Source organism: Streptomyces sp. NPDC097981 (genome assembly GCF_040302565.1).
Taxonomy (GTDB): domain Bacteria; phylum Actinomycetota; class Actinomycetes; order Streptomycetales; family Streptomycetaceae; genus Streptomyces.
This window is the reverse complement of record NZ_JBEORW010000034.1, coordinates 1-97,437: the sequence shown is the minus strand read 5'-3', so window position 1 is coordinate 97,437 and position 97,437 is coordinate 1. Positions and strand designations below refer to the sequence as shown.

Annotated in this window: 94 protein-coding genes and 10 pseudogenes; 51 read left to right on the top strand and 53 right to left on the bottom strand. The window is 70.7% G+C overall.

Annotated elements, in window-relative coordinates; translation table 11 throughout:
* The 4 genes and pseudogenes from ABTY04_RS28630 to ABTY04_RS28615 all read right to left on the bottom strand — a co-directional run.
* A pseudogene (locus ABTY04_RS28630) lies at positions 1-1,237 on the bottom strand (hypothetical protein); the annotation flags it as partial.
* 20 nt (positions 1,238-1,257) lie between these two features.
* Positions 1,258-2,949, bottom strand: a complete 1,692-nt coding sequence (locus ABTY04_RS28625; RefSeq protein WP_352216283.1) for an extracellular catalytic domain type 2 short-chain-length polyhydroxyalkanoate depolymerase — start codon at positions 2,947-2,949, stop codon at positions 1,258-1,260.
* A 102-nt stretch (positions 2,950-3,051) separates the two neighbouring features.
* Positions 3,052-3,312: a hypothetical protein gene (locus tag ABTY04_RS28620; protein ID WP_352216282.1), complete on the bottom strand. Its 261-nt coding sequence runs from the start codon at positions 3,310-3,312 to the stop codon at positions 3,052-3,054.
* Between the two features lie 160 nt (positions 3,313-3,472).
* Positions 3,473-3,937 carry a hypothetical protein gene (locus ABTY04_RS28615; RefSeq protein WP_352216281.1) on the bottom strand — a complete coding sequence of 155 codons (465 nt, stop codon included), beginning with the start codon at positions 3,935-3,937 and terminating at the stop codon, positions 3,473-3,475.
* A 135-nt stretch (positions 3,938-4,072) separates the two neighbouring features.
* Here ABTY04_RS28615 and ABTY04_RS28610 point away from each other — a divergent pair, with 135 nt between their 5' ends.
* Together ABTY04_RS28610 and ABTY04_RS28605 are read left to right on the top strand one after the other, a co-directional pair.
* A complete protein-coding gene (locus ABTY04_RS28610; protein WP_352216289.1) occupies positions 4,073-4,459 on the top strand; it encodes a hypothetical protein in 387 nt (128 codons plus the stop codon).
* A gap of 105 nt (positions 4,460-4,564) precedes the next feature.
* The gene (locus ABTY04_RS28605) at positions 4,565-5,158 is read left to right on the top strand and encodes an alpha/beta hydrolase (RefSeq protein ID WP_352216280.1); all 594 of its coding nucleotides are present in this window, start codon (positions 4,565-4,567) and stop codon (positions 5,156-5,158) included.
* On the opposite strand, the gene ABTY04_RS28600 is transcribed toward ABTY04_RS28605, so the two are convergent.
* The 10 genes from ABTY04_RS28600 to ABTY04_RS28555 all read right to left on the bottom strand — a co-directional run bounded on the left by ABTY04_RS28600 (position 5,104) and on the right by ABTY04_RS28555 (position 15,776).
* Entirely contained in the window at positions 5,104-5,709 is a 606-nt protein-coding gene (locus ABTY04_RS28600) for a Gfo/Idh/MocA family oxidoreductase (protein ID WP_352216279.1), read from the bottom strand. The genes ABTY04_RS28605 and ABTY04_RS28600 overlap by 55 nt on opposite strands.
* Positions 5,710-5,716: 7 nt before the next feature.
* Complete coding sequence (locus tag ABTY04_RS28595; protein WP_352216278.1) at positions 5,717-7,078, bottom strand: phenylacetate--CoA ligase family protein; 1,362 nt, start codon at positions 7,076-7,078, stop codon at positions 5,717-5,719.
* 1,272 nt (positions 7,079-8,350) lie between these two features.
* A complete protein-coding gene (locus ABTY04_RS28590; RefSeq protein ID WP_352216277.1) occupies positions 8,351-9,172 on the bottom strand; it encodes a class I SAM-dependent methyltransferase in 822 nt (273 codons plus the stop codon).
* Positions 9,163-9,912, bottom strand: coding sequence for an ABC transporter permease (locus ABTY04_RS28585; RefSeq protein ID WP_352216276.1), 750 nt, complete (start codon positions 9,910-9,912; stop codon positions 9,163-9,165). Before ABTY04_RS28585 ends, ABTY04_RS28590 begins: the two co-directional genes overlap by 10 nt.
* A gap of 1 nt (position 9,913) precedes the next feature.
* The gene (locus ABTY04_RS28580; protein WP_352216275.1) at positions 9,914-10,924 is read right to left on the bottom strand and encodes an ABC transporter ATP-binding protein; all 1,011 of its coding nucleotides are present in this window, start codon (positions 10,922-10,924) and stop codon (positions 9,914-9,916) included.
* Complete coding sequence (locus ABTY04_RS28575) at positions 10,921-11,682, bottom strand: CPBP family glutamic-type intramembrane protease (RefSeq protein WP_352216274.1); 762 nt, start codon at positions 11,680-11,682, stop codon at positions 10,921-10,923. Before ABTY04_RS28575 ends, ABTY04_RS28580 begins: the two co-directional genes overlap by 4 nt.
* Complete coding sequence (locus ABTY04_RS28570; RefSeq protein ID WP_352216273.1) at positions 11,679-12,398, bottom strand: CPBP family glutamic-type intramembrane protease; 720 nt, start codon at positions 12,396-12,398, stop codon at positions 11,679-11,681. Before ABTY04_RS28570 ends, ABTY04_RS28575 begins: the two co-directional genes overlap by 4 nt.
* Positions 12,373-13,737: a YcaO-like family protein gene (locus tag ABTY04_RS28565; RefSeq protein WP_352216272.1), complete on the bottom strand. Its 1,365-nt coding sequence runs from the start codon at positions 13,735-13,737 to the stop codon at positions 12,373-12,375. The genes ABTY04_RS28570 and ABTY04_RS28565 overlap by 26 nt, the downstream gene beginning before the upstream one ends.
* Positions 13,734-14,822 (bottom strand): hypothetical protein, encoded by a 1,089-nt coding sequence (locus tag ABTY04_RS28560; RefSeq protein ID WP_352216271.1) that lies wholly within the window; start codon positions 14,820-14,822, stop codon positions 13,734-13,736. The genes ABTY04_RS28565 and ABTY04_RS28560 overlap by 4 nt, the downstream gene beginning before the upstream one ends.
* 3 nt (positions 14,823-14,825) lie before the next feature.
* On the bottom strand, positions 14,826-15,776 hold the full coding sequence (locus ABTY04_RS28555; RefSeq protein WP_352216270.1) for a SagB/ThcOx family dehydrogenase: 951 nt from the start codon (positions 15,774-15,776) through the stop codon (positions 14,826-14,828).
* Between the two features lie 131 nt (positions 15,777-15,907).
* On the opposite strand from ABTY04_RS28555, the gene ABTY04_RS28550 reads away from it, so the two are divergent.
* Positions 15,908-16,123, top strand: a complete 216-nt coding sequence (locus tag ABTY04_RS28550) for a hypothetical protein (protein WP_352216269.1) — start codon at positions 15,908-15,910, stop codon at positions 16,121-16,123.
* Positions 16,124-16,490: 367 nt separating this feature from the next.
* Here the strand turns inward: ABTY04_RS28550 and ABTY04_RS28545 are convergent, their stop codons facing one another.
* A complete protein-coding gene (locus ABTY04_RS28545; RefSeq protein ID WP_352216268.1) occupies positions 16,491-17,456 on the bottom strand; it encodes an ArsR/SmtB family transcription factor in 966 nt (321 codons plus the stop codon).
* Between the two features lie 184 nt (positions 17,457-17,640).
* Between ABTY04_RS28545 and ABTY04_RS28540 the strand changes: the two genes are divergently transcribed.
* The gene (locus ABTY04_RS28540) at positions 17,641-17,892 is read left to right on the top strand and encodes a hypothetical protein (protein ID WP_352216267.1); all 252 of its coding nucleotides are present in this window, start codon (positions 17,641-17,643) and stop codon (positions 17,890-17,892) included.
* A gap of 298 nt (positions 17,893-18,190) precedes the next feature.
* Here the strand turns inward: ABTY04_RS28540 and ABTY04_RS28535 are convergent, their stop codons facing one another.
* Positions 18,191-19,162 (bottom strand): SDR family NAD(P)-dependent oxidoreductase, encoded by a 972-nt coding sequence (locus tag ABTY04_RS28535; RefSeq protein WP_352216266.1) that lies wholly within the window; start codon positions 19,160-19,162, stop codon positions 18,191-18,193.
* Between the two features lie 55 nt (positions 19,163-19,217).
* Here ABTY04_RS28535 and ABTY04_RS28530 point away from each other — a divergent pair, with 55 nt between their 5' ends.
* Entirely contained in the window at positions 19,218-19,652 is a 435-nt protein-coding gene (locus tag ABTY04_RS28530) for a MerR family transcriptional regulator (RefSeq protein ID WP_352216265.1), read from the top strand.
* A gap of 124 nt (positions 19,653-19,776) precedes the next feature.
* On the opposite strand, the gene ABTY04_RS28525 is transcribed toward ABTY04_RS28530, so the two are convergent.
* Positions 19,777-21,195, bottom strand: coding sequence for a cellulase family glycosylhydrolase (locus ABTY04_RS28525; protein ID WP_352216264.1), 1,419 nt, complete (start codon positions 21,193-21,195; stop codon positions 19,777-19,779).
* A gap of 531 nt (positions 21,196-21,726) precedes the next feature.
* Between ABTY04_RS28525 and ABTY04_RS28520 the strand changes: the two genes are divergently transcribed.
* Positions 21,727-22,821, top strand: coding sequence for a phage tail sheath family protein (locus ABTY04_RS28520; protein ID WP_352216263.1), 1,095 nt, complete (start codon positions 21,727-21,729; stop codon positions 22,819-22,821).
* 292 nt (positions 22,822-23,113) lie between these two features.
* Here ABTY04_RS28520 and ABTY04_RS28515 read toward each other — a convergent pair whose 3' ends face one another.
* The 4 genes from ABTY04_RS28515 to ABTY04_RS28500 form a co-directional block, all read right to left on the bottom strand.
* Complete coding sequence (locus ABTY04_RS28515) at positions 23,114-25,297, bottom strand: TerD family protein (RefSeq protein WP_352216262.1); 2,184 nt, start codon at positions 25,295-25,297, stop codon at positions 23,114-23,116.
* Positions 25,298-25,559: 262 nt separating this feature from the next.
* Complete coding sequence (locus tag ABTY04_RS28510) at positions 25,560-27,128, bottom strand: multicopper oxidase family protein (protein ID WP_352216261.1); 1,569 nt, start codon at positions 27,126-27,128, stop codon at positions 25,560-25,562.
* Positions 27,125-27,562: a hypothetical protein gene (locus ABTY04_RS28505; protein ID WP_352216260.1), complete on the bottom strand. Its 438-nt coding sequence runs from the start codon at positions 27,560-27,562 to the stop codon at positions 27,125-27,127. The genes ABTY04_RS28510 and ABTY04_RS28505 overlap by 4 nt, the downstream gene beginning before the upstream one ends.
* Positions 27,559-27,918: a darcynin family protein gene (locus ABTY04_RS28500; RefSeq protein ID WP_352216259.1), complete on the bottom strand. Its 360-nt coding sequence runs from the start codon at positions 27,916-27,918 to the stop codon at positions 27,559-27,561. Before ABTY04_RS28500 ends, ABTY04_RS28505 begins: the two co-directional genes overlap by 4 nt.
* 95 nt (positions 27,919-28,013) lie before the next feature.
* Here ABTY04_RS28500 and ABTY04_RS28495 point away from each other — a divergent pair, with 95 nt between their 5' ends.
* The gene (locus ABTY04_RS28495; RefSeq protein WP_352216258.1) at positions 28,014-28,733 is read left to right on the top strand and encodes a TetR/AcrR family transcriptional regulator; all 720 of its coding nucleotides are present in this window, start codon (positions 28,014-28,016) and stop codon (positions 28,731-28,733) included.
* 30 nt (positions 28,734-28,763) lie between these two features.
* On the opposite strand, the gene ABTY04_RS28490 is transcribed toward ABTY04_RS28495, so the two are convergent.
* Positions 28,764-29,117 (bottom strand): phosphatase PAP2 family protein, encoded by a 354-nt coding sequence (locus ABTY04_RS28490; RefSeq protein ID WP_352216288.1) that lies wholly within the window; start codon positions 29,115-29,117, stop codon positions 28,764-28,766.
* A 64-nt stretch (positions 29,118-29,181) separates the two neighbouring features.
* On the opposite strand from ABTY04_RS28490, the gene ABTY04_RS28485 reads away from it, so the two are divergent.
* Together ABTY04_RS28485 and ABTY04_RS28480 are read left to right on the top strand one after the other, a co-directional pair.
* The gene (locus ABTY04_RS28485; protein WP_352216257.1) at positions 29,182-29,721 is read left to right on the top strand and encodes an ArsR/SmtB family transcription factor; all 540 of its coding nucleotides are present in this window, start codon (positions 29,182-29,184) and stop codon (positions 29,719-29,721) included.
* Complete coding sequence (locus ABTY04_RS28480) at positions 29,718-31,004, top strand: MFS transporter (RefSeq protein WP_352216256.1); 1,287 nt, start codon at positions 29,718-29,720, stop codon at positions 31,002-31,004. Before ABTY04_RS28485 ends, ABTY04_RS28480 begins: the two co-directional genes overlap by 4 nt.
* Positions 31,005-31,260: 256 nt before the next feature.
* On the opposite strand, the pseudogene ABTY04_RS28475 reads toward ABTY04_RS28480, so the two are convergent.
* The 3 genes and pseudogenes from ABTY04_RS28475 to ABTY04_RS28465 form a co-directional block, all read right to left on the bottom strand.
* Positions 31,261-31,422, bottom strand: a pseudogene (locus ABTY04_RS28475) (Tn3 family transposase); the annotation flags it as partial.
* Between the two features lie 55 nt (positions 31,423-31,477).
* A complete protein-coding gene (locus tag ABTY04_RS28470; protein ID WP_352216255.1) occupies positions 31,478-32,035 on the bottom strand; it encodes a hypothetical protein in 558 nt (185 codons plus the stop codon).
* Positions 32,036-32,464: 429 nt separating this feature from the next.
* Positions 32,465-33,709 carry an ROK family transcriptional regulator gene (locus tag ABTY04_RS28465; RefSeq protein ID WP_352216254.1) on the bottom strand — a complete coding sequence of 415 codons (1,245 nt, stop codon included), beginning with the start codon at positions 33,707-33,709 and terminating at the stop codon, positions 32,465-32,467.
* 214 nt (positions 33,710-33,923) lie between these two features.
* On the opposite strand from ABTY04_RS28465, the gene mmsA reads away from it, so the two are divergent.
* The 8 genes from mmsA to ABTY04_RS28425 all read left to right on the top strand — a co-directional run bounded on the left by mmsA (position 33,924) and on the right by ABTY04_RS28425 (position 43,297).
* Positions 33,924-35,471, top strand: coding sequence for a multiple monosaccharide ABC transporter ATP-binding protein (mmsA, locus tag ABTY04_RS28460; RefSeq protein ID WP_352216253.1), 1,548 nt, complete (start codon positions 33,924-33,926; stop codon positions 35,469-35,471).
* On the top strand, positions 35,468-36,757 hold the full coding sequence (gene mmsB / locus ABTY04_RS28455) for a multiple monosaccharide ABC transporter permease (RefSeq protein ID WP_352216252.1): 1,290 nt from the start codon (positions 35,468-35,470) through the stop codon (positions 36,755-36,757). Before mmsA ends, mmsB begins: the two co-directional genes overlap by 4 nt.
* Positions 36,758-36,835: 78 nt before the next feature.
* Complete coding sequence (locus ABTY04_RS28450) at positions 36,836-37,945, top strand: substrate-binding domain-containing protein (RefSeq protein ID WP_352216251.1); 1,110 nt, start codon at positions 36,836-36,838, stop codon at positions 37,943-37,945.
* A gap of 149 nt (positions 37,946-38,094) precedes the next feature.
* Positions 38,095-39,063: an ROK family protein gene (locus ABTY04_RS28445; protein ID WP_352216250.1), complete on the top strand. Its 969-nt coding sequence runs from the start codon at positions 38,095-38,097 to the stop codon at positions 39,061-39,063.
* 20 nt (positions 39,064-39,083) lie between these two features.
* On the top strand, positions 39,084-40,304 hold the full coding sequence (manA, locus tag ABTY04_RS28440) for a mannose-6-phosphate isomerase, class I (RefSeq protein WP_352216249.1): 1,221 nt from the start codon (positions 39,084-39,086) through the stop codon (positions 40,302-40,304).
* Positions 40,305-40,620: 316 nt separating this feature from the next.
* A complete protein-coding gene (locus tag ABTY04_RS28435; RefSeq protein WP_352216248.1) occupies positions 40,621-41,265 on the top strand; it encodes a dihydrofolate reductase family protein in 645 nt (214 codons plus the stop codon).
* 317 nt (positions 41,266-41,582) lie between these two features.
* Entirely contained in the window at positions 41,583-42,221 is a 639-nt protein-coding gene (locus ABTY04_RS28430) for a prealbumin-like fold domain-containing protein (protein WP_352216247.1), read from the top strand.
* Between the two features lie 527 nt (positions 42,222-42,748).
* Complete coding sequence (locus tag ABTY04_RS28425; protein ID WP_352216246.1) at positions 42,749-43,297, top strand: YciI family protein; 549 nt, start codon at positions 42,749-42,751, stop codon at positions 43,295-43,297.
* 233 nt (positions 43,298-43,530) lie between these two features.
* Here the strand turns inward: ABTY04_RS28425 and ABTY04_RS28420 are convergent, their stop codons facing one another.
* Both ABTY04_RS28420 and ABTY04_RS28415 read right to left on the bottom strand, forming a co-directional pair.
* Positions 43,531-43,998 carry a DUF4231 domain-containing protein gene (locus ABTY04_RS28420; protein ID WP_352216245.1) on the bottom strand — a complete coding sequence of 156 codons (468 nt, stop codon included), beginning with the start codon at positions 43,996-43,998 and terminating at the stop codon, positions 43,531-43,533.
* A gap of 32 nt (positions 43,999-44,030) precedes the next feature.
* Positions 44,031-44,426 (bottom strand): glycosyltransferase, encoded by a 396-nt coding sequence (locus tag ABTY04_RS28415; RefSeq protein ID WP_502996738.1) that lies wholly within the window; start codon positions 44,424-44,426, stop codon positions 44,031-44,033.
* Positions 44,427-44,536: 110 nt separating this feature from the next.
* Between ABTY04_RS28415 and ABTY04_RS28410 the strand changes: the two genes are divergently transcribed.
* From ABTY04_RS28410 to ABTY04_RS28350, 13 genes are all read left to right on the top strand, one after another.
* Positions 44,537-44,668 carry a hypothetical protein gene (locus ABTY04_RS28410; protein ID WP_352216244.1) on the top strand — a complete coding sequence of 44 codons (132 nt, stop codon included), beginning with the start codon at positions 44,537-44,539 and terminating at the stop codon, positions 44,666-44,668.
* Positions 44,669-44,677: 9 nt separating this feature from the next.
* Positions 44,678-45,007, top strand: coding sequence for a transposase (locus tag ABTY04_RS28405; protein WP_352216287.1), 330 nt, complete (start codon positions 44,678-44,680; stop codon positions 45,005-45,007).
* Between the two features lie 159 nt (positions 45,008-45,166).
* Positions 45,167-45,352, top strand: coding sequence for a hypothetical protein (locus ABTY04_RS28400; protein WP_352216243.1), 186 nt, complete (start codon positions 45,167-45,169; stop codon positions 45,350-45,352).
* A gap of 287 nt (positions 45,353-45,639) precedes the next feature.
* Entirely contained in the window at positions 45,640-46,077 is a 438-nt protein-coding gene (locus ABTY04_RS28395) for a hypothetical protein (RefSeq protein WP_352216242.1), read from the top strand.
* 491 nt (positions 46,078-46,568) lie between these two features.
* Positions 46,569-47,354 (top strand): ATP-grasp domain-containing protein, encoded by a 786-nt coding sequence (locus ABTY04_RS28390; protein ID WP_352216241.1) that lies wholly within the window; start codon positions 46,569-46,571, stop codon positions 47,352-47,354.
* Between the two features lie 409 nt (positions 47,355-47,763).
* Complete coding sequence (locus ABTY04_RS28385) at positions 47,764-49,917, top strand: MMPL family transporter (RefSeq protein ID WP_352216240.1); 2,154 nt, start codon at positions 47,764-47,766, stop codon at positions 49,915-49,917.
* 16 nt (positions 49,918-49,933) lie between these two features.
* Positions 49,934-51,121, top strand: a complete 1,188-nt coding sequence (locus tag ABTY04_RS28380) for a sensor histidine kinase (protein WP_352216239.1) — start codon at positions 49,934-49,936, stop codon at positions 51,119-51,121.
* 80 nt (positions 51,122-51,201) lie between these two features.
* Entirely contained in the window at positions 51,202-51,816 is a 615-nt protein-coding gene (locus tag ABTY04_RS28375; RefSeq protein WP_502996739.1) for a response regulator, read from the top strand.
* Positions 51,817-51,965: 149 nt separating this feature from the next.
* Positions 51,966-52,247: a hypothetical protein gene (locus ABTY04_RS28370; protein WP_352216237.1), complete on the top strand. Its 282-nt coding sequence runs from the start codon at positions 51,966-51,968 to the stop codon at positions 52,245-52,247.
* Positions 52,201-52,476 (top strand): CBS domain-containing protein, encoded by a 276-nt coding sequence (locus ABTY04_RS28365; RefSeq protein WP_352216236.1) that lies wholly within the window; start codon positions 52,201-52,203, stop codon positions 52,474-52,476. The genes ABTY04_RS28370 and ABTY04_RS28365 overlap by 47 nt, the downstream gene beginning before the upstream one ends.
* A 259-nt stretch (positions 52,477-52,735) precedes the next feature.
* Entirely contained in the window at positions 52,736-53,242 is a 507-nt protein-coding gene (locus tag ABTY04_RS28360) for a CBS domain-containing protein (protein ID WP_352216235.1), read from the top strand.
* 38 nt (positions 53,243-53,280) lie between these two features.
* Positions 53,281-53,715 carry an archease gene (locus ABTY04_RS28355; RefSeq protein WP_352216234.1) on the top strand — a complete coding sequence of 145 codons (435 nt, stop codon included), beginning with the start codon at positions 53,281-53,283 and terminating at the stop codon, positions 53,713-53,715.
* 172 nt (positions 53,716-53,887) lie between these two features.
* Positions 53,888-55,312, top strand: coding sequence for an RtcB family protein (locus tag ABTY04_RS28350; protein ID WP_352216233.1), 1,425 nt, complete (start codon positions 53,888-53,890; stop codon positions 55,310-55,312).
* A 156-nt stretch (positions 55,313-55,468) separates the two neighbouring features.
* Here the strand turns inward: ABTY04_RS28350 and pspAB are convergent, their stop codons facing one another.
* The 6 genes from pspAB to ABTY04_RS28320 all read right to left on the bottom strand — a co-directional run bounded on the left by pspAB (position 55,469) and on the right by ABTY04_RS28320 (position 59,257).
* On the bottom strand, positions 55,469-56,047 hold the full coding sequence (pspAB, locus tag ABTY04_RS28345) for a PspA-associated protein PspAB (protein ID WP_352216232.1): 579 nt from the start codon (positions 56,045-56,047) through the stop codon (positions 55,469-55,471).
* A 16-nt stretch (positions 56,048-56,063) separates the two neighbouring features.
* Positions 56,064-56,981: a zinc metalloprotease HtpX gene (htpX, locus tag ABTY04_RS28340; protein WP_352216231.1), complete on the bottom strand. Its 918-nt coding sequence runs from the start codon at positions 56,979-56,981 to the stop codon at positions 56,064-56,066.
* Between the two features lie 5 nt (positions 56,982-56,986).
* Positions 56,987-57,265 (bottom strand): PspA-associated protein PspAA, encoded by a 279-nt coding sequence (gene pspAA, locus ABTY04_RS28335; RefSeq protein ID WP_352216230.1) that lies wholly within the window; start codon positions 57,263-57,265, stop codon positions 56,987-56,989.
* On the bottom strand, positions 57,262-58,038 hold the full coding sequence (locus tag ABTY04_RS28330; protein ID WP_352216229.1) for a PspA/IM30 family protein: 777 nt from the start codon (positions 58,036-58,038) through the stop codon (positions 57,262-57,264). The genes pspAA and ABTY04_RS28330 overlap by 4 nt, the downstream gene beginning before the upstream one ends.
* A gap of 86 nt (positions 58,039-58,124) precedes the next feature.
* A complete protein-coding gene (locus tag ABTY04_RS28325) occupies positions 58,125-58,520 on the bottom strand; it encodes an NAD(P)H-dependent oxidoreductase subunit E (protein WP_352216286.1) in 396 nt (131 codons plus the stop codon).
* 248 nt (positions 58,521-58,768) lie between these two features.
* Positions 58,769-59,257 carry a CBS domain-containing protein gene (locus tag ABTY04_RS28320; RefSeq protein ID WP_352216228.1) on the bottom strand — a complete coding sequence of 163 codons (489 nt, stop codon included), beginning with the start codon at positions 59,255-59,257 and terminating at the stop codon, positions 58,769-58,771.
* A gap of 178 nt (positions 59,258-59,435) precedes the next feature.
* Between ABTY04_RS28320 and ABTY04_RS28315 the strand changes: the two genes are divergently transcribed.
* On the top strand, positions 59,436-59,729 hold the full coding sequence (locus ABTY04_RS28315) for a hypothetical protein (protein ID WP_352216227.1): 294 nt from the start codon (positions 59,436-59,438) through the stop codon (positions 59,727-59,729).
* 234 nt (positions 59,730-59,963) lie between these two features.
* Positions 59,964-60,557 (top strand): hypothetical protein, encoded by a 594-nt coding sequence (locus ABTY04_RS28310; protein ID WP_352216226.1) that lies wholly within the window; start codon positions 59,964-59,966, stop codon positions 60,555-60,557.
* A 39-nt stretch (positions 60,558-60,596) separates the two neighbouring features.
* Here the strand turns inward: ABTY04_RS28310 and ABTY04_RS28305 are convergent, their stop codons facing one another.
* Positions 60,597-61,646 carry a Rossmann-fold NAD(P)-binding domain-containing protein gene (locus tag ABTY04_RS28305; protein WP_352216225.1) on the bottom strand — a complete coding sequence of 350 codons (1,050 nt, stop codon included), beginning with the start codon at positions 61,644-61,646 and terminating at the stop codon, positions 60,597-60,599.
* Positions 61,647-61,812: 166 nt separating this feature from the next.
* On the opposite strand from ABTY04_RS28305, the gene ABTY04_RS28300 reads away from it, so the two are divergent.
* On the top strand, positions 61,813-65,442 hold the full coding sequence (locus ABTY04_RS28300; RefSeq protein WP_352216224.1) for a hydantoinase B/oxoprolinase family protein: 3,630 nt from the start codon (positions 61,813-61,815) through the stop codon (positions 65,440-65,442).
* Here the strand turns inward: ABTY04_RS28300 and ABTY04_RS28295 are convergent.
* Positions 65,412-65,627, bottom strand: a pseudogene (locus tag ABTY04_RS28295) (CBS domain-containing protein); the annotation flags it as partial. The gene ABTY04_RS28300 and the pseudogene ABTY04_RS28295 sit on opposite strands and share 31 nt — an antisense overlap.
* On the opposite strand from ABTY04_RS28295, the gene ABTY04_RS28290 reads away from it, so the two are divergent.
* The 3 genes from ABTY04_RS28290 to ABTY04_RS28280 all read left to right on the top strand — a co-directional run bounded on the left by ABTY04_RS28290 (position 65,614) and on the right by ABTY04_RS28280 (position 69,096).
* On the top strand, positions 65,614-65,889 hold the full coding sequence (locus ABTY04_RS28290) for a hypothetical protein (protein ID WP_352216223.1): 276 nt from the start codon (positions 65,614-65,616) through the stop codon (positions 65,887-65,889). The pseudogene ABTY04_RS28295 and the gene ABTY04_RS28290 sit on opposite strands and share 14 nt — an antisense overlap.
* Positions 65,890-66,122: 233 nt before the next feature.
* Positions 66,123-67,199: a medium chain dehydrogenase/reductase family protein gene (locus tag ABTY04_RS28285; RefSeq protein ID WP_352216222.1), complete on the top strand. Its 1,077-nt coding sequence runs from the start codon at positions 66,123-66,125 to the stop codon at positions 67,197-67,199.
* A gap of 25 nt (positions 67,200-67,224) precedes the next feature.
* Entirely contained in the window at positions 67,225-69,096 is a 1,872-nt protein-coding gene (locus tag ABTY04_RS28280) for a glycoside hydrolase family 15 protein (protein ID WP_352216221.1), read from the top strand.
* A 257-nt stretch (positions 69,097-69,353) separates the two neighbouring features.
* On the opposite strand, the gene ABTY04_RS28275 is transcribed toward ABTY04_RS28280, so the two are convergent.
* On the bottom strand, positions 69,354-69,794 hold the full coding sequence (locus tag ABTY04_RS28275) for a hypothetical protein (protein ID WP_352216220.1): 441 nt from the start codon (positions 69,792-69,794) through the stop codon (positions 69,354-69,356).
* 343 nt (positions 69,795-70,137) lie between these two features.
* Here ABTY04_RS28275 and ABTY04_RS28270 point away from each other — a divergent pair, with 343 nt between their 5' ends.
* Positions 70,138-71,781, top strand: a complete 1,644-nt coding sequence (locus ABTY04_RS28270; protein ID WP_352216219.1) for a serine/threonine-protein kinase — start codon at positions 70,138-70,140, stop codon at positions 71,779-71,781.
* Here ABTY04_RS28270 and ABTY04_RS28265 read toward each other — a convergent pair.
* Positions 71,750-71,998: a hypothetical protein gene (locus tag ABTY04_RS28265; protein ID WP_352216285.1), complete on the bottom strand. Its 249-nt coding sequence runs from the start codon at positions 71,996-71,998 to the stop codon at positions 71,750-71,752. The two genes, ABTY04_RS28270 and ABTY04_RS28265, sit on opposite strands and share 32 nt — an antisense overlap.
* Before the next feature lie 45 nt (positions 71,999-72,043).
* On the opposite strand from ABTY04_RS28265, the pseudogene ABTY04_RS28260 reads away from it, so the two are divergent.
* Positions 72,044-72,276: pseudogene (locus ABTY04_RS28260) on the top strand (DUF6596 domain-containing protein); the annotation flags it as partial.
* Positions 72,277-72,782: 506 nt separating this feature from the next.
* Here the strand turns inward: ABTY04_RS28260 and ABTY04_RS28255 are convergent.
* Both ABTY04_RS28255 and ABTY04_RS28250 read right to left on the bottom strand, forming a co-directional pair.
* Positions 72,783-73,049 (bottom strand): hypothetical protein, encoded by a 267-nt coding sequence (locus ABTY04_RS28255; RefSeq protein ID WP_352216218.1) that lies wholly within the window; start codon positions 73,047-73,049, stop codon positions 72,783-72,785.
* A 506-nt stretch (positions 73,050-73,555) separates the two neighbouring features.
* Complete coding sequence (locus ABTY04_RS28250) at positions 73,556-73,708, bottom strand: hypothetical protein (RefSeq protein ID WP_352216217.1); 153 nt, start codon at positions 73,706-73,708, stop codon at positions 73,556-73,558.
* A gap of 292 nt (positions 73,709-74,000) precedes the next feature.
* Here ABTY04_RS28250 and ABTY04_RS28245 point away from each other — a divergent pair, with 292 nt between their 5' ends.
* The 4 genes from ABTY04_RS28245 (at position 74,001) to ABTY04_RS28230 (ending at position 77,435) form a co-directional block, all read left to right on the top strand.
* Complete coding sequence (locus ABTY04_RS28245) at positions 74,001-74,561, top strand: DUF6817 domain-containing protein (protein WP_352216216.1); 561 nt, start codon at positions 74,001-74,003, stop codon at positions 74,559-74,561.
* Between the two features lie 169 nt (positions 74,562-74,730).
* Positions 74,731-76,428, top strand: coding sequence for an IS4 family transposase (locus tag ABTY04_RS28240; RefSeq protein ID WP_352216215.1), 1,698 nt, complete (start codon positions 74,731-74,733; stop codon positions 76,426-76,428).
* A gap of 135 nt (positions 76,429-76,563) precedes the next feature.
* Entirely contained in the window at positions 76,564-77,301 is a 738-nt protein-coding gene (locus ABTY04_RS28235; protein ID WP_352216214.1) for a recombinase family protein, read from the top strand.
* Positions 77,298-77,435, top strand: coding sequence for a hypothetical protein (locus ABTY04_RS28230; RefSeq protein ID WP_352216213.1), 138 nt, complete (start codon positions 77,298-77,300; stop codon positions 77,433-77,435). Before ABTY04_RS28235 ends, ABTY04_RS28230 begins: the two co-directional genes overlap by 4 nt.
* A 187-nt stretch (positions 77,436-77,622) precedes the next feature.
* Here ABTY04_RS28230 and ABTY04_RS28225 read toward each other — a convergent pair whose 3' ends face one another.
* Positions 77,623-78,357, bottom strand: coding sequence for an SDR family oxidoreductase (locus ABTY04_RS28225; RefSeq protein WP_352216212.1), 735 nt, complete (start codon positions 78,355-78,357; stop codon positions 77,623-77,625).
* Positions 78,358-78,428: 71 nt separating this feature from the next.
* Here ABTY04_RS28225 and ABTY04_RS28220 point away from each other — a divergent pair.
* Positions 78,429-78,752 (top strand): annotated as a pseudogene (locus ABTY04_RS28220) (LysR family transcriptional regulator); the annotation flags it as partial.
* Between the two features lie 972 nt (positions 78,753-79,724).
* Here ABTY04_RS28220 and ABTY04_RS28215 read toward each other — a convergent pair.
* The 3 genes and pseudogenes from ABTY04_RS28215 to ABTY04_RS28205 form a co-directional block, all read right to left on the bottom strand.
* Positions 79,725-80,630, bottom strand: a pseudogene (locus ABTY04_RS28215) (Tn3 family transposase); the annotation flags it as partial.
* 308 nt (positions 80,631-80,938) lie between these two features.
* Positions 80,939-81,469 carry a hypothetical protein gene (locus ABTY04_RS28210; protein ID WP_352216211.1) on the bottom strand — a complete coding sequence of 177 codons (531 nt, stop codon included), beginning with the start codon at positions 81,467-81,469 and terminating at the stop codon, positions 80,939-80,941.
* Between the two features lie 765 nt (positions 81,470-82,234).
* A complete protein-coding gene (locus ABTY04_RS28205) occupies positions 82,235-82,828 on the bottom strand; it encodes a TetR/AcrR family transcriptional regulator (RefSeq protein WP_352216210.1) in 594 nt (197 codons plus the stop codon).
* A 104-nt stretch (positions 82,829-82,932) separates the two neighbouring features.
* Here ABTY04_RS28205 and ABTY04_RS28200 point away from each other — a divergent pair, with 104 nt between their 5' ends.
* Together ABTY04_RS28200 and ABTY04_RS28195 are read left to right on the top strand one after the other, a co-directional pair.
* Entirely contained in the window at positions 82,933-84,159 is a 1,227-nt protein-coding gene (locus ABTY04_RS28200) for an alpha/beta hydrolase family protein (RefSeq protein ID WP_352216209.1), read from the top strand.
* A gap of 154 nt (positions 84,160-84,313) precedes the next feature.
* Positions 84,314-84,415 (top strand): annotated as a pseudogene (locus ABTY04_RS28195) (nuclear transport factor 2 family protein); the annotation flags it as partial.
* A 123-nt stretch (positions 84,416-84,538) separates the two neighbouring features.
* Here ABTY04_RS28195 and ABTY04_RS28190 read toward each other — a convergent pair.
* Complete coding sequence (locus ABTY04_RS28190; RefSeq protein WP_352216284.1) at positions 84,539-85,324, bottom strand: amidase family protein; 786 nt, start codon at positions 85,322-85,324, stop codon at positions 84,539-84,541.
* 58 nt (positions 85,325-85,382) lie between these two features.
* Here ABTY04_RS28190 and ABTY04_RS28185 point away from each other — a divergent pair, with 58 nt between their 5' ends.
* Both ABTY04_RS28185 and ABTY04_RS28180 read left to right on the top strand, forming a co-directional pair.
* On the top strand, positions 85,383-85,511 hold the full coding sequence (locus tag ABTY04_RS28185) for a hypothetical protein (protein ID WP_352216208.1): 129 nt from the start codon (positions 85,383-85,385) through the stop codon (positions 85,509-85,511).
* 939 nt (positions 85,512-86,450) lie between these two features.
* Positions 86,451-86,648 (top strand): annotated as a pseudogene (locus tag ABTY04_RS28180) (DUF4253 domain-containing protein); the annotation flags it as partial.
* On the opposite strand, the gene ABTY04_RS28175 reads toward ABTY04_RS28180, so the two are convergent.
* The 7 genes and pseudogenes from ABTY04_RS28175 to ABTY04_RS28140 form a co-directional block, all read right to left on the bottom strand.
* A complete protein-coding gene (locus ABTY04_RS28175) occupies positions 86,649-87,104 on the bottom strand; it encodes a hypothetical protein (RefSeq protein WP_352216207.1) in 456 nt (151 codons plus the stop codon). It abuts the pseudogene before it with no gap.
* 117 nt (positions 87,105-87,221) lie between these two features.
* Positions 87,222-87,764 (bottom strand): hypothetical protein, encoded by a 543-nt coding sequence (locus ABTY04_RS28170; RefSeq protein WP_352216206.1) that lies wholly within the window; start codon positions 87,762-87,764, stop codon positions 87,222-87,224.
* Positions 87,698-88,006 (bottom strand): hypothetical protein, encoded by a 309-nt coding sequence (locus ABTY04_RS28165; protein WP_352216205.1) that lies wholly within the window; start codon positions 88,004-88,006, stop codon positions 87,698-87,700. The genes ABTY04_RS28170 and ABTY04_RS28165 overlap by 67 nt, the downstream gene beginning before the upstream one ends.
* Before the next feature lie 145 nt (positions 88,007-88,151).
* Entirely contained in the window at positions 88,152-88,613 is a 462-nt protein-coding gene (locus tag ABTY04_RS28160; protein WP_352216204.1) for a DUF3592 domain-containing protein, read from the bottom strand.
* A 292-nt stretch (positions 88,614-88,905) separates the two neighbouring features.
* Positions 88,906-89,304 carry an Imm50 family immunity protein gene (locus ABTY04_RS28150; RefSeq protein ID WP_352216203.1) on the bottom strand — a complete coding sequence of 133 codons (399 nt, stop codon included), beginning with the start codon at positions 89,302-89,304 and terminating at the stop codon, positions 88,906-88,908.
* Position 89,305: 1 nt separating this feature from the next.
* A complete protein-coding gene (locus ABTY04_RS28145; RefSeq protein WP_352216202.1) occupies positions 89,306-90,040 on the bottom strand; it encodes an HNH/endonuclease VII fold putative polymorphic toxin in 735 nt (244 codons plus the stop codon).
* A 97-nt stretch (positions 90,041-90,137) separates the two neighbouring features.
* Positions 90,138-90,528 (bottom strand): annotated as a pseudogene (locus tag ABTY04_RS28140) (RHS repeat-associated core domain-containing protein); the annotation flags it as partial.
* An 845-nt stretch (positions 90,529-91,373) separates the two neighbouring features.
* On the opposite strand from ABTY04_RS28140, the gene ABTY04_RS28135 reads away from it, so the two are divergent.
* Positions 91,374-93,014: an alpha/beta fold hydrolase gene (locus ABTY04_RS28135; RefSeq protein ID WP_352216201.1), complete on the top strand. Its 1,641-nt coding sequence runs from the start codon at positions 91,374-91,376 to the stop codon at positions 93,012-93,014.
* A gap of 89 nt (positions 93,015-93,103) precedes the next feature.
* Here the strand turns inward: ABTY04_RS28135 and ABTY04_RS28130 are convergent.
* Positions 93,104-93,304: pseudogene (locus tag ABTY04_RS28130) on the bottom strand (ATP-dependent DNA ligase); the annotation flags it as partial.
* A 494-nt stretch (positions 93,305-93,798) separates the two neighbouring features.
* Here ABTY04_RS28130 and ABTY04_RS28125 point away from each other — a divergent pair.
* The 3 genes from ABTY04_RS28125 (at position 93,799) to ABTY04_RS28115 (ending at position 95,799) form a co-directional block, all read left to right on the top strand.
* Entirely contained in the window at positions 93,799-93,966 is a 168-nt protein-coding gene (locus ABTY04_RS28125) for a hypothetical protein (RefSeq protein ID WP_352216200.1), read from the top strand.
* A gap of 142 nt (positions 93,967-94,108) precedes the next feature.
* Positions 94,109-95,245 carry an SMI1/KNR4 family protein gene (locus ABTY04_RS28120; RefSeq protein WP_352216199.1) on the top strand — a complete coding sequence of 379 codons (1,137 nt, stop codon included), beginning with the start codon at positions 94,109-94,111 and terminating at the stop codon, positions 95,243-95,245.
* 365 nt (positions 95,246-95,610) lie between these two features.
* A complete protein-coding gene (locus ABTY04_RS28115; RefSeq protein ID WP_352216198.1) occupies positions 95,611-95,799 on the top strand; it encodes a hypothetical protein in 189 nt (62 codons plus the stop codon).
* 1,102 nt (positions 95,800-96,901) lie between these two features.
* Here the strand turns inward: ABTY04_RS28115 and ABTY04_RS28110 are convergent.
* Positions 96,902-97,126, bottom strand: a complete 225-nt coding sequence (locus ABTY04_RS28110) for a hypothetical protein (RefSeq protein ID WP_352216197.1) — start codon at positions 97,124-97,126, stop codon at positions 96,902-96,904.
* Positions 97,127-97,437 lie beyond the last annotated feature (311 nt).

The window sequence follows — 97,437 nt, the reverse complement described above, 5'->3', positions numbered from 1 at the left end:
GGCGGGGTAGCGCGCTCCCCCGCGGGGGGGCGCGGGGGGGTAACCCCGGGCCCCCGCCCGCGCCCGCGCGCCCCCCCCCGCGCCCGGGGGGTCCGGTGACGGGCCCGTCACCGGACCCGGCGGCGGTGCGGCGCAGTACGAGTTCCAGTGCGCGGGGGTCGCGGGAGCGCACGAGGGCCAGGAGAGCGGGCGCGGCGGTCTCGCCGTCGGTGTCCGCGTACTGGAAGAGGGTGTCGCGGAGTCCGGCGTCCGGCTCGGGGAGGTGGTCGATCCAGTGGCCGATCGTGCGCAGGCGGGCGTTGAGTGCCATGGCGTTCCTCTGGTGGGGCAGGGCCGCCGCCATGAGGGCCACCACCGCGGGTTCACGGTCCCGCCAGGTCTCGGCGATCCCCTCGGCCAGCCAGGATCCCCGTGTGCCCAGGTCTCCGGCCGCGATCCAGCGGGCGGCCACGGCGAGCGCCGCATCCGGGTCCTCGGTGAGCAGGTGCCGCAGATGATCGTCCGGGCTGGTGGTGTCCGTGCCCGGCCAGGGGAACGCGTCGTCCCCCGGGTCGGGTTCGGCGCCGTCCTCGGCGATCACGCCCACCAGGTCGGACGGGTACGGTGGCCCGGACCGGGCGAGGGCGAGACCGGCAGCCGCCAGCCTGACCTCGGCCAGCGGGCTGTCGAGTGCCGCCTCCTCCTCCCGCCCGTACCGGGACAGGGCGACCAGCGCGTCCGCCCGCACCGCCGGGACGGGATCACCGGCGTACACCTCCTCGACCCGCGCCACGGCAGCGGCCCGCCCTTCCGCCGTCAGCAGCCCGGCCGGGGCGGCGACCACCCGCAGCGCTGCGCGCCGCACGGCCCGGTCCGGGTCCCCGAGGCAGGGCAGCAGCTCGGGGAGCACCCGGCAGAGCTCGGCGCAGATCGCGGCGACCGGGGTGTCCGCCCAATGGGGCAGTTCGACGTCCGCCGGGTCGTGGTCGGCGAGCACGGCGAGCAGCATCAGGACCTCGCTGCGCTTGGCCGGTGCGTGCCACACGGCGTGGGCGAGGAAGGGCACGGCGGGCGCCGACGCGGCGTAGACCGTGCCCTGGTGGTGGATGTTGCCGTACAGCTCGTAGAGGGCCTCGCCGGCCGTCTCCTCGTCGTCCTCGTAGAGTGCCGCGATCAGCTCGGGTACGTCCTCGGCGGAGCCGTACGCGTGGGTCAGGGCGTGCCACTGGACGTGGTCCAGCTCGGCCGGCGGTCGCATGGGCTGTTCTCCTCCGCTGATCAGGTGTGCTGACCGTACCGGCCGTCGCTGACAAGGGCCGCGGCGGCCCGGTCGGGTCCGGTGGACCTGCGCTGGCGGTACTCCACCGTGAGGGTGGGGCGGGGTGAGGTGGCGAGGAAGACGTACGCGGTCGACGGTTGCGGGGAGGCGAAGCGGAGGCGGAGTTGGGTGGTGCCGGTGCGGTCGAGGGCGGCCAGGGCGGCGGGGGACAGGTCCGTGGACGTCTGGGTGCCGGAGGAGAAAGCGGGTATCTCGGCGGCGGCGGGGACGGACGCGGGGGCGGACCAGTCGGCCGTTTCGGTGGTGCAGGAGGCGCCGAAGCAGCCGGTACGGAGGTCCAGCAGGAGGCGGTTGCCGGCCGGGGAGGTCCACGGGTCGCCGGAGCCGCTGGCGCGGGCGACCGTCAGGTACGCCCGGACCACCTCCTTCCCGGAGGGGATGCGGGAGGTTTCGAAGGAGAGCAGGGTGCGGTTGTCCTTGCCGTCGCTGCCGCGGCCGAGGGCCAGGCCGGAAACGGTCTCCAGGGTGCCGAGCGCCGCACCGGAGCCGTCGGGGGCGGCCTTCACGTAGCCGTCCTGGGCGTCGAGGGAGGGGAGGGCGAGGGTGGTCGTCGAGGACGGCGGCTCCGTACCGCCGCCCGCGCCGCCGAGGGCGCGGACCATGTTCATGATGGCCTCGATCTGCTTGCCGCCGTGCCGGGCGTACGCGGAGTCGCCGAGGTAGCCCCACCAGTTCCAGCATCCGTTGGGGTTGTCGAGGGTGGTGGTCGGCGCGGCCTGCGGGTAGAGGACGAGGAAGTGGTTGGTGTCCGCGTACTCGTCGAGGTAAGCGGTGTCCATGAACCTCGTGCCGAAGCCCTGGTACGAGTACCCCTGCTTGCAGCCGTGCAGGGCGACGAGCAGGCGGCAGGGGGTGGTGGTGCCGGCGCAGGCGGCGGGCTCGTAGAGGAAGCCGCTGCCGTCCATGGAGACGGCGGATGCGGAGCCGCCGGGGACGTAGCGGTTCTGGTCGAAGCGCACGAGCGTGCCGGTGGGGGCCGGGGCGGGGTCGTTCACGGGTCCGGTGAGGTGGCCGAGCAGGTCGCGCTCGGCGTCGATGCCGCAGTCGTTGACGTACGGGCTCTGGGTGACGGTGCACGGGTTCGGCCCGAGGGGGCTGATCCACGCGTGTCCGGCGCCGGTCGTGTGGTCGTACCGCACGCGCGCGCCGAAGCGGCCGTAGTACGAGGCCAGGGCGTCGGCCACGGGCCGTTCGACGGTCGCGTCCCCCGCTCCGCTGAAGAGGTAGACGGGGTCGCCGGAGAGGTTGGCGACGGGGTCGACCAGACCTTGGGCGGACCAGTCGCGGGTGGTGCGTTCGAGGGCGTCGAGCCGGAGGTCCTGGTACGTCTGCATGCACGCGTACTGGGCCCGGTAGAGGTCGCCCTGTGCGCAGCCGTACGGTCCGGCCGCGAAGACGGCGGATCCGGCGAACGTGCCGGAGTACGCCACGTGGAGCTGCGTCGCCATGTAGCCGCCGGAGGAGACCCCGGCGGTGTAGGCGGCACTGATGGAGTGCGGTTTCAGCTCGCCGGGGGTGGGCGCCGGCGCCGCGGCGGGGGCTGCGGCTGCGGTCGGGACTTGGGTCACCGCAGCGAGCAGCAGTATCACAGCCATCCGGCGCAGCCACCGGACGCGGGGCTTTTGCTTCAAGGGGGCCTCCTCGGTGGGTGGGGATCTCCCGGGAGGCTAGGACCGAGCGTGACCGCCCGCCATGTGCCGGGCAGCCACAACGGGGCGGTTGGCTATGGGGGTTCAGACACGGGCAGTGACGGCTGCCCGGGCGCTGCGGCTCTCCGCGACCCGGCGCGGGGCCCGGCTCGCGCGGCCGCTATCGGCGCAGCAGGCCGTGGACAGGGGATTCCGTGCGGTACGGGGGCCCATGACGGGCGCGCTTTCGTCGTGGGTGAGTTCGCCGCCGACGCCGTGCTGCACGGACGCGTTCCCGGACGCGACTTCGAGCTGCACCTCCGGCGTGCCCGCGGCCGGGTCCGCGTCGAGGTCTCCGGGATCCATCCGCAACGGCCGCCCTGCTGCTGCCGGCGGCCGTCGACGTCGCGGGCGGTCAAGGTCGTACTCGTCGAGGCGGTCGCGCTGCGGTGGAGCGTACGGGACCGGAACCGCAACGGGCCGGGCAGGACGGCCCCGGCCGAGTGGGAGTCACCCGGTTGTAGACCTACCCGCTGCGGGTGGCGAGGTACACGTACACGGCGAACAGCCCCGTGACACACAGGAGGACCGCCCAGGAGGCGGCGCCCGTGTGACGCCCGGTCCGGCGGGCGTCACGGCGGCCGCGTATGCGTAGGCGGCGGGGCCCGGCGGGGTGCCCGCCGTGCTCCCGGTGGACGGTCGGGGCCGCGGTCTCGGCAAGGAGGCGGCGGCACAGGGCCGCGAGGCCGGGCGTGCCGGCGGCCGGGTCCGCCACGGCCTCGCAGCGGGCCGGTGCCGTGGTGCCGCCGGGCAGGATACGGCCGGCCCGGACGAGCAGTTCGCCGTTGACGCCCGTCGGGGCCAGGCTGATCCATCGCTCGACGTGGTCCCCGCGGATCACCACCCCGCCCGACCTCTCCCGGTACACGGTGTGCTCCCGCCACAACAGGACGGCCAGTTCCGCCGCGGTCTCCCTCAGTCGTGCGCTCATGTCTCCCCACCCCCGGCACTGCACCAACAGTCGGACGGAACTGTAACGGTGGGCGCCGACAGTCCCCGTCGTGGGTGCGCGGTCCCGGGCCTCCGGCACCGTGCGCCCGCGCGGGGTGCCCCGGGCGAGCGGGCTGTGGGTGGTGCGGACGACGAGTCCCTGATGGACCCCAAGCAGGGCCCGTTCGCCGCCTGCTCGCCCAAGGGACATACTCGACTGGCCGGGTTCGCCGGTCGTGCCTATGCGGAGCTGGGTCTCGTCGAGGCCGGTGACTGCCATTGGTTCCCGCTCGGGCAGGGCTGGAATCAGCGGTCCTCGACTGCTGATTCGGTACGCGAGTTGCGCTGCGCCAGGGGTGGCCACCTTCGCGGGCTCTGCTCCCCAGCGCCAGCGAGCGACCTCGTGGGCTACGAGTCGTGGCTGGAGCGGGACCGGTTGATCCTGCTGGACCGCGAGCCCGAGGTGATCGGGATGGCCTCGCAACCGGACGGCACCGCCGACCGCATCAGCCCCAGGGTGTAAACCCGTGGGCCGATGCTGTACGGGAGGGGCACGTGACAGCGTTGCCCTGTGCCCAAGGACTGGCCGTCGCGGCACAGTTGACGATTCGTCACCAGGGGAGGGCCCATGACCACCACGCCGTTCATCAGCCGGAAGGGCATGACGCGCCGCAGCATACTGGGAGCCGCGCTGGCCGCCGGGGCCGCCGTGCCGCTTGCCACCGCTGCCGGCCCCGCGTGGGCCGACCCGGCCGCTGACGCCCCCGCCGCGACGCGGCTCATGCTGCCCGTGCCGACCGGGCCGCATCCGGTGGGCACGGTCCAGCTGCACCTCGTCGACCGGTCGCGTCCGGACGACATCGCGGGCCCCGGGCACTTCCGCGAGCTGATGGCCACCGTCTGGTACCCCGCCCGGGACGTCCAGCGGTACCCGGTGGCGCCCTGGATGCCGGCCGGCGCATTTCACGCGTTCCTCGCCGACGTCGGGTTCAGCGATCTGGCCTCCCTGGGGCCGCTCACTGCCGGCCACGTGGGCGCTCCGGTGCAGCGAACGGGCCGACGGCTGCCCGTCGTCGTGTTCTCGCACGGCGCGCACAGCCACCAGGGCGACCACACCGTCATGGTCCAAGAGCTCGCCAGCCACGGATATGCGGCTGTGACGATAGCTCACCAGTACGACACGTACACGCTCGTGATACCCGGCCGGGGCGTGGCCAGATAGGCGCTGTAGTCCTCGGGGTCGAGCAGTTTCTGCAGGATCGCCAGCATGTGGAACCACTCGTAGCCGACTTCTCCGTAGTCGGTGTCCACGAAGCGGCCCGCGGCGACGTCGGACAGCCGGTTTTTGGTGAACTCGATGGTGATCCGGCGTATCGGATCGGTCGCGCTCAGGCGGCGTACGGCCCCGGCCAGGCGGTGGACGGCGGAGCTGTTGGCGTAGACGTTGTTGACCACGACGCGGGCGTCGGGGTATTCGGCGAGCGTCCGAGCAAGGGCGGCGAGTTCCGAGGGGATCACCGCCGGTTTCTCGAGCAGGACCCGTGCTGCGGAAGCACGGGTGAGGATCTGCCGGAGCGTGTGCAGATGCAGCCGGGTCGGCGTCGAGACGACCCAGGCGTCGATCTGTGCCACCAGTGTGTCCGGCACCTCGCGGACGTCCCGAAAGTCTGCTTCTGACCGACGGTCGACGGTGACCGTCCGGTGGCCGGCCGCACGCAGGTTACCGACGTGGAGGCCACCTATCCGGCCGACCCCAATGATCGCGACTCTCATCCCCGCTTCACCTGAGGGAAGTCCCCTGAGCGACCGAGTCGCTCAGCGTGTGCTGTGTGGTGAACAGGCAGAATTGCGGTGCTTTGCCCGTGCCCGCGGCCGTGGCCAGTTCGACTAGTTCGACGGGACGCACGGTCAGCTCATGCAGCCGCACCGCCTGGCTCAACGCGACGCGCACTTCTTCGGCAGTACGGGCCCCGTCCGCCGGGTCGACAGGGACGATGAGCACCTCCAGCCGGCCGGCCTCCTCCTGGCGTACCTGCCAGCGGTGCAGCGGCATGCGGTCCAGGACGGCACGCACCGGTTTGACGTTGACCAGCGTGTCGTCTGCGTCCGCGATCAGTGCACGCTTGCGGCCGACGAGGCCGGTGATGCGGGCATGAGGACGCCCGCAGGGACACGGCTCGCGCATCAGCCGCCCCCCGTCGCCGGGGCGGTAGCGCAGCAGCGACATCGCGCGGTTCGTCAGGGAGCTGATCAGGATCTGGGAGTCGTCGTCAACTGAAACCGCGAGTCGCTCCTCCTCCACGTGGTAGGTGCCGAGGCTCTGCGGACACTCCCACCCCACTCTGCCGAACTCCTGTAGTCCGTACTGGTCGTAGTGGGGGCAGCCGAAGACCTGGGTAATCGTCTCGCGAGTACCGGCGTCGAAGCTGTCTCCATGGGTGAAGACCGCCGACAAGCGCGGAAGACGCAGCGTTCCCTCGCTCTGCCGCAACGCGGCCAGCAGCGCTTCGAGCGGCTGTCCCCACAGAATGTCGGGTTTGAAGTCCGCGCACAGGCGCTCCAGATGGCTGGTGTCCCGCGAGGAGAGGGACGACACGTTGATGCGCAGCACCAGGGCGCCCCCCAGGTAGTGCATCGTCTCGAAGGCCACAGGCGCGTGGGCCGGGTCGGCAGTGGCGCGGATCACGCGAAGCCCGGGACTCAGTCCGTAGGCTGCGAGAAAGCGCAGGTTGGTGGCAGCCGATTCGGTGAGCCGAGAGTCGTCGTGAGTCGTCGTGAGTGATCTGCACAGGGACCCGGTGGTACCCGAGGTGTGTACCCGCAACTCGTCCCAGGCGTCGACCAGTCCGGTCGTGACCGCCTCGGGCCGGTGGCGCAACACGTCCTTCTCCAGGACCGGAAGACAGGACAGGACAGACTCCGCCCGTTCCGGCAGGATCCGTGTGACCGCCAGGTACGGGGAGAAGTAGGAGGTGCGGGCGGCGCGGCGCAGAGCGCCGGCGAGCCGCTCGCGCCGGATTGCCTCCATCATCTCCCGGTCGAACTCGCCGGGCAGATACACCGTCTGAAAAAGCCGCCACCCTTCACCCACTGCCGCCGCAGTGCGCAAGCTGGCGTTGTGCCACCAGTGGTGACCAGTCATGGTCTCTCCGTCGTTCTCGATACCGGGCACGGAGGGGCGGGCTCGCCGGACGGCAGCGCCCTGGAGGGCGGGCCGGGTGCGGACCTTCGAACGAAGGCCCGCACCCGGCCGTGTCAACGCCGACTCAGGCGGCCTCCTTCAGGGTGATGTTCATCGAATTCACCTCCTCCGGCTCATCGAGAGGGCTTCTCCCTCGACGTCACAAAGCTTCGCCTCCGCCGATCCGCAATCGATCTACGCACGTCCCGCGTGTGATACACGCCGCCAAGGCCGACTGCTGTCGGACGGTGGTGAGCGTGGCCAGGGGGAGACTGCTGCTACGAGGTGCCTGGCACGGTCCGAAGCCGTCCAGCTGCAACCGCGACCTCGGAGATCTGCTGGGCCGCGGCGATCGGACGAGCACCAGCTGTGCGGTCCGGTGCTTCAGGGCCAGGAACTGCCGGCGGGCGCTGCTGTACCTGCGCAACCACACCCTGTTCCTGTCGCAGTTCAACGACGGCTGGAAAAGCGGCTGCCAAGGGCTGCACGCCTCTGGGTGAGCAGCCAGACCGGTGCTCGCTGAAGGGCGGCTGACGTGCGTCGAGCCCGGCGCAGCGTCGCACGGCGCAACGCGCTCGGCATCACCGCCGGCCTGTTCGGCGACCAGGCTCATCGTGAGAGCGCAGGCCCTGGAGAACAGCTACAAGGGAGCCGAAGCCGGCGGAGGCGACCATGTCGGTGGGGTCCTCGCCGGGCTCCAGGAGGTGCGGCGGCCTCACCCGTCAGTAGGGGTACGAGTCGGCCATTCGCCTCCCATCCGCGGAAGTCGAGGGCTGGCTCGGAGTACGGTGGGCGCCCGTTGACAGCCCTGCGGAAGGAGGCCGGTGCCGGCTGAGGCCGGCCCGGACGACATGTCGTACTCGACGAAGCGCACTCCCCGTGGTGGCCTGCGTGTCGCAGCCACCGCCACTGCCACCGCAATTGCCGTCGGCGGACTTCTGCTCACGCCTGCCGCGGCAACTGCCGTACCTTCCGATCCGTGCCGATGCGCCGCCCTGCAGCGGGATCTCGACGCCTACCGCCGCGGTGAGGTCCAGTACTTCATCGACCCCATCCCCGCGTGGACGGAGCAGGCGGCGCGGCACGGGTGCAAAATCCCCGGCCTCGACCGGCCCGGGTCCGTTCACGGTCTCCCCGACGACACGGCGTTGGTTGCCGGCGGCGGCCATGGACATGTAGTCCGTCCAGCGTAGAGCGTGAAGCCACGCCCCGTGGCCAGCTGATGACCGACAGTCAGATATCTGCGACCCGCCTCAGTTGCAGCACACCGTCGGGCAGCTGTCGGCCTGTGCCGGTGGGCCGGGTGGGTGGCCGTGCCGTGGGCAGGAGTTCGAGGCGCTCGCAGCGCCAGCCGGCGGCCTCGAAGGCGCCGAGGTCGGGGAGGCCGTGCATGGTCAGGGCCGTTCCGGCGGCGCGGGCGGCGGCGGTGAGGGTGCGTGCGGAGGCCGGGGAGAGGACGTCGCAGATCCATGCGCTGCCGGCGCCGGCCGCGTCGCCCGCCGCGCCGGCCAGGGCGCGGACCTGGCCCGCGGTGAGGTAGGTGAGCAGTCCCTCGGCCACGAGGAGGGTTCTGCGGCCCGCTGTGCGGGGCCGTAGGAGCCCGGCGAGGGCGGTGGGTTCGCGGAGGTCGCAGCGCAGCCGTTCCACCGGGACGGGTGCTGTTGCGGCGGGCAGCAGGCGGTCCTTGAGGTCGAGGACGGGGGCGCAGTCGATCTCGACCACCCGACAGGAGCCGGGCCAGTTTAGGCGGTGGGTGCGGGCGTCGAACCCGGCGCCGAGGTTGACGCAGACGTCCCAGGGCTCGGCCGGGAGCAGCTCGGACAGCATGCGGTCGACCGCGAGGGCGCGGGCGATGACGACGGACGTTCCCGCGGTGTGCCGGGTGATGCGGACGATGGAGTCCGGGCAGTGGCGGGCGAAGCGGTCGGCATAAGGGTCGCGCAGCGCGCTGTCCGGCTCGGCCGTCGCGCGGGCCCGGGCGAGCACGGTGAGGTAGGCGGTGGCGGGGACCTGCTCGGCGAGCGGCGGGTGGGCGGCCGGCACCGTTACTCCCACCGGAACAGTCGTGAGGCGGTCGCGGTGCCCACGGCGACCACGCCGGCGAGGACGCCCAGGTCGAGGGCGACGTCGGCGGCGCCGTCCAGCCAGGCGTGCTGGAGCAGCTCGACCGCGTAGGTCGCGGGCAGCGCGGCGCTGATGGTCTTCATGGCTTCCGGGAAGATCTGCAGGGGGATGGTCGCCCCCGAGAGGAAGATCATGGGGAAGTAGACCAGGTTGGCGATGGCCACCGCTGCCCGCTCGGACCGTGCGACCGCGGCCACCACGCCTCCGAGCGCGTACATGGCGAGGGCGGAGAGGACCAGGGCCCCGGCCGTCGCGGCGGCCGCCGCGGGGGAGGCCGGCAGGTGGAGGCCGAAGAACAGGTACCCGGCGGCGACCAGGAGCAGGGCGCCGAGCAGACTCAGCGCGAGGTTGACCAGCGCCTGGGCGATGAGGAAGGCGGACGCGTCGACCGGCGTCGCGCGGAAGCGCTTGAGCACCTTGCGGTCGCGGTACTCGGCGAGGCCGAGCGGAAAGCTCATCAGTCCGGTGACGGCGACCACCAGGACCAGGTAGGCGGGCACCGACATGTCCACCGTCCCGCGGCCGTCGAACTGCTCGGACGGCTCGTTGCCGTAGATCCCGCCGAACATGCAGAGCATCAGCACCGGGAAGGCGAGGGCGAAGAAGACCGGGGCGAAGTTCCGCCTCATCCGCCGCCACTCGAACCGTACGATCGGCCACAGCGTCGACATCTCAGGCCTCTTCCTTTGCGGCGGTGGCGCCGACCAGCCGCAGATAGGCGTCCTCGAAGGTCGGGGTACGACGGCTCACCGCCGACGGCGGGAGTCCGGCGTGCGCCAGCAGGCGCACGATGCGGTCGTAGTCGGCGGGGTAGCTGCCGGCGAACTCCAACCGGTCCGTCGCGCCGGGCAGCCGGGTCAGCCCGAGGCCGCCGAGCCTCTCCTCGATCCCGGCGGGCCGGCCGGTGCCCGTGCCCAGGTCCCCGAGGTCGACCACGAAGGTGGACGGGCCTGCGTGCGCCTCGGTCAGCCGCACCGGCGCGTCGAGCGCGACGAGCTCCCCGGACCGCAGCACGCCCACACGGCTGCAGAGCGCCTCGACCTCGTCCATCGCGTGCGAGGTGAGCAGCACCGCGACGCCGCGGGCGGCGAGGTCGAGGACCGAGCGCCACGTCTCCCGGCGCTGGTGCGGGTCGAGGCCGGTGGTGAGTTCGTCGAGGATGACCAGGCGGACGTCGCCGATCTGGGCGAGGGCCAGGGCCAGCCGCTGGCGCATGCCGCCGGAGAGGTCGGCGATCAGGCTGCGGCGGCGGTCGGCGAGGCCGAAGGCTTCCAGCAGCGCAGCCGCGGAGCCGGGCGCCCGGTAGATCGCCTCGTAGAGGTCACACAGCTCACCGACCCGGGCCCGGCTGGGGAACTGGGACTCCTGGAGCTGCATGCCGAGCAGCCGGGTGACCGCGTCGCGGTCGCGGCGGGGGTCGTGGCCGCAGACCGTGACCGCGCCGCTGCGGACGGGCCGCAGGCCGCCGACCGCCTCGACGATCGAGGTCTTCCCCGCCCCGTTCGGCCCGACGAGCCCGAACACCTCCCCGGGGAGGATCCGGAACGAGACGTCGCGGACGGCGACGAACGTGCCGTAGGCGACGGTCAGACGGTCGGCGTGCACGACGGCGCCGTGCCCCGGCCCGGGTGCCGGTTCCGATGCGGCCGTCGCCGGGTCGGCGGATGGCTGGTCGGTGGTCACAGGCTGAGCCTCCCGGGGGCCGTGCGCGCTCCCGGGGTCGGGGAGGCGCTGAGGTTGGTGTAGAAGCCGGCGAACGACATGTGCAGCACCAGGGCGGGCAGCACGCCGCCGGTGGCGGTGGTCAGCAAGCCGCCGACCACGCCGAGGACGAGGCTGGAGGCGCCCAGCACGTACGCCTGGGTGCGGGTGGAGACCAAGGCGACCTGACCGGCCGCGAACAGGCAGGTGCTGAACGCCAGGGCGAAGGCGGGGCCGCTGCCCAGTGCCCCGAGCCCCAGCAGGATCACCCCGCGGAAGAGCACTTCCTCGAACAGCGCCGCGGCCGCCGGGACGATCCACCGGTAGTGCCGGGGCAGGGCGAGGATCGAGGCGATCCACTGGATGCGGGCGATCTCGCCGGGGACGTCCGCCCGCGGGTCGACCCGGTAGAGCAGCGACACGCAGAGGACGGTGGCGCTGGAGGTGCCGAGGACCGCCAGCACCAGGGCGAGCGCCGTCCCGGGTGCGGGGACGCCGAACACCTGGTGGAACGCGAGCGGCGTGGACGCCAGCAGCACCGCCAGGGCCACGGTGCCCAGCACCAGGTACACGACGGTGCCGAACACCGCGAAGGCCGCCTCCGGGCGCAGCCCCGTCCGGCCGGCGAGCCACAGTGCCGTCCGCCGCCGGCGTGCCGGATCGTTGAACGGCAGCCGGTACAGGGCCAGCCAGACGGCGACCACGGCGGTGGTGAGCGCGGTGAAGGCGGGCACGCTCATCCGGCCACCTCCTTTCCACCGGCCGGCCGGGCGCCGTGCTCCTGACGGACGGCCAGTGCGAAGACCACTCCGTTCTGGGCGAGGTGCGCGACCAGCGGCACCGCCAGGCTGCCCGACACCACCATGAGCAGCCCGAAGACCGCCCCGGACAGTGTCTTCTGCGCCACTGCGAGCCCGCCGAAGAACAGGTGTCCCACCGCGTAGGCCACGGCGGCCGCCGCGACCGCGACACCGGCCGGCAGGTGCAGGCGCTCGTGCAGGACACCGATCCACAGGCCCCGGTACAGCAACTCCTCGGCGACCGCGGTGGCCAGAACGGCTGCCGCGTACCCGCCGCCCACCGCGCCGCCGCCGCGGTGCACCGCGAGCCGTGGCCGGCCCGTCCCGTCCAGCAGCCGGGGCACCGCGCCGACCGCGAACTCCGCGCCGACCAGCGCCGCGCCGACCAGCGCCGCGGCCGGCAGCCAGAGCGCGCCGGTCCGCCAGCCGGTCAGCGTGTCCGGGACGAAGCCGCCGTCGGCTGCGACGGCGAGGGCCGCCGCGGTCACCACCAGGTAGGCGGCGGGGGCGCCCAGCAGCCCGCGGCGGGCGGCCCGTCCCCGGTCCGAGCCCGCCTTCGCCGCGGGGCCGAACGCCGTCGCGACGCGGATCAGTTCGGCGGGCGCGACGGTGGCCACCAGTACCAGCAGCTCAAGGGAGCGGGTGTGGGACCACATGGGTCACACCCCCATGCTCTCGCATCCGGGGATGGCCCTTCGGCGGGAACCCGGGCAGGCACATGCTCAGCAGCTCCGGGGCGACTGCCCGGACGACCCGCCACGGGGTGTCGGCCAGCTCCGGCGGAGTGAAGTCCAGGTAGCCTGCGAACTCGCTGACGCCCGCGAGGTCCGCCAGCAGCCGGCAGATCGCCGCCGTGTCGTCGTCGGCGTAGCCCGGCAGTCCGGCGAAGCCGATCCGCCCGTCCACGCGGCTCTCCACCGCGGTGAGCTTGCGCTCCGCCTCCCCGGGGGCGGCGAACCACAGCACGTTGGTGTCCAGGTCGGTGTACGCCGAACTCGTCTGCGCGAAGTGCACGTTGGGCAGGTCGAAAATCGTGCTGAACATGCCGATCCCGAGGATCGCGGTCGCCTCCGACGCGCCGCGCAGCAGCGCCCGTCGCGGGTCCGGGTCGGCCTGCAGCCCGAACGCGATGTAGGGCAGCTTCCCGTCCCGGCGCACCAGGGTCACCCCGATGTTCGGCAACGGCAGCTCCGGCCGGGTCAGCAGGCTCGCCCGCACCTCGTACGGCCCGCCCGGGGCCAGCCCGGCCGCTGCGAGCAGCTCGCGGCCGTCCGCGTCCAGGTCGATCAGCGGCGCCTTGGCCCCGGTGTACCAGTTGAGGATGAAGGCGTCGATCTGCACGGCTTCGACGAGTGCGCCGAGCAGCGCCTTGTCGAGCGACACATGGGCCGCGGTCCCGGTCGAGAAGGACGGGGTGAACAGCTTGTCGGCCGCGCTCGGGTTGCTCCGGAAGCCGAGGAAGACCAGCTGCGCCGGCAGGTACACCTCCTCCCCGGGCCGGGTGAGCGACGGGCAGGCGATCCATGCGATCACGTCGTCGTCGGCCGGCGGCTCCGGCGAGTACCGGTGCATCATCCGGGCGAGCTGCCGCTGCTGCTCGGCGTCGAAGATGCCCAGCAGCTCCGGCGGCAGGCACCGGTGCCGGGAGGACAGCGAACGGTAGGAGGCGTACTCGATCCGGTCCGCGAACAGCGGCATCGCCATGATCGCCGCGTAGCGCTCCACCGCCTCGCCGGTGAGCCGGGTCACCGCCTCTTCGTTGGTCGAGCCGTAGCCGGCCAGGTGGTACTGCATCTGCATGTGCGGGTCGTCCAGCGCCAGCCGGTGGTACTGCGGCATCGCCGCCGTGGCCGAGCGCAGGTACGGCTCGCCCTCCACCGCGGCGACCGAGACCAGCATGCCGGGAAGGATCCCGCCCTGGTTGCCGCCGATCCGCCCGTACCGGGCGAGCGCGTCGCCCATCCCGGGGTGGCCCAGGATCGGGATGCCGCTCATCGGCCCCCTCCGAGCGCCTCGCGCACATGCCGGTCGACGATCACCCGGCTGCTGAAGTTGATCTCCCGTACGACGTCCCGGGCGACGTGGCCGCAGGCCGGACAGGTGCCGATCCGCAGCACGTCCTGCGCCTGGATCTCGTACGTCGGCAGGTAGATGCTCAGCGCCCGGCCCAGGAAGCGCGAGGTGCCGAGCGAGCGCAGAAGCACCGCCTCGTTCACCAGATGGGCGCAGATCAGCGACTCCACGCCGCTCGCCCGCCCCGTGCCGCCGGGTGCTGTGGCCCCGACCATGGTGTGGTAGCCGATGTGGTCCTCCAGCCGGGCCAGCGAGCGCTGTTCGAAGCACTCCAGACAGCCGGTGCGCGGACTGTCCGCCCCCACGACGGTCGCGAACGGGCCGTCGACGAGACCGACCACCACCGGCTTCTCCAGGTGGCAGGCAAGGCGGTTGAGGCTGCGCAGTGCCAGGATCGAGGCCTGTCCGAGGTGGACCACCAGCGAGTCGCAGTGCTCCACCGTGGCGCTCAGCCGCTTCAGCGAGTCCGCCGCGGTCAGTCCCCCCATCCCGGAGGTCAGGTCGGCGCCGTGCAGCCCGTCCAGGAAGTCCGCCGGCAGCAGCTCCAGCGGCAGGCCCAGGGCCTCGGCCTGGCCGGCCACATACGCGGCGGCGCTGGGCGAGTCCGCCGCGAACGCGACCGTCGCCTCGGCCGACTCTCCGGCGCCGTACAGGTCCAGATTGCCGAGCAGCGCCCGGGCCATGTCCCCGCCGCGTTCTGATGCGCGGTCGTACGCGAGGAACCCGGCCTGCCGCAGCTCGGTGACCGCCAGCTGCAGATTGGCCCGCTCGACCGGCGTCAGACCGGCGGCGTCCGCGAACGTCCCGTTGGCCGCCTTGCCCGCCGCCAGCGTCTCGAACAGAGCGGTCATCGCGGCCCGGACCGCGGGCGACTCCGCCCGCAGGTCGACGTTCACCTCGGAGAAGTTCCAGATCCCCCAGCGCAGCCGGATGACCCCCGGCTCCACCGCGAGCAGCCGGACCGACGTCGCCAGGACGACTCTTGAATCGGAGGGCGCAAGGGCCATGGCTCAGGCCTCTCCGTGTCCGAGGAGCGTCAGGTGGACCACGTGGCGCGACGTGCCGTCGCAACCGAGTGTCCGTTCCAGCGTCTGCTTGTCGTACCCGCCCTGGTCGCAGCCGATCAGGCCCATCGAGGTCCGGGCCAGGTGCACGTTCTGCGAGATGCCGCCGACCTCGATCAGCGCGAACACCAACCCGCTGTCCCCGTACTTCTGCGAGTTGGCGTACAGGTCGTAGACGTACACCAGGGCCAGGGCGACCTTGTCGACCTCCACGTCCGCCGTCCGCAGCTGCCGGCCCAACTCGACCGGCTGCGGTGTCGGCCGGTACGGGAAGAGGGTGTGGCTGTGCGGCTGGTACTCGTACGCGCCGGGGGCGAGGCCCTTCACGTGCTGGGCGAGCACCGCCAGCCGGACCGGGTACAACCCGCCGCCCGAGGGCGCGTTGCGCAACGCCACAGCGGCATCGCCGTCCTGGGCCGTCGGCACCGGCAGACTGCCCGACACCCCTTGCGCGTGCCACAGCACCGTGGCCAGCTCCTCCAGCGACACCGGCTTCCCCGAGAAACCCCGGCCGCTGCGCCGGGTGCTGACCGTGTCCGTCAGGCCGCTGCGCAGCCGCCGGTGCGACGGCAGGGCGATCGCCCCGTCCACCCGCTCCTCCAGGTCGCTGTGCGCACTGGAGAGGACGGCGTCGTGACCGTAGAACCTCGACACTCCCAGCTGCATCCCGAGATCCCGCCCACTGCGACGGTGGTTGAGCAGCAACTCCTCACCCAGGAAGCCGTGCACGGCCGGACTCCACCGGCCACGTACCACCGACTCCGGCGCCCGCACCACCGTCGTCGCGCTGTACATCGACACGGAGGTGTGCTGCTGACCGAAGGCCGCCACCGTCGCCATATGGCTGCTGCGGTCCAGGTAGTCGGAAACGGCTTCCTGCGAGTCCTTCAGTGACATCTCGGCCTTTCCTTCGACGGGGGCGTGCGACGGGGCCTTTCGGGACGACGGCTCTGCGCGATGCGGCGCGTGCGCCGACGACTTGCTGGAGCACGTCTGAGGTGCGGAAGCGTGGATGTCGAGCGGGGCCGGTGACCCCGCTCGACATCGGCGGCTACCAGCTGCAGCACGAGCTGCAGCAGCAGTTCCCGCCACCACAGGTGGTGCTGGCTCCCGGAGCCACCTGGACGAACGCACCGCCGGTGGCGGTGCTGCCGACCTGGCCGGAGAAGCTCAACATTGTTTCCCTCACCTCCAATCGAGGGCGCGAAGGACAAGGGCCGGACCGCTGGCCGCCTGGAGCGTAGCAGCCTCCACGGGCGGCGAGAAGCGGCCGCGCGGTGCATCAACTTCCTTTGTTTGACAGCTATTTGACTGACCATCATGTACTTGGGAAAAGCAGCGCTCCGCACCCTTCCAAGGGTGCGGAGGAAGTGCTGCGAGGGCGACGGAAGCGATCGAGCGCCCGGGCTCGGCGTTCGCAGCGGCATGCACCGACGGGACGCACCGATTCAGGCGATCGTGCACTCGATGACCCGGTGATGGCTGCGCGCCCTGCGGCAGACCAGAAGGGCCCAGAGACCCTCAAGGCCATCGCCGAACCTGGCAGATCTTGGTAGATGAAGAACAAGCTCAGAGCCTGTTTCTCGACTCAGGCCTGTCCTGCTGGAGTTCCTAGTGGCCTGTGGTGCCAGGCGTGCTGGTGAGCAGGCTGAGGCCCAGAGGGGTGCAGGTGTGCCAGACCGTCTTGCCGTCGCGTTGGGCAGTGACGAGATGGGCGTCGCGGAGCGTCTTGGTGTGTTCGGACACCGAGGACTTGGCCAGGTCGAGGTCGCGGGCCAGATCAGTCGTGGTGCGCGGACGGGTGAGATGTTGCAGGATGACTGCCCGCGTGCGTCCCAGCAGCGCGGCCAACGCATTGGCGGCGGCAGGGTCGTCCAGCAACGGCAGAGGAGTCATGGCCGGGTAGACCAGGAAAGTCCCCTGGGCATAGCTGCCGACCAGGGGACGACCGGTCCAGAAGGCCGATGGCAGCAGGGTGATGCCCTGGCCGTTGAGTGTGATCTCGACGTCATCCGCACTGTCGAACTCCAGAGTGGAGCCGTGCCAGCGCGCCTCCGGCCAGAGGCCGGCCAGCGTCGCACGTATACCGTGACTGGCCAGAAGCTGGATGCGCCAGGCCCGTTCGGCGTCGAAACGGCCACGAATGCGGTCCCAAGAGCCGGTCAGGACGCCTTCGTGTGCCGCCGGTACGGCGTTTGCGAGGGCATGCCAAGCTTCCCGATCCCGGTCGCCCAGCAGACGGGTCCAGGGGGCGGGGCGGCGGTTTGGGGCATGTACGCGCCGCAGTTCAGTGCGGACGAACGAGGAGGGGGCTGACATAACCCGCTCAAATCCATCGTCGAATCCCTGGCTCGGCGGATCCAGGAACAGCGGCCCTCGGGCCGTGGCGGGGATCAGTTCCAACAGCGGCCCTGCAGAGCGGGGCAGAGTGTGGCTCATCCGCCGCCGCCAGAGCGTGAATATCGGGTCGGGCCGCTGCAGCGCCGCGATCGCGAGCGTCAGCTCCACCATCGGTGCCGGCTGGTCGGCGAAGGTGACACGCAGGAGGTCCTCAGCGGTGAAGCAGATCCGAAGCACGGCTCCCCCTACCCCTGATCAGTCAGTCCAGGTCACCACAGTTCGGTCAGGACCGAATCGAATGCGTGAACCGATCCAGAACCCGATAGTCGGACTGCGGCTTCGAGTGTGGGCCGTGCGGTGGGGCCGTGCGGTGGGGCCGTGGAAGCGGCTAACCGGCCACAGAAGGCGAAGGAGACCAGGTATGCGCGCACGTCTGTTGTTCGGGGCCGTCGCTCTGGGGGCGACTGTGCTGGTGGGCGGTGCCGCCACCGCACAGGCCGCTCCCACGCCCTCCCAGATCAGCACAACGGCAACCCAGGTTCCGGGCTACTGGAAGTACATGGGCACCTACTCCCAGTCGGGGTGCAACGAGCTGAGGGATTCCTACGCCGGAGACGCCTACTGCTCCTTCCGCAGCACGAACAGGTACGCCCTGTACATATACGTCCAGTGACCCTTCTTCTAGCTCTTCAACAAGCCGGGGTCCGGCCCTTCGGGCGGATCGAAGGGCCGCCCCCCGCGCCGCTCCAGCCAGAAGCTGTACGGGGCCTTGCGTGGTGGGCTGCCGGACGGTGGTAAATGTCCGGCAGCCGCTGGTGTGCGGGGTCGAGGACGCGATCGGGGGAACGTCTCCGCCCGGAGCCACCTATGAGTTGCTCTCACTGCACGGTCGAGAACGCGGCGAGCTCACGACGACGCGAACGCCGTCCGCCACCTGCCGCCGGCGACATCGCCCTGTCCTCCGGCGCGGTTCATCGGGGGTTCGGCGTCGCGCCGGTCGCGGCGAGGGAGAGGTCCCAGAGCCGGGCGGCCTCGTCGGGGTCGATGGCGTACGCGCGTACGCCGCCGTCGTCCATGGGCTGGTCGGGGGCGGAGACGCGGGCGATGTCGCAGTCCTCCAGATAGAGCCCGCCGCGCCCGTCGAGGAGCGGGGACGTGGCGGCCCACAGGCCGGTGGCGGCGCCCTGGGAGGGGGTCTTGAAGTCGGCGCCGATCACGTTGCCGTGCTGGTCCACCCAGCCGCGATCCATCTGTTCCTTGAGGGCCATCTCGCGCTGGAGACCGGTGATGATCTTGCCTGGGTGGAGAGCGAACGCGCGGACGCCGTCGCGGTGCCCGAGGGCGTCGAGATGCACGGCGAACAGGGCGTTGGCGGTCTTGGACTGGCCGTAGGCCAGCCACTTGTCATAGCCGGTGCGGAAATGCGGATCGTGCCAGCGGAAGCCGGTCAGGGTGTGCCCGGCGGAACTGTTGACGACGACGCGCGCGCCGCCCGCGGCGGCCAGAAGCGGATAGAGCTCGCAAGTGAGGGTGAAGTGTCCGAAGTGGTTGGCGGTGAGCTGGCCTTCCCAGCCGGGCCCGACGCGCCGCTCCGGGGTGGCCATGACCCCGGCGACGGCCATCAGGAGGTCGAGCCGGTCGACGGAGTCGCTGATGTGCGCGGCGGCACAGCGGACGCTGTCGAGGTCGGCCAGGTCCATGGGGATGACCTCGCAGCCTTTCACTTCCTGGAGAGCGGCACCGGCGACGTGGGGGCGGCGGGCCGGAACGATGACCCGGGCGCCGGCGGCCGTCAGGGCCCGGGTGGTCTCCAGGCCGAGCCCGGAGTAGCCCCCGGTCACCACGGCGGTCATGCGGGAGAGGTCGCGGCCGGCCACGATGTCCTCGGCGGGGGTGACGGCGGAGAAGGACGAGCCGACCGGCTGCTGATCAGTCATGGTCATGCCCCTGACGCTACGATCTGGAGCGAGGTCTAGATCAAGTCCAGGGGTGAACGGCATGACGACCACCGGAGCAGCCGCGCAGTCGCTGAGCATCGGCGAGGTGGCCGACCAGACCGGACTGAGCGTGCACACCCTGCGCTTCTACGAGCGCGAGGGCCTGCTGGTCGGGCCGGTCCGGCGCACGTCGGGCGGGAGGCGGCGCTACACCTCCTTCGATGTCGACTGGCTGCTGATCTGTGTCAAGCTCCGCGAATCCGGTATGCCGCTCGCCGACCTCAGGCACTTCGCCGAACTGGTACGCCTCGGACCGGGCAACGAGGCGGAACGCCTGCGACTGCTCGACGCCCATCGACAGCGCGTCGACGCGCAGATCCAGTCGCTTGAGGAGTGCCGCTCCGTCATCACCTGGAAGGTCGGCGTGTACGCCGAGCACCTCGCCCGCGGCGAGGCCGGCGGACTCTGGGACCCGACGGCCGGAGGCGGGCGCTGACGGAGACGCGGCGAGGGCGCGGAGGTCGAGGCCGGGGGCAGGTGCTTGTCCGCAGTGATGTGGAGAAGGCGTTTCTTCGGTTGATGCGGAGTCGCGAGCCGCAGCCCCCGAACGTATGGGTGGGCTACTTCGGGCTGATCGTGACCCTGTATGTGGCTCCGGCCCTGCCGTGGGTACTCACGGTGACGGTCTGGCCGCGGTCGTCCCAACTGGCCTTGCCGCCTTGGACATCGACGCGGTAGCCGCCTGGGTACGTGTCCCTGGGCACGGTGATCTGGGTGGGCCCCTCCGCGTTGTCGCGGGTGCGGAAGGTGAGCGTGTAGGTGCGTGTGGCCGGGTCGTACGCGAACCCCAGCGGGTCGCCTGCGACGGCCCGCGCGTACGGCTGGACGAGTAGCCGGGCGTTGGGCTTCGCGGCGCCCGTCTGGTCGAGGAAGCAGTAGCCGCCGCCCCGGCACCACTGCCACCACGTCCAGCCACTGGAGAAGCGGTCCAGGGAGGCCGTCATGTCGGTGACGAACTGGTGCGCGTGCGGAACGTAGGGGTTGCCGCCCCACTCTCCCACGATCACCGGCATGCGGTTACGGGTCGGGTAGTCGCTGATCGCGGCCTCGTAGGCGGGGATGAAGGTGCCGTTGGGGTCGTAGTCGGCGCCGGTTTCCATAGAGGTCTCGTAGAAGTGCGGCGCGTAGCCGGCGTGCGGGTCGTCGATGTGGCCCAACTGGGTGGGGACGCCGACACCGACGATGACGGTCGGTTCGACGAATACCCACGACCTCTGGTCGACCAGGCGGATCGCCCGGGCAAGGCGGTTCCACAGCTCGGTGAGTTCGGTGGCCTCGAAGCGTGCCGCGGCGGCGGGGAGGTCTTCGCCTTCGAGGAACTTCGCGAACGGCTCATTCATCAGGTCGTAGCCGAGCAGCGCCGGGTGCCTGCCCAGGGCGGAGGCGACCGTCATCCACATGCGAGCGTGCGCGGCGCGGAGGTCGGCGTCCTTGTAAAGGTGGTCGAAGGCGGTCTGTACGGATGGCTCGAAGTACTCGGAGAACCAGTCGTCGGGTATCGGCGTGAACGGCAACCCCTCGTCGCGGGTGGCCCAGTCGGGGATGCCGCGGGAGCCGAAGTGGGGGCCGTACACGTCCTGGTGGGCGTCGAGGATGACCTTGATGTGGTAGCGGTCGGCCCAGTCGAGGATGCGGCGCATCTTGGCGAGGTAGCCGCGGTCGTAGTGCCCGGGGGTGGGTTCGAGGTCGTCCCAGAAGAACGCGAGGCGCGCAAGGTTGAAGCCCCGGGCGGCCATGTCTTTGAGGTCGCTCTCGTGGATGTCGGCGAACGCGTTGGCGCCTCGGCTGCTCTTGTCGGCGAGGTTGAAGCCGCGCCACTGGAGCGCGCGGCCTTGGCCGTCGGCGATGAAGGTACGGTCACCGACCGTGACCCGGTCAGGGGCGCGGCCGACGTGGGCCTGGGCCTGCGCGGGGAGGACGCCGAGCAGGAGGGCGGCCACGGCGAGGACGGCGGGGGCGACGCGGGAGGTCAGACGCATGCAGGAGACCCCTTCGAGGGAGGCTGCTCGGGCGGCGTGCTACTGGCCGGTCGGATGTTACTGGCGAGTGGGTCAACTTCCCAGAATTTCACGGGAGTTGGCGGGGCTTCCTTCTTGAAGGGCTTACCCGACGTCATCGCCGGTGGTCCCCACGGGGTCTTCGTCTGGGCCCTCCTCGAAGTCTTCACTGGGGGTTCCCTCGGGCTCTGCGCGGCGCCCGGTCCGCGCCAGCCACCTCCGGAGAGGCGGCCCCGTGTCCTCGGCGTCGTCCGGCGGGCGTCGGATGATCGAGGCGGTCGCGGTCGAGGTGGTGCGGGCCATCTCTGGGGCCTGTGGACCGGTACGAGGACGTCGTCGAGACGCTCTGGCCGGACAGCGGAACGCGCGCGGCGCGGTCTTCACGGATCGACAAGGAAGCCCCTGATCGGATGAGGATGCCGCGAAAATGCCGTTTTGATCTCTACGCTCATACCCGGCGGGCCCGCAGCGGTGCCCGCGTTCCTCCTTTCCCATGTCCGTAAGGAGCCCGGAATGTCGAGCGGATGGCCGATCGCTGGCGCAGGCACGTCGACGGCGGGGTTCATCGCCCCTCTGCCAGAGGACTTCATCGCACCGAGGCTCGTGCGCAGCTGGCGGGAGTTCGCCGATACGTACGGCACCGGTGCCGGCGGGGACCAGAAGCCGGCCAAGGCCACGTTGGCGGAGGCCGTGTACGGGTTCTTCGCCAACGGCGGCGGCAAGTGCTTCGTGGCCGGCACGACCGGCGACGGGCTCGCGGCATACACCAGCGCCCTCACCGCGCTGGAAACGGTGCCGGATGTGCACATGGTCGTGGTCCCTGAGCTGTGGAAGAGCGAGGCCGACGCCCCGGCGATTGCCAAGGCCGTCGCCGGGCACTGCGTACGGACAGGCAACCGGATGGCGCTGCTGCACACACAGCAAGGCGTCTCCGTGGAGGATGTGGCCAAAACCCCGGGGCTGTTCGGCCTGGACGAGACCGAAGCGCAGTTCAGCGCCGTCTACTACCCGTGGGTGGAGGTGCCGGGCATCGACGGCACGGCCCGGGTGGTCCCGCCGTCGGGCCACGTGGCCGGCATCTGGGCCCGTACCGACGCCGAGCGGGGAGTGTTCAAGGCGCCGGCGAACTGCGGCGTCCGAGGCGCGACCGGAGTCGCGACGGCAGTGACCGATGCCGAGCAGGGCCCGGCGAACGAGGCAGGAGTGAACTGCCTGCGCGTCTTCCCTGACCGCGGCCTCCTGGTGTGGGGGGCTCGGACGCTCTCCACGGCAAGGGACTGGAAGTATGTCAACGTCCGTCGGCTGGTCAATTTCCTGAACGACTCCATCAGGCAATCCAGCACCTGGGCCGTCTTCGAAACCGACAACGAGCAGCTGCGGGCGAAGCTCAAGCAGGCCACCAGCACATTCCTCACGGATCAGTGGCGGCAGGGCGCTCTCATGGGCAGCACGCTGAACGAGGCGTTCTACGTCATCTGCGACGACACCAACAACACGTCCGAAACGGACAAGGAGGGCCACGTCCTCATCGACATCGGCATCGCACCGATCCGCCCCGCCGAGTTCATCCAATTCCGGGTCACCCAGGTCGCCGGAGCCCAGGAGTAGCTCCCGCACGCTGTGGTGTGCCGCCCGGCCGAACAGGGCGGCGCACCGCGCCCGGGGACGACCCCAGCCCGGTACAGCAGCATCCGGATCCGGGGCACACCCTGAGCCGGCCGGAGTCCGGGCCGTACGCCGCGGCGGCAACGTGCCCCCCGGGAGGCGTGACGTGATGAAGCCGGGTTGCCCTAAGGGCATCCCGGCTTCATCATCGACGGCGAGGAAAGCGGGGGGACTAGTTCAGTGGAGTGGTGAGAAGGAAGTCCGCCCATGGCCTCGCCGTGGTCAACGGTAGCAGTCAGGCCGGGATCAGCGCGCGCAGATTTTCCGGCGTGATGATCAGGGAGTCCGGGTGCAGACCTTCCGGGCGTTCCAGGCCGATGTACGTGACCGGGCCGTCCGGGACCTGAACCTGGCTGCCGTCCCACCATGTGGTGGCCGTGGCGTGATCGGCCATCAGGCCGACGAGGTGCCGTACCGTCAGCTGGTCGCGTTCGACGATGCCGCGCACCAGCGTGGCGACCGACACCCGGTTCCCCTCAACCCGGTTGGCGTTCGGGTTGCCCTTCAGGTACAGGTGCAGCCACTTTGCGCGCCACCCGCCGTCGTCCCCGCGCAGGAACACCAGCGGCAGGGCGACCCTGCCCGTCCCCCGCATCTGCGACTTCATGCGCACCGTACGCGGCTCGAAGGGGCGGCCCTGCTGCTCGGCGTCGCGCACCATGAAGCCGAAGAACGACTCCGCGACCTCCTCGAAGCCCTCCCCGGAGAAGATGTTGACCTGCGGGACGATGAAGTCGCCGCGTACGGCGCCCAGCCGCAGGTTGATGAACTCCGAGGCGCCATCGGGTGCGGGAGCGTTGGTGATGTCGCCCGAGTGTTCGCCCTCGATGTCCTGGAGGGCCGTGTACGACAGCCAGGTCACGGTTTCGTACGACCCGTCCAGTATGAGCGCCGACAAGTCGAAGTCGGTGCTGCGCTGCGCCTGCCGCCAGTGGACGAAGAACCGCAGCAGCTCCCCGTCGACGGGCAAGAGGGACCCGCGGGGCAGTACGCCGAGCCCCGCGGCCGTCGCCTTGCCGCTGAGCGGAAGCGCGATGTCGAGGACCGCGGGGTCGACCAGCAGGTACCCCGGCTGCGGGAGCCGGCGCCGCGTCTCCGCGTCCAGGGCTGCGACCAGCCGCCTGATGTCGGGTTCCGGCACGGGCGGACGGGTGTCGGCGGCGACCCAGGCGCGGCCCCCTCGGTTGACGAAGAAGCGGCGCTGCACTGCCTCCTGCGTCCGGTTGTGAAAGTGCTCGCGTACCGACAGCAGGACCCGGCCCGAGACGTGGGGGGCGGCATCCTCGGCTGCGGCCGCGACCGCATCGCGCTCCTCCTGGCCAGGGCAGGCGCGCAGCAGCCGGTCCAGGGAGCGCAGCAGCTTGCCCGGGGCGGCGGCCGCCAGCAGCCGCGCCGCGCCCGTGACGTCGTCTGAGCCGAGCAGTTCCTCGACGCGGCTGTCGAGGGTCCGGGCCTCCTTCTCGCCGCGGGCGACGGCGAACACGTCGGCGGCGTGTGGCCAGCGCGGGTACTCGTGCGGGTGGAGGCGCTCGCCGAGGCGCTTGAACGCCTCGCGGTGGGAGACAACGTCGGCGAGTTTGGCGGGGGATGCGGCGACCGTGTCGAGGCCGGCGAGCAGGGCACGCCGGACCGGCCGGGACAGCGAACGGAAACGGGTCGGCTCGGCGAGGGTCACGTCGCCGTCCGACAGGGCGCAGGCCAGGCGCAGGACGTCGGTGACGGTGTCCAGCAGCAGGTCCGAGCCGCGGTCGAGGCGGGCACGGTTGACGACGGCGCGGTTCTCCCGGACCGGGATCTCCTCGGGCTGGGGACCGTCGGCGCAGTGCGCGGCGAGCACAGCGAGGTCGCGCAGGCCGTCCTCGCCCAGCGGTGTGGCACTACCCGCCAGGACCAGGTACAAGGCGGTGACCTCGTCGTCCGGGGCGCCGCCCGCGTGCAGGACCGTCACGCGGTCGCCGGCGGCGGCGATCAGCTCGTCGTGCGCGGCGAGCATTTCCTCGTATACGTGCCCGTAGGTGCCGTACGTCGGGAGGGTGAGGAGGTCAACGACACCGGACCGGAGCTGGTCGATGGTGCCAGCCCGCGAGGCGTCGTCGGCGAGCGCCTCGCGGATGCACTGCATCCAGAACTCAAGCGTGTCCGGCACGTTGGCCGGGAAATCGACGAAGTAGACGTTGTGCCGGACGTGGTCGCCGACCATCGCGCGCACGGTATCCAGCGTGCGCGACGCGGTGTCGAGGACGACCTCTTCGGCCAGGCCCGAGAGGTGCTCCAGCAGCTCACCGGAGAGCTTGAAGCCCACGGACAGCAGCGCGGCGTCGAACTGCCGTGCCGCGGCACCGCCTTGCCCAGCGGGCCCGGAAGGGGTGGGGAGGCGGTGGTTGTGCCTGATGACCAGGGATTCAAGAGGATGGGCCATCGGGACATGATCCCAGAACACCCGAACGGCCTGCGCCCAATTTTTCGAACACCGAGTTGGGTCGATCAGCCATGCAGGCCCGGGCGGCGGCGGCCGCCGCCGCGTGGCGGGGGCCTCACGCTCGTCTGCGCTGCTCAGCGCCCGCTCGGCACGGACGAGCTCACCGCGCAAGTGCCCTGCCCCGTCGTGCTGTGTTTGCGGCAGCCCTCCCGGCTCGGTGTGGCGCGTGTGCCGGCTGCGGTTCGGGTCGCGTCGTGGTGTGTCAGACGGTCTGGAAGTTGCCCATCATGGCCATGTCCTCGTGTTCGAGGTTGTGGCAGTGGATCATGTAGCGACCCAGGTAGCCGGTGAAGCGGACCAGGGCTTCCACCACCTCGTACGGGCGTACGTCCACGGTGTCCTTCCAGCCGGCGTCCTTGGCCGCCGGTGGGCGGTTGCCGCGGGCGATCACCTGGAACTGTGCGAGGTGGACGTGGACGGGGTGGTGGAAGTCGCTGCTGATGCGCCACCGCTCGATGCTGCCCAGGCGGGGGCGGGCCAGCACGGTGTCGGGGTGGAACGGCTCGCCGTTGATGGTCCACATCTGCCGGTCCTCGCCGTCGGCGCTGGTGCGGCGGAAGTCGAAGGCCCGGACCGGTATGCCCGTGGTGGGTGTGAGGTCCTCGTAGCGGGTTGAGAGCCGGTCCGGCACGCGGGTGGCGTCCTTGGCGGCGCGTACGACGTCGAAGCGCATGACGTCGCGCATCCGGCCTTCGGCGGCGGTGTTGCGCAGGATGAGGCGGCTGCCGACGGGGTGGTCGGCGAAGTCGACGATGACGTCGAAGCGTTCGCCGGGTGCCATGTCGATGCTGTCGAGGTTCTGGGGTGCGGGGAGCAGTCCGCCGTCGCTGCCGATCTGTGTGAAGCGTCCGCGGCCGCCGCTTTCGACGTCGAGCCGCAGCTGGTAGCGGCGGGCGTTGGAGCCGTTGAGGAGGCGGAAGCGGTAGCGGCAGCCTGAGACCTCGAGGAGGGGCCAGGGTGTGCCGTTGACCAGCTGGACGTCGCCGAGGACGCCGTCGGGGAAGTCGTCGTGGGCGTGATCGGGGTAGCGGAAGGAGCCGTCCTCGTTGAACGAGCGGTCGCACAGCATGAGGGGGACGTCCCGATCGCCGCGGGGCAGCGGGAGCTTGTCCTCTTCGTCGTCGGTGATGAGGAAGAAGCCGGCCAGGCCGCGCCAGACCTGGGGCGCGCTGTGGTCCATGCGGTGGTCGTGGTACCAGAGGGTGGCCGATTGCTGGGCCATCGGGTAGTCGTAGGTGCGGTAGGCGGTGGTGATGTCTCCGCCGTGGGCGCCCTGAGTGTGGTCGCGGGTCTGGCCGGGGGCGCAGCGGGTGGGGAGCAACAGGTCGGTGGGGTAGCCGTCGGACTCGGGCGGTGTGACGCCGCCGTGGAGGTGGGTGACGGTGGGCACGGTCAGGCTGTTGTGCACGCGCACCCTGACGGGGTGTCCGGAGCGGGCTGCGATGGTCGGCCCGGGGAAGATCCCGTCGTAGCCCCACACAGTGGTCGTCAGCCCGGGCAGGATTTCCACCCTGCCCTCGCGCTGTTCGAGCTCGTAGACGTCGGCGCGCCCTTCGCTGCGTGCGGGCCGCGCGGTCGGCGGGACGGGCAGCGACACCGCGAACGGCACGGGCACAGGCGCCGTACTGGTGAGCACCCGCCCGGTGGACGCTGGGGCCAGCCGGGAGTAGCCGGCCGCGCCGAGCGTGATCGCGGCACCGGTGCCGCCGGCCAGTCCCAGGAACGCCCGCCGGCCCGGAGCCGAGCGTGACGAGTTGGCCGAGGGGCTCACTCGGCCACCCCCGCCGGCACATGCAGCGGCCGCGCGGCGGAGCCGGGGCCGGGGCTGAAGGCCCAGGACCAGCACATGAGGGCGGTGGCGAGGCCGAAGATCGCCATCCCGAGCGGCATGTGCGCGGCCAGCACCCGGGCCTCGCCCAGGCCCTGCTGCGCGCCGACCAGCACGGCCAGGGCGGCGCTCGCCGCGGCGGGCCAGGCGGGCCCTCCCGGCCTCCGCCACACCAGCACGGCGGCCGCGGTCAGCAGGAGGGTGAGCGCGGTGAGGACGTCGGCGTTGGCCGAGTGCCAGGTGAGGAGGTCGAGGTCGCCGGTGACGAACAGGCCGGCCAGTGCGGCCTGCGCGAGCGTGTCGAGGAGTACGAGTGTGGTCGCGGTCCGCATCAGCCGCAGCGGCCATCGCCGCCCGTGGGCGTCGAGCCGGTTCACGGGCGGGCTTCCGGGGTCGCGGGGGTGGGGGTGAGGTGGTGTTCGTAGGCGTGGAAGCCGTCCTGGACACCGAGGATGACCTCGCCGAGGACGAGGTAGCCGTCGCTGATGAGCGGGGTGTCGCGCAGGGCCTCGACGAGGAAGTAGTACGTGCGAAGGTCCTCGGTCTGAAGCACGGCGAAGTCGGAGAAGCGGCCGCTGAACGCCTCGGCGTCGAAGAACCGGGCCGTGACCCGGTCCGCGTACCGGGCGAACACCGGCTCGATGTGCGTGGCGCGCATCCGGTTGCGCTCGTCCCGGGTCAGCGCCAGCCAGCGCGGTGTGAGCGTGTAGGTCAGCACGATGCCGTACGTCATGAGCCCTCCAAAGCCAATTGTTTACACTGTTAACTCTGACGGGAAGCTAAAGTGATGCCTGTTAACTTTGTCAAGCGGAGGGCAGGCCCACGGAGATGACGGACACCCAGGGAGCCGCCGCGGGCAGGCGCCGCCACCGCGTACGCGAGGAGGCCCTGGCCGACGCGATGCGCATCGCCCGCCGACTCCTGGTCGAAGAAGGACCCGCCGCGGTGACGGTCCGCGCGGTCGCCCGGGAGATGGGCCTGACCGCGCCGGGCCTCTACCGCTACTACGCCGGGCACCGCGAGCTGGTCCAGGCCCTGGTCTCACACCTGTACGACGAACTCGCCGCCGCCCTGGCCTCGGCCCGCGAGCGGCAGCCGGCCGACCAGCCCGGGCGCCGACTGCGCGAGGTCGCCAGTGAGCTGCGGCGGTGGGCACTGGCCCACCGGCAGGAGTTCGCCCTGCTGTTCGCCAAGCCCGTGGCGGACGCCGACACCGCACCTGGGGCCGCCGCCCACGACCCCAGCTGGCGCTTCGGAGGTGTCCTCCTCGACCTGATGGTCGAGCTGTGGCGCCGCGGCGGCGTCAAGGCGCCCGCGGACCTGGACCCGGCGTGGGCGGCGCAGCTGGAGGAGGTGCGCGAGCACCTGGCGGGCGAGCCGGTGCCGCAGGAAGTGATCTATGTGTTCGTCGCCTGCTGGGCGCGGCTGTACGGGGCGGTCGCCGTGGAGGTCTTCGGGCACCTCGACTTCGCCCTCACCGACCCCGAACCCCTCTTCGAGCACACCGTCGGCGACATCCTCACCGCGCTCGGCGACCCGGCCGCCTGACCGGCGGCCGGGCCGTGCGGCGCGCCGGTGTCAGCGTCGGCGCCGGCGGGACTGCACAGCGACAACGGGGCCGCCGCCGAAGCCGCTGTCCTTGCCGCGCGCTCGCAGGAACATGCCATACCCCAGGTCGGCGGTGACGAACGTGAGGGCGGCCGCGGCGCCGAGCGCGAAGCCGGCGGTGACGTCCGTGGCCCAGTGCACGCCGAGGTACACGCGGCTGGAGGCGACCAGGCCGGACAGGGCGGGCGCCGCAACCCGCCACAGGGCGGCCGTCTTACGGGAGCGGGTGCGGCGGGCGGCGAGACAGGCCGTCGCGAGCAGCAGGGCGGTGGCCACGGTGGTGTGCCGGGAGGGGCAGGAGCGAAGGCCGCGCGTGTTGGACAGCCGATTCCGGAAGCCCGAACAAACCCCCTTGCCAAATGGTCAAGAAACGTTGACCATTTGACGCATGCCTACCGATGATCTTCCCGAGACGTTCCACGTCACCACTGACGAGCAGCTGCGCGCCGTCTCCAATCTCACGCGTCACCGGATCATGGCCGTGCTCCGCTTCGAGCCTGCGACGATCACGCAGATCGCCGAGCGAGTGGGCCTCGCGAAGGGGAGTTCCAGCTACCACGTACGGCTGCTGGAGCGGGCCGGCCTGGTCAAGGTGGTACGAACGCGGAAGGTCCGGGGGGTCACCGAGCGGTACTACGCGATGGCCGCGCGGGCGATCGTGCTGCCGGATCCGGGCGAGGGAGGCCCGGATGTGCTGATGCGGCATGCGGTGGCGGACCTGGAGGCAGCGCCGGCGGAGGGCGAGCGGCACGTACGGATGGCGCATCTGCGGCTCACCGAGGAGCAGTTCGCACAGCTGGGGGCGCGGCTGCAGGCTCTGGCGGACGAGTACCGGGAGCTGTCCGATCCGTCGCTGCCGGACGCCTCACTCGTCTTCGCACTGTTCCACCCGGCGCAGCGCGCGCAGGCCGAAGGGGACGCCAAGTGACCTCAGACGTTGGGAAGTTGCCGACCGGGTTCGGACGGCTGTGGACTGCGCAGACGGTGTCCTCGCTCGGTGACGGGGTGACGCATGCCGCGCTGCCGCTGCTCGCGTTGACGTTGACGCGGGATCCGATGGCGCTCGCCGTCGTCACGGCCGCCGGAACGCTGCCGTGGCTGCTCTTCGGGGTGCTCGGCGGTGCGCTGGTGGACCGCTGGGACCGCCGCCGCACGATGTGGGTCACGGACGCGGCGCGTGCGGTGCTGCTCGCGATACCGGCGACAGCGGCCGCGCTCGACGTGCTGGGCATTCCACTGCTCGCGGCCGTCGCCTTCCTCCTCGGCCTCGGCGGACTCTTCTTCGACACGGCAGCCACGGCCTACCTACCGGATCTGCTCCGCCGCGACCCCGCACTCCTGGAGCGCGCCAACTCCCGCCTGCGCGGCACCCAGACCGCCGCGTCCGGCTTCGCGGGACCGCCTGCGGGCAGTGCCCTGCTCGCGCTCGGGCGCGCGGTTCCGCTGCTCGCCGACGCGGTGTCGTTCGCGCTCTCCGCACTGCTCGTACGGTCGCTGCCTGCCGCACCCCGGCCCGTACCGCAGGCCCGTGAGTCGCTGCTGCGGCAGGCGCGGGCCGGCGCCTCGTACGTATTCCGGGATCGGTTGCTGCTCGGGCTCGCGCTGCGTCCGGCGGTCGGGAACATCGCCTTCCTCGCCGTGGAGACCGTACTCGCCCTCTTCGCGCACGACCGGCTCGGCATCGACACCTTCGGTTTCGGCCTGCTCCTCACGGCGGAGGCCACCGGCGGTCTGCTCGGCGCGGGCATCGCCTCCTTCCTCGGCCGACGACTCGGCACCGGCACAGCACTGACCTGCACGGCCGCGGTCGAGGGAGTCGCCATCCTGGGCCTTGCCGCCGCCCCGAACCCGTACGTCGCCGGCCTCGCGCTCGCCGTCTGCGGCGCGGGCATGGGCGCCACGATGGTGCTCGGCCCCTCCCTCCGACAGGCGATCGTCCCCGCCCACCTGATGGGCCGGGTCGCCTCCACCTCCCGCATGCTCGGCATGTGCGCCGCCCCGTTCGGCGCCTTCCTCGGCGGCTGGCTGGCCACCGCCTACGACGTACGCACCCCGCTCTGCACCGCCGCCGGCCTCCTCCTCACCATGACCGCCGTCACCTCGACCATGACCACCAACCGCCGGGTCGAGGCGGCGCTGCGTGCCGCCGCCCCGGCCGTTGATCCAGATCACCCGGAATCCCGGGATCCCGTCCAGCAGGGTGCCGTTTAGGGTTCTGCGAGGTCGTTGAGCCAGTGCCAAGCCCAGATCGGCGTTCCTCGCCCCGGCCCGGAGCGTCGGGCGCTGCCTGGCCTCCACAGGATGCAACGAGTGGCCCAGCGGGCCGGGTGCGCCGCCGTCAATCCTCGTCGTCCTCGACAGCTTCCGGGTCCCGGAAGGGGCGCAGGCCCTGACCGGAGCCGCCGGCCTTGATGTTGAACAGATAGCGGCCCAGGAAGTTGACGTGCCGGTCCTTGGGCGGGAGAGGCGAGCCGCGTACGACCATCGCGGCGATCCCCGCGACCTGGTCATTTAGTGCATTCAGCCAGGTCATGCCGCGTTTGTAGCCGTAGTACTTGGGTGAGGGGCCGGTGTTGATGCACTTGACGGAAACGACGAAGCGCAGGCCGTCGACGGAGGCGAGCAGGCCCTCCATGCGGGTGCGCCGCTCGGAGATGTGGCCGAAGGCGCGACGCCGGCCGGCTTCAGCCCGAGCCGGTTGCAGCAGCAGTCGTTGGCTGCGCGTCCAGTACGAGCTCGTGGAGCTCGGCAGCGGAGTCGGCAGCGAGCCGGTAGATGCCCTGAAGGCTCACTGACCGGATCAGCCGCCCTTCCTCAACGTACTTGAGCGTGCGCTCACCCCGACGAGACGTGAAAGTCAGGCGCTCCAGAAGGTCGGCAGGGACCACTGTGTTGAACGCCAGGGGAGAGCCGGGCGGCCCGAGAACCACCTCGGTCACGCAGCCTGCCTTCAGCGGCCGCCAGTCCAGAAGCTTCGTGTAGTCGTCGTCGTGGAGCTCCGCCCCGGCATCCGCGTACGGGATGATCCGGGACACCTCCATCGCGCCCAGCACGTGGAGGCGGGTGCGAAAGGCCCGGACGGGATGGATCGTGTCACCGGGCTGAACGCCTGCACGCACGAAGCTCGGAAGCGATTGGTGTGGGCCGCCGAACATCATCGTCAGACGCCGGCCGGCGTAGCCGGATCGCTCAAGCTCTCGGCAGAGACCGTTGGTCCACAGGGTCGTATAGGAGTTCGGCACAGCAGAACCGTAGACGCCCCGACTGACAGTCGGTCTTGCGTCGGACCTGCGACAGCCGGCGCCCGATATGCGCGACCGCCTCGTTCCTCAGCGCCGAGCCCTCGCCGTGGCGGTTGCCGGGCTCGCGGCAGATCGCCCGCCTGGGTGAGGGCCTGCTCAGGCGGCACGATGCGTTCGGGGCCGAAGTCGGACAGACAGACGAAACAGCGCCCCGTCGGCGGACTGGTGTCCCGCGCCGTGCCGGGCGGCATGTGAGGGTCTACTCGCGCAGCTTCAGCTGACTGGTGCGGGCGGGCCGTGAGGCTCGCCCGCACCTGGCGAGGCGTGGTGGTCCGCTGTGCCCACCCGCCGCCAGCCCGCCGAGCGGGCTCGTCCATCCTTCAGGATTCGCACTCACTGACAAACCGTGGGCGGCGTTCCGGGGTGTGTTCAGTCGGCGAGGAGCGCGGACAGCTGGGGCGAGTACGTCGAGTGCAGCACGAGGGAGGCGCCGCCCACCACGGCGGCGTCCGTGCCGAGCGGGGACGCCTTGACTTCGACGACCCGGATGCTGCGGGACAGCGGTCTGGTGGCGAGCGCCGAGGCGACGACGTCGACGTAGCGCGATTCCACGTGCTGGATGCCGTGACCGCCGAGAACGATGAGATCCACGTCGATGAAGTTGGCGATGCTGACCGCGACCGAGGCGACGTGTTCCGCGGCCTCGTCGATGACGGCGGCGGCGACAGGGTCGCCGGCCGCGGCGGCGAGCCGGATCGAGGCGTGGTCGACCGAGGCCGGATCCCGGTCGAAGGCATCCGACAGCTCGCTCTCGCCCCGGGGGCGGGCGGCGAGCCGGCGATGCACCTCGGCCACGATCGCCGAGGGATTGACCAGCCGCTCCAGGCAGCCCCGGTTGCCGCAGTAGCATTCCGGCCCGTCGGGCAGCACGGACGAGTGCCCGAACTCTCCCGCGTTCAGCGAACCGCCCCTGAACACCTGGTGGTTGAGGATCAGACCACCGCCGATGCCGGTACCGAAGAGGAAGTACGCGAAGTTCGCCACGCCCTTGCCGGCGCCGGACCAGCGTTCGCCGACCGCGGCGGCGGTGGCGTCGTTGTCCAGCGTCACCGGCAGTCCGGTGGCATTGCTCAGCATGCTTTTCAGGGGCACCCGGGTCCAGTGGGCGAGCTGAGGCGGAGCGACGACCATGCCGAGCTCCTGGTCGATCGGTCCCGGGGTGGCGAGGCCCAGGCCGAGCACCTTGTCGCGCGGGACATCCGCTTCGTCGAGCACTTCGGCGACCAGCTCGGCCATGGCCGTCACCACATGGGACGGGTCGGTGCTGGGCGGGGTGGGGCGCCTCTTGACGACCAGAGGACGTCCGCCCAGGTCGACCACGGAACAGGTCAGCTCGACCGGGTCGAAGTGCAGTCCGACCGCACTGCCCGACTCCGCGTTGAGCCGCAGCGTGGTGCGGGGCTTCCCGCCGCTGGCCACCCTGCTGGCCCCGTCCTCCCGGACGATGCCCTCGTCCAGCAGGCGGCGCACGATGCCGGACACCGTCTGTGGGGTGAGGCCGGTCCGCTGGGCGATCTCCACCCGGCTGATGCCGTCGGCCAGCTGGATCTGGTCCAGCACCACCGCCTGGTTGTACCGCCCCACCTTGGGGAGGTTCGTTCCTGCCTGCCGCACGCACCGGTCCTCTCTGTGGCTCCGTACGGACATTCTCCGGGGCATTGACTTAATAAAACAAATGGATTTACTGTCCCGGCACGTAGTCGTAGCAACCCGGACTCGAGGCACCACGCAGTGCCATCGGAGGCAAGCTGATGTCCACGAAACCCCGCATCCGCCAAGGCTCGGCCCCGAGCACTCTGCGCGGCCCGAGCAGTGCGGAGGTCTGCCCATGACCAAGGTTCCGGCCGTGCTGGAGATGCGGTCGATCACCAAGACCTTCCCCGGCGTCACAGCGCTCGCCGACGTCAACCTGGTCGTCCGAGAGGGCGAGATCCACGCGATCTGCGGGGAGAACGGCGCCGGCAAGTCCACCCTCATGAAGGTGCTGAGCGGCGTTCACCCGTACGGCAGCTACTCGGGCGAGATCGTCTACCGCGGCGAGCACATGCGGTTCCATGACATCCGGGCCAGTGAGCAGGCCGGGATCGTGATCATCCACCAGGAGCTCGCGCTGGTGCCGGGCATGTCGATCGCCGAGAACATCTTCCTCGGCAACGAGCCGCGCAGGCGGGGCGGGATCGACTGGAAGGCCGCCCGGCGCCGGGCGCTGGAGCTGATGGAACAGGTCGGGCTACGGGAGGATCCCGACACGCTGGTCAAGGACATCGGCGTCGGCAAGCAGCAGCTCGTGGAGATCGCCAAGGCGTTCGCGAAGGACGTGAAGCTGCTCATCCTCGACGAGCCGACCGCGGCTCTCAACGAGGACGACTCCCAGCACCTGCTCGACCTGCTGCGCGGCTTCCGGCAGCGGGGCATCACCTCCATCATCATTTCGCACAAACTGGGCGAGATCGAGGCGGTCGCCGACAGCATCACGATCCTGCGCGACGGCCGCACCATCGAGACGCTCGACGTCAAGGCGGACGGCGTCAACGAGGACCGCATCGTGCGCGGCATGGTCGGCCGCGAGCTCAGCAGCCGGTTCCCCGACCACACGCCCGACATCGGCGAGGTCTTCTTCGAGGTCCGTGACTGGACGGTGCAGCACCCGAGCTCCGGCGAACGGCTCGTGTGCAAGGGGTCGACCTTCCACGTCCGGCGCGGCGAGATCGTCGGTTTCGCCGGCCTCATGGGCGCCGGGCGCACCGAACTCGCGATGAGCCTGTTCGGGCGCTCCTACGGCACCTACCTGTCCGGCCGGGTCTTCAAGGACGGCGAGGAGATCCGGCTGAAGTCGGTGTCGGACGCCATCCGCCACGGCCTCGCCTACGTCAGCGAGGACCGCAAGTCCATCGGCCTCAACCTGCTGGACGACATCAAGACCTCGGTGGCGGCCGCCAAACCGTCGAAGATCGCCAAGCGCGGTGTCATCGATCCGGTGCGCGAGTACCGCGTCGCCGAGGACTACCGCACGAGCCTCAGGATCAAGACGCCCGGCGTCGACGAGGGCGTCGTCAAGCTCTCCGGCGGCAACCAGCAGAAGGTCGTCCTGGCGAAGTGGATGTTCACCGACCCGGACCTGCTGATCCTCGACGAGCCGACCCGCGGCATCGACGTGGGTGCCAAGTACGAGATCTACGGGATCATCCAGCGGCTCGTGAGCCAGGGCAAGGGAGTCATCGGCATCTCCTCGGAGCTGCCCGAACTCATCGGACTGTGCGACCGCATCTACACGGTCTTCGAAGGCACCATCACCGGCGAGGTCCCGCGCCGCGACGCCGACCCCGAAGTGCTGATGAAGCAGATGACCTCCACGAAGAAGAGCGCGACCTCATGAACCGAGTCAAAGACCTGCACAAGAACCTCTTCGGAGGCACGGCCTCCAACGCCCGCCAGTTCGGGATGATCTTCACCCTCGTGGCGATCGTCCTGCTGTTCCAGATCTGGACCGGGGGACTGACCCTGACCTCCGGAAACCTCATCGCGGTCGTCAGCCAGTACTCCTACATCCTGATCCTCGCCATCGGCATGCTCATGGTGATCGTCGCCGGGCACATCGACCTCTCGGTCGGCTCCGTCGCCGCGTTCACCGGCATCGTGGTCGCCAAGGCGATGGAGGCGTACGCGCTCCCGTGGCCCCTCGGCATCGCACTCGGCCTTCTCGTCGGCGCGCTGATCGGCGCTTGGCAGGGCTTCTGGGTCGCCTACGTGGGAGTGCCCGCGTTCATCGTCACCCTGGCCGGGATGATGCTGTTCCGCGGCGGCAACCAGTACATCGGCAACGCCGACACGGTGCCGGTCCCCGAGGACTTCCGGGAGATCGGAGCGGGCTTCCTGCCCGAGGTCGGGCCGGACACCGGATACAACAACCTGACCCTGCTGCTCGGGCTGGCGGCCTGCGCGGGCATGGTGTGGCGCGAGTGGAAGGCGAGGCAGACCCGCCGCGAGATGAACGCCGACGTGGCACCCCTGTGGATCACGGGCATCCGCCTCGCGGTGATGCTGGGGGTCATCGTCTTCGCGACGCTGCGCTTCGCGGGCGGCCGCGTCGGCACCAGCCTGCCGATCTCCGGCATCATCCTGATCGCCCTGGTGCTCGCGTACTCGTACTACACCCGCAACACCATCGGCGGCCGGCACATCTACGCGGTCGGCGGCAACGCCCGCGCGGCCGAGCTGTCCGGTGTCAAGCTCAGGCGGGTCAACTTCCTCGTCATGACGAACATGTCCGTACTGGCCGCCCTGGCCGGCATGATCTTCGTGGCGCGGTCCGCCGCATCCGGCCCGCAAGACGGCCTGAGCTGGGAGCTCGACGCCATCGCGGCCGTCTTCATCGGTGGCGCGGCGGTCTCCGGCGGCCTCGGCACCATCAGCGGCTCGATCGTCGGCGGCCTGGTCATGGCACTGCTCAACAACGGCCTCCAGCTGGAGGGCGTCGGCTCCGACATGGTCCAGATCATCAAGGGGTTCGTCCTCCTCTTCGCCGTCGCGTTCGACGTCTACAACAAGCGCCAGGGCCGCTTCTCGATCATCGGCTCGCTCATGCGCCCCTTCCGCCGGGAGGAAACGGCCGCCGCGGCCGCCCCGGCTTCCGAACCCGACAAAGCGCCGGTCGCAGGCTGACCGCCACTCACTCGCGGGCCGCGGCCCGTGTCACGTCCCCCCGGTAACAGCAACACTGCACGAAGGGCTCAACTCACCATGCGCAGAATCATCGCCAGAGGCATCGCCGCGGTCGGCGCCGTCGCCCTGCTCACCATGGGCACGGCTTGCTCCAACGAACGCGAAGGGTCCACCGGCACCGGGAGCACCGACGCCAAGGGCTTCGCACAGGACTCCCTCGTCGGTGTCGCGCTGCCGTCGAAGACCTCGGAAAACTGGGTGCTCGCCGGCGACCTGTTCACCGACGGCCTGAAGGCGGCGGGCTTCAAGGCCGATGTGCAGTACGCGGGTGCCTCGACCACCGTCGCGGACCAGCAGTCGCAGATCTCCGCCATGGTCACCAAGGGCGCCAAGGTGATCGTCGTCGGCGCCACCGACGCCTCGCAGCTCGCCACGCAGGTGGCGCAGGCCAAGCAGGCCGGCGCGGCTGTCATCGCCTACGACCGCCTCATCACCAACACACGCGACGTCGACTACTACATCGCCTTCGACAACTTCAAGGTCGGCCAGCTGCAGGGGCAGGCTCTCGTCGACGGTATGAAGGCCAAGAAGCCGCAGGGGCCGTGGACGATCGAGCTGTTCTCCGGCTCGCCCGACGACAACAACTCGAAGGTCTTCTTCGACGGCGCGATGTCCGTCCTCAAGCCCTTGATCGACAAGGGTGACATCGTTGTCGGATCCGATCAGAAGGACATCAAGCAGACCGCGATCCAGGGCTGGAAGGCCGAGAACGCCCAGCAGCGCATGGACTCTCTGCTGACCTCGACCTACAACGGCGGCAAGCAGCTCGACGGCGTCCTGTCGCCGAACGACACCCTCGCCCGCGCGATCCTCACCTCCGTGAAGGGCGCCGGCAAGCCGGTTCCGGTCGTCACCGGGCAGGACTCCGAGGCCGAGTCGGTGAAGTCGATCATGGCCGGCGCGCAGTACTCCACCATCAACAAGGACACGCGCAAGCTCGTCGCCGAGACCATCAACATGGTCAAGTCCCTCCAGAAGGGCGACAAGCCGCAGATCAACGACACCAAGTCGTACGGCAACGGCTCCAAGGTCGTCCCGGCCTACCTCCTCCCGCCGGTCATCGTGACCAAGGAGAACGCGGCCGAGGCCTACGCCAACGACCCCAAGCTGTCCCCGCTCACCAAGTAACACACCCACCCGCAACGTCGCGCCCCGGCGGTACGCCCGGGGCGCGACGACACGGCTGCCATGCGGACAGGCGAGAGACAACGCGATCGACCCCGGCGACGGGGTGACGCCTGCCTGCGAGACGCCCCAGAGAAAGAACGGATGCGCTCGTGTACGGAGCACTCGACATCGGTGGTACCAAGATCGCCGGAGGGATCGTCGACGCCGACGGCCACCTGGTGGCCCGGTCGCAGTGCGCCACGCCGGCCCACGGCACGGCCGAGGAGATGATGGCCGCGGTCGCGGCGGTCCTGGACGACATGGCTGCCCACCCTGAGTGGAAAACGCTCACCCACCTGGGGATCGGCAGCGCAGGCCCGGTCGACACCGTGGCCGGGACGGTCAGCCCGGTCAACATCCCGGCCTGGCGTGCCTTTCCCCTGGCCGACCGGATCCGGGCGCTCGCGAGCGTCCCGCCCGGCGTCGAGCCCGTCCTGGTGGGGGACGCGGTCGCGATGACCGCCGCCGAGCACTGGACGGGCGCCGCCAGAGGAGTGGACAACGTCCTGGGCATGGTGGTCTCCACCGGCATCGGCGGCGGCTTGATCCTGGGCGGGGCACTGTACGCCGGCCCGTCGGGCAACGCCGGGCACATCGGCCATCTCACCGTCGACCACACCGGGGGACCCGAGTGCCCGTGCGGAGCACGCGGCTGCGTGGAGCGGCTCGCCAGCGGCACCGCCATCGCCGCCCACGCCGTGGAATCCGGCTGGGTCCCGCCCGCCGGTGTCCAACCGACGGCCGCAGCGGTTGCGGACGCCGCCCGCGCCGGTGATCCGCGAGCCGCTGCGGCATACGACCGTGCCGGACGGGCCCTCGCCGCCGCGATCGCCGCCACGGCGGCGCTCGTCGAACTCGACCTGGTCGTCATCGGCGGCGGTGTCGCCCAGGCCGGCGAAACACTTTTCGCGCCGCTCCGGCGCCACCTCGCCGACTACGCCGTCCTCGACTTCACCCGCGACCTGTCCGTCGTGCCCGCCAAGCTTGCGACGGACGCCGGCCTCATCGGAGCGGCCGCCGTAGCCGGGCTGTCGCACTCGGGCCGCGGAACGCATCGGCTGCCCACCGCCCACCCGTAACCGACCGGAGCCAAGCGACCGTGGACCTGCTCACCACCACCATCCGACCTTACGCCTGGGGCTCCGCCACCGCCCTCGCCGAGTTGATGGGCATACCGCCCACCGGCGAACCCCAGGCCGAACTGTGGCTGGGCGCCCACCCCGCCGCCCCGTCCCACGTCGACCGGGGACAAGGGCCGCTCGCACTGGACAAGCTGCTCGCCGCCAGCCCGACGGCCGAACTGGGACCCGCCCTCGCGCGCCGGTTCGGCCCGCGACTGCCGTTCCTGCTGAAGGTGCTGGCCGTCGACACCCCCCTGTCGGTCCAAGTCCATCCCGACCTCGCCCAGGCCGCCGCCGGCTTCGCGCGGGAGAACGCCCTGGGGATCCCACTCGACGCTCCGCACCGCACGTACCGCGACGACCAGCACAAGCCCGAGATGATCGTCGCCCTGACCCGGTTCCAGGCCCTGTGCGGCTTCCGATCTCCCAGGCGGTGCGCCGACCTCCTGGAACTCCTCGGTGTCCCCGGTCTCAGACCGCATGCCGCGGCGCTTCACGCCCGCCCGGGCGACGCCGCCCTCCGACAGGTCTTCACCGCGTTCCTCACACCGCCGGCCGGTCTGCTCACCGCCGTCACCGAGGCCGTCCGGCGCGCCTCCGCGGACGGCGGACCGTACGAGGCGGACCTCGCCGCGTACGCAGCCATCACCTACGCCCATCCCGACGACCCCGGCCTGCTGCCCGCCCTGATGCTGAATCATGTGGAGCTGGAGCCCGGGGAGGCGCTGTTCCTCGGCGCGGGCATCGCGCACGCCTACCTGTCCGGCCTCGGCGTGGAAATCATGGCGAGTTCCGACAACGTCCTGCGCTGCGGCCTGACGTCGAAACACGTGGATGCGGCTGAGCTGCTGGAGATCGTTCGTTTCACCGCGTTCCCGGTCCGAACCCTCGCCGCGCGGTGGGACGCCGCGACCGGGGAGCACCTCTACCCGGCCCCTGTCGAAGACTTCAGGCTCTCGCGGTTCGACCTCGTACGAACGGACGCGCCGCGCACGCTCACGGCAGACGCACCCCAGATCGTGCTGTGTGTCCGCGGTGAAGCCACCGTCGCCTCGGAAGGACGCTCGGTGGGTCTCAGCCCGGGCCGCGCTGTCTACGCTCCCGCCGGCGACACGCTCCGGCTCAGCGGAGAGGGAAAGGTGTTCCGCGCCACCTCGGCCGTACGGACCCGGCCCGATCAGGGAGGTCCCACCCCGTGAACCCCTGTCTGCGTGCCCCCGCTGCCCTGGCCGCCCTGGCGCTCCGCTACCCCCGGTCACCGGCCAGGACACCGAACTCGCCGTTGTGCAGCGCATCGTGGCGGGCGAGCAGTTCATGAGCGCCCTCTGCCCTCTGCCCGACGGCCGCGGCGCGGACGTCGTCCTCGCCCTTCCGGATCGTCGGTGCTGGACCTGTCCGACGAGCACCGGACTTGTCGTGCTGTGCGGTGAAGCCGGGTTCCGGCGCGGCGATGAGTCTGCGGGCATCCGCAGGTCTATCTCTTGACGCAGACAACCGACTCATCGGGAGCAAGCCATGGGCCTCATCCACATCGAGATGTTCGCGACCCTCGACCTCGTCGGGCAGGCGCCCGGCGGTCCGGACGAGGACCCGGTGGGGTTCCCGTTCGGCGGCTGGCAGGCGCCCCTGCTGGACGAGGTCGCCGGGGCGCAGATCGGAGCTGCGTACGAGGGCACGGACGCCCTCCTGCTCGGCCGCCGGACGTACGACATCTTCGCCGCCTACTGGCCGCACCAGAAGGGCGGCGAGGACGGCGAGATCGCCACGCTCTTCAACAGCGTCCCGAAGTACGTGGCCTCCCGCGGCAGGCCCGACCTCTCGTGGGCCGGGTCCACGCAGCTCGGCCCGGACCTGGCCGACGCGGTGCGCGAGATCCGGGACCGGCACGAGCACGTGAAGGTCGTCGGAAGCCTGAACCTCGTGCAGACCCTCCTGCGCGAGAAGCTCTTCGACCGTCTCGACCTCTGGCTGCACCCGATCGTGCTCGGCGTCGGGAAGAAGGTGTTCGACGATGGCGCGGTGCCCACCAACGTCACGCTCCTCGAACCCCCGGCAGCCAGCCCGAAGGGCACCGTGTACCTGCGCTACGGGCTCGCCGACGGTACGCCCGCCACGGGCGACATGAGCGCACCCGATCGCGGTGTCGGAAGCGACGACTGAAGCCGCGCGGCGTGCCTGGCGGGTCCGGATGCTTCAGCTGCACCGCCTTCGGCGCCCCCGTGGGCAACGACTGGTACGGCGGTGCCATCTCCGGCCGGCGGCAATGGCCGGTACCGGTCTCCCCGGTACCGGCCCTTGCGTTCCGTTGCTCTCCGCTGCGTTCGCCCCGAACCCGTCCGAGTGGTTGTACGGACGGAATGCCGTAGTGCGGGAGTGTCGTCATCTCGCGCTGCGCCCACCCGGCTCGATCATGTCGTGCCATGGCACCTCGTGAACTGCGCTGGACATGGGCCTCGTGGCGTCCTTGGATCCTCGGGATGGCGACGGCTGCGCTGCTGGCCGCGACCCCCTCGTACGCTGCGGCGGCAGAGCCGTACCCGAACAGGGCTCCGGTCGGCGGCGACGACGACGGCGGCGCGGGCGCCGTGTGCCCACCGGGTTACGGCGGCTGGTTCACTCCCCACAGCGTTCTGTCCTTCCGGAGCGGCCCTTGCCGCCCACCGCGCCACTGCCCCGACGGCTCGACCGACTGTGACGGGCCCAGCCTGCCCGCCACCGGTGCGGTCACGGTGGTCAAGGAGGACTTCGACACGGGCAATCCGCTGGCCGGCGCCGTCTTCCAGATGTGGGAGGAGACCAATGGCATCCCGGGCCTCCAGACCACCGGCGCCGACCCGGACACCGACATCGGCGGTCCCTGCACCACCGGGGCCAACGGTGTGTGCTCCCGTACCGTGGACTTCGGCACGTACTACTGGGTGGAGACGCAGGCTCCGCCCGGGTACGAACTGCCGACGAACCCGGTGTTCGGCCCGCTCATCCTGTGGCAGGAGAACGTCGACGAGGGCGTGACGGTCATTGCCGAGAACGCACGGGAATCCGATGGGCTCGAAGCCCGTCACATCGTCCGGACCGGCCCACCGGCCCTGGGCGCAAGCCACACCACGAGCGAGTGACCCGCAAGCGGCCGTAACCTGGTGGCAGAGCACGGCCACGGCGGGGCTGGTCACGTCGTGCGCGGCGAGGCGCGGCACGGTGACCCGCCCATGGGACCGGCCGGCTGACGGCTGCTCCTCCGCTCGGGACGGACCCCGGTTGCTGCCCACGGGGCGGGGAATACGGTCCCGGTTTCCGGTCGGCGCATGGCCGGGTACAGCTCCAGGACACCTCCGTCGGCGAGGACCACGGCGTAGTGGTCCGGCCCGTTGCCGTGCCGTGCCGCTCCGGTACGAGGTCGAGGCCGAGGCCGACGTAGAAGTCGCGGCACGCCTCCAGCCGGGTCGTGTAGATGACGAGCAGGTCGATGGTCATGAAGCGCCACCCGCGCCGGCCACGGGGCCCACGGGGCCGGCGGGCGCGTTCCTTCGCCCGTAGCGCGCAGCGGTGTAGCCCTGGATGCCTACAGACCGACAGCGAGCGGCCCGGGAGTCCAGCACGGGCCGCGCGCTCGACATGATCACCGCCGAGTACGCATCCTCTGGGCATGGAATTCCTCGTTTACCACCGGGACCGGCCCGGTTCCCTGCCCCTGCGTGAAGAGCTGCTGGAGGAGCACTGGTCGTACATGGACCGGTACGCCAAGGAGATGATCGCCCGGGGGCCGACCTTCGCCGACGACGGCGAGACCCTCTCCGGCAGCGTGCACATCGTCGATCTGCCAGGTCCGGCCGCGGCGCGGGCTTTCGCCTTCGACGAGCCGGGTTACCAGGCCGGCGCCTACCGGGACGTGCTGCTGCGCCGGTGGCGCAATGCCCTGGGGCGCACGATGTGGGACTTCCCTCGCGGCGTCAGCGGCGGCAACCGATATCTGGTGCTCGGGCTGGGCGCGGGGGAACCGGTCGACCTGGAGGTGCCGCCGGACCGAAAGGCGTTGATCGCGTACGGGCCGCTGCTCTCCGACGACGGCGCCGCGTGGCTGGGTACCGCGGCGTTGGTCGAGGCGCCGGACCCGGAGAGGGCCCGCTCCGTCCTGACCGCGGACCGGTACGCCGACGTCGAGGTGCACGACTGGGAGTTCGGCGGCCGACGGTAGTGACGATCCTTCACCGAACCGGGCGGCTGCGACGGCAGTCGGCCGGTTCGGTCGTAGGACCGTGGTCAACAGGTACCTGCGTGTGGTGGTAGTCGCGGGCCCGGTCGGAGGCGCCGTGCCCAAGGATGCCGCAGCCCTGTGACCCGTGGCGAGGCCCTGGCCGACCGCCAGGGCTTGACGATCCGCTGGATGGAGGCCCTTCCATGGGCTGGCGCCCACTCCACCTCACCGAGTCATCCCGTTTGCTGGGCAGCCCCCTCGGCGGACGTGCGCTGCCGTTGTTCCGACCATCGGCTGACCTGATGCTCGCCTACCTGCTCGATGGCGGCGAGCAGTTGGGCTCGGGCCTGTGCGTCGCGGTCGCCTTCGGGGAGCAGCTGGTACCGGTTGACCGCGCGGCGCAGGGATTCCCGGGCCTGGGCGGCCAGTACCCAGCGCGGTCCCGGTGCGAAGACCTGGCGGAACCCGGTGAAGAACAGTGCGCCACCGGCAATGAGAGCCGTGACCCAGGCAGGGGCGTGCAGGCCGGCCGCCACCACCGTGGCGGAGGCGCTGGCCAGCGCGCCCAGTTCGATGGTGCGGTGCCAGCGCCGCGAGGAGTCGCAGATGCCCTGGTAGAACGCGAGCTCGCGCTGAGCGAGGGCGAGCAGCGGGTCGGGAGCGGTGTTCCAGGCGTGATGATCTGGGCTCTGTCTGAGCATGGACACCATCCTGGCCGCCGACGGCCATGGTGTCAGCCGTTCGCCGAGGGCACCCCTTCTGCGCTGCTGCAGCAGCGATCAGTGATTTCCGGCGAACCCGTCGGCAGGCCGGCCTGTATTTCGGTGAGCGGGACGGTCCCGCTCCGGGACACCACGACATCGGCCAGTGCCTGCACATCGGGCGGCTCGGCCCCGACGAACCCGGTCAGGTGGTACCGGCCCGCAAGGACCGGATCCAGCCCTGCGGCGGCAGCGCGGAACTCGTCCACGTTCGCCGGTCCGCATTGGTGGATCACGTTTGCATGGCTCAACAGCCAAGGGAGCACGTTCCGGACAACCCCGTTGATCTGCTGCGCGCCCTGCGCGCCGCCGGTGAAGTACACCGTCGGCAGGCGCCGGTCGAACCCGGCGAGGCTCAGAGCCTGCACCGCCTTGTCCGCGTGCCCGGTCCGACCGCGCGCTTCGACGCGCTGTGGGACATGCTGCGCGCCGTCCCCTGAGTCCGTTCCTGCCGAACTACACCGCCGAGAAGTTCTTCGTGGCTCTGGGACTGCTCGTGCAGGTCAGCGGCGACGAGGACGAGGCGGTCGTCTGCTTCGGCTCGCTCCACCGCGGGACCCTGACGCCGCTGCTCGAACACGACTGCCGCTGGTCCCGCTTCGACGGGTGAGGTCCAGGACTGGCGTGTACCAAGGCGTGGTACGGCCCGTACCCCGAACTCCTGCGGCAGCAGTTCGAGGGGGTGATGTGGCTCTTCAGGACGGGCGGGCAGCAGCGGGAGATGCCGAAGGGGACCGGCGCCTTGCCGACCGTCTCCAACCGCTTCCGGCAGTGGCGCGACGTCGGCGTGTTCGAGGCCCTGCTGGAGGGCCTGATCGCGGACGCCGCGAAGCGGGGTGATGGTCAGTATCGACTCCACCAGGCGCGCGCTCACCACGCCGCCGCCGACGCCGATCCCGAACGGGGGGGGTGCGACGATGCGTCCGGCGCCGTCGGAAGCTCCGCCTGAAGGCCGCACTCCTGTTGATCCGCGAGTCCGCTCGACAGGCACGCCGGCCGCCGTTCCTGCTGACCTCACGGTTGATTGTCCTTGAACCCAACGTGACCCTGACGAACCGAACGCGCAGTCGAGGTTAGGGTGTCCCTCGCACCATTCACGGGGGATTTCGTGGACATAGACATCAAGACCCACTATGTGCGGCAAAGTGCAGGGGGAGCGCGCACGGTCGCTGAAGAGGCACTGGAGAACCTTCGCCAGTCCCTCGATTCGAGTGATACGGCAGCCGACGGCCACCACGGCTGGGCCTCCGGCCGCGGCGTTGAACTGCGCCAATTTCGTATCTTCGTCCCTTGAGGCCGGAGGCATGCAGGAGAAGTTCGACTTCTGGCTGGGGCCCCGCGGGGACAACACCTGGGGACGGGAGAGCGGCCTGGGGTGGCTCTGGCTGGACCAGCGGAGCCTCAGGGCGAGATCTATCACGCTGCCGTCGTCACCTCTGTGACCCCTGGCGGCGACATCAAACTGACCCAGCACACGAGCTCGTTCCAGAGCGTGAGCCTGGACAGGCGCGAACACGTCGCCACCAGGAACCACGGCGATCAGCGCATCCGCATCGTCCGACCCCACCCGAATTGGTACTGATGGACACTCCTCCCTCCACCACCGCGTCCGGCGACATCACGCGGCAGCGTCCGGTCACTCCCGGCATCGTGATCTCCGCGCTCATCGTCCCGGCCACAGCCGCTCTCGGCGTGGTCAGTTCGTACTACGTGCAGGTCATCCACGGGGATTGGATCGACCGGCAACAGGCAGCTTGTCGGCACATGCCCTTCCCGAAAACGGAACACGTCGCCGGTTGGGCAGGGCTGGCCCTCGGTCTGTCGGCGGTGGTCGTCTGCGTGCTGCTCGCCAGGCGGCTCCGGCGACGCCATGGTGTCCGGCTCTGGGACACCTGGCCGGGGCTCCTGGCCCTCATCAGCGTGTCGATCAATGTGCCGGCGATCCTGCTGGAGTTGTTCATGGTGTGGGCCATGCAGACCCCCGACGGGTCGGGGTCGGTCCTCGGTGACTGCGGTTGACGAGGCTGCCGGCGTGGTGTCGTCAGTGTGAGTCCGGTCGCAGTGAGGCATCCGTCGATGATGTCGCTGCGGCCGGACCCGCTCGCGGAACGCCTGCCTCTTCGCAGTGAGATCCCCACCCTGCGGATGCCTCACACACTCCGCATACCGTGATGATCACCGATCGTCACCCCCTACGACGACCCCGCCTTCAGCTGTATTCGCGGTTTCGGATGCGTTCACCTGCCCTCGCCGCCGGAGCCCGGGGCTCCTCGACGTAGCCGCGGGCTGCGGAGGCGACACCGTCACGTACACACCCGGCCCGACGCAGGCGCCGCGGTTCTTTCCGTCGCGACCGTCTGCCCCTGTGCCGTGCCGGCGGGGGCGGGATGGTGTGGGCGCAAGATACGGGCTCGTGGCGCCTGGGCTGGTTTCCTCCCGCTGCTCGCCCCTCAGGCCGGAGTCTTCGGGCGCTTGTTCGGTCGGTGGCCGGGTTCGTTAGGCTCGCCGGAATGGAAGCCCGCACCCCGCCCGTCCTTCTCCTGCCCGCACCCCGCACCTCGACCGCCGAACTCATTGCCCGGGCAGCAGCCTGGCGCGGCTACGAGGTGGCCGACCGGGCGGCGCGTGCCGAAGGACGCCGGGTGCACTGGTACGGAGGCCCCCGTGCGGCCGCACGCCTTGCCGGCCCGCTGGGCCTCGGGCTGCTCGAACCGGCCGACGACTGGCTGACGCACGTACCGCGCCCCCTCCTGCGGCGCTGCGTACGGCTCACCACCCTCGCCGAGGCCCGGGCGCTGCGGGAACGGGCCTTCGTGAAGCCGCCCTCGGCCAAGATCGACCTGCTGCCCGCCGCCGTCCACGAGGACGGGACCAGCCTGCCCGGCGGGCTCGATGGCTCCACGCCGGTCCTGGTGAGCGGGGTGGTGGAGTTCACCGCCGAGTACCGGCTGTTCGTCCTCGACGGCGAAGCCGTCACCGGAAGCCGCTACGCCCTCCACGGACGTCTCGACCCGGCGCCGCTGGACGCCGAAAGCCGTGCCTTCGGCCGCACCGTCCTCGACGCCACGGCCGCCGGTCTGCCCAGCGCGGTGTGCCTGGACATCGGCCGGCTCGCCGATGGCGGCTGGGCGGTGGTCGAGGCGAACATGGCCTGGTTCGCCCACTGTTACGCCGCCGAACCGGACCGCGTCCTCGACGTGGTGCTCCGCGCCGCCGGCCCGATCGCCGCGGTCGCCGAGCGGGACCGGCCCTACCTGAGCGGCTCAGCGGCCCGTCGGGAACGGGCTCAAGGCTGACCGGAGTCGCCGTCCGAGGGCACGCCTGGCGCCCGTGGTGACCGCTGTTCACCGCTCTGAAGGGCACGGTTGGGGCACGCTCTCGACCGAGGTCGGGATGAGGGGTTCTCCGCTCGGGCGGGCCGGGGCCTCGTAGTGGTGCTCACGGTATCGGCGACCGGATGCTGCGCATGCAATGGGCGAGCGTGGCAGCCGACGATCCGTGGACGCGCAGGACCCGGTCCGCAGGTCAGGTCCGGCGCAGTAGTGGCGCTACTCCCGGGGGAGTACGGGAGGGTCCGCGACGCCCGGGGGAGTAGGGGCGATCTCCTGCGTTGGCGTGAGGGAACGGACCTTCGGGGGCGGGACTCTGGAGGTGACCGGGCGGGCCATCGGGGCCACCGGGCTGAGTTCATGCGGAGGGCCCGAGATGGGGCAGACGGGGCGGGCGGGCGTGTACCGCAGGGTGATTCCTTGGGGCGTGCTGGTGTTGTGGGTGATCGCGATCGCCGTCGCCGGGCCGTTCGCGGGCAGGCTCGCGGACGTACAGCGTGACCGGACGGCGGACTATCTGCCGTCGGGAGCCGACTCGACGCAGGTGGCCAGGCTCCAGGAGGAGCTGCCCGGCGGCGAGGTGACCGGCGTGCTGCTCGTCTACCACCGCGACGGCGGGCTGACCGCCGCCGACCGGAGCACCGCCGAACGGCAAGTCGCGGCGGTCACGGTCCCGGAGGGTACGACGGCCAGAGGATCCGCCGAGCCCCCCGCGCTGCTCGCCGGGTCGAAGGATCCCCGGGACTTCGGCGCGACCCTCCGCGGACCCGGTGTTCCGTCCGGGGACGGCACCACTCTCATGTACGCGCTGTCCACGGCCGCGCCCGGCACGGACGACGCGGCGAAGAAGGCCTTCGTCGAGGGTGTACGGGCCCATGCGCGCGGTACCGACGGGCTGACCGTGTGGGTCGGCGGCGACGGCGCCGTCGAAGTCGACGCCAAGGAGGTGTTCGGCTCCATCGACGGGACGCTGATGCTGGCAACCGGCCTGGTGGTGGCCCTGCTCCTCATCCTCACCTACCGGAGCCCGGTGCTCTGGCTGGTGCCGCTGGTGGTGGTCGGGGCGGGTGCGGTCTGCGCGCGGGCCGCCGTGTACGGGCTCGCCTCGGGCTTCGGGCTCACCGTGACCAGCCAGAGCGCCGGGATCATGACGGTCCTGGTCTTCGGTGCGGGTACCGACTACGCACTGCTGCTCGTCGCCCGCTACCGCGACGAACTGCGCCGTACCCCCCTTCCGTACGATGCGATGCGCACCGCGCTGCGCGGTTGCGGGCCGGCGCTGCTGGCCTCCTGCGGGACGGTCGTGGCGGGGTTGGCCTGTCTGCTCGCCGCCGACCTCAACAACATCCGCGGCCTCGGCCCGGTCGGTGCGGTGGGCGTACTGTGCGCGCTGATCGCGATGGTCACGCTGTTGCCGGCGGTCCTGGTGCTGCTCGGACGGCGTGTGTTCTGGCCATTGATTCCCGCGTACGGCAGCGAACCCAAGCAGCGCAGACTCGACGTCTTCGCTGCGATGGGGAGTTCGGCAGGCAAGCGGCCGGTCGCCGTGCTCGTGACGGGAGTCGTCCTGCTCGGCGCGCTGGCGCTCGGTGTGTTCCACCTTCCCGGGGCGCTCAAGAGGGAGGACAGCTTCACCAGCAAGCCCGAGTCGATCGCCGGCATGGGAACGCTGGCCAAGGCCTTCCCGGATCGCAGCAGCCGGCCCATCGAGGTCATGGCGCCCACCGGAGCAGCCGACCGGATTCTCGCCGAAGCCAGGTCTGTCGAAGGCGTCGCGAGCGCCGAGAGGGGCCGCAGCGGCGGCGGCTGGACCGAGATCGCCGTCACCGCCAAGGCCGCGCCCGAGTCCGCAGGGGAGAGCGCCGCCATCGAACGGCTGCGGGCCACGCTCGACGGCGCGCACGTGGGCGGCGCGAGCGCCCGGCAACTCGACCTGGCCACCACCAACGCCCACGACCGCCTGATCGTCATCCCCCTCGTCCTCGTCTCGGTGCTGCTCGTCCTCGTCCTGTTGCTGCGCAGCCTGGTCGCCGCGCTGCTGCTGGTCGCCGCCGTCGTGCTGGTGTGGGGCGCGGCGCTGGGTATCGGCGGACTGGTCTTCGGCCCGGTGTTCGGCTTCACCGGCGTCGACCCGGGGCTGCCTCTGCTGACCTTCGTCTTCCTGGTCGCCCTCGGCGTCGACTACGGCATCTTCCTGATGCACCGCACCCGCGAGGAGACCCGGGGCGGCGCGGAGCCGGGGCAAGCCGCGCTGACCGCGTTGCGCACCACCGGTGGAGTGATCGCCTCGGCCGGGATCGTCCTGGCGGCGACCTTCGCGGTGCTCGCCTCGCTCCCCCTGGTGATGTTCGTGGAGATGGGCACGGTCGTCGCGGTCGGGGTGATCTTGGACACCTTCCTCGTCCGCACGTACTTGGTGACGAGCGCCAGCGTGCTGCTGGGCCGCAGGATGTGGTGGCCGGGCCGGCCTTCCGCCGCCCCGGCCCCGGTCGCCGGATCCGCGCCGCAACTGGTCGGCGACCGGCGATGAGAGCGACGATGTCCGGGTGGATGAAGTGACCGACCCTCCGAGCGCGGCCGAGCGCGTACTGCGCGCACTGCACCAGGACCCCCTGGCGGCGGCGCACCCGACGCGGAACGACGCGGTGATCGCGGCCGGTGTCGCCCTGCTGTGCGGGGCCATTGCGTACGCCGACACCGCGATGCGGCCGGACGCGCTCGGGTGGGCCCTGCTCGCCTGCTCGGCCCTGGTCCTGGCGTGGCGGCGGCGCCACCCGGTCGGGGTGGTGGTCGCGACCGTCGCCTGCATCGCCCCGTACCAACTGCTCGACAACGCCCACGCCGCCCCCTTGCCGGCCGGAATGCTCGCCCTGTACACCGTGGCCGCCACCGGCACCGTCCGCCGGACGGTGACGGTCGGCGTGTGCGTCGTGGGCTTCGCGGTGAGCGCCATGTCGTCCAACGGCGTCCACCGCGCCCTGGACGTACTGCGCACCTCCGGCTGGCTGGTGGCGGCCCTCGTGCTCGGCGTCGCCGTCCGCAACTACCGCAAGTACCTGGCCGAGGAGCGCACCCGGGTCGGACAGGCCAACGACCGCAGGATCGCGGAGGAGCGTCTGCGCATCGCCCGCGACCTGCACGACCTGCTGGCCCACAGCATCACGCTGATCGGTGTCCGTACGTCGGTCGCCGCCCATGTCCTCGCCGTGGACCCGGACCGGCTCGACCGGGCGGCGATCGCCGAGGCGCTGGACTCCATCGCCGACACCTGCCGCGAGGCCCGCGCGGAGCTCCGTACCACCCTGACCGTGCTCCGCGCCGACGAGCACGGGCCGCTGCCGGACCTCGCGGGGCTGCCGGATCTGGTCCGTACGGCCGAGGCGGAGCTGGTCATGGACACCGACGGAGTCCATGTCCCGTCGGCGGTGGGGGCCGCCGCCTACCGCATCGTCCAGGAGTCGCTGACCAACGCGGTCCGCCACGCGGGTCCCGGCGCCACCGTCCGGGTGCGTGTGGCGTCGGCGGACGGGGCTCTGCGGCTCACTGTCAGCGATGACGGCCGGGGACCGGGAGCGGGTTCCACCGCCCCGGGTTTCGGCATCGTCGGCATGGGCGAGCGGGCCCGCAGCGTCGGCGGCACCGTGCGGACGGGCCCCCGCTCCGGCGGCGGCTTCGAAGTCGCGGCCAGCCTGCCGCTCCCACTCCCACCCCGTTCCCCGGAGGCATCCGCGTGACCACACCACCGGACGGTCAGGACCGCGTCATCCGGGTGCTGCTCGCCGACGACCAGACGCTCGTACGGGCGGCCTTCGCGATGCTCATCGAATCGGCTCCCGGCATGGCGGTCGTCGGACAGGCCGCCAACGGGCGGGAAGCCGTGGAACTGGCCCACGCCGAGCGGGCTGACGTGGTCGTCATGGACATCAGGATGCCGGGAATCGACGGCATCGAGGCGACCCGGCTGATCGCCTCCACCGAGGACCTGGCCGGGGTGAAGGTCCTGGTCCTCACGACGTACGACACCGACGAGAACGTCGTCGAAGCGCTGCGGTCCGGGGCCTCCGGCTTCCTCGTGAAGGACACCAGGCCGGCCGAACTCCTGGCCGCCATCCGCACGGTGGCCGGTGGCGAGTCGCTCCTTTCACCGGGCCCGACGGCCCGGCTGATCGCCCGGGTCCTGCGCACCCCGAGTTCGGCCCCGGCCCCCGCAGCCCTCGACCCGCTCTCCGACCGGGAGCGGGAAGTCCTCACCCTCGTGGCCCGGGGCCTCAACAACACGGAGATCGCCGACGCGCTGGCCCTGAGCCCCCTCACCGCGAAGACCCATGTGAGCCGGATCATCGGGAAGTTGGGGGTACGCGACCGGGCGCAGCTCGTGATCGTGGCGTACGAGTCAGGGCTCGTGGTGCCCGGAGACGGTGAGCCATGAGCCTGGCTTCCTGACCGAGCGGGCAGGGAAGGGGGTGCACATCTCGTCCACGCCGGTCAGCCGGCGCTGCCGCTTCCGCTGCCCGACCGCCGCCTGTCCGGCGGTGACGTTCGCCGAGCAGCTCGCGGGGCTGACCACCCCGCACAGCCGTGACCACCCCGCACAGCCGCTGCACCCCGCTGCTGCGGCTCGTCAGAGCCCTGCCTGGGCCAGATGCCGGCGAGGCGGAGGTGCTGGGCATCGACGACTTCGCCTTCCGCAAGGGCCGCCATTACGGCATGTTGCCGGTCGACGAGGCCACCCACCGGCCGCTCCATCTCTTCGACGGCGGTGGGGGCGAGGACCTGGCCGCATGGCTCCGCCGGCACCCCGAGGTGAAGGTCGGTGGGGGCGCCAAGCCCTCGCCGGGGTTCCGGTACGACACGCCATGACGCCGGACCCGGTCACGCCGTGGTGCCGCTGTCGCAGGTCACGGTCGTCGGCGTGGACGATCCCCTGGCTGACCTGCTGCCCCGCATCGAGCCGGGCGCAGCGCACCGCGTTCTGGTGCTCGACGCGGACAGACCGGTCGGCATCGTCTCCGCGTCGGACGTCAGCCGCACGGTCACGTGGCTGATGGCGACCACTCCGCGCAGGCGCGGTGAGCACCGGGGCGCGTAGTGCCTGGCCCTGGCGGTGGACGGGGGCTTGTTCTCGCAGGTCTTCTGTGCGCCGTCGTGGGGCCTGCCCCCGCAAAGCGTGCTCCGTCCTGCCGATGGTGCGCGAAGCGCCGATCCTGTAAGTGGGAGGTCCGCCTTTCGGCCTGCACCTCATCGAAGTCCGGGAGGCAACTCGCCGGGGGTTCATCCCCCGACGTCGAGGTGGCTGTCCGGTCGTACCAGTCCGGCAGCTGCCCGACCCGGCGACCGAGGAGGCGGTCATGGAAGGCCAGCAGGAAGTCTTGGCGCGAACGGTCGCCGCCGTGATGCGCCCCGCGGCGGTGACGGTCGATGCCGGCGAAACCGTGCTCGTGGCGTGGGAGCTGCTGCAACGGTCGGGCTCCCGTCATCTTCCGGTGGTGCGTCCGGACGGTCGCTGTGTCGGCTTGCTGGACAGGGCTGATGTGGCGGTCGCCTGTGCGGCACCTGCCGTCTCGTTGTCCGTCCTGCGGGTGGACGAACTCCTTCGGGGCCACGGGCCGGCGCTCGTACGCGTGGAGCAGACCGTACGCCACGCGGTGGACCTGATGACGTACACCGAAGCCGACGCCCTTCCGGTGCTGGCTGAGGACGGGCGTCTTGCCGGGGTGCTGACCGCGGCCGACATCGTCGCGGTCCTCGCCGGCCATCCGGTGCGGGAGGGGCCCGCAGACCGGCGGCCACAGGTCCCCACGGTGCTGCCCGGGCTGCCGCATCGGCGGGACTACCGTGGCACGGCCGTTCCCTGACCGCCGGACGACGCGACGCGCGGGTGAGGCGGGGTGCGATGAGACCGTACGGAGCCGCCGGATGCGGCGGGTATCGCGGTATTCCGCATACGGCGGACCTGCGAGTGGAGGCGTGGGCCCCCACGCGCGAGGAGTGCCTGACGCAGGCGGTGCGGGGTGTCTGCGAGTCGTTCCTGGACCTGGCGGGGGCGGCCGGTGCCCATCGGCGGGAGATCGTGGTGCAGGCGGACCGGGAGGAGGATCTGCTGGTCGGTCTACTGGAGGAGGTCGTGTACTGGCTCGACATCGAGGGCGAGGTCCCGGTCGATGTGGAGCTGATCCCGGTCGACGGCGGCGTGCGCGGCGTTCTGCGGATGGCCGACGCCGGGTCGCTTCCGGTGACGGGCGCCGCGCCGAAGGCCGTCACACTGCACGGGCTGGCTCTGACCCGCGGGCCAGACGGCTGGACGTGCTCGGTGACGCTCGACGTGTGACCCCCGCCCCGGACGGTGGCACAGGGAGACGGCGGCCTTGCAGCAGCTACCGCACGACGCCGGCGCCCTTCTTCAGGCGGCCTCCTGACCGCACCGGTTTCGGGGTGAACCCCGCGCCGCGGGGCGGGCGGCCGCCGCGCAGACGGGAAAGCGTGCAGAGAGGGTGACGAGCATGGACATCAGGCTGGTGCAAGAGACCCCCGTCCGGTTCCGCATCGAGCCGCAGGGCACGATGCGCGTTCCCGGCGTCGTCTTCGCGACGCGGGAGCTCCTGCCGCAGGCGGCCGGGGACAAAGCGCTCGAACAGGTGGCGAACGTGGCGACGCTGCCCGGTATCGTCCGTGCCTCGTACGCCATGCCCGACGTGCACTGGGGATACGGCTTCCCGATCGGAGGCGTGGCTGCCACCGACATCGACGCGGGCGGTGTGATCTCGCCCGGTGGTGTCGGGTTCGACATCTCCTGCGGCGTCCGGCTGCTCGCCGCCGGCATCGACCGCGACCCGCTGGCCCCCCGGATGCGGCGCTTGATGGACATCCTCGGCGACACCGTGCCGCGCGGCCTGGGACCCGGCGGGCTGTGGAAGCTGTCCGGACGCCCCCAGCTGGAGGAGCTCATGGTCGCCGGGGCCGCGTACGCGGTCGAGCACGGCAGGGGAGTGGCCCGTGACCTGGAGCGCTGTGAGGACGGCGGGACGCTGGCGGGGGCGGATCCCACGCAGGTCGGCCAACGGGCTGTGGACCGTGGGCTCCGGCAGGTGGGCAGCCTGGGGTCGGCCAACCACTTCCTGGAGGTGCAGGCCGTGGACCGGGTGTACGACGCCCGGACCGCGACTGCCTTCGGCCTGCACCCCGGCCAGGTGTGCGTCATGATCCACTGCGGCTCGCGCGGCCTGGGCCACCAGGTGTGCAGCGACCACGTCCGGGTCATGGACCAGTCCCTGCGCGCCTACGGCATCCAGCTGCCGGACCGGCAGCTGGCATGCGCGCCCGCCGTCTCCGTACCGGGCCGGGCCTATCTCGGGGCGATGGCGGCCGCCGCCAACTACGGGCGCGCCAACAGGCAGTTGCTCACCGAGGCCGCGCGTCACGCCTTCACCGTCGCCGCCGGGGTGGGTCTGGACCTGGTCTACGACGTCTCCCACAACATGGCGAAGATCGAGACCCACGACGTGGACGGGGTACGGCGTCGACTGTGCGTCCACCGCAAGGGCGCCACCCGGGCCCTGCCGCCCCGCCACCCGGAGCTGCCGGACGACCTCGCGGAGTCCGGGCAGCCGGTCCTGGTGCCCGGCACCATGGGCACGGCCTCGTACGTGATGGCCGGTGCCGCCGGCAACGACGCCTTCTGGTCGTCCGCCCACGGCGCCGGACGCGTCTGGAGCCGCCACCAGGCGCTGCGCCGGGTCCGCGGCGAGCAACTGCACGCGGAGCTGGAATCCGACGGCATCGCGGTCCGCCCGGCCTCCTGGCGCGCGCTCGCCGAGGAGGCACCGGACGCCTACAAGGACGTCGACGCCGTGGCCGCCGCCACGGAGGGAGCGGGGCTCGCCCGGCTGGTCGCCCGCCTGGTACCGCTTGGGGTCGTCAAGGGATGAACAATCTCGCGCATCTTCACCCGCGGAAGCGGGCCGGTGCCAGAGGCGGCGCCGTCGGCGGCGGCCCATTGAGCGGCGGCCATGCTTTCAGGTGGGCCGCCGAGCCGAAGTCTGTTCCTGACCATGATGATCGAGCACCACAAGGGCGCGATCAGGTCACAGGCCGGGCGCGCCCCACAGCGCGAACCAGCGCCCGAGGTCCGGTTCGATCCGCAGGTCGTCCTTGACCACGGCCTTGGCCTGGAGTTCCAGCGGGTTGTCGCGCTTGTGGCCGGGCAGCGGGGCGAAGGGGTAGAAGGTGCCGCGCTTGTAGAGGTAGACCAGCGCGAGCGGGCGCAGCTCGGCGTCGCGGAAGGTGACCAGGGAGCAGAGCAGTTGCGGTCCGAAGCCGCTGTCCTGGAGGGCGGTGTTGACGGCGTGCAGATCGTTCACCAGGGCGGGCAGGCTGTCGGGGTCGCGTCGGGAGAGCAGCCATGAGTACCCGTAGGTGTCGCGGGTGAACTCCACCGGCGTGCCGCCGCGTTCGGAGTCCGCGTCCAGCAGGGCCCGTACCTCCTGCTGGACCTGCGCGAACGCCCCGCCCTCGGTGCTGGCGAAGCAGACCGAGCCCGTGCCGGTGGGGGTGAAGCCGATGGCTGCCTGGAGGGTTATCGCCGCCGAGGGCAGGCCGAAGAGCTGGTCCAGGTCGGGCCTGGCCGGTTTGGTCCGGCCGAGCAGGGAGTCCCAGAAACCCACCGTGCCTCAGCTCCTTTCACAGTGTTTCGCCGCCCGGTCCGCCCAGCTCGGCGGAGATCTCCGCGAGTGCTTCCAGGCGGCGTTCCAGGCTGGGGTGGGTGGAGAAGAGGTTGGCGACGGCCGTGCCGGGCCCGAGGGCGGGGGTGAAGAAGAACGCGTTGAACGCCTGGGCGGTGCGCAGGTCCTGGGTGGGGATGCGGGCGATGTCGCCGGTGACTTTCGTCAGTGCCGAGGCCAGGGCGGACGGCTTCCCGGTCAGCATCGCCCCGGCGCGGTCGGCGGCCAGCTCGCGGTAGCGGGACAGGGCCCGGATGAGCAGGAAGCTGATGGCGTACACGAGGGCGGAGACCGCCATGACGGCCATGAAGACGACGGCGGTGTTCTGGTCGCGCTGGTCGCGTCCGCCGAACAGCTGGGAGTAGAAGGCGAAGCGGACGATCAGTCCGGCGATCACACCCAGGAACGAGGCGATGGTGATCACCGCGACGTCGCGGTGGGCGACGTGGGACAGTTCGTGGGCGAGGACGCCCTCCAGCTCTTCGGTCTCCAGGCGGCGCATCAGTCCGGTCGTCACGCAGACGACGGCCTGGTCGGCGTTGCGGCCGGTGGCGAAGGCGTTGGGCAGGTCCATGTCGGAGATGGCCACGCGGGGTTTGGGCATGTCCGCGGTGGCGCACAGACGGTCGATCACCCCGTGCAGCCGGGGCTGCTCCTCGGCCGTGACGAGGCGGCCGTGCATGGCGTACAGGGCGATGCGGTCCGAATACCAGAACTGCGCGCCCAGCAGCCCAGCCGCGATCACGACCACCAGGACGGTGGACTTGAGCAGCGCGATCAGCGCGGCGATGAACGCCACGTACACCAGCCCGAGCAGGAACATCGTGACCACCATGCGGGCGGTCAGCTGCCGGTCGGGCTCGAAACGGCTGTGCACGGCCATCACCTCGGGATCAGGCCCTCGTCGGAGAGCAGTTCGCGTACCTGCGCCAGGCTGGTGTCCTCGTCCGGCAGCACGAGGTCGGACGGGGTGATGGCGTCGTCCGGCAGCGGGGTGCCGAGTGCGCGGACCGCGTCCAGCAGGGCCGAGAGGGCGGCGGTGAAGGCGGTCTCGTCGTCTGCGTCGACGGCCGACTGCAGGGTGGAGTCGAGCTCGCCCAGCCGGTCCAGTTGCTCGTCGGCGATCTCGTACTGGCCTTCGCCGAGGATCCGCATGATCATGACGTCGCCTCCGGGCCCGGCCGGTCCTTCGATGCTGCGGGGCTCTCCACCGCGGCCGGCGCGGCGGCAGCCGGCAGCCGGGCCTTCATCCTTGCCAGCTCCGCCTCCACGTCACTGCCTGCGGACACCCGGTCGAGTTCGGCCTGGATGTCGTCCTGGCCGGTCGGCAGGGTCGCGTCCTCCAGTGCACCGGAGGCGATCAGCTCGTCCAGTGCACCGGCTCGGGCCTGAAGCTGCTCGGTCTTGTCCTGGGCGCGCTGCATGGCCAGGCCCACATCTCCCAACTCCTCACCGATACCGGTGACGGCCTCGGTGATACGGGTCTGGGCCTCGGCAGCCGTGTAGCCAGCCTTGATCGTCTCCTTGCGGGTGCGGAACGCGTCCACTTTCGCCTCAAGCCGTTGCGCGGCCAGGGTCAGCTTCTCCTCCTGCTCCCGCAGCGAGGTCAGCTGGCCCTCCAGGTCGGTGATCTGCGCGGCGACACCCGTACGGCGCGTCAGCGCCTCCCGGGCCAGCTCCTCCCGCCCGGCCGCGAGAGCCTGCTGCGCCTGCGTCCGGAGCTTCTGCGCGGACTGCTGCAACTGGGTCGCCTGGAGTTCGACGCGCTTGCGGCTGGTCGCGACGTCGGCCACCCCGCGCCGTACCCGCTGCAGCATCTCCCGCTGCTGCTCGTAGGAGTAGTCCAGGACTTCACGGGGATCCTCCGCCCGGTCCAGCGCCTTGTCTGCCTTGATCCGGAAGAGAGTGGCGATGCGGTTGGCGATGCTGGTCATGACGACTGCCCTTCCTCTGGCCTCGCGTGCCAGGGGCAACTGTCCGGATGGCTCCGCCAGGTCGGCGGAATCTGCTCTGCCGCAGGTCATAGGGGGACACCCTGCCTTTCCATTCTCCGGCGGCCGGTCTCAATAGGCAGCTCGATCCGCCCGACCGGGCCGCCACCGGGGCGGGACACCGGGCGCAGGCCGGCGCCTGGGGCCCGGCTACGTCGTACCTCGCCGGAGGCCTCCGTCCGCCCAGCTGGGCGGTCAGGTCCGGGCCGGCACACGGCCGCGTGCAGGTTAAGTGCGGCGAGGGCCGCGCAGCAGTGGCCCGGGCACCGTACGGACTGCAGGGACACGGCCCCGTCCGCGGAGACGGCACCCGCGTGCACGCCCAGCTCCCGCTCCACGGCGTCGAGCGGGTGCCCGCCGGTCGCGGCGAAGCAGGCCGCCGCCGTGCACACCCGGACGTGGCGGCGGCCGTGCGTGGCGGGCAGGCCTCAGCGTCGCGGCGGAGGGCAGGCCCAGCAGGGCGGCGCCCACTCCACACCGGCGGAAGCGGTCCGCCGGCGGGCGTCGGCGGGAGCCTCCGGCATGGGCTCCTGCCGCCGGCCGCGAGGGCCGATCGGGGGCCGGGTGGGACCGTTCGGCCCTGGCGGCCCCGTACCGGGCGTGGTGTCATGAAGGTGACGGAAAGAGTCCAGCCAGGATGCGGAGAAGCGGCCGGCAGCCGTGCACCGCACGATCAGGACCCGCGAGAAGCGGGTGGATTCTTTCCGTCCGCTTGTGTGTGAGCGGTTGTGTCCTGCGGCCCGGGAGGCTCTTCCAGGACGCTCCAGGCCACCGGACCGAGCAGGTCCGAGACCCGCCGGAACACGTCCATCAGCATGTCGTCCACTGAGAGCATGCCCACCACGCGCCGACCGTCCACCACGGGTAGCCGGCGCACTCCCGACCGGCGGAACGCCTGGTACGCCTCATGGATGTCGTCCCCCGCGCCGACCGTGACGACCGGTGCCGACATCACGGAGCGCACCGGCTCGTCCCCGCCGAGCCCCCCGGCCACCGCACGTACGGCGATGTCCCGGTCGGTGACGATGCCGAGCAGGGTCTCGTCCTCCGTCACCACGACGGAGCCCACCCCGTACAGGTCCATGTGGCGAGCGACCTCGGCGACAGGAGTACCGGCCGCGACGGCCACGACCGGCGCGGACATCGACGCGGAGACCTTCATCGTCCGGCTCCTTTCGAGGGCAGCCGCATGGGGATCACCGTAGGCGGTACGTCCCGGGCCACGGGAGGGTCGGGTGGTCCCCCGCGAGGGACCGCACGGCCCTGTTCCATTCCGGCCCCCTTCGCGAGCATGGGCGGCACCAGCCGGTACACGTTCTGAGTTGACGAGGTGAGCTGACATGGAACCCACATCGTGGACCACGCCCGGGGTGTTCACCGGGCCCGGCGGGGTGCTCACGGCCCAGGGCGGGCCCCTGTCCGGCGAACTGACCGTGCACACCGAGTGGGAGCAGGGCCAGGCCCGCGTCGCAGTCCGGTACCAGGACGGTGGGGAGTGGTACGCCCTGGCCGGCAGCCCCGTGGCCTGCCCCGATCCACAGGCGAGCCGTTCGGTCCACCAGTGCGCCGTGGAGGCCGTCCGGGCGGGCGGCGCGGTGAGCTTCACCCCCTGGCCGGTCACCCCGGCGGCCTGACCCCCCGCCCCTGGCCGCGTCGGACGGGGGCCAGGAGGCCCGCCGCGGGTGACGCACCGGCGCGGTGCAGCCGATGGGCATGGCAGACCCATCAGAATGCGTGGTCGGCCACCAGAAGGCAGGGGGACGCCGGGACACGCCCGACCGGGGAGAGCGCGGGCGCCGGTCGGCCGGGATGAGGAGTTCGACGTGGGTGACCTGGTTCACACTCGGACAGATCGGGATATCGGTCGCGTGGCGAGCCTGTTGCGGGAGACACATGCCGCGCTGGGCATCGCCACGGACCTGGTCACGACGGCCGGCGGTGCGGACACCGAGCGCCGGATGGCGGACCTCGTCAGCACGCTTTGCGGACTGCGGGGCGAGGCTGACGACCTCGCCGCCACTGTGCTCGGCACCGTCACACAAGAGAGAGACCGCGAGTCCGTCCTCACGGCGCTCTATGTGGCGGGGGACACGGCGCGCATCGGCGTCCTGATCGAGCAGATGGGAGACATCGCCCGGGCCCGGAATTCCGGCCCCCGGCTCGCCGAACCGGTCCTGGTACCGGTCGGGGACCTCGGCGGGGCCTGCCTACGGCTGCTGGCGCGAGCCCGCGACGTCCTCCAACTGGACGCGCCCCCGGCCGCCATGGACGGGGACCTGGCGGACATCACCGCCCGCCAGCGAGGGCTGAGCCGCCTGCTGCTGACGGGCGGCACGGTCTGCCCCGTGCGCGATGCCGCCGACGCGGCTGTGCTGGGGCGCTGCTACGAGGAGTGCGCCCACCGGGCCGCCGCGATGGCCCGCATCGCGGCACTGCTGCGCGAGGGCGCCCCTGGGCGGTGATCCACGGCCCCGAGCCCCTGCCGGCCGGCCCTGTGTCCCTCACGGCAGTCCCGCCACCGCGGTCTGGTCCAGGATCGAGCGCCAGACGTCCTGCTGCCGCACCAGTCCGCCATGCGTGACCAGCACCGCCGACAGCACGGGGTCCGGCGGGTCGATCCACAGCACCCCCTCCGACACGATGAGCCCCAGCAGCGCGATGACATGGCGCGAAAAGGCCGCGGACGCCGCTCGGGGCAGGCACTCCGCGAGCGGGCCCGCCCCGGCCACCGTCACCCCCGGTCGCGCCGTCGACACGGTCCCGGAGCGCGTCCCTGCCACGTTGCCGCCGTCGGGCCCGGCGGCCGCGTCGACGACCACGGAGCCGGGGCGCATGGCCGCGAGAGCCCGTGCCGTCACCAGGACGGGTGGGCGTCCGCGGAGGCGGGGCCGGACCGCCGTCACGACGATGTCCATGCTCTCGGGTCCCGGCAGCCCACCACCGGGACGGCCGTCGTCGACGCACACCCCCGCCCCGCAGCCGCGCAGGGTCCGCGCCGCCTGCCACGCGGCAGGACCCCACCCGATGACCAGGGCCCGGGCGGCGGCCGCGGGAAACCCGGGACCATCCCCGCCCGGCACCGGCCGGTCCAGGAGGTCGGCTGCGAGCAGAGCCGCCTTGTAGCCGGCCAGCCGCTCCAGGGAGGCGGTGGCATCGACGGCCCGGGCCAGGTCCAGTCCCTCGGGGACGAGGTCGAGTCCGATCACGGTCACTCCCTCGTCGGCCCATCGCCGGACCTGGAACGGAGTGCTCAGCGGGTCGACGAGCGCCACCACCACCTGCCCTCGCCGGAACCCGGCCCCGGCAGGGAGGACAGGGGGTCGCAGGCCCACGACGATGTCCGCCCTCGCGAGGACCTCGTCCCGCGCACAGACCCCGGCACCCACCGCCCGGTAGGCACGGTCCGGCAGCCGGACCCCCTCGCCTGCGCCGGATTCCACCAGCACGTCCAGGCCCATGGCCTGCACTTCGTGCGCGGCTCCGGGGACGAGCGCCACGCGGCGGTCCCCCGGGGTGGTCTCGCGGCAGACGCCCAGCGTCAGGGGGATCACGGCCGGTCACCTCCCCGGCATCGAGGTGTCCGTCCAGTATGGAACGCGGCCGGCCGTGAGGACATCGGAGCGCGGCGCGCTCGCACGCCCCGCCCGCACCGGCCATGCTGGACACAGGCTGACGGCGGCTCGTCGGTGGGGAGAGCATGGGAAGGAGGACGCGGGCATGCCTCCCAGTACGCCGTCCGGCTGGCAGTTCTGGATCGACCGGGGCGGTACCTTCACTGATGTCGTCGCCAGGGACCCCGACGGCCGCCTGCGCACCCTCAAGCTCCTATCCGAGAACCCCGCCCGCTACGCCGACCCCGCCATCGAAGGCATCCGCACCCTGCTCGGGCTGCCCCCGGGCGAGCCCGTCCCCGCCGCGGCCGTGCAGGCCGTACGCATGGGCACCACCGTCGCGACCAACGCCCTGCTGGAGCGCACCGGCGAACGCACCCTCCTCGTCATCACCCGCGGCTTCCGCGACGCCCTGCGCATCGGCTACCAGAACCGCCCGCTCCTCTTCGCCCGCGAGATCATCCTTCCCGAGCCCCTCTACGAGCGCGTCGTCGAGGTCGACGAGCGCGTCACCGCCGAGGGCGAGGTGCTGCGCCCGCCCGACCTCGACCCCCTCGCCGCCGACCTGCGGCGCGCGTACGACGACGGCATTCGCGCCGTCGCCGTGGTCTGCCTGCACAGCGCCCTGCACCCGGCGCACGAGCGGGCGATCGGCGAGCTCGCCGCCCGCCTCGGCTTCCGCCAGATTTCCCTCTCCTCCGCCACCGGGCCGCTCACCCGGCTCGTCCCGCGCGGCGACACCGCCGTCGTCGACGCGTACCTCTCCCCAGTACTCGACCGGTACGTGCGCCACGTCGCGCGGGAGCTTGACGGCGTCCGGCTGATGTTCATGCAGTCCAGCGGAGGCCTGGCCGCCGCAGGCCACTTCCGCGGCAAGGACGCCGTGCTGTCCGGCCCGGCCGGCGGCATCGTCGGCATGACCCGGCTCTCACAGCAGGCCGGCCACGACCGGGTCGTCGGCTTCGACATGGGCGGCACGTCCACCGACGTCTCGCACTTCGCGGGCGAGTACGAGCGGGTGTCCACCGCCCAGGTCGCCGGGGTGCGCCTCCAGGCGCCGATGCTGGACATCCACACCGTCGCCGCCGGCGGCGGCTCCGTGCTGCGCTTCGACGGCGGCCGCTACCAAGTCGGCCCCGACTCCGCGGGGGCACACCCCGGCCCGGCCTGCTACCGCGCGGGCGGCCCACTGACGGTGACCGACGCCAACGTGATGCTCGGGCGCGTCTCACCCGCACACTTCCCGCACGTCTTCGGCCCCGACGGCGACGAGCCCCTCGACGAGGCCGTCGTACGAAGGGAGTTCACCGCCCTCGCCGCCCGAATCCACGAGGCCACCGGCGATCGCCGGACCCCGGAGGAGGTGGCCGAAGGCTTCCTCCAGGTCGCGGTCGCGAACGTGGCCGCGGCCGTCAAGCGGATCTCCGTACAGCGCGGCCACGACATCCGGCGGTACGCGCTGACCTCCTTCGGTGGCGCCGGCGGCCAGCACGCCTGCGCGGTCGCCGACTCGCTCGGCATCCGCACCGTGCTCGTCCCGCCCCTGGCAGGGGTCCTGTCCGCGCTCGGCATCGGCCTCGCGGACACCACGACCGTACGCGAACGATCCGTCGAACTACCCCTGACAGAGGCGAACATGGTGCGGGTCACCGCCACCGCCACCGAACTCGAGGCCGCAGCGCGCGCCGTGCTGCGTGACGAGGAGGTCCCCGACGACCTCGTACGCATCACCCGCACCGCCCGGCTCCGCTACGACGGCACCGACACGCCCGTCACCGTTCCGCTCGCCGGAGCCGCCGCGATGGCACGGGAGTTCACCGAACACCACCGTGGGCTCTATTCGTTCCTGCTGGACCGGCCGGTCGTGGTCGACGCCCTGTCCATCGAGGCCCGGGGGCTGACCCCCCAGCCCGACCTCCAGCACCTGTCGGACACTGCCGCCGACGCCGACGACACCGAACAGACCACCCGCCTGCACGCGGACGGCGGCTGGCGGACCGTACCGCTCCGGCAGCGCGGGAGTCTGCGCCCCGGCACGGTCCTGCCCGGCCCCGCCGTGATCACCGAGGCCAACGCCACGACCGTCGTCGACCCCGGCTGGCAGGCCACCGTCACCGATCTCGGCCACCTGTGCCTGGAGCGGGTGACCGCCCCCGCCGCAGCCGACATGGAAACCCGCGCCGACCCCGTCATGCTGGAGATCTTCAACAGCCAGTTCGTCTCGATCGCCGAGCAGATGGGCGCCCGCCTCGCGGCCACCGCCCAGTCCGTCAACATCAAGGAGCGACTGGACTTCTCCTGCGCCCTGTTCGACCCCGAAGGCAACCTCGTCGCCAACGCGCCCCACATCCCCGTCCACCTGGGCTCCATGGGGACCGCCGTCCGCGAGATCGTCCGCCGCCGCACCGCAACCATGCGCCCGGGCGACGCCTACGCCGTCAACGACCCCTATCACGGCGGCACTCACCTGCCCGACATCACCGTGATCACCCCGGTCTTCGGAGCCCGCGGTACCGACCACGAGGACCGCATCCTGTTCTTCGTCGCCTCCCGCGGCCACCACGCCGAGATCGGTGGGCTGACCCCCGGCTCCATGCCCGCCGACAGTCGGCACATCGACGAGGAAGGGGTCCTCTTCGACAACTGGCTGCTGCTCCAGGACGGCCGGTTCCGCGAGGCCGAGACCCTCGCCCTGCTCACGGCAGCCCGCTTCCCCTCACGTGACCCCGCCACCAACCTCGCCGACCTGCGCGCCCAGATCGCCGCCAATGCCAAGGGCGTCGAGGAAGTGGACCGCATGATCCGCCACTTCGGCCTCGACGTGGTCCAGGCCTACATGCGGCACGTCCAGGACAACGCGGAGGACGCGGTCCGTCAGGCCCTGGACACCCTCGCCGACGGCGCGTACCGCTACGAGACGGACTGCGGCGCTCTGATCGCCGTACGCGTCACCATGGACCGCGAACAGCGGTCCGCCACCATCGACTTCACCGGAACCTCGCCGCAGACCGATTCGAACTTCAACGCCCCGACCTCTGTGGTCATGGCGGCCGTGCTGTACGTCTTCCGCACCCTCATCGCCCAGGACATCCCCCTCAACGACGGGTGCCTGCGACCGCTGCGCGTCATCGCCCCGCCGGGCTCCTTGCTCGCTCCCGCCCCGCCGGCCGCCATCGTCGCCGGGAACGTCGAGACCTCCCAGGCCGTCACCGGAGCCCTGTACGCGGCGCTGGGGGCCCAGGCGGAGGGCAGCGGCACCATGAACAACGTCACCTTCGGCAACGAACATCATCAGTACTACGAGACGGTCGCCTCCGGCGCTGGTGCCGGACCTGGCTTCCACGGCGCCTCGGCGGTACAGACCCACATGACGAACTCCCGCCTCACCGACCCCGAGGTACTGGAGCTGCGCCTCCCCGTACTCGTCGAGGAGTTCTCAGTACGCGATGGCAGCGGCGGTTCGGGCCGCTGGCACGGCGGTGACGGCGTGGTACGCCGGATCCGCTTCCGCGAGCCGATGACGGTCAGCGTGCTCTCCGGGCACCGGCGTGTACCGCCGTACGGCATGGCGGGCGGGGCCCCGGGCGTGCTCGGCACCCACCATGTCGAGCGGGCCGACGGCACCGTGGTCCCCATGGCAGGCTGTGACTCCGTGGCCGTGGGCTCCGGGGACGTGTTCGTGCTGCGCACACCCGGCGGCGGTGGCTATGGCAGTGCCGTGTCGTCGGTCTCGTAGGCCAGGCGCGCGGCCACGTGGACGAGGCCGTCGACGGTGCGGCACAGCCGTTCGACCACCGGGATCAGACGCGTGAAGACGACCAGGAGTCGCCTGACCCGCTGGCTCTCCATGAGCCGGGCGGCCTCCGCCACGGTCCAGTCGGGCCGGGCGCAGACCGGCGGCGCCGACATGAGCGTAGGGGCGGTGGGCGCGGGCGGCGCCCGCCGCGGTCCAGGGACGCGGCACGGCAGCTACTTCGACCACAGCCACCTGATCCTGCGCGGCGGCTCCCCCGGACTCTGGGCCGACACCATCATCTGGTTCCTCGGCCTGCTCCCGGCAGGAACCCCCACGGTCACCATGGTCGAAACCGGCCCCGACAGCATCTCCGTTCCGCCCGGCGCCGGACGGCAGGAGATCCAGGAACTGCTCGACACCCTGCTCAACGCTGACTACTCAGGTTGAAGTCGCCTTGTCGCGGGTGCTGACGGACCTTGATCCCCGCGGTATGACATCGGGGTGCGATACGCGCAGGGGGCAGGTTCACTGCCCAGGAGCCCGCAGACGTCGGCCCCTCCGGTATCCGGGGCCGCAGGCCGTTGCCACCGCATCGGAACGCGGCTCGGTGCGGTCTTGTACTGATCGAGCTGCGGAATCGATTGGATGCGGCGGCGGTGCGGTCCGTTTAGGCTGAAGGCATGAAGCGCGTCGTCGTTGATCATTTCGGCGGTCCCGAGGTCTTGCGGGTCGTGGAGGCCGACGATCCCCGACCGGCGCCGGGTGAGGTGTGCGTCAGGGTGCTGGCCGCGGGCGTGTCGTTCACCGATGCCCAGCTGCGCGCCGGCACGTATCTCGGTGTACCGAAGCCGCCGTTCACGCCCGGCTACGAGCTCGTCGGCGTCGTCGAGGAGCTCGGTCCGGGCTGTTCGAGACTGCGAGTGGGGGACCGCATCGGTGCGCTGACGGTGTGGGGCGCCGACGCGGAGCGCGTCTGCGTGCCGGAGGCGGAGGCGGTCGAAGTGCCCGAGGATCTCGACCCGGCGGAGGTTTTGAACCTCGTCTTCACCTACATGACCGCCTACCAGCTGCTTCACCGCGTGGCGAGGGTGAAGCACGGCGAGACGGTGCTCGTGCACGGTGCGGCCGGCAGGGTGGGAACCGCGATCCTCGAGCTCGGGGCGCTCGCCGGGCTTCACCTCTACGGGACTGCGTCAGCCGGCGACTGCGCCGCGGTCGAACGGCTTGGCGCGGTGGCGATCGACTATCGCAACGAGGACTTCCTGGCGCGCGTGCGCAAGCTCCCGGGCAAAGGCGTGGACGTCGTGCTCGACGGGCTCGGTGGCGCGGTGTCACTGCGCTCCTTCCGCGCGCTGCGGCCCGGCGGACGGCTTGTCGTGTATGGCCACTACGCCACGCTCACGCACGGGCACAAGAACTGGCGAGCGTGGGTGGAGTGGTACGCGGCGACCGGGACCGTGTGGCTTTGGAGCCTGCTCCCGCCCCGCCGGCAGACGCTCGCCTACCGGATCCAGAAACTGCACGGCCATCACCACCAAGTGCTTCCCGTGGCCGGAGGTCACCCAGCGCTTCCCGTGGGTGGAGGTCCGCGCGATCCGGACCGGTTCCGGGAGGACTTCCGCGCACTGCTGGAGCTGCTCCGTGAGCACAAGATCCACCCGGTCGTGGCCGAGCGCCTGCCGCTGTCCGACGCCCGTCGCGCGCACGAGATGCTGGAGCGCTCGGCGGCGAAGGGGAAGCTCGTGCTCGTGCCATAAGCCGAGACGAGGAGGACTCCCGCTGATGGTGCGCGACGGCCCCGCCGGTCGAGTGGAGGGGGACGAGTCCGACGCAGCTCGACGAGTACCACGGGCGCGCTACCTGCCCATCGCCGAGCACGGCCTGATCGGCGACCTGCACACCGTCGCGCTCGTCGGCACCGACGGCACGATCGACTGGTACTGCTGCCCGCGCTTCGACTCGCCGAGCGTCTTCGGGGCGATCCTCGACGCCGACCGCGGGGGCCTGTTCCGTATCGCGCCCGACTGCGATGGCTGGAGTTCCAAGCAGCTCTACCTTCCCGACACCAATATCCTCATCACGCGCTTCCTGATGCCGGACGGTGTGGGGGAAGTGCAGGACTTCATGCCGCCGCCGCGCAGCGGCGAGGCGGCGCACCGCCACCGCATGATCCGCCGGATACTCGCCGTACGCGGGCAGATGCGCTTCGTTGTCGACGTCGCCCCGCGCTTCGACTATGCACGCGCCCGCCACGAGGTCGAACTCACCCCGCACGGCGCGCTCTTCCGCTCTCCGGAGCTGGAGCTCAGCCTCTCGACGCACCGCCCGCTCGAGATCGTAGGCGGCGATGTCCGCGCGCACGTCGCCGTCAGGGCCGGGGAGACGGCCACCTTCGTGCTCGACCGCGTCCAGCACGGCGAGACGCAGGTGCCGTACTCCGATGCCGACATCGCCGCCGAGTTCGACGCCACCGTGGCGTACTGGCGGCGTTGGCTGGGCGGCTCGCGCTACAGCGGGCGCTGGCGGGAGACGGTGCACCGTTCGGCGCTCACGCTCAAGCTGCTCACGTACGCGCCCACCGGCGCGATCGTGGCGGCCCCCACCACCAGCCTGCCGGAGGCGATCGGCGGCGCCCGCAACTGGGACTACCGCTACACGTGGATGCGTGATGCCGCCTTCTCGCTGTACGCGCTGCTCAGGCTCGGGTTCACCGAGGAGGCCGGCGCGTTCATGGGGTGGCTGGAGGGGCGCTTCCGCCACGCGGCCGACTACGGCGAGTCGGGTCCTCTGCAGATCATGTACGGGATCGACGGGCGCGAGGACCTGCCCGAGGAGGAACTCTCCCACCTGGAGGGCTACAGGGGTTCGGCGCCGGTGCGGATCGGCAACCAGGCGGCCACCCAGCTGCAGCTCGACATCTACGGCGAGCTGATGGACTCCGTCTACCTCTGCAACAAGTACGGGCTGCCCCTCTACCACGACGGCTGGATGGAACTCACCCGCAACCTTGAGTGGCTGATGGACCACTGGGACCAGGCCGACGAGGGGATCTGGGAGACGCGCGGCGGCCGGCGGGACTACACGTACTCCCGGCTGATGAGCTGGGTCGCGGTCGAGCGCGCGATCCGGATCGCCCGCCAGCGCGGCCTGCCCGCCGACCTCCCTCGCTGGACGGCGGTCCGGGACAGCATCTACAACCAGATCATGGAGCGCGGCTGGCACCCCACCCGCCGGGCGTTCGTCCAGCACTACGACACCGATGTGCTCGACGCCTCCCTGCTGCTCATGCCGCTGTGCAAGTTCGTCGCGCCCACCGACCCGCGCTGGATCTCCACGCTCGATGCCATCACCGCGGAGCTGGTCTCCGACAGCCTCGTCTACCGCTACAACGTGGAAGCGTCGCCCGACGGACTCGCCGGCAAGGAGGCGACCTTCTCGATGTGCTCCTTCTGGTGGGTGGAGGCGCTCGCCCGGGCCGGCCGGCTCGACGAGGCGCGGCTGGCCTTCGAGAAGATGCTCACCTACGCGAACCACGTCGGGCTGTACTCGGAAGAGATCGGTCCGACGGGCGAGCAACTCGGCAACTTCCCCCAAGCCTTCACGCACCTGGCGCTGATCAGCGCCGCTTACAACCTCGACCGCCAGCTCGGGTGAGTATCGACGAGCTCGCGGTCCTGGACGGCGCGGTCAAAGCCTTCGCGACCTGAGCTTCGCATGGCCGGCGGACCTGCGGTGCCGGGACACTGACCGGAGCGGCTCACCGTCACTGTCCGCCGTATCAAGCCGAGTTGCAGAACAGCCGGCTCTTTGACAGGGCGCCGAAGCCGGCTGCCTCGGGCGTGGGCGGAGTTGGACGAGCTGGAGATCGGGTTGCCGATGATGGCCCGTGGGGCGTGGCATGACCAGCCATCTCACGGCCACGGTCCCAGGTCAGCGTCCGCCTCGCGGAACTCAAGCTTGCGCCAGCGGGAGTCCTGATAGCCAGGTGCAGAGCGCCAGTAGCCGGCGAGGACACAGAGATGGTTCCAATCGTCCCGGAGGCGATCCAGCCGCATCTCCGCTCGCACCCGGCGTTCCTCCTCAGTGGGCATCGGGGGCAGCGGAATCCCGATCGGGATACGGGCACGGCCGGGCGTTCCGCCGGTGATGGTCCACTCCAAGGTGAGAACCAACGCGGCTACTGCCTCAGCGAGTGCCGAGGCCGTGATGCCCTCATCGCTGTCTGATGGGTGAGTACCTGCTGCTCGCTCCAGTCGAGGAAGCAGGAAGGCGCCGATCTCCCACACAACGTCGTTCGTCAGCTCATCGGCGTACCGCGGACCGCTTCCCACCGGGTCGACGTCGCTCGTCAAATTGCCCCCTCTGTTTTGGCCTTGGTGCTCATAACCCGTCGCCCCATCCGAAAGTGACGTTGTACGCACGCTGAAGGGCGTGCCGGCCATGGTCCCCGTCGGCGTAGGCCCATGCGAGGGCTGCGGCGAACCAGAGCAGAAAGACTCCGCTGACGATGCCCAGAGCGACCAGCTTGCCGTACCGGCGGTCTGCGGGGTGCTCTGGCCGGGGCAGCGTCCCGGACATGTCCTGACTTACGGAGTCCCGGCATCCGTACCGGGGTCGCCGACGCCTGTGCGATCCTGTGGCCGCACCGACTGATGTGCCGTTGCTCTACGGGGAGTTGGGGGAGAGTGGAGAAGCGTGCAGCCGCTGACCGATGACGATCCACGCTGGCTCGGAAACCACCGGTTGCTGTATCGGTTGGGAGCGGGCGGGATGGGCGCCGTCTACCTGGGGCGGTCGCCCGGCGGGCGGACCGTGGCGGTCAAGGTGGTGCGGGCGGATCTCGCCGCAGACCCCGGCTTCCGGGCGCGGTTCGCCCGGGAGGTCCGGGCCTCCCGAGCACTGACCGGGCCGGGGACGGTGCCCATGCTGGACTCGGACACCGAGGCCGCCGTCCCGTGGCTCGCCTCCGCCTACGTCCCAGGCCACACCTTGTTCGAGGCCCTCGACGTCCACGGTCCCCTGCCCGAGGCGACGCTGTGGCGGCTGCTGGCCGGCCTCGCCCAGGCCTTGGAGGGCGTGCATGCAGCCGAGGTCATACACCGCGACGTCAAGCCGTCGAACGTGCTCCTGGCTCAGGACGGACCGCTGCTCATCGACTTCGGGATCGCCCGCTCCGCCGACGAGACGGTGCTCACCGGCACCGGGACAGTGGTGGGATCCCCCGGCTACATGTCGCCCGAGCAGGCAGAGGGGCAGCGGGTCGGGCCGGCCTCCGATGTGTTCTCACTGGGCGCATCACTGGCCTTCGCTGCCACCGGACGCAACCCGTTCGGCACCGGCTCCGCCGCCCAGGTGTTCTACCGGGTGGTACACCACGAACCCGACATCGCCGACGTCCCGCCCGACTTCGCCGACGTACTGCGCTCCTGCCTGGCCAAGGAACCCGGCAGGCGCCCCGCAGCCGCCGCACTCCGTGCTGCAGCCGAGGAGCGGCGTCCGGCGTCCGGTGACTGGCTGCCCGCCCCGATCACCGCGTCGATCGCCCGCACCGCCGAGTTCGTGCTCCATCTGGAGACACCCGAAGGCCATGAGCCGCCTGCCCGGCAGCCGCGGACGCCGACGGCCGTCCTCACTGTCCCCGACCGCGATTCGCCCGGCCGGTCCGTATCCGACGACACGGCGCCCGCCCGGCCGGCCGACCACCAATCCGTCCACGAGCGGCGGGCCCGCGCCGCCACGCAGGGTCCCGGGCCCCTCGCGGCCCGTGCGGCCTGGGAACACCAGATTGCCACGCTCACGAAGGGCCTCGGCCATCCGCTACTGATGCTACTCGCTCTCCTCCCCGTGGGCCTGATGTGGCCGGGCGAGGTGAAGGCCAGGAGTCAATCGCTCGCGCATCCCAACGGGTTCGACGACAGAGGACTGGACTACGAGTGGGCGCTCGACGACTGGTGGCGTGTTCTGGCGGTCGTTGTCCTGGGGGGTCTGCTGGTCGGACTGCTCGTTACGCGCGGTGCGTTGAGCCGCTCTGGGTTCGGTGCGGTGCGCGGCTGGCTGATCGGGGTGGGGACGTACTGGTTTCTGGCCTGCGGGAGCTGGGCAGCGCACATCGTCGGATACGCCGTCCTGGACAACGCCACGGACCTCGCTGCGGCGGGTGGCAATGCCATGCCGGCCCTTCTAGTGCTGTTGGTGATGGTCGCCTGCATGCTGCTCGCCGTCCCCGTCCTGACAGGCGCCGTGCGACGCCTCTGGGTCGGCGTCCGCGGCCAACCGAAGGAATCCCGAACGGCCAGGCAGGCGCCGTTCAGGTCAGCAGCTCGGCAACGTGGTTGGTGATCTGGAGGAGCCATGCCGTATCGCGGTGCTCTCGGCCCCAGCGGGCGGCCATCACCGCGTGGGCCTGCGCCCAGCGGCGGACGCGTTCGCGATCCAATTCGGCAGCGTCGGAGAAAATGGCCAGCCGACGCATCGTGGCGGCCTTCAGATCATCGGCGGCGAGCAGATCCCCGAAGCGGCTCCGCACGAGCGTGATCGTAGGCCGGGTCACCGCCATATCCCTTGGGTCCACGGCAAGCCACGGCTCCCGCTCGGCCCCGCAAACCACCTCGAGCCGGCCGGACTGCTCGCGCTGATGCTCCTCGACCACGCCCGCCGCGCTGCCCGGACCGCCCCCGACGGCAGCCTGGTCCCGCTCGCGGACCAGGACCGAAGCCGCTGGGACACGGCGGCCATCGCCGAGGGCATCGGAATCCTGCGGGGCGCGGTGGCCCGCGACCGGCTCGGCGAGTACCAGCCCAGGCCGCCGTCGCCGCCCTGCACGCCGACGCCCCCAACACACGGTGCGCGAACGCCGGAGCGGGTCCGGATTCCGTGTCGTCGGCGGGGCGGGCCGGCCCAGAGCCCGAGGGAAAGCGCCCGCGACATCGCGCTCCTGGACGTGGTCCGCTTCGGGGTGGGTTGGCTGGCGGTGGGGGAGACCCGGCCGGTCGCCGCTCCCTGCTCGCCGCCCTGGCTCCGGTCACGCCGGACACGGACCGGGTCCTGATTGCGGAGGTGGGCCGGATCGCTGGGGCGGGCTTCGGTGGCCAACTGGCGCCGCCGCCACCCGGACTTCCCCGCGCCGACCGACGGGACGGAGGTGCATCCGGAGTTCGACCGGGCCGGCGTCGTCTGGCTCAGCCTCGGAAGCGACGCCGGCTCTTCGTCCTGCCCGAGGGCACCGACCCCTTCGGACAGCAGGCCGACCCCGACGGCTTCGCCACCGCGGTCCGCGAGTTCTGCGCGACGGTCTGTCCCACCGCCGTCGCCCGGCCGACGTACGGACGGTGGCCGCCCAGTCAGCGCTGACGGGTGAGGATCCCGGTTGCCTCTCCGGTCTGGTAGCGAACCCGGTTGTCGTCCAGAAGGGTGAGGGTCTGCTCGCCCACGCTGTTGCACCTGCCGCTGGGGATGCTCTCGGTGACCATCGTGTCGAGTTCGATCGTGCTGGAGTCGGCGGCCACGAGGGTGCCCGCTCCTCTGCACTGGATCGTGCTTCCGGTCGCGTTGCTGGTGGTGCGTGTGGTGACGATCTCGTCACCGACGTTCCCCTGCCGGATGGTCATGCGCCGATGGTGTTCCCCGGTGTTGTCACTGATGGATCCCTCCCATACGCCCAGGAAAACCGCCGGTACGGCGCCCGTGGGAGAAGAGGACACCGGGGGCGCCTGGTTCGGTGCCTGGTCGAGTGACGCGGTTTCCGGCGGGGTGGTGCGCGGGGTCTGGGCCGGTGGAGGGGAGGAGCTCGGCGTCTTGGCGGAGGTGGTCCATACCGTGGCTGCGATGCCCAGGATCGGTATCACGATGCCGATGACCCACCAGGCCCATCTGGGTGGATTGCTTCCCGGGCGGCCTGACTGCGAGGGCGCTTGCTCGACTTGCGCCGTCTCTTCGTCACGAGTGTGGCTCACTTCTTCCAACTCCCCCTCCAGGACCGGACTCTGGTCAAGGCTAGCCAGCGAAGCGCAGGTCCCCGGACCGAAGGGGCGGATCCGGCTCGGCGAGGTCGCGCCTCGCCGAGCCAACCGCCTCCTCCGGAGTGGCCTTCGGGCCCCGGTTCCCGCGCCGGCCCTCAGTTCAGCCAGCCCTTTTCGTGCGCGAGGAGTGCCGCCTCGACCGGTTGGCGGCGCCGAGGCGGCGCATGATGGTGGTCGGCTTGTTCGTCGTCGAACCAGTGGTCGCCGACGGCCAGGCAGTGGAAGGAGTGCGCGCTGTGGGCGGGCATGGAGACGTGGGCGGCGAGGGTGCCGTCGCCGCGGGGTGGAACGCGGCCGCGGGCGTCGGCGATTCCGGAACTGGATCACGATTCGTCCGGGCCGGGCCGGGCCGGGCAGGCCTGCCGGGAGGTTGCCGCCGCGCTGGGACTGGAGGGAGCGGGCGGTGCCGGGCAGGACGAGGCCAAGGCCGACGCGGGTGCCCGGCCAGGGGTGGAAGGGTCTCGATGCGTAGGTGTGGTCCCGGTGTCCGTATGTCGGTCCCGGCGGACGCGGGCGCGGGGACCTCGTCATGATGTGCGCATGATGCGCAGCGATGACAAGAACACTGATTCTCCGGCGATTGCCCTGCTCAAGGAGTTGGGAGCCGAGACCACCAAGCACTCCGGCGGTACGCTGCTTGCCCATCTGCTGCGTGTCGAGGCGCTGCTCGCCGGTTGGGGCGCACGGCCTGCGCTGCAGATCGCGGCCCTGTGCCACGCCTTCTACGGTACGGACGGGTTGCCTTTGAGCCTTCTGGAACTCTCCGAGCGCGCCCGCCTCGCCGAGGCGATCGGTGCGGAGGCGGAAGAGCTCGTGTACTTCTACGCCAGCTGCGACCGCAAGGTCTCCTACCCCAGTCTCGCCTCCCCGGACGAGGCGTCGGTGACCTTCCGGGACCGCTTCACCGGTGAGGAGTTCACGCCGTCCCTGCAGCAGCGCTGCGACTTCGCCGAGCTGACGGTGGCCAACGAACTGGACCTGGCCAAGGTGAACGCGTCCTTCCGCGAGCGCAACGGGGCGCACCTGCTCGAGCTCTTCAAGCGCTGGACTCCGCTTCTGTCGGAGGCGACCCGCCGAGAAGTGACCGCGGTCCTCGGCTGAGCCGTGCGGGCTTGGCCGCTGTTTCATAGGTGGTCGCTCAATGCCGCGAAGTTAAGGATCACGGGCAGCTGTCAAGAGGGGGGCGCGCGAAATCCATGCGCCGCGACGTAGGTTCGGCAGGTCGGGGGTAGGTCTGGGTGTTCTGTCCGGATCGAGAGTCGAGGCCTCGTTGGACCGTTCTGCTGTCACCTACCGCCCTGCTCTCTCGGTTGAGGGTGACGTCTTCGCCCCTGGGCATCTGGGCGAGCTCACCCAGGTGGTTCCGTTCGAGCTCGTGGACGCCGTACTGGAAGAGGCGGGCCGTACCGAGCGTCGCCTGCGGATACTGCCGTCGCGCGTGGGGGTGTACTTCGTCCTGGCGTTGGGCCTGTTCGGGCATGTCGGCGCTGGCCTGGTCTGGCAGAAGCTGACCCATGGTCTGAGCGGGCTTGCGGTCCCTGTCCCGTCGGAGAAGGCGCTGCGGGACTTGCGTCGGCGGATCGGGGTGGCCCCGTTGAAGGAGCTGTTCGAGACGCTGGCGGTTCCGCTAGCGCAGCCGTCGACGCCCGGCGCTCGGTACCGTCGATGGCGGACCGTCGCCTTCGACGGGTGCGGCTCGTTGAAGGTCCCCGACCACGAACGCAACCGGAACTGGCTCGGCAAGCTGAAGTCCCGGCTGGGTCCGGCGGGCTACCCCACGATGATGCTGATGGCGCTCGTGGAGACCGGCACACGTGGTGTTCTGGGGGCCGTCTTCGGCCCACCTCAGACCAGCGAGACCGTCTACGCCGCACGGCTGCTGCACCTACTCGACCGTGACATGCTGCTGATGGCGGACCGCGGCTTCGACAGCAACTACTTCCTGGAAGCGGTGGCCGCCACCGGCAGCCAATTCCTGACCCGCTGTCGCTCCTACCGACGCCCGTCCGTCCTCGCGGCACTGGATGACGGCTCCTACCTCACCCAGATCGCCGGCCTGCGACTTCGGGTGATCGAGGCCGAGGTGAGAGCGGTTGGCGCCGACGGAAGCACCGCCGCCGACCGGTACCGGCTGATCACCACCCTGACCGACCACCGCACCGATCCCGCCACTGCGCTGGTACGCCTCTACCACGAGCGCTGGGAGATCGAGTCGGCCTTCCTGGCGCTGCGTTACACGCTCCTTCGCGGCCGGGTCCTGCGCTCCAAGGACCCCCTCGGGATCGAGCAGGAGGTATGGGCCCTGTTGGTGCTCTACCAGGCGATCCGATACACCATGGTCACCGCGGTAGAGACCCGTCCCGGCGTCGACCCCGACCGGGCTTCCTTTACCGTCGCGCTCGAAGCCGCCCGGAACACCGTCACGACCGCCACCGGCGTCCTCGCCTCGGCCGCGAAGGATGAGGTCGACCTGGTCGGCCGGATCGGAAGAGCTGTCCTGGCCGGTCTCCTTCCGGCGCGGCGGGCACGCTTCAGCGCCCGTGTCGTCAAGGCGGGCACCTCCCGCTACCACACATGGAACCGCCGCCCGGACGACAACAGGCCACTGACCAGTACCAACATCACCACCGTGGAGGTGACCGTCCACGAGCCGCCGCCCGGACCGGAGAGGAAACCGCAGGCCCTCGCACCCGGTCAGCGACCTGCCCGACCGAGATCCCCAGATCAGGCCGGACACACAGCACCCACGGGCACTCGCTGGCAGACCGTGCAGACCATCCTGCAGCAGGCTCCGGAACACGCACGACGCGCCGAGGACCTCGCAGCCGCGCTCGGCATCACCGGCAAGAAGAAGCTGCACAGCTTCTACGTTCAGATGTCTGCCTGGGCCAGCCGGGGCCGGCTCGTCAAAGTCGTCCCCGGCATCTACCGGATCCCACCCCAACCGGCGATGGACACGGCCCCGTGATCCTTAACTTCGCGGCATTGGGTGGTCGCTCATGAAACACCCCACCGCTCGGCGACCCACCTGCAGCGATCACGTTTCATGAGTTGTTGCAAACGGCTGGACGCCTGAAACGCCCCCACGAAACAGTCCAGGGTCGTGAGCGACGACTTCAAGCGCGTGGAATCGCAGGACTGCCCGATGTCCACCTGCGCCGCTCCCGCGGGCTCCCCGTGCCGGACTGGGAAGGGCAAGGTGGCCATCCAATACCACACCGTCCGTTTCCGCCTCGTACCCCAACTCGCCAAGGCGCTCAGCGTGCCGACCCCCGCCGTACGCAAGCCGGGGTCGATGTGGACCGAGCTACCGCGGCCGGTGAGCGCCGGCGCCGAACCGGCCGGGCACGTCCGCCTCGGCTACGCCCGGGCCTCGACCGCCCGGCAGTCCTTCGACGCGCAGCTCGACTCCCTCACCGAGGCCGGAGTGATGCGCATCTTCTCGGAGAAGATCTGCACCCGCGCCACCCGGCGCCCCGAGTTGGAGGCCGCCATCAAGCTCGCCGGGGAGATCCGTTCCTCCGGCGTCGCCGTCACCCTCGTCGTCCACGAGCACAAGCGGCTCGGCCGAGGCATCGAGCTCGCCACGCTCGCCGAAGAGCTGAAGGCGAGCGATGTCGGGCTGGAGTTCCTCACAGGCGAACTCAAGGGCTCGCACGACCCGTCCGGGATCGTGTTCACGGTGCTGGCTGCGATGTCGGGCATGGAGCGCGAGTACATCCGCGACCGCACCCTGGAGGGCCACGAGTCCGCCCGCAAGCGCGGCAAGACGATCGGTGGCGCGGGCGTCACCGACGAGTCGATGCTGTCCATGGCCCTCCACCTGGCGAGCAGGAGATGAGCCTGCGCGACCTCGCCAAACGCCTCGTCATCACCACCGGCACGAAGAAGGGCCAGCACCCCTCACGCGCCACCGTCATGCGCGTGCTGCGTGAACACAACGAGCACACAACCGCGATGGAAACCACCGGCTGACCCGCGGCCCAGCCCTTGATGCCGACTCCGCGAGATGAGTGATCACCTCGTGCCCGTGTTGGCTTGTGCGCCCACCAACTACCAGTAAGGCCCGTGGGGATGGGCGCCGCGCATGAGGCCAGTGATCGTCACTGCGGGGGTTGAAAACACCCTGGCAGGCTTCGGGCGGAGACGGCGCGGCGTGGTCTCACCAGGGAATAGGCCCGTCCTCGGCCAAAAGGGCGCCCGTCGGGCCGTCCTCGCCCACAGTTGCCAGGTCAACCGCCACGGCCGCGCCCTCCTCCGCCGTGCGTATCCCGGTGTGGCGGTTGAGGTCGGTCGCGCAGTAGCCGGGACTCACCGCGTTGACCAGGATCCCTTCGGCGCGCAGTTCATTGGCGTAGAGCACGGTGATCGCGTTCAGCGCGCTCTTCGAGGTGCAGTAAGGGAGGAGGATCGAGTAGTAGGCGGACCACGGGCTGCCCGGGTCGGCCAGGTGGGTGAGAGAGCCGAGTTCGCTGGACATGTTGACGATGCGCGCGGCGGCGGAGCGGCGTAGCAGGGGGAGCATGGCGTGGGTCACCGCGATGACGCCGAACACGTTGGTCTCGTAGACCTGCCGGACGGTAGCGGCGGGGGTTTCACTCGGTTTTTGCGGTCCGGCGGCGATCGCGGCGTTGTTGACGAGGATGTCGAGGCGGCCGAACGTGGCGTCGATGTGCTTGGCGGCGGCCTGGACCGAGATCTCGTCGGTGACGTCCAGCGGTACGAACCGTACGTCGGCGCCGCCCATGCGAAGCTCCTCGGCCGCCGCCTCGCCACGCTCGGCGTCGCGGGCGCCGATCAGCACGGTGATGCCGAGGGCTGCGAGCCTGCGCGCCGTTTCCTTGCCGATGCCCTTGTTCGCGCCGGTGATCAGAGCAGTCTTCTGCGAAGTCGTCATGGCACCCAGCCTCCCCTCACCCACGGGCGTCAGGGAAAGACCAGAAGACTCTGGATCTATAGTCCACAGATATGAGTGAGCTAGAGGTGCGGGAGCTGAGGTACTTCATCGCGGTCGCCGAGGAACTGAACTTCAGCCGGGCCGCGCAACGCCTGGGAATGGCGCAGCCCCCGCTGTCGAAGGCGATCACTCAGATGGAGTCCCGGCTCGGGGTACGCCTGCTGGAGCGCACCACCCGGCAGGTGAGGCTGACCAACGCCGGTCAGGTGCTGCTCGACCAGGCCCGGATCGCGGTCGACGCGGTGCACGCGGCGGCCCGGCGTGCACGCCGGGCCGGTCAGCCGACACCCCGGCTCGTCGTGGCGGTCAAGCCGGGAGGCGATGCCGGGACGATGGCCACACAGGCTTGGCGCCGGCCGACACTCCTGAGGGGCCGCTCGTGGCCAGCGTCGAGCAACTCCTGGAGGTGGTCGCGCTGGGCCAGGCGGTGGCGTTCCTGTCACTCTCCACCACCGAGCGGCACCAGCGTCCGGACATCGCATACCGGCCGGCCTCAGCCCCAGCGCGGTCATGGTCGCCTGGCCGGAGACCTCGCGATCCGCGGCCGTCGCCGCCTTCGTCCAAGCCGCCCACGACGTCGCCGCCCACCACCCCGACTACATGACCGCACTGGCCTACTGACCGGGGACACTCACCCCTCGCCATGACGATCACCGCAGGACCAATTTCAGACAACCACCAGCGCGAAGAAGGGCCAGCACCCCCTCACCCGCCACCGCCATGCGCATGCCGCGTCAGCACGATCAACAGGCAGCGATGGCAGCCGACCGTCAGTAGCAATTACATACAGCTACCTTTCACTTGGTCGCGCCGACCCGAGTGGAAGGCCCTCCAGGAGGTAGTCCACCCAGCCATCCTCGCGCCGGGGCCGGCCGGGGGCGGCGCGGCGTGCCCGGGTCCACCGGGTTTGACGCCGAGTTGTTTCCGGGGCCGCCGACGGTGGGCACACTGCGGCCGTGTCGGGATTCGCGAGGGATACGAAGTACTACGGCGACCGGCTGGTGTACGAGCCGCTGGAGAGCAAGTGGAGCGGGGTACCACGCCCGGCACTGCAGGTGCGGGCAGGACTGGCTCGAAGCCCACGCCGTCCCGGGCGGGTTCACCGTGATCCCCCGGGGCCGGACCGGCTACTACGGACTCGTCGGACCCGGCCTGACGGAGGACGTGGACGAGGAGAAGCCGACCGCAAACGCCCTGTGGGAGGCGGTGACAGGCAAGCCCGGCGCACAGACCTGGTACGAGAGCGTCCACGTCACCTGCCGCACCCCGGAGGCCGAGGCCGCCCGCAAGGCCGAGAACGAGCGCGTCTACGGGCCGCGCCGCGAGCGGGCCGTACAAGCGAAGACCGAGCCGGCCACCGAAGCGCAGCTCAAGTACCTGGCCACCCTCGTGGACAAGGTCGGCAAGAATCGGTTCGACGCCGAGTTCGCCAACGCCGTCAAGGGGACCGGCATCGAGCCGCGCCGCCCGCGGGAGCGGGCCGCGACCGCCGTCAAGCGGCTGACCAAAGCGGCGGCCCGCAAACTGATCACCGGCATTCGGCCGGGGTCCCGGAAGCGGGGCGAGAAGTTGTAGCCGAGCAGCGAGAACAGCCCGAACACCATGTCGGAGTAAGAGGCGTTGTCGGTGGCCACCATCTCCGGCCGCACCTCGGCGTCCAGATTCAGCAGGGTGTCAAGGATGTGCAGCGGGTCGCGCGGGGTGCCCGGCACCACCATCTGCCCTCGCCCCAGTGCGCGACTATCGGCACCCGCGCCTGGGTCGCCACCACCCGGCCTTCGCGGTGGCGATCGTGTCGGTCCTCAAGTAGTACAGATCAACGTGCGCCAGCCGCGCCCGGGTCAGTGCCTCGTCGCCTCCGTCGATGACCGTGGTGTAGCCGATGTTGCACGCCTCGGCGGCCAGCAGCGCCACCAGCGACGTCTTCACCCGCTCCATCCGGGGCCGGCCGCCGTCCAGGTGCACGAAGGCGTCCAGGAGCCCGGTCCAGAGTTCACCTCGAACAACAGGTCCGGCAGGCCGATCTGAGGGAGCATCGCCGCGGTGGTCCGGCGCAGCCACCGCAGCGACTTCGACTCGCAGAGCGCGCCGAGCCGGTCCACGTTCAGCTTCAACCGGCCGTTCGGCTGGACCTCGAAGCTGAGCTTCGCGTCCTGCCCGGCCTCCTCCAGGCGATCGGCCATCAGCCGCCACGCCGCGTCCAGCGCGCCGACCTGCGGGGAGGAGCTATCGGCGAGTCTGCGGTGACAGGCGCCTCTGACCTGCGATCTCCTCGCGAGTCGGCGACTCGGCTCAAGACTTCCGCGCGCTCGCTTCTGCAACACGGAGCGCGCTTACCCGAAGTATGGCCGGATCTTGTTCCTGAGTGTTACCAGCTGGTGCCGACCGCTGGGACCGGTACCCGGTAGCGCGCCTTCGCGAGCCGCCGGCGTCGAAGCAGAAGCATCCGACCGACCCGCAGTTCAGGCTGTCGTGACCCCGCCGACGAAGGCAGGGACGGTGTGGGCTGTGCTGTGGCTGGTCAGTGCATGCGGACGGTGACCTCGGGGAGCGGTATGTCGGACAGGTTGAGCTGGAGCCCGGTCATGGTCAGGTAGGTCTGCGAGTCGCTCAGGGTGTTGGACGGTGCCTGGGTCTTCCCGCGTGTGCTCACCAGCAGGTACCAGCCCCCGCGCTTGTAGCTGCGGGAGGCGTCGGCGCTGTCGCCGTTCGGGTTCAGTACCCAGCTCTGACGCTCCAAGTCCGCACAGATCGCCTTCATTTCGGACTGTGCGGCGGTCTTCTCCCGGACGGCCATCCAGCCCGTCCTGTTCGGGTTGGATCCGGCCGGGACCGTCGACTTGCCCTGCTCTGGGTCGAGGCCCGCCGTGCGGACCGCCGTCCGGATCACTTCGTCCACCTCGTCCCGCGTGAGGGGTGGCGACGTGGGTTCAGGCTCCGGGGCGGGCGCCGACGCGGATCCGGACGGTTTGGACAAGGGCGCGCCCAGGTGCACGCGCCCGTCGTCGTCGATCTGTACCTGGTCCGGCAGGACCACGGCAGCCAGACTCACGATCAAAGTCGCGGCCAGTCCGATCCACACCCTCTTCAAGAACGCGTTCAACGTGAGCCCCCCGAATGATCATCCGAGGGGAGTCTCACACATCCCGTTCGGCGCCCGGCAGTCAATCCTCCGGGAGCGGAGCCCGCTACTTCGCGTTCTCGGCTGTCAGCTTCTTGAACTCGTCCGGCGGTGATCGAGTCGATGTCCTTGCCGGAGTTGGCGGTGAGCTTCGTGTCGTTGATCGACACGTCGGGGTGCCCTTGACGTTCTGGTCGTAGAAGGCCTGGCCGACCTTTCGGCCCACCGCGTCGACGACTCAAACCGGCGCTGTGCCCGCTACCCCGAAGCGGTCGGCCGCTGACCGGCGGCACGTGCTGGGCAAGCCGAAAAGGAGCCTGGGCAAGCCGCCCCGAACAGCGGCTTGCCCACCTTGGCCGGAGCGCGCCGGACACGGCGGCGGTTACGGTCCGCCCGGAGCTTATCGGCGAGGCCGTGGCTGACCGATGACCGATGACCGATGGCCGGTCACCGGCTCGGTCGTGAGTTGCACGGGTCGGTCACGGCGCTGACGTGCTGTTTGACCGATCGCAGGAGACGGATCGGTCACGCTCGGCCCATCACCCACCGGTCGCGGGCCCCGGTGGGCGAGCCTCGCCGTACGCAGGACCTGCCCAGGGATACCCGGACCGCGGGGCGGGACGCCCCCGAGGTTGTGGCGCCACCGTGCGGGAGGTGGCAGCCCAGAGTCGGCCGACGCCACCTCGTTGCCGTTCCTCAGGCCGAGTCTGGTCCGCTTGCGCTGCCGAGGAGTCTGTCCACGAGGAGTTGTGGGTAGCCGGTGGCCGGCAGGTCGATGCCGAAGATCGCCCGGATGTAGAAGGGCGCGATCAGCTGGTCGAGGATCTGCTCCAGTGGTGGCGGGTTCTCGCCCCGGGCCGTGGCCCGCTCGCGGATCTGTTCGATGGAGTGCATGCGGCGTCGGAAGTGCCGGGCGCGCTCGCTCTGTGCCTGGGTGCTGCTCGGCATGGACAGGGTGACGGCGCGTACGAGGGCGTGCCCCTCGGGTGTGCGCATGTTGGTGACGCTGGCTTCGGCCCAGGCGATGAGGTCACCGCGCAGGGTGCCGGTGTCGTTCAGCGGTGAGTTGCGTTCGAGGCGGGTGGTGACCGTGTCGGCCAGCAGGGCGCCGAGGCTGCCCCAGCGCCGGTAGACGCTGGTGTGGTTGACGCCGGCGCGTTGCGCGATCGCGGGGATGGTGAGGTCCTCGCCCTCCGGGGCCGAGAGAAGGTCGACAACGGCTTGGTGGACGGCTGCGCGGACCTGTTCGGGACTCCTGCGGATGCGTGCGGCCGGTTGTTTCTGAGTCACGCCCCCATCTTAAGCACAGATGTTTGCTTCTGGCCGGGGCGAGGCCCTATAGTCGACCCCACAAGCACAAATCTGTGCTTGTGGTGCCGTCGAAGGAGACCGCCATGAAGCAGCTGCTGTTCCCGAACAACACCCAGTTCTGGTACGAGACCCTGCGCTCGATGAGTCACATCGCCTACGGCGGCGCCGACTTCGGCGAGGTCGTCTCCACCGCCGCGCGGATCACCGAGGGCGACTACGACAGCTGGTACGCCGAGTGGTTCGCCACCGCCGGCCGGGTGTCGGCGGAGGCTGAGAAGGCCCTGGCGGCCGGCCACCGGGTCAGCGCCCGCGACGGGTTCCTGCGGGCCTCGAACTACTACCGGTCGGCGGAGTTCTTCCTGCACGGCAAGGACTGCGACCCGCGCCACGACCACGCCTACGACCGCTCCGTGGAGTGCTTCAAGGCCGCCGCCGCCCTCTACACCACCCCGCGCATCGAGCCGGTCGAGATCCCCTACGAGAACACCACGCTGCCCGGCTACCTCTACCGGCCCGACGACTCGGGCACCCCCCGGCCGACGCTGATCATGCACAACGGCTTCGACGGCACCGCCGAGGAGATGCACTTCTTCGGTGCGCTGGCCGCCGTCGAGCGGGGCTACACCGTGCTCGTCTTCGACGGCCCCGGAATGCCTGGGCCGCGCCACCACCAGGGCCTGGTCTTCCGCCCCGACTGGGAGAACGTCATCACCCCGGTGATCGACTTCGCCGAGACGATCTCGGAGGTCGACAACAGCCGCATCGGACTGCTCGGTCTCAGCATGGGCGGAGTGCTCGCCCCCCGGGCGGCCGCGTTCGAGCATCGGCTGGCCGCGCTGATAGCCGTAGACGGCCTCTACGACCTCGGTCAGACGTCCGTCCGCAACATCCCCGGCGACCGCGAGGAGGCCGAACGTCTCCTGCGGGCGCAGGCAGCCCCGGAACTCGACGCCGCCCTCGATCAGATCATGGCCAAGGACCCGATCGCCCGCTGGGCACTCAACCACGGCATGTACGTCATGGGGGTCGACACCCCCCGCGCCTTCAACGCCTCCTACCTCGACTACACCCTCGCCGGCGGGATCGCCGAAAAGATCCAGTGCCCCACCCTCGTCTGCGACGCCGCGGAGGACGAGTTCTTCAAGGGCCAGCCCGAGCAGCTCTACGAACACCTCACCTGCCCCAAGACCCTCATGCTCTTCACCGCCGAGGAAGGCGCCGGCGCCCACTGTCACCCCGGCGCCACGCGTCACGCCAACGCCCGCATCTACGACTGGCTCGACGACACCCTCGCCAACACCCGCCCCTGAACCCCACCCCGCCAGACATCACCGAGAACCCGCTGCCCGAACCCGCCCCGTCCTTCTTGGTGATGTGGCAGGTGTGCCGGTCGGCGTACCCGTCGCCGTCGTGGAGCTCGCACCGACCTCCTCCTCAACGAGGACATCACCCTGACCGAGGCCGTTCGCCGAAATCCCCCCCGACGGCCGCTTCCGGCGCATCGAGGAGACCACCTTGATGCTCAAGGGGACCGACGCCAACCGCAACCTCCGCAGCGCCCGCTGACCACCCCCACCCCGCGAAGACACCGCACACCGCCGGCACCACCTCACCCGGTGAGCGCACCGCCAGGCGCCGGACCCGTGTCCGGCCCCGCGGCGGGCGTGTCGGCGACATTGGCTGCGGGGATCAGGCACACCGGCGTGTGCCCGCCCACACGGTGGGCTTGCGCTCCGCCCAGGGCGCGGCCTCCTCGAGTTGTGCGGCGAGCCGGAACAGCACGTCCTCGCGTCCGTAGCCTGCGGCGAACTGGACACCGATCGGCATGCCGGTGGCGGGGTCGGACGCGAGCGGCACCGACATCGCCGGTGTGCCGGCGACATTGAAAACGGCGGTGAACGGCGAGCGGTGGAACAGGTGCTCCAGCCAGCCCGGCCCGTCGGCGTTCTCGGCGCCCCGGCCGTAGGTGCCCAGGGGCAGTGGCACCTCGGGGAGGGTGGGCGTCAGCAGCAACTGTTCCCGGGTCTCGAAGTGGGCGCCGATCGAGCGGGCGACCCGGTTGCGTACGTCGAGGGCGTGCACGAATTCCGTGCCGCTCCCCTTGAGTCCCCACTCGTAGCTCGCGAGCATGCGGGGCTCGACCGTGGACTCGTCCACCGGGCGTCCGAGTGCATCGGCGAGACCGTCGATCCAGCTCACCAGGTTCGCGGTCCACAGGCGGGCGTTGGCGAGTACGAACTCCTCCCAGGGCACGCCGAGGTCCACGGTGGTCACGTCGACCCGGTGGCCGAGCGATTCCATGAGCCGGGCGGCGGCCAGAGCAGCCTCGATCACGGCCGGTTCCGCGTCGCGCCGGCCCCAGGGCGTGGTGACCAGGCCGACGCGCAGGCGGCCGGGTTCCTTGGTGATCTCTTCGCTGTACGGGCGACGGGGGCGCTCCGCGAAGTAGGGGTCGCCGGCCTCCGGGCCCTGGATCAGGTCGAGCAGGGCTGCGCTGTCCCGCGATCTCGCCCTTCAGGCCCTCGACCGCATCATGACCGAACCGTCCGAACTGATGGACCTATGGGCCGAGTCGGATGGCGAGCCATGGCGCGCGAACATCCGCCGCCTGCAGAACGTGCTCCTGCCACAGCCATTGGGAGAACAGCTCAGCCTGATCTGACCCAACCCGACCCGCACCCGTCCTCCCCGGAAGGCCACTATGAGCTGGGACGTCCTTTTCATGCGCCTACCCGCCGACGTCACCTCTGTGCACGAGATCCCCGCCGACTACACCCCGGACCCGCTCGGCCGGCGCGAGGACGTACGCGCAGCCGTCACTCAGGCTTGCCCCGAAGCTGACCTCTCGGACCCAGCCTGGGGTGAGCTTTCCGGCCCGACTTGGTCCGTCGGACTCAACATCGGGTCGGAAGATCCGGTGGACTCGATCAGGCTCCACATCCGGGGCTCCGGCGGCGACGTGGTGACTGACGTCTTCCGTCTTGCCGAGGCTCTGCGGTGCAAAGTGCTCGACTGTGCGCATGGGGACCTGATAACCCCTGGGCATACGTCAGGCTGGGAGGAATTCCAGGAGTACCGGGATCGAGCGCTCGGACCCTCTCAGTGATACCCCCTGGTCGCAGCACTAGCATCCGGCCCACGCACCCTGAATCCCGATCGAGCCTTTATGGCCTGCTCCCGCCCGGTCGGATGGTCACATCCGATGAAGGCGACGGAGATCGACGCCCTTGTGGCTCAGTGACGGGCCAGCCGCGCCTGAGCTGTGGACGCGGATGTACACCGAACACGCACGTTCCGGCCTGTGGCCGCTGCTCCTCGACGCGCTGGACCCGAACGATGGCGAGTTCCGCCCTTGGGGGTCCGGGGAGCTCTTCCCTGAGCAGATGTCCTCCCCGGCAAGCCATGATCCTGCCGGCCTCCTCGCACAGTGGTGGGCGACCTACACGGCCGTCGATGAAGACGACGACATCCTCGACGTCAAGAGGCGCCTGCGGGTTACGGCCCCCTTCGGACAGGTATGGTCCGGCCTTGCGGCCAGCCGGGAAACGGTAACGAACCCTGAGCAACTGGCCTCAGAGTTCGCGGAGGCGTTCCTCACCGACTGCCCGCGGACACGTCTTGGACTGGTTGCTGCTCCGTCCGGTGCCGAAGCGCTGACAGCCGTGGGCTGGGCTGGCCCCTGCAACTACGAAACGACACCGCGAAATTTTCCGCGGTCGTCCGGGATTGGGAAAACCGATTCGGGGCCCGTGTCGTCGCGGTCGGGTTTTCCACGTTGCACCTCAGCGTTGCCGCGCCATCAGTGAGCGAGCATGAGGCTCTGCTGGTTGCAGCCGAGCACTTTGCGTTCTGCGACGATGGCGAGTTCGAGCTGTTCGGCGAGGTCGCGGTTGTCCCGTCGCAGCCGGGCGTTGTTGGCCTGGACTGTGCTGTAGGCGTCGGCTGCGGTCGTGCCGCTTGGCGTACGCGCGATGGCGGCGAGCTCGTCACAGATGTCTGGGTAGTTGCGGCGGAAGGTGGTGTTGGCGAGGCCGAGGCGGGTGGCGAGGGCCAGCACGCTCGGGCGTCGGCCGGTCTCGGAGGTCAGGCTGTCGATGGCGGCGTGGACGTCGGTGCGGCTCGGCAGCGGGTGGCGGGAACGGCCCCTCGCAGTTGTGGACCATCGACACAGCGCCCCTCTCGGGACGGACGAGCACCCGGCCGGTGTCGGCGTACGCCAGGTCGAAGGTGCCCAGGTGCAGCAGGCCGTTCTCATCGGGCTCCAGCCCGTGTGCCTTCCCCCCGGCCCAGGCCAGCGTGAACGTGGCGACCCCGGCGGCGAACCACGTCGGCAGCCCCGCCGTCACGGCCAGCTCCCGAGTGGGCTCGTGACTCAGCGCGGCGGGCAGCTGTTCGTGCTCCAGCAGCACCATCCCGTCCGCGTCGAACACCTCCTCCGGGCGGGCGGCGTCCAGGGGGCCTCGGCCGCCGTCGGCCCCGCGAACCACGGCCCGGCCCCGCTCCAGGAGACGGCCTCGGAGCCGGTCGGCCCGTCGGCCGCCGCGCCGTTCCGCTCCAGGACCACGACGCCTCGCGGCTCGAAGAACATGACGCGGCCGCCTCCGAGAGGAGTGGGTTCCTCCCAGGTGTCGGGCTGGTGGAGGCCGTGGTCGTCGTCGTCCGGGTCGAAGAGGACAGGCCCCTCGACGGGGGCGTTGTACGGCCCGCTCGGCGAACTCGCCTTCGGCGGGCGCGGGGAGCCGTCCGCCGGTGGACGGATTGAGCCAGTGCTCTGGGGCCACTGCGACCACGGCTTCAGCAGGAGACGGCCGTCCGGCGCCTCATGGACCTCGATGTTGGCGTCCCCGCTCAGGTTCGGCGTGGCCCAGTACTCGCCTGTCGGGCGCCACTGGGCCCAGACGGTCCGCCACGACACGGCTCGGCTTCGGCGACCAGGTCGGCGTAGTCATCGTGGCCCAGCACCTTCGCGCCGAAATGCAGCCACGAGGCGAACTCCGCCCGCGGTACCTCGGCTCCGTCGAGGATCGTGACGGCTTGGGCGTAGGCCTCGCGGCCCGCTCCGCCGCCCGTGGCAGGCAGGTCCTCAAGGGCTTCGGGGCCGACGGCGAGCAGGGTCGCGGGGGAGGCGAACAGCGTGTCAAGATCGTCGCGATTCATACGGACATGCTGCCGGCCCCCGCCGACAGCACCGCGGCGAAGCATGTGTGCGGGGTGCTGCTCCCGCCCACACGAGGTCAGCCGTGGGGCATGAGGTCCTCGCCCGGTGTTCCTGCCGAGCTGCCCTGACCGGGCGTCAGGACACCTACGCGTACAGCGCCCCGACGCCGAACCCGAGTCCGAGCACCGTGAAGAGCGCGCCGACTCCGACGAAGACCCACCACAGGCCGTTGCCTCCGGCCGGAAGCATCCACCGGGAGGGCTTCGCGGGGTCGTAGCGGACCGCGACCCGGGTCCCGGCGGCAGGAGTCCTGTTGAGCGGGCGGGCTATGCCCGACCTGGTCTCCATGGCCCGGCCGTCCGCCGTGGTCCAGGCGACGACCGGCGCGTACGCCGTGGTCCCGGTGCTCCGGAAGGTGATCGAGTCGTCCGAGCCCCCGCCCTGCACCCGCATCGCCTCAAGGCGGATCACCACCCCATGGGCCCGTACGCCGTCGCGCAGCAGACGCCGGGCCTCCCGGACCTTGTGGTACGACGCCGCACCGAGCACGGCACCCGGCAGGGCAAAGGCGAGGGAAAGGATCCACAGAGCAGAAGAAGGCGACATGAGACCTGTTTCGGTTCGGAAGAGGGGGCGCGGGACCCGGTGCACGACCGGCCCGCGCAACGCGCAGGCCTCCGCACCCCGGCTACCCGTAAGGACGCCTGTGTACCGGTTTCAGTTTCTCAGGCCCCGTACGCGGGCAGGGCGCGACCGAGCCCCTCCCCGGGCCGTCGCGGGCCGCCCACGCACGACACCGGACCGTGTCCTGGGCGACAAGTCCTGCTCCAGCACGGCCATCCGCCACCTGTTGCGGCGTCGGCGTATCGCCGCAACATTCCCCGTCGGCATGCCACCGCTAGAGTGAGGCGGCCTTCAGGTAGACACGCGTGTGCGTGACGTGGGATGCGGACGCAGAGAAGGCGATCGAGCGGGTCTCGCTGGTGACGGACACGTCGAGGCGGTCCGGCGCAGCGCCGCCGGTGATCCGTACAGCGCGCTTCGCTTCCGCCAGGATGCCCGACACGCGCAGCTCGCTCACCCCGGTGAACTCGATCCAGAAGCGCAGGGTGTTGTACGCCGACTCCGTCCACTCCGGCTTCGGGTTGGCCGGCAGCTGCGACGTCTCGAAAGCGAAGGTCACCGAAGTGCTGCGCTCGTCGATGTGGACGTGGAAGAAGTCGCAGGTGTCCAGATCGGGTACCGGCGCCGTGCCGTACAGGTCCCGCAGTTCCGGCCGTTCGATCGAAGCAGCCATCTCACACACGCTCGTAGAAGGTGTTCGCGTACGCCGGAGGCAGGGTCGGGAAGAGCCGGGTCTCGAGTGCACGGCTGAAGGCGCGCGAGCCGCTGTCGCCGCCGTCGGCGTCCTGCGTGAAGACGCTGATCTTACCCGCCTTGACAGAGGCGTTCGCGGTGAATGAGAAGGCGACGCCGGGCGCTGCCACCTCCACTGCCAGCCTGTGCTCCGGCAGTGCACGCAGCGCGACGTCCGCCGTGACCGGCGGCTGCCATCCCTCCATCAGGAAGTCCTGCACCATCATGAATTGGATCTGGCACTGCATGGTGTCGCCCGGCGCCCCCTCCCAACGGTCGGGAAACCGCGGCAGGTCGAGCCTCAGGGTGACGGTCGGGTCCCAGCCGTCCAGGTGCACCGACCGCAGCCGGACACCCGTCAGGTCGGGAGCATCGTCGTAATACGAAGTGAAATCCGCATTTACGACGAAATCAGTCCAAGTCATGTAGTAATGCTCCTCTGCCCCTGGTATCTGGCCGTTCCGGGGGTCGTCACCGGGCCGCACGTGGACATGGGCCGGTTGGTATCCGGGCTCGCCCGGCTTCTGGTGACCGAACCAGTGGTCCTGGAAGACGACGATGTCACCGTTGGGCAATTCGTACCACTCCTCGGTGTAGAAGATCGGCTGGCCGTCCGGCCCGATGAGCTGCTTGCCGCCCTGCCATTCGGGCGTCGTCGCCTTCGCCCAGTCGTCCACGAACGCCGGCTCCTGGCCCTCGGGCACTCCCGCTTCACGCAGGGGCCTTCGCCTTCCGCTACTCCTTGGTCTTGCCCACCTTCGCCGAAGACGGGCAGTCGTCCGGAGCCAGTCCCAGCGCGTCCGTCCACATCAGCGGGTTCGGGACGTACGTCGACGCGTTCGGCACCGGCCTAAGACCCAGCGGGTCGACGGAGAAGTAGCGGGCGGTCTCCGGGTCGTAGTACCGGAAGCGGTTGTAGTGCAGCCCCGATTCCGGGTCGAAGTACTGCCCGGGGAAAGCGGAGAGGGGTGTAGGTGCGGGCGTCCGTGTTCCACGTGGTGGCGCCCCACACGGTGCTGCGCGTGCGCCAGGCGATCTCGCCCGCCTCGTCGACGAGCTCCTGCGGTGCGCCGATCAGGTCGGTGACGATCGCGAAGAACCGGCCGTCGATCTCCCGCCCGTCCGCAGCGACCAGCCGTTCGGACTGAGCTGCCGCACGGCCGCCCGCCCCGACGCCGGCGGAGCCGCACAGCAGCCCGTGCAGCCGCGGTCAACGGCTGTATCGTCTCACGACCACTCCGGCGCCCACACCGACACCCCGGCCTGCGCCACCTCAACAGCAAGCGTCCCGACCACCCGGCCCACCAGCCGGCTCCCGCGCGACCGACGGCGGCGCGGGGCCGGCTCCCCTGCCGGACCGGCTGGCTCCCGACCGGACTCCTCACTTATCGACTCCCCGCCCAATTCTCACGTGCTCATGACAGCTCACTCCTTGCCTGAAACCACGGGTCACACCTCCGGCCGGAGGGGTGACCCGCACTTTCGAACTCGAAGGGATTAGTCGCGCAAGTCCGAGAAAACTGCAGGTCAGAGGCATAGATGAGTGAAACTCGCGCACGTGATACACCATCAACCCCCAAGCCCCGGTGGTGTCGCGGCGGCGGATCTTGGTCCACTCTCTGTGCGAGGTGATATAGCGGCTGGTCAGGGGCTTGACCACCAGGCCCTCGATTCCCTGCTCCAGGAGAGCTTGGTACCAGACCAGCGCGACATCGCGATCATCCGTGGCCGGCACCACTTGTCTGGGCCTATTACGTACACCCTTGTCGCTAGTTGTAGTCGGTTGTCCTCCCTAAGGGGGAGGGGGCTACGAGTGGACGAGCGGGTCCGGCCCGGAAGCCCCGGCGGATACGCGGATCTTGGGGATGAGTCTCGGCCACATGTCTGGATTTCAGGTGGTACTCGTGGGGGACGCAAGGCCGGCTCTTGGGAGGGATCCGGTCTGACCCGCTCGTCCAACACAGTGGAGGCACAAGTGATTTCACCGGACGAAGGAACGGGACCACGCGCATGAAACGTCTCGCACCGCTGCTCGCCACCGCCGGACTCCTCGCCGCCGCCCTTCCCGGGCTGGCGGCGCCATCGGCCTCCGCCGCCCCGACCCCCGCGTACCTGCGACAGACGCCGGCCTGGCACCGCTGCAGCCCCGATCAGCCGGCGGCGTACGAGTGCGCCACCCTCAAGGTGCCGCTCGACTACCAGCGTCCCGAAGGGCGCACCTTGAACCTCGCCATATCCCGGATGAAGAGCGAGAACCCCGCCAAGCGGCGTGGCGTCCTCCTCCTCAACCCCGGCGGCCCCGGGACCTCGGGTCTCTTCCGGCCGATACGGACGAATACCGAAATGCCCAAGGACGTCCGCGACCGCTACGACCTCGTCGGCTTCGACCCGCGCGGCGTCGGCGAGAGCAGCCCGATCGGCTGTGGTGATCTGAGCGAAGCGGAGGTGGGCGTCGGCGGGGCGTACCGGCCCGAGACCTTCGCCTCGGACGTGTCCTGGGCGCGCGGAATCGCCGACAAGTGCCGTGAGAAGTCGGGCGATGTGATTCCGTACATCACCACCCGCAACACGGCGCGCGACATGGACGTCATCCGCGCCGCACTAGGGGAGCGGACGGTCTCGTACCTGGGCTACTCGTACGGGACGTACCTCGGCGCGGTGTACTCCCAGATGTTCCCGGAGCACACCGACCGGTTCGTCCTGGACAGCGGCGTGGACCCGGGGCGCGTCTGGCGCGGCATGATCCAGGCGTGGGGGACCGGAGCCGAGCCCGCCTTCGAGCGGTGGACGCGGTGGGCGGCGGAGCGCTCGGACACTTATGGGCTCGGCGCCACGCCCGAGGCGGTCTCGGCCACCTTCTGGGCGCTGGTGGCGCGGGCCGACCGGGACCCGATCATCCACTACGGGGAGAAGGTGACGGGTGACGACATCAGGGCCGACCCGTCGCTCTTCTTCGATCCCCACGGCGCCTCCGCCGTCGTCAAGTCCATCAAGGCATCGGCCGACAAGGCGCCCCAGCCGCCGGGTGGCACCGCTCCGGGCGGCATGGCTCCGGGTGGCACCGATCCGGGCACGAGCGGGAAGGGCGCCGACAGGAAGGGGCCCGGCGCGCAGTCACCGCTCGGCGGCATCCGGGCCGTCGGCCCGGGCATCGACGCGGGAGGGGCGTCGGAGGGTCCGGACGCCATTCCCGCCAGCAACGTCACCGCCGTGTACTGGGCCGTGGTGTGCGGGGACACGGACAGCTGGCCCCGCGATCCGGAGCAGTACGCGCGGGACGCGGCGCGAGACAAGGTGAAGCACCCGCTGTACGGGGACTTCGCGTCGAACATCAAACCGTGCGCCTTCTGGCAGCGGCCGCTGGAGCCCGCCACGTCCATGAAGGCCCGGGCCGACGTCCTGACCGTGCAGAACGAGTGGGATCCGATGACCCCGCTCGGCACCGGCCAGGGGCTGCACCAGGCGCTCAAGGGGTCGCGGATGGTGCTGGCGCTGGGGGGTGAGGGGCATGGTGTGTATCTCTCCAACCCCACGGCCTGCGCCAACATACCCGTCAACGCGTACCTGTCGACGGGACAGCTGCCCGCGAAGGACGTGACCTGCCACAACCCGCCGCCCACTCCGGATCCGGAGGGTGCCGGAGCCCGCTGACGACAGGGCCCGGCCGCCCGGCCCCGCTGCAATCGGCTGAACCCGGTCAGGCGGGCAGCCGCGAACCCTGTCCACAACAGGCCCTCCACGCCGGACACGTCGGTCCAGGTCTCCAGCCACTCTCGGGCCTTGGCCAGGTCCGTCGTCATCGGGACGAGCGTCCAGAGAGCCGTCAGGGCGCGGTCGGCGAACAGCTGCTCCAGAGGAGCGCGCCGCTCGTTGTACGGGCGTTGCAGCAGCTCTTGGCCGTCGAGCTGCAAGACGTCGAACGCGACGAAGTAGTCCGGGCACTGAGCGGTGAGACCTGGGGCGCTGCGGGCGCCGGCGGCGGCCCGGCGCTGCGCGGCGGGGCCGTGTCCGTGTCCGTGTCCGTGTCCGTGTCCGTGGACAACGAGTCAACGTGCTGCAGGCACTTCTGCGAGACCATCGGCAACCGCCCAATAGGGCTCGCCGACCGCAAACCTGATCGATTCAAAGCCGACTTTTCAGGGAGGATCGCATCACCACTGCCCCACGAGCTGAGGAGATCCCTGTGATCACGCAAGGAGTACGGGTCACAGGCCGGTGCGGTGCCTGCGGAGGCGCGACGACCTGCGATGTCGGTCAGTTCTTCGACCGCGGCATGCTCCGTTGGGGCACCGAAGGGCGATGCGCGGACTGCCTGCATGGGTGGTGCGAGCAAGACAGCGGCCCCGTCACGCCCGAGAACATTCGACAAGCTCTGCTGCAAGCGCACGGGCCCGCGCGTCTTCGCCTGTCTGGAAACGTGCCGAGCCTTGTTCCCGTGCTGCAGGCCCTCCGCAGTGCACGGGAACTGTCCCTGGGCGAAGCACGAGCACAGGCCGCGGAACTCGCCGGGACCGGTCTTGTCGGCACGCTCGTCGAGATGAAGATCCTGGGGGTTCACCTTCGCGGACGAGGCATCGCGGTGAGCATCGAATCGGCGGTGTAACCCTGATGGTGCTTCCTGCAAACGGCCACCCGTACTCGATTGTGACCCCAAATCCGCTCACTGGATCTGCTCATTCAGAGGGTGTCTGTCCTGGGCTCGGGCGGCCTCATCACGTCTGCGTACCGGTCGCTATGCTGCCGAGATGACCGCGCAGTCGCCCCAACCGCTGACCCTGGAAGCCGCCAGGGACCTTCAGAACATGCTCGGAGCCGACATCGGGCCAGGCCTCAGCGAGCGGGAACTCAACGCGATCGAGGCACGGTTCGGCTTCACCTTCTCGGCGGATCACAGGGTATTCCTCGCCGCAGGGCTCCCGCACGGGTCACGAAGCTGGCCCGACTGGCGCAACGGCGACCCCGAGGACCTGGCCGGGCGGCTCTCCCAACCGGTCGAGGGTGTGCTCTTCGACATTGAGCACAACGGCTTCTGGCACCCTGCCTGGCCCCCGAGGCCCGCAGAGAAGTCCGACGTGCTGCAGGTCGCACGGTGCGAGTTGGCGACCGTACCGCAGCTGGTCCCCGTCTACGGCCACCGCTACCTGCCCGGCACAGCAGGCGAGTGGGGCCACCCCGTACTGTCCGTCCACCAGACCGACATCATCTTTTACGGGAACGACCTCGCCGACTACATACGACGCGAGTTCACCGGCCGGGCGAGCAGTCTCCCGGCCCACGCGACCGTCGGCTTCTGGTCGTACTTCGTCGAGGCCGGTCCAGGCACCGACGTCACCGCGCCCACCCCGCACACCCCCTACGCCGTCAGCACGCAGGAGGCTGTCGAGTACCTGCGGATGCTGGCACTGGAGCGCCTGATCGGCCGACAGCACCACCCGCACCACCTGATCGAGGCAGGGCTTACGGCACTGGCCCTCGACATCGAGACGCAGTCCCTTCCGCTGCTCGCCGGCCTGTCGCGCACTGAGTATGAGAACGCCGATGTGCTTTTCGACCAGGTACTGACCGAGCTGGGTCTGTCCGATGGCCTTCCCGTGGATGACACCGGCATCCCCTGGGAGGCGGCCCGCTGGGAACTCGTGCGCTGGTGGCTCCAGCTGATCGTGAACGGGAGTCTGGACCCCGGGGCCGGCGGTGACGTGATCACCTACGAGGGCTGGGGCGCGCTGGCCCGGCCGCAGGCGCTCAAGCCTCTGGTCGACAAGGTCGATGCGTACAACGACTCGGAGGCAATCCGGAGCGGCGGAACACGCGAGCAGCTGACCAGAGCGATCATCGCGGAGGCCGAGCGGTTGCTCGCCGGTCCCTGGCCACCGCTCGACTGATCTCCCAGCAGTCGTGGAAGTTCCGCCGCCGTTGAATGCTGGAGCGAGTGAGGTGACGAGCAGCCGCAACCGAATCAGGGATCCGCGTCAACCCCCTCTGGACAGCACCCGCTGCGGCTTGACACCGGCATTGAGACGTCTTCCCTGTGCAGGCCTGCACGGGCCCACGAGCCCCGAGCCTGAAGCCACAAGCTATGGGCCCGGTACGCCCACATCGCTCGCTGACAGCGCCACGCACGGCCGCCATCGCGCCGGCCGGTACCTGTGACCAGAGACACACTGGGCAGTCTGTGGGGTTGCCTGGGGTGCGGGGGGACGTCGGCCGTGTACTGGCATGGTGGTTGTGGTGGGATCTGCGGTTATGGATGAGTCAGACCGTTAGCAGAGCAGCGGTGCTCAATGGCGGCTGGGACAGCGGCAGCGGGCACGGCGTCGTCGGCGACGCCGACCTCGGGAGGTTCCTGGACGTGTTGGCGCTCTGGCCTGACCTGGACGCGGACGCCGGAGCCGGCTGGGCCGGCGTGGACCTGGACGGTTTCAACGACTCCGTGTAAGGCCCGTTCGAAACGCCAGCCGTTGCGGGTTTCTGGCGGGTGGGTCGTGCTTCGGGCCCGATGATACGCACGGCGCCAAGCGTGTGACGGGCTGGAAGTGCGGCCGGCGCTGTCCGTGCCTGGCTGCGCGAGGCAGTACGGGAGCGCCACAGCTATACGCGGAAGAGCTGCCCCCTCCGGCGCAGGACGTGGGCCCGATGGCGGCGGCCGACGGCCCCCTGGCCCTCGATGCCCGGACGGGAGCAAACCTGCCGACGCGCCCCGGCATCATCCCGGACCTCGTGAACGGACACAGGCGTGGCCATCTCCCGCTCCGGTGATGGGCTCATGGCATACCCGGCCTCCGGCTGACTGCGGTCGCCGGGATGCGGCGGTGCGACTGCGGGCCCGTGGCCGCGCGCCGCAGTCCACAGCCTCTGGCCCGGGCCGGGACGGCGCGCCAGTCTGCATGATTGTCGTGTCGTCGCCGGTAGTGGGCCTTTGCGCCGGGTGAGGTGGTGATCGCGGAGAAGGCCCAGAGACACGCTGGCGTGGTTGAGCCGGTCGTTATTCACCCAGCGGCGGGTGATCCGGCGCGCGGTGTGTTTTGGCCGTGGCTTCGGTCGTGGCAGGCGGGGCCGGGGTGCGGGGGCCGCCGGCGGCTGCTGCTGGGGATTGTGTGCTGCGGCGGGACGCGGGGCGGGCAGGCGGGGTGGGGTGGTGGCTGTGCGGGCTGCGATGTCGTCCAGCAGGCGGTCCGCGACGGCTTTGAGCTCTGCGGCCCGGCTGGCGAGCATCCGTTCCTGAGGCGTCAGCGGGGCCCGCAGCCTTCCGCCTTCGTCGTAGCGCTCCCGGTATCCGGTGCTCGCGGCCTCTGAGTGTGGGCCTCATGGACCGTGTCGATCAGCAGCGAGGCGAGGCCATTACCGGCCCCGGAACTCCTTGCCCACCTCCAGTATGGAAATCTCCACGGCCAGGCCCTGCGGGTGTGCGTGGAACTGCACGTACCCGGCCTGCCTGCCCTCCACCAGGGCAATGACCTGCCGACCGGGCCAGCGATGTCCCGGACCCGCCTTCCAACCCGCCAACCTTAGCGACACACCCTCCCAGCGCATCGCGCCGGTCATACCCGGGGCGCCCGCGCCGGACGCGAGGAGACCAACCGCGCCCCGACGTCGCGGCTGCCCGCAACCGCGCGCGACACGGCTGCGGCGACGGTCTCCTCCAGCCGTGCCCGGATCGCCTCGGCAGACAGACCGGACCACTGGGCGGGATCGACGTCGAAGGCCGCCTGCATGACGACGTGCACCTCGCCGGGACCGGAAGGGGGCCGACGGGGCAGTGTCACCACGCGGAACTACGCCACCGATCTGTGCTTGTTCTTCAACTTCCTGTGGTCGCGGCGCCCGACCCGACCGTCGGGCCACCGAGGCTGAGCACCACGGCGCGCGCTGACCGGCGCCAGCAGTGGTCGTGGCCCCGGTTTCCAGAGCCGAGGGCTTGTTCGTCCGATATGCAATGCGGTGGATCTCAGGAGCCGGCTCAGCTGTGGATGTTGCAGCCGGGGAGTGTCATGAATCAGGTGGACACCCGCTGTGAAGGGACCCCTGATGGACGCGATGACTGGTCACCTGATCGAGGACGCTGACGGCGTGTCGG

What these genes read in the sequence shown, in the direction of transcription:
- ABTY04_RS28225 (WP_352216212.1), bottom strand. Translation starts at nt 78,357, where the DNA reads ATGACGACTTCGCAGAAGACTGCTCTGATCACCGGCGCGAACAAGGGC.
- ABTY04_RS28495 (WP_352216258.1), top strand. Translation starts at nt 28,014, where the DNA reads ATGACGGACACCCAGGGAGCCGCCGCGGGCAGGCGCCGCCACCGCGTA.
- ABTY04_RS28430 (WP_352216247.1), top strand. Translation starts at nt 41,583, where the DNA reads ATGGCGACGGCTGCGCTGCTGGCCGCGACCCCCTCGTACGCTGCGGCG.
- ABTY04_RS28585 (WP_352216276.1), bottom strand. Translation starts at nt 9,912, where the DNA reads ATGTCGACGCTGTGGCCGATCGTACGGTTCGAGTGGCGGCGGATGAGG.
- ABTY04_RS28615 (WP_352216281.1), bottom strand. Translation starts at nt 3,937, where the DNA reads ATGAGCGCACGACTGAGGGAGACCGCGGCGGAACTGGCCGTCCTGTTG.
- ABTY04_RS28320 (WP_352216228.1), bottom strand. Translation starts at nt 59,257, where the DNA reads ATGAAGGTCTCCGCGTCGATGTCCGCGCCGGTCGTGGCCGTCGCGGCC.
- ABTY04_RS28565 (WP_352216272.1), bottom strand. Translation starts at nt 13,737, where the DNA reads ATGAGCGGCATCCCGATCCTGGGCCACCCCGGGATGGGCGACGCGCTC.
- ABTY04_RS28500 (WP_352216259.1), bottom strand. Translation starts at nt 27,918, where the DNA reads ATGACGTACGGCATCGTGCTGACCTACACGCTCACACCGCGCTGGCTG.
- ABTY04_RS28575 (WP_352216274.1), bottom strand. Translation starts at nt 11,682, where the DNA reads ATGAGCGTGCCCGCCTTCACCGCGCTCACCACCGCCGTGGTCGCCGTC.
- pspAA (WP_352216230.1), bottom strand. Translation starts at nt 57,265, where the DNA reads ATGATCATGCGGATCCTCGGCGAAGGCCAGTACGAGATCGCCGACGAG.
- ABTY04_RS28280 (WP_352216221.1), top strand. Translation starts at nt 67,225, where the DNA reads ATGGTGCGCGACGGCCCCGCCGGTCGAGTGGAGGGGGACGAGTCCGAC.
- ABTY04_RS28300 (WP_352216224.1), top strand. Translation starts at nt 61,813, where the DNA reads ATGCCTCCCAGTACGCCGTCCGGCTGGCAGTTCTGGATCGACCGGGGC.
- ABTY04_RS28595 (WP_352216278.1), bottom strand. Translation starts at nt 7,078, where the DNA reads ATGACTGGTCACCACTGGTGGCACAACGCCAGCTTGCGCACTGCGGCG.
- ABTY04_RS28425 (WP_352216246.1), top strand. Translation starts at nt 42,749, where the DNA reads ATGGAATTCCTCGTTTACCACCGGGACCGGCCCGGTTCCCTGCCCCTG.
- ABTY04_RS28120 (WP_352216199.1), top strand. Translation starts at nt 94,109, where the DNA reads ATGACCGCGCAGTCGCCCCAACCGCTGACCCTGGAAGCCGCCAGGGAC.
- ABTY04_RS28530 (WP_352216265.1), top strand. Translation starts at nt 19,218, where the DNA reads ATGACGACCACCGGAGCAGCCGCGCAGTCGCTGAGCATCGGCGAGGTG.
- ABTY04_RS28600 (WP_352216279.1), bottom strand. Translation starts at nt 5,709, where the DNA reads ATGAGAGTCGCGATCATTGGGGTCGGCCGGATAGGTGGCCTCCACGTC.
- ABTY04_RS28285 (WP_352216222.1), top strand. Translation starts at nt 66,123, where the DNA reads ATGAAGCGCGTCGTCGTTGATCATTTCGGCGGTCCCGAGGTCTTGCGG.
- ABTY04_RS28535 (WP_352216266.1), bottom strand. Translation starts at nt 19,162, where the DNA reads ATGACCATGACTGATCAGCAGCCGGTCGGCTCGTCCTTCTCCGCCGTC.
- ABTY04_RS28255 (WP_352216218.1), bottom strand. Translation starts at nt 73,049, where the DNA reads ATGACCATCCGGCAGGGGAACGTCGGTGACGAGATCGTCACCACACGC.
- ABTY04_RS28115 (WP_352216198.1), top strand. Translation starts at nt 95,611, where the DNA reads ATGAGTCAGACCGTTAGCAGAGCAGCGGTGCTCAATGGCGGCTGGGAC.
- ABTY04_RS28560 (WP_352216271.1), bottom strand. Translation starts at nt 14,822, where the DNA reads ATGGCCCTTGCGCCCTCCGATTCAAGAGTCGTCCTGGCGACGTCGGTC.
- ABTY04_RS28620 (WP_352216282.1), bottom strand. Translation starts at nt 3,312, where the DNA reads ATGGATCCCGGAGACCTCGACGCGGACCCGGCCGCGGGCACGCCGGAG.
- ABTY04_RS28250 (WP_352216217.1), bottom strand. Translation starts at nt 73,708, where the DNA reads ATGCCCGCCCACAGCGCGCACTCCTTCCACTGCCTGGCCGTCGGCGAC.
- ABTY04_RS28485 (WP_352216257.1), top strand. Translation starts at nt 29,182, where the DNA reads ATGCCTACCGATGATCTTCCCGAGACGTTCCACGTCACCACTGACGAG.
- ABTY04_RS28420 (WP_352216245.1), bottom strand. Translation starts at nt 43,998, where the DNA reads ATGCTCAGACAGAGCCCAGATCATCACGCCTGGAACACCGCTCCCGAC.
- ABTY04_RS28435 (WP_352216248.1), top strand. Translation starts at nt 40,621, where the DNA reads ATGGGCCTCATCCACATCGAGATGTTCGCGACCCTCGACCTCGTCGGG.
- ABTY04_RS28350 (WP_352216233.1), top strand. Translation starts at nt 53,888, where the DNA reads ATGGACATCAGGCTGGTGCAAGAGACCCCCGTCCGGTTCCGCATCGAG.
- ABTY04_RS28605 (WP_352216280.1), top strand. Translation starts at nt 4,565, where the DNA reads ATGACCACCACGCCGTTCATCAGCCGGAAGGGCATGACGCGCCGCAGC.
- ABTY04_RS28185 (WP_352216208.1), top strand. Translation starts at nt 85,383, where the DNA reads ATGACCGAACCGTCCGAACTGATGGACCTATGGGCCGAGTCGGATGGC.
- mmsA (WP_352216253.1), top strand. Translation starts at nt 33,924, where the DNA reads ATGACCAAGGTTCCGGCCGTGCTGGAGATGCGGTCGATCACCAAGACC.
- ABTY04_RS28520 (WP_352216263.1), top strand. Translation starts at nt 21,727, where the DNA reads ATGTCGAGCGGATGGCCGATCGCTGGCGCAGGCACGTCGACGGCGGGG.
- ABTY04_RS28570 (WP_352216273.1), bottom strand. Translation starts at nt 12,398, where the DNA reads ATGTGGTCCCACACCCGCTCCCTTGAGCTGCTGGTACTGGTGGCCACC.
- ABTY04_RS28160 (WP_352216204.1), bottom strand. Translation starts at nt 88,613, where the DNA reads ATGTCGCCTTCTTCTGCTCTGTGGATCCTTTCCCTCGCCTTTGCCCTG.
- ABTY04_RS28150 (WP_352216203.1), bottom strand. Translation starts at nt 89,304, where the DNA reads ATGGCTGCTTCGATCGAACGGCCGGAACTGCGGGACCTGTACGGCACG.
- ABTY04_RS28360 (WP_352216235.1), top strand. Translation starts at nt 52,736, where the DNA reads ATGGAAGGCCAGCAGGAAGTCTTGGCGCGAACGGTCGCCGCCGTGATG.
- ABTY04_RS28175 (WP_352216207.1), bottom strand. Translation starts at nt 87,104, where the DNA reads ATGAGAACGGCCTGCTGCACCTGGGCACCTTCGACCTGGCGTACGCCG.
- ABTY04_RS28395 (WP_352216242.1), top strand. Translation starts at nt 45,640, where the DNA reads ATGGACACTCCTCCCTCCACCACCGCGTCCGGCGACATCACGCGGCAG.
- ABTY04_RS28515 (WP_352216262.1), bottom strand. Translation starts at nt 25,297, where the DNA reads ATGGCCCATCCTCTTGAATCCCTGGTCATCAGGCACAACCACCGCCTC.
- ABTY04_RS28375 (WP_502996739.1), top strand. Translation starts at nt 51,202, where the DNA reads ATGCTCATCGAATCGGCTCCCGGCATGGCGGTCGTCGGACAGGCCGCC.
- ABTY04_RS28355 (WP_352216234.1), top strand. Translation starts at nt 53,281, where the DNA reads ATGAGACCGTACGGAGCCGCCGGATGCGGCGGGTATCGCGGTATTCCG.
- ABTY04_RS28135 (WP_352216201.1), top strand. Translation starts at nt 91,374, where the DNA reads ATGAAACGTCTCGCACCGCTGCTCGCCACCGCCGGACTCCTCGCCGCC.
- ABTY04_RS28390 (WP_352216241.1), top strand. Translation starts at nt 46,569, where the DNA reads ATGGAAGCCCGCACCCCGCCCGTCCTTCTCCTGCCCGCACCCCGCACC.
- ABTY04_RS28265 (WP_352216285.1), bottom strand. Translation starts at nt 71,998, where the DNA reads ATGGCGGTGACCCGGCCTACGATCACGCTCGTGCGGAGCCGCTTCGGG.
- ABTY04_RS28290 (WP_352216223.1), top strand. Translation starts at nt 65,614, where the DNA reads ATGAGCGTAGGGGCGGTGGGCGCGGGCGGCGCCCGCCGCGGTCCAGGG.
- ABTY04_RS28315 (WP_352216227.1), top strand. Translation starts at nt 59,436, where the DNA reads ATGGAACCCACATCGTGGACCACGCCCGGGGTGTTCACCGGGCCCGGC.
- ABTY04_RS28540 (WP_352216267.1), top strand. Translation starts at nt 17,641, where the DNA reads ATGCGCGCACGTCTGTTGTTCGGGGCCGTCGCTCTGGGGGCGACTGTG.
- ABTY04_RS28330 (WP_352216229.1), bottom strand. Translation starts at nt 58,038, where the DNA reads ATGACCAGCATCGCCAACCGCATCGCCACTCTCTTCCGGATCAAGGCA.
- ABTY04_RS28200 (WP_352216209.1), top strand. Translation starts at nt 82,933, where the DNA reads ATGAAGCAGCTGCTGTTCCCGAACAACACCCAGTTCTGGTACGAGACC.
- ABTY04_RS28450 (WP_352216251.1), top strand. Translation starts at nt 36,836, where the DNA reads ATGCGCAGAATCATCGCCAGAGGCATCGCCGCGGTCGGCGCCGTCGCC.
- ABTY04_RS28555 (WP_352216270.1), bottom strand. Translation starts at nt 15,776, where the DNA reads ATGTCACTGAAGGACTCGCAGGAAGCCGTTTCCGACTACCTGGACCGC.
- ABTY04_RS28165 (WP_352216205.1), bottom strand. Translation starts at nt 88,006, where the DNA reads ATGAATCGCGACGATCTTGACACGCTGTTCGCCTCCCCCGCGACCCTG.
- ABTY04_RS28230 (WP_352216213.1), top strand. Translation starts at nt 77,298, where the DNA reads ATGAGCCTGCGCGACCTCGCCAAACGCCTCGTCATCACCACCGGCACG.
- ABTY04_RS28385 (WP_352216240.1), top strand. Translation starts at nt 47,764, where the DNA reads ATGGGGCAGACGGGGCGGGCGGGCGTGTACCGCAGGGTGATTCCTTGG.
- ABTY04_RS28245 (WP_352216216.1), top strand. Translation starts at nt 74,001, where the DNA reads ATGATGCGCAGCGATGACAAGAACACTGATTCTCCGGCGATTGCCCTG.
- ABTY04_RS28525 (WP_352216264.1), bottom strand. Translation starts at nt 21,195, where the DNA reads ATGCGTCTGACCTCCCGCGTCGCCCCCGCCGTCCTCGCCGTGGCCGCC.
- mmsB (WP_352216252.1), top strand. Translation starts at nt 35,468, where the DNA reads ATGAACCGAGTCAAAGACCTGCACAAGAACCTCTTCGGAGGCACGGCC.